A 112,046-nucleotide genomic window follows, 5' to 3' on the forward strand; every position below is an offset into this window, starting at 1 on the left:
CCAGGCACTTGCCCGCGATCTGCAACTCCCGGTTCGTGGAGTACAGGTACTGCTGGTTGGCGTTGCGCCGCGGTGACCAGTGAGTCCAACCGCGATGTTGCGTTCCCTACATTTCCCATCGATTTACTAGGAAAGTGTTGACGGCCCTCCCGGCGGGTGCGCAGGATGATGCACATGCCCCACACGCAGCAGCGACTCGTTCGTCGTCGGCATGTCGACTTTGGTCACGTCGTCAGTGCCGCCTGCTGTCGCGCCTGAGGCACGCGGCTCACACATGGCGCGTGCCGTTCCGCTCCTTCTCTCTCCTCCCAGGTGATCAGGCGCACCCACCCACTGCGCCTGGTGGCCCGACGTACTTCTGAAGGACGACCGCCATGACCACGGCACTTCCGGCCCAGGCCACTCCCTCGGACTCGCCACTCCCAGAGATGCGCCATCTCCGCCTCGTGGGCGACACCGCTCAGGAAGGCGACGAGGGACGTGTCGCCGAGGTGGACGGACGCGAACTCGACCTCACCTACCTGGAGTTCGGGCTGCCGGCCCATCTCGTTCTACAGGCCCACCAGGTGCATTCGCGCGAGCAGTTGATGGCCGGCATCCGGGGCTACGACCACATCGGCGACGGCCGCACCGTGGATGTCCACATCGCGCGGCTGCGCCGCAAGCCGGGCACGGATCACCGGCACCGGATGGTCACCGTACGGCGCGTGGGCTACAAGTACGTGCCCGACCAGCACGAGAGCTCCAACACCGCATCCTGCCACCGACCTTGAGGAGACCACCACCATGGGCGTTGCCACTGCGCCGTCCGGCCCCGCCTCGGAATCCGTCCTGACCGGGCCCGGCCGTGTGCACTGGCTGCGTGTGACCCGCGAGACGGCGGACGACCTGGCCACGGACGCGGTGGCCAGGGAGCAGGCAGGCAAGGCCCCGTTCGACGAGGTGTCCCGGCTGCGCGAGTCGGGACTGCTGACGCTCCTCATTCCGGCCGAGCTCGGGGGAGGCGGCGCCGACTGGCCCACGGCCTACGCCGTCGTCCGGGAGATCGCCGCAGCCGACGGCGCGATCGGTCAACTGCTCGGCTGTCACTACTTCCTGTCGTGGAGCGCCCGGTTCTTCACCGAGCCCTCTCTCGCCGCTCAGGTCGAGCGGCAGTCCGCGGCGGGGCAGTGGTGCTGGGGCGGTGGTTTCGCCCGTCAGGAACCGCCTCTGACGCTGGCCAGGACCGCCGCCGGTCAGGTGCTCGACGGCCGGCAGAGCTACGCCACCGGGGTCCTGGTCGCCGACCGCCTCGCCGTGCGGGCCGTACGGGCCGATACCGGCGAACCACTCGCCGTCGTCGTCGATCCCGCCCATCACGGCGTGGGGATCGACGGTGACGCCGACTCCTTCGGCCAGCGGCTCGCGGCCGGCGGGAGCGTGGAGTTCGACGGTGTACCGGTCGCCGCCGACGACGTACTCGGCTCCCTGTCCGCGGACGAGGATGTCCTGTCGCCCCTGGCTGCTCTGGCATCGCCGGTCGGGCGTCTCCTCTCCGTCCAGCTCCGTCTCGGCATGGCTGAGGGAGTGCTCGCGGAAGCCCGTGAGTACAGCAGGGCGGGCCACTCACCCTGGCACCCGGACTGGCCGGTCGGCTCCCCCCAGGACCCCCAGGTGATGACCGCCTACGGAGAACTCACCGTCCTCACCCGCGCCGCGTCCGCGCTCGCCGATCAAGCCCAGGAAGCCGTGCACGGCGGGCTGGCACGCGGCGAAGACCTCACCTACGACGAGTACGCGGAGATCTCCGTCCTCGTGGCCATGGCCGAAGCCGCCGCCTCCAGGGCCGCGCAGGAGTCCACCGCCCGCGCCCTCGACATCGTCGGCGCCCGCTCCGCGTCCTCACGGCTGGGCTTCGACCGCTTCTGGCGCAATGCCCGGACCCACACCTTGTACGAGCCCGTCGCCCACCGACTCCGCGATGTCGGGGACTACTTCCTCAACGGCGCGCACCCTCCGTTCGTCCTGCCTGTCTGACCGAGAGGCCCTGGAGCGTCGGACCAGCACTCGCCATGAGGGACATTCGCCACGCGACCACGGGCCGGCGCCCAGGCAGGCACGGTCGGCGATCATCGCCCCGCTTCTGGGCAGCGCCCACCCGACCGAACCAGTACGGGATAATGCACACATGCGGATATCAGCCAGAGCGGACTACGCGGTACGTGCCGTGCTACAGCTCGCCGCGTCAGGGGATGACGGACCACTGAAGGCCGAGGCCATCGCCGAAGCCCAGGACATCCCGCACAAATTCCTTGAAAGCATCCTCAACGACATGCGCCGGGGCGGTCTCGTCCTCAGCCAGCGGGGTGGCAACGGCGGCTACCGGCTGGCCAGGCCCGCCGAGTCCATCAGCATCGCCGACGTCATACGCACGGTGGACGGACCACTGGTCTCGGTGCGCGGGGTCCGCCCCCCGGAGCTGTCCTACACCGGCCCTGCCGAGACGCTGCTCCCGTTGTGGATCGCGCTGCGGTCCAACGTGCGCGAGATCCTCGAGGGCGTGTCGCTCGCCGACGTCGCATCGGCCCAACTGCCCTCCGATGTTTCCGCGTTGACCGACGCCCCGGGAGCCTGGGTAAACCCCTGACACGCTGGGCCATTCACAGCCGATCTCATAAAGCGAGATAGCGGAATCCAACATACGAACACCCCCTTGGGGTGGACGCCGCCTTCTGTCACGATCCCCATCAACCAGGTAGGAAAACTAGGGATCTGTGAAGGGTGGCCATGAGAGCGCTCGACCGCACGGGCCGACTGCTGCCCCTTCTGACCTCGCGTCGTCACATCGACCTCAGCCGCACCTCCAGTGCCATCTGTCGGCCCCTCTGACGCGAGAGAACCCCAGCTCTCTCCGCACCAGCGCTGCCTCCCCGCCCGCTCTGCCTCCGTCGACGGATCGGAGTGTCGAGGCGTGCCCACCAGCAGTCGCCCCGCATTTTCGTACCTCCCCGATCACCCATTCCCTGAGAGGACACCTCCGTGTCTGCCGCAAGACCGCTCACCGCCCTGCGCACCATCGCCGCCGTAGCCGCGCTTCCCCTCCTGCTCACCGCCTGCGGCTACGGCTCCGAGTCCACTGACAACGGCAAGCAGGCCGAGGTCGCGGCGGGCGCCAAGAAGCTCTCCGCCGACGAAGTGAAGATCGGCTACTTCCCCAACCTCACTCACGCCACCGCTCTGGTGGGCGTCCAGGAGGGTCTGCTCCAGAAGGAACTCGGCGGCACCAAGATCAAGACGTCCACCTTCAACGCCGGCCCCTCCGAGATCGAGGCGCTGAACGCCGACTCCATCGACATCGGCTGGATCGGCCCCTCCCCCGCCATCAACGGCTACACCAAGTCGAACGGCAAGAACCTGCGCATCATCGGCGGTTCCGCCTCCGGCGGCGTGAAGCTCGTCGTCAACCCCAAGAAGATCAAGTCCGTCAAGGACCTCAAGGGCAAGAAGATCGCCACCCCTCAGCTCGGCAACACCCAGGACGTCGCGTTCCTCAACTGGATCGCGGACCAGGGCTGGAAGGTCGACGCCGAGAGCGGCAAGGGCGACGTCTCGGTGGTCCGCACCGACAACAAGGTCACCCCGGACGCCTACAAGTCCGGTTCCATCGACGGCGCCTGGGTGCCGGAGCCGACCGCGTCCAAGCTGGTCGCCGAGGGCGGCAAGGTGCTGCTCGACGAGTCGACCCTGTGGCCCGACAAGAAGTTCGTGATCACGAACATCATCGTGTCGCAGAAGTTCCTCAAGGATCACCCGGACGTCGTCGAGGCCGTGCTGCGCGGCTCGGTGAAGACCAACGAGTGGATCAACGCCAACCCGGAGAAGGCGAAGGCCTCCGCCAACGCGGCGCTGAAGGAGCTGTCGGGCAAGGAGTTGCCCGCCGACGTCCTCGACCCTGCCTGGAAGTCCATCACCTTCCTCGACGACCCGCTGGCCTCCACCCTCAACACCGAGGCGGAGCACGCGGTCAAGGCCGGTCTCCTGGAGAAGCCCGACCTGAAGGGCATCTACGACCTCGCACCGCTCAACAAGGTCCTCAAGGCCGCGGGCAAGGACGAGGTCGACGACGCCGGTCTCGGCGCCGAGTAGCGACACCGGCCCTCCTGGCTTAGCGCGGTCCGTCCATCGTCAACGGTCTCGTCGCGGGCATCGACCAGATCCCGCCGCTGTTCCTGCGCGTCAGGCACGGCGACAGGCGGCGGCCGCGCTCGCGTAGGGAACCTTCGGGGCGGCGCCGCCGGGTGGCCGGCAGGCGTCGCTCACAACACGTAGAACAGGCGCCCCGCGTTGCGCAGGGCGTGCGCCGCGACCCTCTTGCCGAGGGCGAGGCCGGCCACGTCGGCCGAGCGGGTGTGGATGCCGGAGTACACGCGTGCGTCCTCGTTCTCCTGGGACAGCTCACTCCAGGCCGCGTACGTGCGCGTCACTCCGGGGGCGGTGGCGCTGGTCAGCTCGAACGGTGCGGTGCGCGGCCCGGTGAGCGCCGTGAGGATCGTTTCCGCCGCTCCCGCGTACGTGTTGTGGCCGCTGGAATAGTCGGGATGGGCCGGCGTGACGTGCAGCGGCGTCCAGTCGGGGTCGGGGTCGATCGTGCCGGTACGGATGGCCGTGACCGGGCGCCAGCGCAGGTAGGCGTACTTGGTGTCGGACGTGGCGATCTGTGTGTCCACCAGGGCGATGTGGAACAGCGCCACCAGCGCGGCCCGTGCGGGGGTGGAGCGTGGCGACCGGGCCAGGGCGACCCGCAGCGGCTCGGTGTACAGCGTCAGCGAGGAGCCGAACCAGAAGTTGGCGGTCTCGGTCTGCAGCGCCGTGCGTACGGTGCTGTCCACGGCCCCGTACGCCCGCACCTCGGCCAGGTCGGCACGGTAGCGCGCGGAGTCCAGGGCGGGCGGCGCGGGCAGCCGGTACTGGTCGGGACTGTCCAGCAGGAAGGGCCGGGCGAGCTGGTTGCCGTACTGTGCGGCCGGGGCGTATGCGGGCGGCGTCGGCTGCCACACGCCGGGCGCTGCCGGTGGCACGGTGAACGGCGCGTTCACCGAGGCCGGGTCGAGGCCGTCGCCCTCGCGGGAGGCGAGGAGCAGCCGCGCCTGACGGGCACCGGCCGCCACGCCCTTCGCCTTGGCCGGTCCGTCCGGGACGCGGTCCAGCGTCGTACGCAGCGCGGTGTCCAGTTCCTGGGCACGGGACGGGACCAGTGCCACCAGGGCGTCGTGCAGGGCGGATGCCAGGGCCGCGTCCTGGAAGTCCCCCCGTTCGACACCGGGCGGCACCTCGCGGGTGGCCCGGGCCGCCGCGAGCCAACTGATGGCCCATGTGCGGCTGTTGGTGATCTGGGTCGTGGCCCCGCCGGCAGCGATGGTCGCGGCGGTCGTGTCGTACCAGTCGAGCGCGGCGGACGGACGGGCGGACCGGTGCTCCGCCGCGCCGGACGGGGCGGTGCCGGCGCCGGCCAGCAGGACGGCCGAGCCCAGCGTCACCAGGGCGGAACGGCGGGTTCTGATCGGGTTCACGGGACTCCTTCGCGGTTTTCTAGGGCGAGCGCAGTTGTGGTGTGACGTGGCGTGGACGGACCTCGTTGATCTTCTGAGGCTCGTTCTCGGGGGGGGTGTGGCTCTGTGGCGGGTTGTTGTATGGACCGTCACGACGAAGGAGTTGCACGTGCGGGCGTTTCCCGTGGATCTGCCGTCCGGTGCGCGGTACTGGACAGTGATCGATGAAGATCTGTGTGTGGTGCCGGTCGCCGATCAGTGGCTTCGGTTCCTGCGGTTCGGGCGTGGCCGGACGGAGCTGACGACGCGGTCGTACGCCGGCGGGGCCGTCTTCTACTTCCGCTGGTGCCGGGCGACGGGGCGGCGGTGGGAAGAGGCGGCGCGGGACCTGGGCTTGTTCATGGTGTGGCTGCGCTTTTCGCCGGCCCGGTTGGGCGCCGAGACCTCGACGGTCGTGTGGGGTCCGGGTACGCGGCCCTTGCGGGGCGAGCGGCGGGTGAACGGGGTGCTGGCCGCGGTGCGCGGCCTGCTGTCGTACGCCGTGTCGGTGGGCGCGGTGCACCGGTCGGTGTTGGGGCAACTGTATGAGCTGGCTGACAGCCGGGATCTTCCGGAGGAGGCGAAGGGGGAGGAGACGGGCCTGTATTACCGGTTGCGGGCGCGGCACCGGCTGCAGGAGCCGAAGGCGGACGTCGACCGGGCCCGGGACGACGAGCTTGTGGCGATGTTTCTGGCGTGCCGTAGTGCCCGGGACCGGCTGATCGTGTTGCTGCACGGCCGGGTGGGTCTGCGGCGGGGCCAGGTTGCGGGGCTGCGCCGCAGTGACTGCCATCTGCTGCCCGATTCCCGTGCTCTGGGCTGCGACGAGGAGGGCGCGCACGTGCATGTGCGGCGCCGCGCGAACTCGAATCGGGCGTGGTCGAAGTCGAAGACGGCGTGGGTGCAGCCGCTGGACTTCCTCGTGGTGCAGGCGTTCGACCAGTACGTCGACGAGCGCCTGGAGCGGCTGGGTGCGGGTGGCAGCGACTTTCTGCTGGTGAACCTCTCACGCGAGCCGCTGGGCGCGCCGATGTCCCCGGCGGCGATGGGCGAGCTGTTCGAGCGGCTGTCGGCGCGTGCGAAGCTGGGGCGCAAGGTCGGCCCGCACATGGCCCGGCGTGCGTTCGGCAGCAACGTCGCTAATGCCGGGGGCAGTTGGGACGAAGTGCAGATGCTGCTGGGGCAGGAGCATCCCGGATCGGTCGCACCGTACGTGATCCCGGACCGCAGCCGGGTGCGCGAGGCTGTCGAGCGGGTTCCCTCGCCGCGGGAACTGTCCGGGCGAGGTGAGCGATGACGGCGCCGCAGCCGGTCACGGTCGGGCCGTTCCTCGGTGAGGACGATCCGCGGACCCGGCAGATCGTGGAGGCCCTGGACCCGGACTTTCTGCGGATCGTGCGGTGGGACTGGGAGCTGCGGGTGATCTTCTACCCCGCAGATCATCCCGTGCTGGGCATGCCGGACTGCTGCGTGAACGGGTGCAGCAGGGGGGTGAGGTTCGACCGGAAGATGTGTACGGGCTGCGAGCGGGCCTGGAAGGAGTCGGGGCTGTCTCTGGAGGACTTCGCTAATAGGGCCAAGCCCCGGATGCTGGGCATGCGGCAGGAGATGTGCCGGGTGCAGCGCTGCGGCAGGCCGGCCAAGTCTGCGCGGAGCGCACTGTGCGACCCGCACCACCGACAGCGGGTGGATACCCTGAAGCTGCCGATGGAGGACTTCCTGCACCACCCCGCGGTCACTCCTCGCGCAAGCACCGGGCAGTGCGAGGTGGAGGTCTGCTACCGGCTTCGCGACTACGAGAACTCCCGTTACTGCAAGGCACACTCGCTGCGGCTGAAGTACGCCCGCAGGCGCGGCGAGGTGACGGACGAGGAGACGTGGCGGCGCACGGCGCCGGCCGTCCACGCCGACCGGGAACTGTGTCTGCGCGGGGCCTGCCGGACCGGGTCGTCGCAGAGGTTCTTTACGGTCTGCAGGCCCGTACTGAGTCGGGCGTCAAGACGTGGGATCACTTCCTGCGGCCGTTGTGTGACCGGCTCAGGGAGATGCAGGCGCCGACCCTGGAGGTCATGAACGATCCGGAGGTCTTCGCACCTTCCTCTACCGCCACCGCGACCTGCTCGCGCTGATCCACGCGGCCCAACGAGAGCCGCACGGATTGCCGTCCTCGGCCAGCCCGCCTGTCAGCCTGGCCTCGCTTCAAACCGACCTCGCCAACTCCCACGCCCGCAACACCCGCCTCGTCACACAGATCCGGCGCCTGGAGCGGCGCCTGTCGGAGCTCATGGGGAAGCAGGCGTGGCGTGAATCGGGGCTGGGTGCACCCGCCGATCATGAAGAACTACAGCGTCAGGTCACGCGCCTGGAACAGATGAACACCGAGCTGACCGCCCAACTGGAGGAGAGAGACGCGGAGCTGGAGGCGGCTCGCGCTGCCAACCGGGAACTGACCCGGGCCCTCAACCAGCGCGAATCCGCCGGCCGGTAGCTCAGACGGGGGATCGAGTAAACCGCTGGGCCCCCCAGCAGGAACCTGACTGAGTTCATGCCTGCCGCGACCAGCCTTTTCGCGCTGCGCGTCACGTACTGCGCGTCCAGGAGCCGAGCACCATCAACGTTTTGGTGCCGGTGACGCCCCTCTCCCGGCGGAGCCCGTCGATGACCTTCTGCAAGTGCGCGATGTCCCGCACCCGTACATGGACGAGAGCGTCAGGGTCTCCGGCGGTCGTGAAGGCCGCCTGTACCTCGGGCACTTTGTGGGTGGTTCCCAGGATCTCGCCGACGGCCGTGTTGCCGGTGTAGCTGAGCTCGACGAAGGCTTCGATTCCCCAGCCGAGTTTCGTGTGATCGACCTGCACGGTGAAGCCGGTGATGACACCGATGTCCCGCAGCCTGTCCACGCGGCGTTTGACCGCGGCCACGGACAGCCCGACCTCCGGGGCCATCTCGGAAAAGGAACGGCGGCCGTCCTCCCGCAGCAGGTCGAGCAGCTTGCGATCGACGTCGTCGATCTCATTCAGCGGCATCTCTCAATCTCCTTCTCAACGCAATAAAACAGAGGCTATCGAGCTCTGCGTGCAAAGACTTTGCACACACAAGGTTGAGGGCCGCAACAACTTGCGTCAACGAGTGCGCTCTGTTGTGCTGGTCTCCAGCCCGGCTGAGGGCTGGCCGTCTGCGAGGCACGCGACGGCGTTCCGAGGCCCCTGCGGGTGACTGCAGTCCGCCTGCGGCCGAATCTGAGAAAGGGCACGTGCGCCATGACTAAGAAGATCATCGACACCGGATCGTCTCTCGGTCCGTACTCGTCCGCCGTGGTGGCCGGCAACCACCTCTACGTGGCGGGTCACTGTGGATTCCTTCCAGGCACGCCCGACATCGCGGAGGGCGGGCTGGAGGCGGAGTTCCGCCAGACCCTGAAGAACCTCGAAGCGACGATCCTCCAGGCCGGCTTCCGCCTCGAAGACGTCGTCTCGACCACCTGCTACCTGCGCGACATGGACCACTGGCCGCTCCTCAACGAGATCTACAGCGGCTACTTCGCCCAGGACGTGCCCGCTCGCGCCGCGGTCGCCGTTGTGGGCCTGCCCCTCGGCGCGAACCTTGAGATCACCTGCGTGGCCTGGCGCGACGACACCGGCACAAACTGAGCAGCGCCGCCGAAGACCTCTCCACCGCTACCAAGAATCTCTCTATGCACACCCCATCGCCTGCCGTGTCCGTCGACTCTCCCAAGCACGCACCCCCGCCTGCGTCCAAGTCCTCGTCCGAGGCCGCGGCGGCGCTGAAGGACTCCGGGGCCGTCGGCCTGGGCATGTTCCCTCTGGGCGTGGCTTTCGGGGTGCTGGTCGTCCACTCCGGGCTGAGCTGGTGGTGGGCACCGGTCATCTCCGGTCTCGTCTACGCCGGCTCGCTGGAGTTCCTGCTCGTGGGGATGATCGTCGCTGTCGCTCCGCTGGCGCAGATCGCCCTGTCGGCCTTCCTGATCAACTTCCGGCATGTGTTCTACGCGCTGTCCTTCCCTTTGCACCGGGTCGAAAGCCCGGCCGGGAAGGCGTACGCCGTCTTCGGGATGACCGACGAGGCATACGCGCTGACCTCCGGCGGCGCGGCCCGGTCCTGGTCCGGCCGGCGCATCCTGTGGCTGCAGGCATTCCTGCAGACCTACTGGGTGTCGGGAGCGACCGCGGGCGCCCTGCTCGGGGCGGTGATCCCCCCGCAAGTGGTGGGTCTGGACTTCGCCCTGACCGCCTTGTTCGCGGTACTGACCGTCGACGCCGTACGGGCGCGGCGCGAGCTGCCCACGCCGGTACTGGCCCTGATCTGCGCGCTCGTCGCACGGTTCGCCTTCCCCAGCCAGATGCTCCTCGTCGCCTTCGCCCTGTTCACCACCGCCCTCCTGGCCCGCTACACCCTGACCAAGAAGGCCGCCCGTGCCTGACACGCCCTACGTAGTCGCCGCCGTCGCCGTGTGCGTCGCTATCACCTTCGCCCTGCGGGCTCTGCCCTTCGCCGTCCTGACGCCGCTGCGCGCCAGCGCAGTGGTGCACTACCTCAACGCCCGCATGCCGGTCGGCGTGATGCTGATCCTCACCGTGTACACGCTGCGCGGCCTTTCCCTGACCGCCCCGCGCCAGCTGGTGGCGCCCGCGATCGCCCTGGCCGTCACCCTCGGCCTGCACCACTGGCGGCACAACGCCGTGCTGAGCATCTTCGGCGGCACCGCCGTCCACGTGGCCCTCGCCAGCACCCTCACCCCCCACTGACCTCACCAGGCCGGCCGCGAACGCCGCCACCCCGGGCGTCCGTCGCGGCATCCAGCGCCGCGGCCCTCCATCGGGCGAGGCCGACACGCGGGCGGATCGTCGCCACCGTAGGCGGCGAACCCGGGAAAGCGACGATGAAGGCCGGCCAGCAGCTGCCCAACTGCCCGGCAGAAGACGGGGCGCTCCCGGGCAAGCAGCTTCTTGGCCAGGCCCACGACCGAGTAGGGAGAGATCCATGTACGGCATCCAGGTTTCGCAGTTCGGCACCGAGGACGTCCTGACGTACACCGAGCTGCCCGCCCCCGAGCCGGGTCCCGGGCAGGTCCGCGTGCGGATGCACGCCGTCGGCGTCAATCCCGCCGACACCTACATCCGCTCTGGCACCTATGCGTTCTACACCCCGCAGCTGCCCTACACCCCGGGCTTCGACGGTGCCGGCGTCGTCGACGAGGTTGGCCCCGGCGTCGACACGGTCAAGACGGGGGAGCGGGTCTTCGTGGCGGCGCTGGGCACGCCGGGATGCTCTGGAACCTACGCCGAACTGGCGGTCGTCGACGCCCGCGCGGTCCACCCGCTGCCGGCCGCCCTGTCCTTCGGCCAGGGCGCGGCGGTCGGCGTCCCCTGTCTGACCGCCTGGCGCGCCCTGTTCCAAAAGGCCCGGCTGAAGGCCGGTGAGACGGTTCTCATCCACGGCGCGAGCGGCGGCGTCGGCATCCACGCCACGCAGCTGGCCCACGATGCGGGAGCCATCGTCATCGGCACCGCGGGCTCCAGCACGGGAGCAGATCTTGTCCGCGCCGCAGGAGCCCAGCACGTCCTCGACCACAGCACACCCGGCTACCTCGACGAACTGGCGCAGATCACCGACGGACACGGCGTCTCGGTGATCATCGAGATGCAGGCCGACATCAACCTGGAGCACGACCTCAAAGCCCTCGCCACCTACGGCCGGGTGGTCATCGTCGGCAGCCGCGGCAGCCTGGACTTCACCCCCCGGCTCACCATGCTCAAAGAAGCCACCATCCAGGGCACCGCTCTTTGGTACGCCACCACGCAAGAAGCCGCCGACGCCCTCACGGCCGTGGCGGCGGGACTCGACAACGGAGTCATCCAACCGGTCGTCGGAGACGAATTGCCCCTACGTGAAGCGGCAGCAGCCCACCGCAAGATCCTCGAATCCGGAACACGAGGCAAGCTCATCCTGACCACCGACTGACCCCAGGGGAGCATGCCGCGCGCGTACGCCCCAGAGAGTTGGGCGCAGCGCCTGCTGCGATCGCCTCCGCCGAGGGGAGGCAGCCACCTTTCTGCTGCGGCTGATCTGGCAGCAGCGAGCCCTGGCGGCGGAACTGCCGACGGGGCTTCACCTGAACCGGCGATACCGCCACACCTGTTGCGCCTGCTAGCGTCGGCCAAACCGGCACTGAGCTGCACAAGCCAAACCGACCAACTTTCGCGCCACAGTCTCTACCCGAGAGAACTCCTGACGTGCAGGATTGCGGGGTTGCGGACGTGCGGGGTTGCGGACGATCTCCTGGCGGGCGGGATCGCGGGCTCGGGGTTGGTGAGCTCTGCTGCCGGGCGCTGCACAAGGGCGAACGGGACCGACGCGAGGGGCGGTTCGACGTGTGGGCGTCCGCGGCTGGCTCGACGCGACGACGGGTCAGCTACACAGCGCGGCGGCGACGCGCATCAGATCGACGGCACGTCGTTGGGTGAACCACAGAGGGGACCGCATGGCCGACGACGCTATCCATGACCGAAGTGCCGGTCAACGGGCGGCGGTTGGTCGGTCCGCATTGCAACGAGGGCTTCGCGTTGCCGCCACGCGTCCGTCACCCGGCCGCGAACGCACCGACGTCGGCGCTCACGCTCAGTCCCTGGACGAGCAGGGCCGACGACCTCCCGCCGCCCCGGGAGGCGGCGGGGCACCGATCGGCTCAGGCACCGAGCACCTGTGTCACGGCGGCCGCGCGGCCGGCACATGAGCGCCAGCCTCCTGCTCAGTACGACTCAACCGGATCGGCATCCGCGCTCGCGCCAGTCGCAACACAGCAATGAACGGCCGCGAAGCCGGTACTCGGCCCGGTCGCCACGCGAGGGCTCGACGACTGCGCGAGGAGGCGCGCGCTGTCGGGGGGCTTTTGCGGAAGGCCCGCTGGGCCCCCGCTACTTCTCCCCACGGGAAGAGCAGAAGAGGACAGAGGAGCGGGGGTTGAAGGCGGTCAACCGGTGGGTACCGCGGTCCCTCGGGGAGGCACTGCTGTGGCGGCTGCTTGGCGCCGCCACTTCCGGAGGTATGTCTCCGGCCCACACCGGCCGCTGCCGACAGCCGCTTTGCGGTTCAGCGACACGCTTCCCGGATCAACGACAACAGAACGCGCTGGAGACGTGCGCCAGGTCGACGTGGAGCCGCCGAGTCACATCCACGCGAGGGGTCATGGGACGTGAGTTGAGCAGACGTCAACCCACCCAGGCATGGGCGCCACCGAGGCTGCCCGCTTCCTCGGCCGACATGGCCGAGGTGGTTCGGGCCACGACCGCCACCGGCGCGGCCCACATCCGGACACTCACCGGTTGGCTGCCTCTCCTTGGTGTGTTGCGGCCGGCAGGTGCTTCTCGAAAGGCAGGGGGCCGATGGTTTCCGGGTCGGCCTCGGTGTCGAACAGGGGGGTGTAGCCGGTCGTGAGGTACAGGAAGCAGGCCTCCGGCTGGCGCGGACCGGTGGTCAGGTAGATCCGCCGGTAGCCGCGGGCGCTCGCCTCGCGTTCCAGCTCGGCGACGACCCGTCGGGCCAGGCCGCGCCGCCGGTGGGCAGAGTGCGTCCAGATCCGCTTCAGCTCGGCCGTGGTCTCGTCGTATCGGCGGAAGGCGCCGCCCGCGACCGGCTCGCCGTGTTCGAGGAGCAGGAGCAGCACCCCGCCGTACGGGGTGGTGAACTCCTCGTCGGGGTAGCGGGCCAGTTCGGCATGGGCGTCCATGCCATAGCGGGTCGAGTACTCCTCTCCGAGTTCGCGCAGCAGAGGTCTCACCCTCGGGTCGGACACGGTCACTTGAATGACCGTCGGCTCGGCTGAAGGCGACTGCGGTTGTGCGACGGAGGTCATCCGTTCACCGCCGCGACGGTCTGCGTGGCGCGCACCGCCCGCTCGGCGTCGCGCTTGGCGACTTCCTCGCGCACGATCGGGATCACGTGCCGGCCGAAGTCGATGGCATCGCCCAGCAGGTCGTAGCCGCGGGCGGAGAGGATGTCCACGCCGAGGTCGTAGTAGTCGAGGAGCGCCTGGGCCACCGTTTCCGGGGTGCCGACCAAGGCGTTGGAATTGCCGGCTCCACCGGTCGCAGCGGCTGTCGGGGTCCACAGGGCGCGGTCATAACGCTCCCCCGCCTCGGCAATGGCGATCAGCCGCTGCGAGCCGGTGTTCTGTGGCGCAGTGTGCCCGTTGTGGCGTTTGGTGACCGGCTCGCCCTTCTCCTTGCGGGCCTTGATCGCACCGACCGTGCGGTGGGCCTTCTCCCAGGCCAGTTCCTCGGTCGGGGCGATGATCGGGCGAAACGCCACCTGGATGCGGGGCACGTCGGTGCGGCCCGCGGCCTTCGCGGCGGCCTTCACGTTCGCGATCTGCTCGGCGGTCTTCGCGAGGGGCTCGCCCCACAGGCAGTAGATGTCGGCCTCGGCGCCCCCTGTGGCGTACGCGGCGGGTGACGAGCCACCGAACGACACGTTGGGGCGCGGCTGTTGGACCGGGAAGACGTCGCTGACGAAGTCGTGGAAGCGATAGTGCTCGCCCTCGTGGTCGAAGGGCTCATGGGTGGTCCAGATCTTCTTGACGATCCGGATGTACTCGCGGGTGCGGTCGTAGCGCTCGTCCTTGGTGAGGGTGTCGCCCTCGCGGCCCTGTTCGTGGTCGTTGCCGCCGGTGATGAAGTGCACGGCCAGCCGGCCCTGGCTGATCTGGTCGAGGGTGGCGAAGGTCTTCGCGGCGAAGGTCGGGTACGAGACGTTGGGCCGGTGGGCGAGCAGGATCTGGAGGCGGTCCAGCCTGCTCGCGATGTAGGCGGCAGCCGGCGCGGGATCCGGCGATCCGGAACCGTAGGCGAACAGCACCCGATCCCAGCCGTGGTCCTCGTGCGCCCGGGCGAGCCGGAGCGTGTACTCCTTGTCGAAAGCGGCGCCGGAGCGCGGGGTCGTTTCGGAGCCGTCATTGGTGGCGGCGATGCCAAGGAACTCCACTGGCATGGGAGATGGCCTTTCCTCAAGTCCTGTGGGGCCGTGCCGTGGGCGGCAGGCGGGCACGGCGGAGCAGCCCTCGGTGCGGCCGTGTGTGACGGCGCTTCAGATGGGTGGGAACAGGTGGTGAGCAGGTGTGATGACGCCGAGGCATCGGCCTCGGGCGAGAAGGAGGGCGGCAGCGCGTGACAGGTCTCGCGGGACCGTCCGTGCACGGAGCCGGCGTGTGCTCAGCGCATGCGTACGACGGTGCTGCGAGGGGAGGAACTCGGCCCCCTACGGTGCCACCGAGGGAGGGAAGGGCCGGTCAGGCGGCCCGCTGCCGCATCAGGCGCAACACGCGGCGGACCACACCCGACCGAAGTCGATGTGGTCACGGGTGACCAGGCGCTGCTCGGCATTCATACGACCAATTGAGCAGTACATCTCGCTTCTCGTCAACTACGTCCGGATGACGGACCGGCCTTGAGCAGTTCCTGCGCATGGTTGACACATGCATGCGTTGGATACATACGATCGGGACCGGACAGGCTCCGCCTCGCGTGGCAGCCGCACCGGCCGCGTTGAGGGACGCGGCGAGCATGATGACGCCGAAACCCAGTCATTACGCCGTACCCGCGCTGTATCTGCGCGCAATCCACGAACGTGCGCCCACTTGGTGGTCTGCGACGAGCCGGTGTCCACGCTCTACGTCTCCGTCCAGTCCCGGGTCCTCGACCTGCTCACCGAACTGCGCGCGGCGATCCCCGGCAACCGTTACGCCACGGCCGCATTCGAGCCGCTGGAAGCGAAGGAGCACGCATGACCGTTCAGGACACCGCCGCAGACCTGTCCGCGTTCACCCGCGACTGGCAGGAGTGGCACACCAGGCAGGAGGCACGACTCGCCGACCCGCACGGGTTCCTCGCCATCACCGGCCTGCACTGGCTCGGCGACGAGCCGCAGCGCTTCCCGGACGCTCCGGGCGCCTGGTCGACCGGCACCGGCGGCGTCGTCGTGATCCTCGACGAAGGTGAGGAACTGGTCGTGGACGCAACCCCCGTCCGCGGCGAGCACCGCTTCGGGGTGCTCCCGGAGCGCGGCGGAGTCGACGCGGTCTGGGGCGACGCCGTGATCGAGGTGGCCAAGCGCGGCGGACACGACATCATCCGTCCCCGGCACCCGGACACCCCGCTGCGCACCGCCTTCACCGGCACGCCCGCCTACGCCCCGCAGCCCCGCTGGGCGGTGACCGGCCGCTACACGGCCTTCGCCGAGCCGCGGCCGACGACCGTGGGCGCGGCGGTCGAAGGCCTTGAGCACGTGTACGACGCGCCGGGCCGGGTCGAGTTCGAGCTGGACGGACGCCCCCTGGCCCTGACCGCGTTCCCCGGTCACAGCCCGGGCAGTCTGCTGGTGCTGTTCACCGACGCGACCTCCGGGGTCACCACCTACGCGGCCAACCGGGCCCTCACCCTCGATCCGCCCGCCGCCGACGGCACGGTCGTCCTGGACTTCAACCGGGCGGCGAACCTGCCGTGCGCCTACACCGATCTGGCCACCTGCCCGCTGCCTCCGGCCGAGAACCGGCTGCCCGTGGCGATCGAGGCCGGGGAGAAGATCCCCCGCGAGCGGGGCGGGTCCTGAGCACCGGGCGCCACCGCGACGACCACAACCAAGAGGGACGAACACCGCGTGAGCACCCCCGCGATCAGCTCGCTGGCCTTTCTCACCCCGGGCAACTTCGCCGACGACGACCCGTACACCGGCCTGGAGGAAACGCTGCAGCTGTTCGAGTACGGCGAACGGCTGGGATTCGACGGTGCCTGGATCCGGCAACGTCATCTCGAGCACGGCGTCGGCTCGGCCGCGGTCTTCCTCGCTGCCGCCGGCCAGCGCACCGAGCGGGTCGAGCTGGGGACCGCGGTCATCCCGATCGGGTACGAGAGCCCGTTCCGGCCCGCCGAGGACCTGGCGCTGGCCGACGTGCTGTCCCGCGGCCGGCTGCAGGTCGGCTTCAGCACCGGCATGCCGCACGCCGAACTCCTCGGCGACCTGGTGTATGACGGGGACTGGCGCGGCTTCGACCTGTCGTACGGCAAGGTCGCCCGCGTCATCGACCACCTGCGCGGCGACTACCTCGGCGGCCCGGACACGGTGATCCAGTCCCCCGGCAACCTCAGCGGCCACGCCTTCAGCCGCACAACTCCGGCCTGGTGGACCGGGTCTGGTACGGCGGAGGCAGTCTGCGCTCGATCCGGTGGGCCGCGGAGCACGGCCTGAACCTGCTCAGCGGCAACATCGTCACCGGCGAGGGCACCGACGACTTCACCACGGCCCAGCTCACCCTGCTCTCCGAGTACCGGCGCGCGCTCACCGGAGACCGCCCGACACGGGTGGCGCTCGGCCGGGTGATCGTTCCACCTGGCCCGGGCCGGGCGCCGGTGTCGGCACCTGGATCTCCTCCAGGACCTCCGGGCCGCCGTTCGTCTTGAATCCGTATGCACGCCCGTGGCACTCCTCTCACAGGTGCGTTCGGCGCAGCATCGGACTGTGTGTGCCGCCCTCAGAGCAGGTCCAGGGCGTCGAAGCCGTAGCTGGGGCTGAGGTAGCCCCCGCCGCCCGCCGAGCCGCTGGCGGCGTCGATGCGCAAGGTGTTGGTGCCGGTCAGCAGCTGGGCCGCGGGGATGACGTACTCGTACGTGTGGTTGTTGCCGCGGTAGCTGCCGACCGTCAGGGTCCGGGTGGAGGGCTCGGTGGCGGCGGCCGGGATGGCGGAGGTCCAGGTGTCGTTGACCGTGATCTGGGGGCGGCCGCCCGCCTTGGCCGTGGTGATGCCGATGCGGAGGGTCCTGTCGGCGGCGGCCTGGGCTGCGGTGAGGGTGAAGGAGACGAACAGGCCCTGGTTGATCTCCTTGAACTGGTAGGCGGGCCAGGCCGAGGCCGTCGAGGTGCCGATGACGTAGGTGCCGGCGGTCCAGGCGGCGGCGCGGGAGTCGGAGGGGTGGGCGTAGGTGACGAGGGAGGCGTTCTTGAAGCCGGCCGGGGTGCCGTTCCAGTCGCCGATGCGCCAGATCGCGGTGTCGGCGGCTGGGTCGCCGGTGATCGTGATGGTGTGCACGGTGGTGACGGCGCCCGCGGTGACCGTGACGTTCTGGGTGTGCACGGCGAGCTCGCCCTTGTAGACGGTGAGGGTGTACGTGCCGGGCAGGATGCCGGGGATCGCGTACTTACCGGTGCTCGGGTCCACCTTCGCCCAGTACTGCGCCCCGGTGTTGGAGACGCCCACGACGTAGGGGTACGAAGTGTCCCGCCCCGCAAGCCCGTTGCCGACGATCCGCCCGCGACCCCCCGCGCCGGTCCAGCCGGTGAGGCCGAGGGCGTCCACCCAGGTGGTGTGGTCGCGCCCGGACACGGCGGTGGTCGGCGCAGCCCCGTCGGTGAAGGCGAGGACGTACGGGCCGTGCAACCCGAAGCGCTCGGCCTCCGTCTGGCCCTCGGCGTAGTAGAGGTGCTCGTAGAGACCGGCGCCCGACTCGTTGCCGTGCCGCAGCAGCTGGCGGACGAACGGGCCGCCGGAGTCCTTCTCCTTGTTGGAGCGTACGACCCAGATCGAGGCGGCGGAGGCACTGAAACCGAAGTAGTCGTAGTCGATGGTCCGCAGGTTGGAGAAGTGCTTGGATCTGGTGGTGCCGTCGGTCTTGCGGAAGACATCGGCGGACTCGATGACGGTGTCGGAGTTGGACCAGGTGTCCGGGTAGGTGGTGGGGAAGATGCCCGGCTTGAGGCGCGCGATGTAGCGGCTGGCGGTGACCGAGGTATCGGCCTTGTAGGTGAAGAGGTAGATGTTGTTCTCGCCGCTGCGCGCCACGTAGTAGTGGATCAGGGTGCCGTGGACGACCTTGATGAGGACGACTCCGGTGGCGGGCGTCGAGATCGTCACCGTAGAGGCGCCGAGGCCGCTCTCGACGTGGGAGTTCTTGCCGTCGTAGCCCTGGTACTCGGTCCCCCTGTAGACGAAGGACGAGAGGTCACCGTTGCCGTGGTTGACCTTGAAGACCAGGCCGGCGCCGGTGTCGACGACGTAGTTGGTGCCGTCGTCGGTGTAGCCGAAGCTCGCGGCTGAGGCGGTGACGGGGGTGGCGAGGGCCAGGGCGAGTCCGACCGCCGAGGCGAGGACGGTACGGCGGGACAGCGGGCTGTCGTACGGCATGCGGACAACTCCTGTGGCACGAGGTGACGTTGGGGAGGGAGCCCAAGCCTGCCCGCCCGAGCGGCTCCGCACGGAGATCGGCGGCCGCTGGCCACGGAGATGTAATCGTGCGTCATGTCCGGTCCCACCATGTGGGATTCGACAGCGAATTCGATTGATCGTGAACGCTTCTTTTCATTCCTGTGGCTTTTGCTGATCGGAAGGGTTGGTTTCCGTACGATCCTGGCCGTCCATAGAAAGGGATCTTCCGATGCGCTACACCTGGGTCGCCGTTGTGGTGAGCCTCGCGGCCGCGGTCACCGCCGCACTGTCCACCGGTGCCGCCGCCGCACCGGCCCGTCAAGGCCCGCACCACCAAAGCCGGTTGGGCGGTGCCAACGACCGGGTCAGCGACCCGAACTCCTTCTGGAACGCCCGGGATTCGCGATCCCCCGAGGACGGTCACCATGCCTGAGATGTCCCGCAGAGACGCCCTCAAGGCGGCCGCCGCGGCCGCCGTGGCGACCCAGCTCTCCTGGGCACTCGCCGCCGACCCGGCCGGGGCAGCACCGGCCGAAGCCACCACCGCCGACCCCGTGAAGCTCACCTGGCTGGAGGGCGGTACCCCGGCCGAGGCCCCCGGCACCACCTTCGGTGTGGCCTGGCCCAAGGGCGCGCTCCCCGCCGACCAGGCCTTCGCTCTCTCCGCCCCCGACGGCACGGCGGTCCCCGTCCAGTCGTGGCCCACCGCCTACTGGCCCGACGGCACCCTGAAGTGGACCGCCCACGCGGTCGGCGGCACCGCCATGACCGCCGAGAGCTACACCCTGGCTCCGGGCACGCCCGCGAAAGCGGACACCGCGCTCACCGTGGACACCAAGGGAGGCACGATCGACGTCGACACCGGCGTCATCCAGGTCAGCATCGCCAAGGCCGGCGCACACGACGTCGTACGCACCGTCAAGCGCGGCAGCACCGAGATCGCGAACAAGGCCGAACTGGTCGTACTGCGCCAGCCGGAGATCGACGACGACTACGACGGCAGCGGCGCCGGCACCCGCTGGGAGCGCTTCACCGGCCGCGTCGGCTCCGTCACCGTCGAGCAGTCCGGCCCGGTGCGCGCCGTCATCCGCCTGGAGGGCGAGCACGAGCGCGGCAACCGCTCCTGGCTGCCCTTCGTCATCCGCCTCTACTTGTACGCCGGGTCCGAGGCGATCCGCGTCGTCCACACCATCACGTACGACGGCACCCAGGAGCCCGGCAAGGCCGGTGGCGACTTCATCAAGGGTCTGGGCCTGCGCATCCGCGTCCCGCTCTCCGACGAGCTCTACAACCGCCATATCCGCCTCGCGGGCGCCGACGACGGCTTCCTCACCGAAGCCGTCCAGGGCATCACCGGTCTGCGCCGCGACCCGGGCACGGCGGTGCGCACCGCGCAGGTCAAGGGCGAGAAGCTGCCGGACATCTCCACCTGGGACACCCGGGTCTCCTCCGCCCTGAAGTACGTCCCCGCCTGGGGCGACTACACCCTCGCCCAGCTCTCGGCCGACGGCTTCACCGTCCGCAAGCGCACCAAGGCCGGCCACGGCTGGATCCACACCACCGGCGGCACCCGTGCCCCAGGCTTCGGCTACGTCGGCGGGATCAGCGGCGGACTCTCCTTCGGCCTGCGGGACTTCTGGCAGAAGCACCCCGCCCAGCTCGACGTCCGCGGCGCCGCCTCCGACGAGGCGACCGTCACCCTCTGGCTCTGGTCGCCCGAGGCCCAGCCGCTCGACCTGCGCTTCTACCACGACGGCCTCGACGAGGACACCTACGAGGAGCAGACCGCCGGACTCAACATCACCTACGAGGACTACGAGCCCGGCTTCGGCACCCCGTACGGCATCGCCCGCACCTCCGAGCTCTACCTGTGGGCCAACGCGGCCACACCCACGGCCGGCACCCTGGTCGCCCAGAAGGACGCACTGACCGCCCCGCCGCAGCTCGTCGCCGCCCCCAAGACGCTTCACAAGGCGGGCGTCTTCGCCGGACTCTGGTCCCCCGTGGACCGCTCGACCACCGCCAGGAGGACCATCGAGGACCGCCTCGACCTGCTCTTCACCTACTACCGGGACCAGCGCGAACAGCGCCGCTGGTACGGCTTCCTGGACTACGGCGACGTCCAGCACACCTACGACCCGGACCGCCACACCTGGTGCTACGACGTCGGCGGCTACGCCTGGGACAACTCCGAGCTCTCCACCGACCTGTGGCTCTGGCTGGCCTACCTGCGCTCCGGACGGGCCGACATCTACCGATTCGCCGAGGCCATGACCCGCCACACCGGCGAGGTCGACGTCTACCACCTCGGGAAATGGGCGGGCCTGGGCACCCGTCACGGGGTCCAGCACTTCGGCGACAGCGCCAAGCAGGTCCGTATTTCGACGCCCGTCTACCGCCGCCTCTTCTACTACCTCACCGCCGACGAACGGACCGGCGACCTGATGCGCGCCCAGGTCGACTCCGACGAGACCTTCCTGACCCTCGATCCCAACCGCAAGGTCCGCACCGACGGCTACACCCCCGGGGACCGCCACGCCCTGTCCATCGGCTTCGGCACCGACTGGAGCGGGCTGGGCTGGGCATGGTGGACCGAGTGGGAGCGGCGCGGCCCCAAGTGGCAGAAGGCGAAGAAGAAACTGCTGGCCAGCGCCTCGACCATCGCCGCCCAGCCCAACGGCTTCGTCCAGGGCAGTGGTCTGTACGACCTCGACACGGGCGCCTTCGCCGTCCAGACCGCCCCGGTCATCGCCGTCTCCCACCTCTCCGCGAGCTTCGGCCTGCCCGAACTGGCCGCCGAGCTGATCGACGCTCTCGACGAGAACGACATCCCGGGCTTCCGGGCCGCCTGGCTGGACTACTGCCGCTATTTCAACGCCACCTCCGCCGAGCAGAAGGCCCGCTACGGCGCGAGTTTCAAGGTGAGCCTGGTCCAGGGCCACTCCCGCCTGGACGCGTACGCGGCGAGCCTGACCGGCGAGGCCGCGCCGGCCACCCGGGCCTGGAGCAAGTTCACCGCGAGCGACGGCTACCCGGACGCGGGCACCTCATGGGCGACCACGAAGATCAACGGCCCCACCGTGCTCAACGCCGGGGCCGACGCCACCTGGATCAGCACCAACTCCACGGCGCTGTACGGTCTCGCGGCCATCGAGAACCTCGCGCTGGTCGGTGAAGCACTGAGTTGAGCCCAGGCCCGCGCCGGAGCGGTGCGGTCCTGCGCGATATCAGAGGAACCGACAGTTCTTCTCCTCCTCTACGAGCTGAGGGATGAACTACCGGTAGGGCTTGCGGCGGGCGAAAAGAAGCGCTTGCGAAGCCTTCCCATCCGGGTCGAGCAGCATGTGGGCCTCCACCTGGAATCCGGCGTCACGCAGCCAGGTCGCCACCTGGTCCGGATGTCGGCGGTGGACATGGACCTTCATCGGGTGACCGCCGTAGCCCTGCGTCTTCAACCGCGACTCGTCGCCGACGTGAAACAGGAGCTGCAGCGGTCCGCCTGGACGCAATGCTCGGTGGAAGTGCCCGAAGACGGTCGGGATTTCGGCGTCGGGTATGTGAATCAGCGACTGCCAGGCGATCAGGCCGGCCACCGAGGCGTCCTGGAGGTCCAAATCGGTCATCGATCCCACCTCGAATCGCAGGCCGGGGTGATCGCGCCGGGCCACGTCGATCATCCCGGGAGCGAGATCGATACCGAAGGCGTCCACGCCGAGCTGGTGCAGGTGGGCGGTGACATGTCCGGGGCCGCAACCGACGTCTGCCACCGGCCCGCCGCCCGCGGCCCGCACGCTGTCGGCGAACAAGGCCAGCGCGGCGCGAAGGTACTGATGCCCGGCGATGGCGTCGCGCACTTGGTCGGCATAGCTGACCGCGACCGTGTCGTAAGAGGTTCGGGTGTCGGTCAACCAGTCGTCCGTGCTCATGACCGGCACGGTAGTCCGTGATCACGAATCGCCGGTAAGTGATGAGGCAGCAGGCTGGTTCGAGGAACCTTTCGTGGGTGTCGGCAAACACGTCCCGGGCTCCAAGCGTTGCCTGGCCGTGAACGCGCTCGGCCTGGTCATCGCGGTGGTGGTGCCGGCCGCCTCCGCCCACGGCAACGGCTGAGACGCCCGGCTCCGCCATCAGGTTTCGCCGAAGGTCCGTCGGTAGGCGCCGGGTGTGGTGCCGAGGTACGCCCGGAAACGGCGGCGCAGGTTGACCGCCGAGGCGAGTCCGACCCGGGTGGCGATGGCTTCGACCGGCAGGTCGGTCTGCTCCAGCAGTACCCGTGCCGCGTCGAGGCGTTGGCCGAGCAGCCACTGTCCCGGGCTGATGCCGAGCTGTTCGGTGAACCGCCGGGCGAGGGTCCGGTTGGACAGCCCGGCGCGTTCGGCGAGGCGACCGAGGGTCAGTCGGGAGTCGAGCCGGGAGGTGGCCCACTCCAGTAGTGGCGCCAATGACTCGTCCGCCCTGGCCGGTGCGGGCTGTGCGGCGTACTGGAGTTGGCTGCCCTCCCGGTGCGGCGGCAGGACCATGTTCCGGGCGATCTGGGCGGCGCGTGCCGCGCCGTGGTCCGTACGTACCAGGTGCAGGCACAGGTCGATGCCCGCGCCGGTTCCGGCGCTGGTCGCCACGTCGCCGTGGTCCACGTACAGCACGTCCTGGTCTACCTGCACCTCGGGGAAGGCGGCGGCGAGTTGGGCGGTGCTGCGCCAATGGGTGGTGGCGCGGCAGCCGTCGAGCAGTCCGGCCTGAGCGAGGACCCGGATGCGGGCCACATCCCCACAGAGAACGCGCCCGGCCGGATCGCCCGCGCGCTCATCGACTTCTTCACGGCGCAGAGGTCTTACGCGGTCTCCTGCGTTTGAGACGGGGGGTGAAGCGGGCGATGGTGATGGTGTGGCGGCAGCCCGCCCGATCGCTGCCCTGGCAAGATTGGCGGCATGGAACGTGTGCTTGGAATCGGTGGATATTTCATGCGGGCCGCCGACCCGGCGGCCCTGAGCGCGTGGTATCGCGATTGCCTGGGCCTGGACACCGATGAAAACGGCCTGTGGCATCAGGGAGCCGGGCCGACGGTGTTCGCGGCGTTCGAGTCCGAGACCGACTACTTCGGGTCCCGCGCCCAGCAGACCATGCTCAACTTCCGGGTCCGCGATCTCGATGCGATGCTCGCGCAATTGCGGGCCAAGGGAGCGGACGTGGCCAAAGAAACGCAGGACATGGAGGGTGTCGGTCGATTCGGCTGGGTCACCGACCCTGAGGGCCATCGGGTCGAGTTGTGGCAGCCCGCCTGACCGCGTCTTCACCCAGGCGGTGACGTGCTGGTGGGGCGGGTCGGCGTCAGTCGGTGGTGATGTAGTGGCCGTCTGCGAGGTCGGCAGGCGCATCGAGAACGGGAACAGCCGTGACGGCGGATCCGATCCGGTCGGTCGTGTTCGCCCCGACCATCACGATCAGTTCGCCCATCGCGACCTTTTCGATGATCTCGTCGAGCATGGCCTCGGGCGTGGCGCCGGCGAAAGCGGCCGGAACAGCTTGTCCCGCGTGACATCGGCAACCGATACAGCCGGTTTCGCCGCCAGGGGATGATCCTGCGGAACCAAGGCCACTGCTCTCACCTGGGCGAGTTCGGAGCGTTCCAGTCCGTCAAGACCGCTGTGGTCGCAGGTCAGCGCGATGTCCGCCGAGCCGTTGCGCACCACCTCGGCCTGGTCCCGGGTGAACACGACCTCGACGTCGGCCGCACCGGGCTGGCGGCGATAAGCACGCAACACGTCGGCCAGCAGTCCGGAACCCGTGCCCTGACGCGCGGCTACCACCAGCCGGTGCGGGCGACCGCTGCGCTGGGCGCGCAGCACCGCGGCGTCCACCGCGCCCTCAGCACCTTGCGGCTTTCGGCCAGGAAGACCGCACCGGCCGCCGTGAGATCGACGCGGCGGCTGGTGCGCTCGAACGATTGAACGCCCATTCGGCGTTCCAGCCGGCTGATCGCCCTCGACAACGGTGGCTGGGCGATCCCGAGCCGTTCCGCGGCCCGCCCGAAATGCAGTTCCTCGGCGACCGCTACGAAGTACTCGAGCTCACGTGTTTCCAGCCGTTCCATACCCGCAGAGTAAGGAACAGCAGCCGAGGGTCACGGTGTGGGACGGCAAGGTCAGCCCATGGCTGGTGACATGCCGGGAGGGTGCCCGAGCAGTGCTCGGCCACAGCGCGCGGTCCGCCGCCGCGCGTTCCCGGTAGCCCGCGGAGACCAGTGGAGCGAACTCGACGCCCACGACTGCGGCTTGATGTCACCTACGCCGGGACAGTCGACATATCGCACACTGTTCGCCAAGCATGTTTTGTCATGTCCACGCCTCGATGAGGAGGATGCCCGGTGGAGGGATGTAGGTTCACGCGGCGCGCGGCGCTGGCTGCGGCGGCCGGAGGGGTCGCAGCACTTGGTTCCGGGGCGTTCACCGGCACCGCCCAGGCGGCGACGGGATCGGCGGAGCGGAGGGCCGCTGACCCGCCGGCCGGGACGGTGCGAGTGTTCTGGCTCAAGCCCTCCGACGTGGCGAACGATTCGCGGTACCCCAACGGCATCACCGGCGTCATGCGGGAGTCGCAGCGCTTCTACCGCCAGGAACTCGGCGTGACGTTCAAACTGAACAACCCGGCGGTGGAGGTAGTCCAGGGCAACCACGGGCGGGCCTGGTACGAGAACACGCCGAACGGCGGCGAAGAGTACTGGTGGGTGGTCTTCAACATGCAGCAGGAGCTGATGGCCAGGTTCGGTCTCAGATCCCCGGACTCGCGCTGGCTGTGCGTCGGCGAAGTCAGCGCCGAGAAGGCGGGTGTCTCCGGCGGTGGTGGAGGTGGCGGCTGGGTGATCCTCAGCGGCCACGACGCCGACGGTGCCGCCGGGACCAACGGCGCGATGAACCGGTGGTACGGCGGCATGGTGCACGAGTTGGGCCACGCCTTCGGTCTGCCCGACTCCACGCACACCGACGGCACACCGATGTCCGCCTCGTTCTACGACTACCCGAACTGCCACTTCAACCAGCAGCAGAAGAACGGGATACGGAACGGCCCCTACCGCAGCTTCCTGTCCTGAGCTCAGGGCTCCGCCGTTCTCTCGGTCGGCCCGTCGCAGCCGGTATGGGCCTGATGCCCCAGCTCGGACGTGATGGTGGTTCGTGGTGGATCGGCAGGTGCGCACGCAGGCACGACTTCCGGTGATCACGGAGTGTTGGAGTTCGCTGATCACCGCAACGGAAGACCGTGCCTGTCGCGTCATCATCGCCTATGCCCGCCGGGCCGGGCCAACTCGCCGGTTACGGTCCGGCCCGCCCCGATGAACTGCCCGGCCTGCTGGACCGGCTGCGGCCCTCATCGTCCAGCAGCCTGACGAAGCGTCGGGCCGCCCGTATCGGCCCCACCGCCTCAATGGAGGAAGGACCGATGCCGACCGAGTGCAGGTCGAACGCGCTCAGCGCCCTCAGGGGATGCCCGGGCCGTGGTACTCGCTCATCGCGTCGATGAGCCAGCGTGCCAGGTAGTCGGCGAACGAGGACCGCGGCAGGAGCCGGTACGTCGGCGCGTCGTCGACCTGCCAGAGCAGCACCGCGACGGGTCCCACCGTGGTCGACACCGCCTGGCCGGGGCCGAAGGCCCGGGGATGGAGGTCCAGCGGGCAGCCCTTCTCCAGTACCTGCCGGGCGGCCGGGCCGCTCAGCTCCAGCGTGGTGCGGTTCGCCGAGACGTCCACGACCGAGCCGGGATCTGCGCCGAGCGCGTCCCGCAACTCGGCGGTCACAACTCTCTCTTCCGTCTGGGACAGTACGAGCCACTCGTCGGGGCCGAGCCAGACGACCGTGCGGGGGCCGGATGCGGTGGTGCCGCCGCACTGCCGCGGGAGCGGTGCCCCCAAGGCCTTCTCGATACGGTCGCCCGCCTCGGAGGCTGGGTCGACGCGCAGGTTCACCATGGTGATGAACGGCCACTCGGTCAGCGCGACGCCGAGGGCGCCGGTGACGGTGGCGGCCCGCATCCGCTCCTCCAGATGTGCCAGGGGGCTGCGGCGCAGGCACACCGGGCCCGCCTCGGTCAGCTCAGCCATCTCGCTTGGTCCCTTCGGGGTCGTAGAGGACGAAGTCGGTCACCTCTACGGGCACCAGGTCCTCGCCCACCGGAGCGAGCAGGGTCTCGCCGATCCTTGCCCGCCCGTCGGCGACGAGGGCGAGGGCGAAGGGGCGGCCGAGGGCCGGGCTGTGGTAGCTGGAGGTGACGTGGCCGAGCATCGGCACCGGCCCGGCCTCGGGGGTGACGGGCACGTCGGGCGCGACGAGCTGGGTGCCCTCGGGCAGCCGCGTCCTGCGGTCGGCCGGTAGCAGGCCGACCAGTTGCTTGCGGTCGGTGCGGGAGGTGTCGGCGCGGGAGTAGGACCGCTTCCCGATGAAGTCCTTCTGCTTCGAGACCACCCAGGACATGCCCGCGTCCTGCGGAGTGACGGTGCCGTCGGTGTCCTGGCCGACGATGATGTAGCCCTTCTCGGCCCGCAGGACGTGCATGGTCTCGGTGCCGTACGGGGTGATGTCGTACGGGCGGCCGATCGCGTCCAGCTCCTCCCACACCGCCAGGCCGTACCAGGCGGAGACGTTGATCTCGTAGGCGAGTTCGCCGGAGAAGGAGATCCGGCAGATGCGGGCCGGGATGCCGGAGGCCAGGGTGGTCTCGCGGAAGGCCATGAACGGGAAGGCCTCGTTCGTCAGGTCGACGTCGGGGGCGAGATGGGCGACGACCTCACGCGATTGCGGGCCGACGACGGCGATCGTCGACCACTGTTCGGTCACCGAGGTGCAGTGGACGTCGAGTTCGGGCCACTCGGTCTGCAGCCACTCCTCCAGCCAGTCCAGAACCCCGGCGGCGCCGCCGGTCGTGGTGGTCATGAAGTAGCGGTTGTCGTCGAGGCGCAGCGTCACGCCGTCGTCGAAGATCATCCCGTCGGGCTTGCACATCACGCCGTAGCGGGCCATGCCGGGCTTGAGCTTCTTGAACGCGTTCGTGTAGACACGGTTGAGGAACTCGCCCGCGTCCGTGCCCCAGATCTCGATCTTGCCGAGGGTGGAGGCGTCCATGAACGCCACTCCCTCGCGGGCCACGCGGCACTCGCGGGCCACGGCCGTGTCCATGTCCTCGCCGGGCCGGGGGTAGTACCAGGGGCGCTTCCACTGCCCGACGTCCTCGAACTCCGCGCCCTGGGCGACATGCCAGCTGTGGATGGACGTGGTCCGCTCCGGATCGAACAGCTCGCCGCGCTCACGACCGGCCAGGGCGGCGAAGGCTACCGGTGTGTACGGGGCCCGGTAGGCCGTGGTGCCGATCTCTCCGGGCGACGCGCCCGCGCCGAGGGCTTCGGCGATCACGCCGATCGCGTTGACGCCGGACGTCTTGCCCTGGTCGTTCGCCGTGCCGAGCGAGGTGTAACGCTTGACGTGTTCGACACCGCGCATGCCGGCGCCGGTGGACCGCCAGACGTCGGCGACCGTGACGTCGCGTTGCAGGTCGACGAAGTGGGTGTCCCAGCCGCCGGGTTCGCCGTCGGGGGCGGGCACCAGCCACAGGGCGCGCACATCGGGACGTACCTCCTCGTACGAGGCCGTGGGCGCCGGCACCGGGAACCCGGCGTCCGTCGCGGCCCGCGCCCCGGCCCGTGCCCCCTCGGCCAGACAGCCGTCGAGGTCGTACGTCCCGCGGGCGGCACCGACGACCTGCTGGTCCCGTACGGTGCCGTCGGGGACGAAGGCGACCAGGTCCTCGTCCCAGCGCAGCCGGCCCTGGCGCTGGCTGTGCAGGTGCACCACCGGGCTCCAGCCGCCCGAGACGGCGAGCAGGTCGCAGGCGAACGGCTGTGGTTCACCGGTGAGTCGACCGTTGTCGTCGAGAGCCTGGACGGTGACGCCGGTGAGCCGGCCATCGCCCGCGGTGTCGACCACCGCACTGCCCTTCAGCACCCGTACCCCGGTCGCCACGGCGACCTCGGCGGCCCGGTGGGACAGCTCGGAGCGCGCGTCGACGACCGCGGCGATGTCGATCCCGGCGGCGTGGAGATCGGCGACCGTGTCGTAGGCGCTGTCGTTGGTGGTGCTCACCACGGCCCGCGAGCCCGGGGCCACGGCGTATCTGTTGAGGTAGGTGCGCACGGCCGCGGCGAGCATCACGCCGGGGCGGTCGTTGCCGGCGAAGACCAGCGGGCGCTCGTGAGCGCCGGTCGCCAGGATCACCTGGCGGGCCCGAATGTGCCACAGCCGCTGGCGCGAGACGCCTTCGGACGGGTCGGGGGCGTCGGCGCCGAGGTGGTCGGTGCGCCGCTGAAGGGCCAGCACATAGTTGTCGTCGTTACTGCCGAACGCCGTGGTGCGCCGGAGGACGACGGCCTCGGGGGCGGCGTCGAGTGCCGCGCGTATCTCGGCGACCCAGTCGGGGCCGATCTGCCCGCCGGCCGTCTCGCCGCCCCCGGAGAGCAGCGAACCGCCGGGCTCGGGCTGGTCGTCGACGAGGATCACGCGGGCGCCGGAGCCCGCGGCAGCGGCGGCGGCCGCCAGCCCGGCCGGTCCGGCGCCGACGACCAGGACATCGGTGTGGACGTACTTCTTGTCGTAGACGGCGGGGTCGGAGCTCGGGTCGAGCCGGCCCATCCCGGACAGCGTCGTGGCGGACAGGCCGTCGTACAGCTCCGCCGTCGTCGCCGGCAGCATGCCCTCCGAGTACGGGCCGTCGATCTGCACGAGGGCGTTGGGCTCCTCGACGCCTGCGGCGACGATGCCGCGCGGGCGGCCACGGTAGAGCGACGGAGCGACCTCGACGAGCCCGTTCGCCAGCATCGCCGAGGCGACGGTGTCCCCGGGGTGCCCGGTCAGTTCCCGCCCGTCGACGGTGAACCGCAGCACGGTGTCGCGGTCGATACGGCCTCCTTGCCGCAACCGGAAGTGCTGGTCGGTCATCGGATCCCTCCGGCCTGGGGCAGTTCGGGGCGTGGCTCGTCGAGCCGGTAGACGGCGAGCACCTCGTAGGTGGCGGTGTCGCGCAGGACGTTGAACCAGCGGCGGCAGCCGATGCCGTGCATCCACCGCTCGGCGAAGGGGCCCTTGGGGTTGTCGCGGTAGAAGACGTACTCGGCCCACTGCTCGTCGGTGAGGTCGTCGGGGTTCTCGGGGTAGGGGACGTGGGCCTGTCCCCCGTAGTGGTACTCGGTCTCGTCACGGGGACCGCACCATGGGCAGCTGATCAGCAGCACGGTGTCCTCCTAGTGGGCCACGGCTGCGGCGCCGTGCTCGTCGATCAACGCGCCCGTCGCGAAACGTTCGAGGGCGAAGGGGGCGTTCAGCGGATGCGGCTCGCCCGTGGCGATGGTGTGGGCGAAGGTCCAGCCGACGGCCGGGGTGGCCTTGAACCCGCCGGTGCCCCAGCCGCAGTTGACGTAGAGGTTCTCGACCGGGGTGGTGCCGACGATCGGGGAGGCGTCCGGGGTGACGTCGACGATGCCGCCCCAGGTGCGCAGCACGTGCGCGCGGGCGAAGACGGGGAACAGTTCGACGGCGGCGGCCATCTGCTGCTCGATCACGTGGAAGGAGCCGCGCTGCCCGTAGCCGTTGTACGAGTCGACCCCCGCGCCCATCACCAACTCGCCCTTGTGGGCCTGGGAGACGTAGACGTGCACGTGGTTCGACATGACGACCGTCGGGTGCACCGGTTCGTGCAGCTCGGAGACCAGCGCCTGCAGCGGGTGGGACTGCACCGGCAGCCGGATGCCGGCCCGCTCGGCCAGCACGCTGCTGTGCCCGGCGGCCGCGAGGCCGACCCGGCCGGCGCGGATGCGGCCGCGGTTGGTCTCGACGCCCACGACCCGGTCGCCGTCCTTGAGGAAGCCGGTGACCTCGCAGGCCTGGATCAGGTCCACGCCCATCTCGTCGGCCCGGCGGGCCAGCGCCCAGGCGACGTGGTCGTGCTTGGCGATACCGGCCCGCGGCTGGAAGGTGCCGCCCAGGACCGGATACCGGGTGCGGGGCGAGACGTTGAGGATGGGGCAGACCTCGGCGACCTCGTCCGGTGTGAGCCACTCGGCGTCGACGCCGTTGAGACGGTTGGCGCCCACGCGGCGCATGCCCTCGCGGACGTCCTGGAGGGTGTGCGCGAGATTGAGGACGCCGCGCTGGCTGAACAGGAAGTCGTAGTCCAGCTCCTCCGGGAGCCGCTCCCACAGCTTGAGCGCGTGCTCGTAGATCGCCGCGCTCTCGTCCCACAGGTAGTTCGAGCGGATGATCGTGGTGTTGCGTGCCATGTTGCCGCCGGCCAGCCAGCCCTTCTCCAGGACGGCGACGTTGGTGATGCCGTGGTTCTTGGCGAGGTAGTAGGCGGTGGCCAGGCCATGGCCGCCCGCACCGACGATGACGACGTCGTACGAGGAGCGCGGCTCGGGGTTGCGCCACAGGAAGTCCGGGTGCTCCGGCAGCGGCTCGCTGGTCATGCCGCGTCTCCGTTCAGGCGGGGCGGGTGGGGCAGGTGGGGATAGAGGGGGAATGCGCCCGCGAGCTTCTCGACCCGCTCACGCAGCAGGCCCGTGCGCTCGTCGCCGAGCTGCTCGTCCTTCAGGGCCTGGGCGATGATGTCGGCGACCTCTCGGAACTCCGCCTCGCCGAAGCCCCGGGTGGCCAGGGCCGGGGTGCCGATGCGCAGCCCCGAGGAGACCATCGGCGGGCGGGGGTCGAACGGCACGGCGTTGCGGTTGACCGTGATGCCGATGCGGTGCAGCCGGTCCTCGGCCTGCTTCCCGTCGAGTGCGGAGCTGCGCAGGTCGACGAGGACCAGGTGCACTTCGGTGCCGCCGGTCAGCACCGTGATCCCGGCCTCGGCCACGTCGTCGGCCAGCAGCCGTCCGGCGAGGATGCGGGCGCCGTCCAGGGTGCGCTGCTGGCGCTCCTTGAACTCCTCACTCGCCGCCATCTTGAAGGCCACGGCCTTCGCCGCGATGACGTGCTCCAACGGGCCGCCCTGCTGGCCCGGGAAGACCGCGGAGTTGATCTTCTTGGCCAGGTCGGCGGGGCTGAGGATCACACCGCCGCGCGGGCCGCCGAGGGTCTTGTGCGTGGTGGTCGTCACGACGTCGGCGTACGGCACCGGGTTCGGGTGCAGGCCCGCGGCCACCAGCCCGGCGAAGTGCGCCATGTCCACCATCAGATACGCGCCCACCGCGTCGGCGATCCGCCGGAACGCGGCGAAGTCCAGCTGACGGGGGTAGGCCGACCAGCCGGCGACGATCATCCTGGGCCGGTGCGCGAGGGCGAGCTGTTCGACCTCGTCCATGTCGATGCGCAGATCGGACTCGCGCACATGGTACGGCACGACGTCGTACAGCTTGCCCGAGTAGTTGAGGCGCATGCCGTGGGTCAGATGACCGCCGTGCGCCAGGTCGAGCCCGAGGATCGTGTCGCCCGGCTTCAGCAGCGCGAACATCGCGGCCGCGTTGGCCTGGGCGCCCGAATGCGGCTGGACGTTCGCCGCCTCGGCGCCGAACAGTTCCTTCACCCGGGCGATGGCCAACTGCTCGATGACGTCGACGTGTTCGCAGCCGCCGTAGTAGCGGCGGCCCGGGTAGCCCTCGGCGTACTTGTTGGTCAGGACCGAGCCCTGGGCCTCCATGACGGCGGCCGGGGCGAAGTTCTCCGAGGCGATCATCTCGAGGGTGGACTGCTGACGGTGCAGCTCGGCGTCCACCGCTGTGGCGACCTCCGGGTCGAGCACGCTGAGCGGGGAAGAGAGGGGGGAGGCGACCGTGGTGATCGACGGGTTCGCTGCCATCTGCACACCATTCTGAGAGCCGACTAATGAACGACTGATATATCAGCCTCTGCGGTAAGGTATGTGAGCTCGTCGGACAGGTCAAGGGGGCGTTATGCAGCAGGTGGCGACAGAGCCCGGGGGCGAGGAGCTGTCCCTCGCCGAACGCGCTTATCGCGCCATCCGCGACCGGCTCGTCATGCTGGAGATCCGCCCGGGCGCGCCGATCAACGAGGACCAGTTGGGGCAGTCCCTCGGCGTCGGACGGACACCGGTGCGCGAGGCGCTCAAGCGGCTCCAGTACGAGCGTCTGGTCACGACATACCCCCGGCGCGGCACCTTCGCCACCGAGGTCAACATCACCGACCTGGCCCACATCTCCGAGGTGCGCCTAGAACTCGAGCCCCTGGCCGCCGCCCAGGCCGCGCGGCGCGCCACGGGCACGGACCGTACGACCCTGACGGCCCTGCGGCGGCAGCTGGAGAGCGCTGATTCCGGTCGGCACGACGCCACTGACCTCATGCACCTGGACCTTCAGGTCCACCGCGCCATCTACGCCGCCACGCACAACCCGTACCTGGAAGACACTCTCGTCCGCCACGACAACCTGGCCACCCGCATCTGGTGCCTGTTCGTCGACCGTCTGTCCGACATGGCCGGCCACGTCGAAGAGCACGGACCGTTGATCGAGGAGATCGTCGCCGGGGACCCCGGCAAGGCGGCACAGCTCGCCCGCACCCATGTCGAGGGCTTCGAACGGGCCATTCGCGACGCCATCTGAGAGGACTCCCGCGTCACGCTTCAGTGCGCGGCGCCCCGCGGATCCCCCGGGCGCAGGCGGGGCCTGCCGGCCAGGGTGGTCCACAGGTGAGGTCGGCGGCGGGGCCCGGGGCAAGCCGGCACCTGCTTGCGCACGGCGTACCGGCACAGGCACCCGGCGCCCGCCGGCAGCCGGGGCGGAACTCGGCGTGGACGGCTTCGAGTTCCGTGAGCACCGCACCTTCGATGCCGTCGTGGCCGAGATGGGCACCGATCCGGTCCAGGAGCTCTACGACGAGCTGCTCGATTCCTCGACCAACCTGGGGGCCGTGGACCTGACGGAGCTGCTGGCCCGCAAGCCCCAGTCGATGGTGCGCAACGAAAACGGTTCGTTCCAGCTGTTCCGCGTAGGGGACGCGGTGGCGAGCAGAAATGTCCATGCCGCGATGCTGGATGCGGCCCGCCTCTGCCGAACGATCTGAGGACGGGTGACGCGGCCGCCCCGCCGGCCGAGCGCGGGAATGCGAACTCCAAACCCTTCGCCCCAGCCGGCCATGACGAGATACTGGACGGTGTCAGAACGCAACTTCGATCGCCCGTCGACCATCAAACGACCATCATCGACCCCTTACGTTCCGTCACCAAAGTCAGCATGAAGTCAGCATCAGTACCGCTGGACCCCGCCTCGGACCGCTACGGACCGCCAAGATCGAAAACTGGCCAACCGCACTCTGAGCTGCAAAAATAAAGGTCAGAGACTCATCTTCTAGTCTCGCAGGAGGTTCCTCATGAGGATGCTCATCAACGTCGCGGAGTCCGTGGTCGCGGACGCGCTGCGTGGAATGGCCGCGGCCCATCCGGAGCTGACCGTCGATGTCGAGAACCGGGTGGTCGTACGGCGGGACGCGCCCGTCGCGGGGAAGGTTGGGCTGGTCTCCGGCGGTGGGTCGGGGCATGAGCCGCTGCACGGTGGTTTCGTGGGACCCGGCATGTTGTCGGCGGCCTGTCCGGGTGAGGTGTTCACGTCGCCCGTGCCCGATCAGATGCTGCGCGCGGCCGCCGCTGTGGACAGCGGAGCCGGTGTGCTGTTCATCGTCAAGAACTACACGGGGGACGTGCTCAACTTCGACATGGCGGCCGAACTCGCCGAGGACGAGGGCATCCAGGTCGCGAAGGTCCTCGTCAACGACGATGTCGCCGTCACCGACAGCCTCTACACGGCAGGTCGGCGCGGTACGGGCGCGACGCTGTTCGTGGAGAAGATCGCGGGCGCCGCCGCCGACGAGGGGCAGCCGCTGGAGCGGGTGCAGTCCGTCGCCCGGCAGGTGAACGAGAACTCCCGCAGCTTCGGCGTCGCACTGAGTGCCTGTACGACTCCGGCCAAGGGCAGCCCCACCTTCGACCTGCCCTCGGGCGAGCTGGAGCTGGGCATCGGCATCCACGGCGAGCCCGGCCGGGAGCGGCGGCCGATGATGACCTCCGGCGAGATCGCCGACTTCGCCATCCACGCGATCCTGGAGGACCTGAGCCCCCGCAACCCCGTCCTCGTCCTGGTGAACGGCATGGGCGCGACGCCGCTGCTGGAGCTGTACGGCTTCAACGCGGAGGTGCAGCGCGTACTCGCCGAACGCGGGGTCGCCGTCGCCCGTACGCTGGTCGGCAACTACGTGACCTCCCTCGACATGTCCGGCGCCTCGGTCACCCTGTGCCAGATCGACGAGGAGCTGCTGCGGCTGTGGAACGCGCCGGTCAGTACGCCGGGCCTGCGCTGGGGTATGTGACCGGCGGATACCGACGCTCGACGTACCTACCACGCAAGGAGATCCAGTGCTCGACGCCGAGTTCTTCCGCCGTTGGATGACGGCGACCGCCGCGTCCGTCGACCGCGAGGCGGAACGGCTCACCGCCCTCGACTCCCCCATCGGCGACGCCGACCACGGCACCAACCTGCAGCGCGGCTTCACCGCCGTGACGGCCGTCCTGGAGAAGGAGCCGCCCGCGTCTCCCGGTGCCGTGCTGACCCTCGCGGGGCGGCAGCTCATCTCGACCGTCGGCGGGGCGTCGGGGCCGCTGTACGGCACCCTGCTGCGCCGCACCGGCAAGGCGCTCGGGGACGCCGCCGAGGTGGGCGAGGAACAGCTCGCCGAGGCGTTGCGCGCGGGGGTGGACGCGGTGATGGCACTGGGTGGTGCCGCGCCCGGCGACAAGACCATGATCGACGCGCTGGTACCGGCCGTCGACGCCCTCGGCGACGGCTTCGCCGCGGCCCGGGCCGCCGCCGAGCAGGGCGCTGTCGCCACGACGCCGTTGCAGGCCCGCAAGGGCCGGGCGAGCTACCTCGGGGAACGCAGTATCGGGCACCAGGACCCGGGAGCCACGTCGGCCGCTCTGCTGATCGCGGCTCTCTTGGAGGCGAACGGTGAGTGAGGGTGCCGGGCAGGTCGGGATCGTGCTCGTGTCCCACAGCGCCGAGGTCGCCGCGTCGGTGGGCGAGCTGGCGCGCGGGCTCGCGGGCGGTGGCACGGCGGTGCCCGTCGCCCCGGCGGGCGGCACCGAGGGCGGCGGACTCGGCACCAGCGCCGAGCTGATCGCCGCCGCGGCGGCATCGGTGGATCGCGGCGCCGGGGTCGCCGTCCTCACCGACCTCGGCAGTGCCGTCCTCACCGTGAAGGCCCTGCTCGCGGAGGGCGACGAGCTGCCCGACGACACCCGCCTGGTGGACGCCCCGTTCGTCGAGGGCGCGGTGGCCGCGGTCGTCACCGCCGCGGCCGGCGCCGACCTGGACGCGGTGGAGGCGGCGGCCGTGGAGGCGTACACCTACCGGAAGACGTGAGGGCGGGGAGGAACGTCAGCGGCGCGATCCTGCCCGTGGACGAGGGCCGGTCCGCGGTCTGACGACCCGTCGACGCTGCCCTGCCTCAGGGGTGCCCTCGATGAACTCCCGCGCCAGCCGCTCCCCCGCCTCGACGGCGGCCGCGTGGCTCTCGATCGGGGTCACCTTCGAGTCCTTGAAGACGATGTAGGTGACCCCCGAGGCCGCCCCGCCTCTGCGCGGGTCCGCGCGGAGGCCGAGCCCTTCGGCGGTGGCGTACGACGCCTCCCCGATGACGCCGGCCGGCCCGACGTCGCCGACGACGGCGTACTGCACCCGGTCGCCGTGGACGACGGCGGCGACGGCTCCGCCGCGCACGCCGTGCTTGCGATGGTCCCAGAGCGGGCTCGGGGCGGGTACGACGATGTACGGCAGGGTCTCGGCGCTCAACGAACGTCCGTCGGATTGCGGGTAGGCGGTGGCGTCCGAGAACCACGGGTCGGTTCTCCTGTTGCAGCGCGAGCCCGGGCGGCCGTCGCAGTCGATGTCCAGGTCGGCCTTCCAGAAGACGGCGCCGTCGGTGCCGCAGACGGAGATGTCGGCGGGTGCGTCGGCGTCGCTGCGGTAGTGGCCGTGGGAGACGGGGGCGCAGTCACGCACCCGGGCCCGGAGTTCGGCGGCGGCCACGGTGCCTTCGTGGCGTGCCACCGGCTCGTGGGGGACGTGAGGTGTGGTGTGCTGTCCGGCCTGGGCCAGCAGGGCGAGGCCGGCGGCGGCCAGTGTCAGCGAAGTGACGGACACGTTCAAGGGCCCTCTCGTGCGGGGACGGTGACGGACACTCGGCCCAATCTGGCTCCCGTCCGCGCATGTGGCCACTCGACGTGCCGTACGGTGCACGCCTTCTGACGGCCCGACAGGGGGCGGGGGCCCGAGCCTGTCGGGGCTCCGGCCTCCCGACCGCCCACGCCGGCGCGGAATCAGCGACGACAGCGGTCCGCGCCACCGGCACGAACTCACCATCCCTCGAGATGAGTTCGGCCGTGAGGTGCCTCAGCATACGTAACTCCCCCGGACGCTCGGAAGCTGCGCCCCCGGTTGCGCCCGCCTCTTGATGCGATCGCCACACTGGGTTCATATTGGTCCGGACCATTGCCGTGCCCGCGCCGGGAGGCCGAGTCGTGCGACGCGTTCTGCTGTGCGGGGTCCTGCTGGTCGCCTCCTGCGGGTGGGCGGGGGCCGACGAGGGCGAGGACGACCGGCCGCCGGGGGCTCCGACGGGAGTCACCGCCGAAGCGGGCAGCGCGACCAGCGTGCACGTCATGTGGAACACGGTGACCTCCGCCGCACGCATCGCCGGGTACGAGGTGTATCGCGGCCACAGGAAAGTCGAGGACGTACCCGGTTCCGCACACATGGCGGACGTCACCGGGCTCAGGGCGTCCACGGTGTACGTGTTCACCGTGCGGGCCCGGGACGCCGAGGGGCGGCTCGGTCCGGGCAGCCGCGAGGTCCGCGCCACCACCCCGGCGGCGGTCGCCGCGGACCGCTCGGCACCGACTCGCCCGGGCCGCACCACCGGCCGGACCGTCGGGAGCCGCGCGGTCCAGCTGTCGTGGTCCCCGTCCACGGACAACCGCGCGGTGGTGTCGTACGACGTCTACCAGGGCTCCGTGAAGATCCACAGCGTAGGCGGCGGCCAGACGGCCACCGTGGTCACGGGACTGCGGCCCGGCAGCCGCTACGCCTTCACCGTCCGGGCCCGGGACGCGGCCGACAACGTCTCGCCCGACGGTGCCGCCGTCCGCCTCACCACCGCGCCGGGCGCCGACGACGGCCGGGACACCGCGCCCGGGGACTTCCGCGCGACGACCCACCGCGCCGACGGGGCGTACTACGTCGACCTGTCCTGGATCCCGCCGCGGGTGGACGGCGTGGTCACGGAGTACGGCATCGAACTCGACGGGCGTCCGGCCACCTCGCTGGTGTGGGGCGGGACAGCGCCGCGCGAGCGGGCGTCCCACAGCTTCTACGCGGGGCGGGATTCAGGGGTCGAGCACCGGGTGCGCATCAGGGCCAGGCTTCCGGACGGCACCTGGGGCGCCTTCTCCGTCGAGCGGACGGTCACGACGGGCGACACCGTCCGCCCGTGACGCGCGACCGGGCATCGGCCGTCCGGAGGAATCCGGGGGAAGCCATCACCTGCCCGGCGGCCCTCCGCGTGCGGGGCGGGCCGGGGCCACGTTGGCTGCCCCTGAGGGCAGCACGGGCGTTCCCGACCTCCGGCGGCGCAAGGGATGTACCGCCAACCGTGCCGCCGGAGGACACTCCATGCGCACTACTCATCCTTTCCGGCGTGCCGGCCTGACCGTCGCGGCCGCCGCCGCGCTGCCGCTCGCCCTGTCCGCCGGGCCGGCCGCCGCCCAGTCCGGGATCTCCGTGAGCACGACCGGGTCCACGGTCTCCGTGGTGACCGGCGCCTGCACCCAGATCAACGGCAGCTGGGGCGCCGCGTCCCTGCTCACCAACTCACAGGCGAACTTCGCCCAGGGTCGCCAGGTGGCGCTGTCGGGCACGACCGTCAGCCAGTCCGCCGCCTGGTCGAACGTGACCCCTGGCACCTACACGGTGATCGTGAACTGCTCCAACGGGAGCACCGCGGGCACCCAGTCCGTGGTCGTCTCCGCCCCGTCGAGACCCACGATCTCCGCGACGGCCTCGCCCTCGCGCGGTGTCATGGGCGGGTTCGGCGGTGCCAGCAAGGACTACGGCACCCTCACCCTGACGGCGGGCGGGATCCTGGTGGGCACGGGCGTCGTCGCGACGGCGTGGTTCCTGCGCCGTCGCTCGAAGCCGTACCGGCTCTAGCCGGTCACGCCCGGACGGGCGGGCGGCCGCCTCAGGCCGTCCCGTCCGTCCCGTCCGTCCCGGCCCTCTCGTCCTCGGGCAGGTCGGTGGCGGTGGAGGGCAGCGCGGTGAACCCCTCCAGCGCCTGGGTGAGCCACCGCTCCCAGAAGGTCTCCAGTTCGATGCCCGCGCGCAGCACCAGGTGCTGGAGCCGGGTCTGCGGGTCGTCCTTGCCGAGCGGGAAGTCGCGCTTCTCGATCTCCTCGTACTCCGCCAACTGGAGCCGGTGCAGCTTCAGATGGCGGCGCAGGTCGCCCTCGATGCCCCGGGTGCCGACCACCGCGGCGGCGCGCAGCCGCAGCAGCAGGGCGTCGCGGTGCGGCTTGGGGTCCTGGGACTCGGCGGTCCAGCGGGCCAGTTCGGCGCGGCCCTCGGGCAGGACCTCGTAGCTCTTCTTCTGCCCTCGGGCCGGCTGCTCGGCGGTGAGGGCGCGGATGTACCCCTCGGCCTCCAGTTTTCCCAGCTCGCGATAGATCTGCTGGTGCGTCGCCGACCAGAAGTAGCCGATCGACCGGTCGAACCGGCGGGTCAGCTCCAGCCCCGAGGACGGCTTTTCCACCAGGGCGGTGAGGATCGCGTGCGGGAGTGACATGGAGTCATCCTAGGGAGGCCGCGCCCGGCCCCTAGAGCCCCGCCGCCAGCTCGGTGCCCTGCTTGATGGCCCGCTTGGCGTCCAGCTCGGCGGCCACGTCGGCGCCGCCGATGAGGTGCACGCTGCGTCCGGCCGCGAGCAGTTCCTCGTACAGTCCCCGGCGCGGGTCCTGGCCGGTGCACAACACGATGGTGTCGACCTCCAGGACGGTGGACTCCTCGCCGACGGTGATGTGCAGGCCGGCGTCGTCGATACGGTCATAGCGCACGCCCGGGACCATGGTGACGCCGCGGTGCTTGAGCTCGGTGCGGTGGATCCAGCCGGTGGTCTTGCCGAGGCCCGCGCCGACCTTGCTGGTCTTGCGCTGGAGGAGGTGGACGGTGCGCGGCGGGGCGGGGCGCTCGGGGGCTGCGAGGCCGCCGGGTGTGCGGTAGTCGGTGTCGACGCCCCAGTGGCGGAAGTACGTCGCCGGGTCCTCGCTCGCCTTGTCGCCGCCGTCGGTGAGGTACTCGGCGACGTCGAAGCCGATGCCGCCCGCGCCGAGGATCGCGACCCGGTCGCCGACGGGGGCGCCGTCGCGCAGGACGTCCAGGTAGCCGAGGACGCGGGGGTGGTCGACGCCGGGGATCTCGGGGGTGCGGGGGGTGACGCCGGTGGCGACGACGACCTCGTCGTAGTCGGAGAGGTCGCCGGCGGTGGCGGGTGTGTTCAGCCTTACGTCCACGCCGTGGGCGTCGAGCTGGTGGCGGAAGTAGCGCAGGGTCTCGTCGAACTCCTGCTTGCCGGGGACCCTGCGGGCGACGTTGAGCTGGCCGCCGATCTCGCTCGCGGCGTCGAAGAGGGTCACCGCGTGGCCGCGTTCGGCGGCGCTCACGGAGCAGGCGAGGCCGGCCGGGCCCGCGCCGACGACCGCGACGCGCTTGCGCAGCCGGGTCGGGGACAGGACCAGCTCGGTCTCGTGGCAGGCGCGCGGGTTGACCAGGCAGGAGGTGATCTGTCCGCTGAAGGTGTGGTCGAGGCAGGCCTGGTTGCAGCCGATGCAGGTGTTGATGGCGTCGGGGGTGCCGGCGGCGGCCTTGTTCACGAAGTCGGGGTCGGCGAGCATCGGGCGGGCCATCGACACCATGTCCGCGCGGCCCTCGGCGAGCAACTGCTCGGCGAGTTCGGGGGTGTTGATGCGGTTGGTGGTGACGAGCGGGACGGACACCGCGCCCATGAGTCTCTTCGTGACCCAGGTGTAGGCGCCGCGCGGCACGGAGGTCGCGATGGTGGGGATGCGGGCCTCGTGCCAGCCGATGCCGGTGTTGATGATCGTCGCCCCGGCGGCCTCGACGGCCTTGGCGAGGGTGATCACCTCGTCCAGCGAGGAGCCGCCGGGCACGAGGTCCAGCATCGACAGCCGGTAGATGACGATGAAGTCCTCGCCGACCGCCTCCCGCACCCGTCGGACGATCTCGACGGGGAAGCGCATGCGGTTCTCGTACGTGCCGCCCCAGCGGTCGGTGCGCTGGTTGGTCTGCGTGGCGATGAACTCGTTGATGAGGTAGCCCTCGGAGCCCATGATCTCCACGCCGTCGTAGCCGGCCTGCTTCGCGAGGCGGGCGGCGTGGGCGTAGTCGGCGATCGTGCGCTCGACGTCGGCGTCGGTGAGCTCGCGGGGCGGGAAGGGGCTGATCGGCGCCTGGAGCGGGCTCGGGGCGACGAGGTCGCGGTGGTAGGCGTAGCGGCCGAAGTGCAGGAGTTGCATCGCGATGCGGCCGCCCTCCCGGTGCACGGCGTCCGTGATCCGGCGGTGCTGCTCGGCCTCGGCGTCGGTGGTGAGCTTCGCGCCGCCCTCGTACGGGCGTCCCTCGTCGTTGGGAGCGATGCCGCCGGTGACGATCAGGCCCACTCCCCCGCGGGCCCGGGTGGCGTAGAACTCCGCCATCCGCTCGAAGCCACGCTCGGCCTCCTCCAGGCCGACGTGCATGGAGCCCATCAGGACGCGGTTGGGCAGTGTGGTGAAGCCCAGGTCGAGCGGGCTCAGCAGGTGGGGGTAACGGCTCATCGGGCCCTCCGTGCAGGGTGTCGTGCCCTCTGTTGTAGAGGACCCGAACACCATTGTGCAACTAGTTGCATAACTCGTTTTGCAACTAGTTGCACAATGGCCCGTGGGGCCGGGGTGTCAGCCGCTCGCCAGCCGGATGTGCAACTCCCTCTCCTGGTCGCCGGAGGCCGTGGTCAGATCCTCCACCGAGAACAGGCCGTCCACGGTGGTGCGGAACCGCTCGATGGCCCAGTAGCCGCCCTGCACGTCGGCCGTGACGGAGGCGTGCAGGTGGGCGGGGCGGGCCCCCTCGTGCGCGTCGGCGACGTCGAACGTGCCGAGCCACACCATGGGTCGCGTCTCGTGCAGTTGCTCCGGTACGTCCTCGGCGCATCGGTCGGACGAGAAGCACGCGCACAGGGTGTCGAACACGACCCGCGCGTCCTCCTTGCTGCAATCACTGATCGCGACGGAGACGGATTCCTCGTGCGGACGCTCGCTGTCCATTTCGTGAACGCTCCTCTCATGGCAGGACTGCGGTACCGCGAGTTCCCCGTGAAACCGCACCCCACCCCCGGGAAGCCCCCGGGAAAGTGCCACCTTCCAGGAGAGCACCATCGACGGCGCCGCACACGCCGGGCGGCGCCGCCCGCAGCCTCAGCCGCGCGTGAAGCGGTAGGTCTTGCTGTCCGTCAGGACGCAGAAGCCCGGCGAGACGACGATCACGCGCAGCACCCCCGTACGGCGGTCGTAGTCGATGCCCTCCGCCTCGAAGGTGCCCGAGCAGGAGCTGCGCAGCGGCACCTGGCGCAGGGCCGTGACGTGGCCGGACACGTCCGACGTGCCGTTCGGCGCGGCGGCCAGGTCGACCTGGAGCAGCGGCTTGGTGATGCCGAACAGGGTGCCCGCCGGGTCGTCGGAGGAGCACAGCAGCCGGGTCGCGTCGACGAAGTCGCAGCCCTGCACGTCCCGCACGGGGTGGTCGAGGCGGACGGTGGAGACCTGCGGCAGGTTCGCCGACGGCGAGGTGCCCTGGTTCACTCCCGGGGTCGGGAAGACCAGCAGCCGGCTCATGGTGCCGTATTCGCCGGCCAGCATCCACTGGCCGTCCGGCGACACCGCGACCCACGAGTTGTTCAGGGCCTCCCCGGTGCTCAGGGTGTGGACGTACTCGGACCAGCCGCCGCCCGGTGCCTGCACCCGGAACAACTTGGTGGTGCCCGAGTCCCGCTGGTACGGCTCGATGTAGTGGCCGTCGTAGGAGGCGTCGGGGTCGCCGACGTGGTTCCAGCCGCGGGTGCTGAGGCCGACAGGGATGGTACCTATGCCCGTATAGCGGTTGGCGCTGCCGACGGGAACCTCGACCGAGGCCAGGCCCTGGCTCTCGGTGAGCGGATCGGCGCGGTCGGAGCCGGCCTCGGTCCAGGTGTCGGCCGCGGCTGCGGGCGGGGCGGCCGACAGCACGGCGGCGGTGGCGAGGGCGACCAGGCCGGTCAGGACCAGGTGACAGCGGTGCCGGGCGGTGCGCGCGGACATGAACCGACTCCTCGATTGGGGGGGTGGGAGGTGATCGGCGGACAGTCTGGCGCCACGAGATAGTCATGTACAGACCAAACAAGAAAACGCGGGGTGTCGACGGGACGCCGGGCGCCCTCTCGGGGGATGGTGGAGGTAGCCCGGTCGGCGTCGGAGATGAGGTTGAGCGCGGTGCAACGTGGGGAGTCGGCACGGGGAACGGGCGTGCTTCGCGGACGGCGGAGGCGGTGCGTGCGATGAGTGCAGCCGGGCCGCCGGTACCCGGGGGCGGTGAGCCGGTACGCGGGCCCGTTCGGCCGAGCGGGCTGCTCGACGTGCTGAACGTGGCCTCGGTGCTGCTGGACGCCCGGGGGCACATCGTGCTGTGGAGCCCGCAGGCCGAGGAGCTGTTCGGCTACCCGGCCGAGGAGGCGCTCGGCCAGTACGCAGCCCACGTCATGGTCCACGAGCAGCACCACGACCTCGCCGTCAAGCTGTTCGCCGACGTCATGGCCACCGGCGAGGGCTGGGCGGGCGCCTTCCCCATCCGCCGCAAGGACGGCAGCACCCGGCTGGTGGAGTTCCGCAACATGCGGCTCCTGGACGACCAGGGCGAGGTGTACGCCCTGGGGCTCGCGACCGACCGCTCGACCCTGCGCCGGCTGGAGCGGGACGTCGCGCTCTCGACCCGGATGGTCAACCAGTCGCCGATCGGTCTCGCCGTCCTGGACCTCGACCTGCGGTACGTGTCCGTCAACCCGGCCCTGGAGCAGATCAACGGCGTACCCGCCGACGAGCACGTGGGCCGCACCCTCCGCGAGCTGCTGCCCCGACTGGACGTGGACACCTTCGAGTCGGGCGCGGACGAGGTGCTGCGGACCGGCCGACCGCTCGTCGACCTGTCCCTCGTCGGCCGCACCCCGGCCGACCCGGACGAGGACCACGCCTGGTCGCTCTCGCTCTACCGGCTGGAGGACACCGCCGGCACCGTGCTGGGCGTGGCCGCGTCGATCGTGGACGTCACCGACCAGCACCGGGCGGGCGTCGAGGCCGAGGCCGCCCGGCGGCGACTGGCGTTGATCGCCGACGCCTCCGCCCGGATCGGCACCACGCTGGACCTGGACCGCACCGCCCGCGAACTGGCCGAGGTGGCCGTGCCCGAGCTCGCCGACATCGCCGCCGTGGACCTGCTCGACGCGGTCGTGGGCGGCCGGCGCAGCGGTCTCGGCCCCACCGAACCGGCGGTGATCCGCGCCCTCGCCGTCCGGGCGGACCGCTCCCCGGAGGGCCTGGAGGCGGCCGACCCGCCCGGGCAGGTGGCCCGCTACGGACCCGACCGGCTGGTCACGGAGTGCGTGCGCACGGGACAGCCGATCCTCGTGGAGCGGGTGACGCACGAGGACCTGGCGCGCATCGCCCGCTCACCGGAGGCGGCCGAACACCTGGCACGCGCGGGCGTCCACTCGTATCTCGCCGTGCCGCTCATCGCACGCGGCGAGGTGCTCGGCGCCCTCGACCTCAAACGGGCCGGCAATCCCCTGCCGTTCGGCCGGGACGACCTGTTGCTGGCCAGGGAGCTGGCCGCCCGCGCGGCCGTGCAGATAGACAACGCCCGCTGGTACCAGAACGCCCGCGACACCGCCCTCACCCTCCAACGCAGCCTGCTACCGAGCCACCCCTCGGTGACGGGCGGCCTCGAGGTCGCCTCCCGCTACCAGCCCGCGGGGGCCACCACCGAGGTCGGCGGCGACTGGTTCGACGTGATCCCGCTGGAGGGCGGCAACACCGCGCTCGTCGTCGGCGACGTGATGGGCAGCGGCATCAGCGCCGCCGCCACGATGGGCCGGCTGCGCACCGCGACGAACACGCTCGCCTCCCTCGACCTCGACCCCGCCGTACTCCTCGAACACCTCGACCGGATCACGCAGAGCCTCGACCACTCCATCGCCACCTGCCTCTACGCCGTCCACGACCCCGAACTCCGGCAGTGCAGGATCGCCAACGCCGGGCACCTGCCGCCGGCCCACGTCCGGGCGGGCCGGCCGCCAAAACTGCTCGACCTGCCCACCGGGGTGCCGCTCGGGGTGGGCGGCGTGGCGTTCTCCACCACCACCGTCGACTTCGCGCCCGGCGACCAGCTCGTGCTCTACACCGACGGCCTGGTCGAGACGCGCCGGCACTCCCTGGACGAGCGCCTCGACCAGCTGCTGACGCTGCTCGACGACCCCACACGCCCGTTGGAGGACGTCTGCGACCTCCTCCTGCGCACGCTGCACCATCCCGACAACCACGACGACGTGGCCCTGCTCATCGCCCGCGCGCGGACGTAGATTCAGGGGATTCAGGGGATTCAGTGGATTCTCAGGAATTCATCACCGGTTGTTCATCGACGGCATTCCACAATCACAGCAAGGCGTGCGAGGGCCAGGCCTGCGGGGCGGGCAGCCGTGGTCGAGGCGAATGAGTCGAGGAGAGTGAACCATGACGCAGGAGCCGGATCGGGAAAGCACCGAGGGCGGCGCACCGGGCGAGTGGGAGGTCCTCACGGGACCCGGCGGACCGGAGCGGGAGCGGACGTCCCTGCGTGCGCTGTGGCAGCCGCGATCCGCCCGCGGGCGGACGGTGACAGCGGCCACGACCGTCGCCGTCCTGGCGCTGGGCGGTACCGTCGCCTACGCCGCGAGCTCCGGCTCGGACGACTCCGGTAGCCGTGCTGTGCCCGCGGCGGCCGGATCCGCCCCGGCGTCCGACGCCCCCGAAGCGCCGCGCGGCCGCCACGGCGGTGGCCCCTGGGCGGGGCTCGGGGGCGACGCCGTGCACGGCGAGGCGACCGTGAAGGACCGCGACACCGGTGACTGGGTCGTCCGCATATGGCAGCGGGGCACGGTCGAGAAGGTGGACGGCGACCAGGTCACCGTCAAGAGCGACGACGGCACCGTGTGGACATGGACGGTGGGCAAGGACGCCACCGGCCGGCGCGACGGCACGTCGGACACCCTGAAGAAGGGCGAGACCGCGTACCTCGTCGGCTCCCGCTCCGACGCCGGCACCCGCACCGCCGTGGGGGGGGGGGGGGGGGCCGCGGGCGCGCGGGGGGGGGGGGGGGGGGCGCGGGGGCGGGGGGGGGGGCCGGCGGGCGGGGGGGGGGGGCGCCCCCCCCCCCCCCCCCCCCCCCCCCCCCCCGCCCCCCCCCCCCCCCCCCCCCCCGCCCCCCCCCCGGCCCCCCCCCCCCCCCCCCCCCGTCGTCGTACGGAGGACTTGAGGACGTGCCGGCCTTACGCGGTGGGGCTCGGGGACGTGCTCTGCGACGCGCTCTCCGAGGGGGTCGCCGACGTGCTGTCCGTCGGGCTCGGGGAGGCCTCGGGCGCCGTCACGGTCAGTTCGACCGTGAGGGTCGCGCCACCGCTGGTGGTGATGCGCAGCAAGAACGTGCCGGCGGTGTCGTCCGCGTACAGCTTCGGCAGCGTCAGCAGACCGTTCGCGTCCGTCTGCAGGCCGGTCAGGGTGCGGACGGTCTTGCCGTCGGCGTCCTTGAAGTAGGGGCCCTTGTCGTTCACGGTCGCGTCGTCCGCCGACTTGATCAGGGTGGCGGTGGCGGCGACCTTGTCCGCGACGGCGCCCTTGTAGGTGGCCTTCACCTGGACCTGGTCGGCGAACTCGCCGCCCGCGACGCAGGTCAGAGCGGTGTCGCTGGTGCGGGCGAGGGCGTCGGCGGCGCGGGCGGTGACGGTCGCCCTGTAGTCGAGGCCGGGCAGCGTACGGCCGACGACGACGGCGCGGACCGTGAAGTTCCCGGTCTTCTCGCCCGCCTGGAGCAGGGGCGTGACGGCGACGCCGGAGCTGTTGGTGGCGACCGTGGCGACGCTCTCGCCGCCGGTGAAGGTGGCGTCGGTGTCGCCGAGGATGGTGAAGCGGATCCTGACCTTGGCGACGGCCGTGCCGGACTCGGTCTCGGCCCGGGTGCTGATCCTCTTGGTGAACCGGTCGCCGGCGGTGGCCGTGAGCGCTGCCGTGCCCGCGTCCTCGAGGTGGTCCACCGTGTCGGTGGGCGTCGGGGCCGGCGTGTCGGGCGGGGTCGGCTTGCTGGGCGGGGTCGGGTCGGTGCCGGGGCTCGTGGAGCCGCCGCCGGGCTTGGTCGGGTCGGGGCTGGGCTTCGGCGTCTTCGGCGGCTTCGAGGGCGACGGCGAGGGGCTGGTGGTCTCGCTCGCGCCGTCGTCGCTGCGGTTCGACGGGACGCTGCCGGTGCCGTCCGGGATCTCGTGGGTGCCCTTGCGGTAGTACTCCACCCACGACATGACCAGGTTCAGGTAGTCCCGCGAGTTGTTGTAGCTGAGGATCGCGCGGTCGAGGTCGGCCTGGGTGGACAGGTCCCAGCCGAAGCGGCACAGGTAGTGGCCGGCCGCGAGCGCGGCGTCGTAGATGTTGTTGGGGTCCTTCTTGCCGTCGTCGTTGCCGTCGCGGCCCGCCCACGCCCAGGTGGACGGAATGAACTGCATGGGGCCGACCGCCTGGTCGTACGCGCTGTTGCCGTCGTACGCGCCGTTGTCGGTGTCCTTGATGAGCGCGAAGCCGTTGCCGTCGAGCTGCGGGCCGTAGATCGGCGAGATGGTGGTGCCGTTCGCGTCGACGCGGCCGCCGCGGGCCTGGCCCGACTCGACCTTGCCGATGGCGGCGAGGAGCTGCCAGGGCAGGTTGCAGCCCGGCTTGGAGGCGGCCAGTTCGGCCTCGGCCTTCTTGTAGGCGTCGAGGACGGTCGCGGGGATGCCCGCCTCGGAGGTGCCCGGGTCGACCGGGGTGGTGGTGCTCGGGCTCGGCGAGGGGGTCGGGCTGTTCAGCGGCGGCAGGTCCGTGTAGTACGGCGAGTTGCCGGTCGCGCTGTCGTCGGCGTTCGCTTCGGACGCGGCCTGGGAGTCGACGGCGGACTCTCTGCCGGGCTCCTGGGGCGTCACTCCCGGGGCCTGGGACGCGGACAGAGCCGCGACCGCCGCTGCGGCCACGGCGGTGGTGAACGCCGTCTTGCGCAGCCTCACACCGAATTGCGCCGCCATAGAGTGAACCCCTCCCGGGGACGCCGGAGCGCCCGTGTCCTTTATGCCCTGCTCGGCCCGTACTTCGCCCTGTGCTCGACTCCGTACTTCGATCTGTTCTGACGATCGACCCGCCCCGGGGGTTGCACGTGTGGGGCGTTCGTGTCGCCGGTTGGTGATGGTGCGGCCGTGTTGTCCCAACTTGTTTTTTGCCCCCGACACGGGGACCCAGGCGACCCTACGACAACTCTCTTTGCATGGACACCTGTTCGTGCCCGGTTTTCACCGGTTGGCCATCCCGCATACTGGACGCCGTTGATCAGTGGGTCGGGGGGACCGGCCAACGTCCGCCTCGGGGAGCCCTGTTGCCGTTCACTCTGAGCCATGCGGCGGCCGTGCTGCCCGGCGTGCGCACCGACGGAACGGGCCGGGGACGACTGGTGCCGGCCGTGCTCGTCGCGGGTTCCTTCTCCCCCGACATGACCTATTACGCGGCGAGTGTCCTGTCCGGGGCGATGGAGTTCGGTGAGGTCACCCACTCCTTCCCGGGGGTGTTCACGGTCGATGTGCTCATCACCTGGGCGCTGGTGGGGCTGTGGCTGCTGGTGCGCGAGCCGCTGGTCGCATTGCTGCCGCGGGTCCGGCAGGGGCGGGCGGCCGCCCTGCTGCGCTGCGGGGCGCCACGCGCGCACCTGCGGGCGTCCTCGGTGCTGTGGTGGTACGTCTCCGCGGTGCTCGGCGCGCTGACGCATGTCGTGTGGGACGCCTTCACGCACCTCGACCGGTGGGGTATGCGGCTGTTTCCCGTCCTGGGGCAGCAGGTGGCGGGCTCACCTCTGTACTGGTACCTCCAGTACGGCGGTTCGGCCGTGGCCGCGGTCGTGATCACCGTGTTCGTGCTGCGCGCGCTGCGCCGGGCTCCCGCGGGCGAGCCGGTGGGGGTTCCCGCGTTGTCGGTACGGGACCGGTGGTGGGCCGGTGCGGTGATCGGCGGGTGCGCCGTGGTGGCGGCGGTGCAGCGGGCGTCGCGGTGGTGGGAGTACTGGGGGCCGCGGGCGAAGCCGTGGGAGCTGATCCCGACGGTGTGCTTCGGGGCGGGCGCCGGGCTGGTGCTCGGGCTGCTGCTGTACGCCGTGGGTGTCCGGGTGTGGCGTCCGGCCGCCCGGGGTGTCGCCGGGCGGCCGGAGGGGGTCAGCGTGGAGCGGAGCCGTACGGGCGCTCGGTGAGGGGGGCTACGAACACGGTGAGGGTGCGGCGGGGCGGGCGGGGTGTGCGGGGCTTGGGGAGCCGGGCGAGGAGGAGTGCGAGGGAGTCGGCGAGGTGACCGCGGGCCAGGCCGGCCCAGCGCCGCCAGGATCCTTGCGAGTCGGGTTCCCTCGACGCCCGGGCGGTGAGGCGGCGCCGGAGTTCCATGAGGGACTCACGTACGGCCGTGGCCGGGGTGGTGGGCGTGCGGGCGCTGCTTGCGCGCGGGGCCCGGGGCTGGACCGTGGGAAGCGGCGCGGAGTCGGCCGCCTTGGCGTTGACCTGTGTGTCTGCCATCGCCGGGGAGTGGGCGCGTGCGGGTGCCGTCCGGCGGTGAAGCATGCGTATACCCATGGGCGCATCTTGGCGGGCCCGGGCGGTGAGGGGCCTGCTGGCGAGGGCCACGCGAGTGAGGGTGCGTGTGGGGACTGGGCCCGGGTCTGTGTTTTCCGGCTGCGCTCGTCGGGCGCCGCCGGACTGCGTCGTGGTGGATCGCCGTTGCGGCGGAAATGAGGGCGGCGGGGAAGGGGGTGCAGGGGTGCGAGGTGGGGCGGAAGGGGAACCCCTCCGCCCCTCGCGCGGCGCCTCGGAAGCGGGCCCGCGCTGACGCCCCCGTTTCCCGGTCCTCCGCCGCAGGCTAGTGCGCTGCCGACTCCCAGTCCGGGCCCGCGCCGACCGAGACGTCCAGGGGGGCGCGGAGTTGGACGGCGTTGGACATTTCGTGGCGGACGAGTTGTTCTGTGGCCTCGCGTTCGCCGGGGGCGATTTCTAGGACGATTTCGTCGTGGACCTGGAGGAGCATGCGAGAGCTGAGGTCGGCCTCGCGCAGGGCCCGGTCCACGTTGAGCATGGCGATCTTGACGATGTCGGCCGCCGTGCCCTGGATGGGCGCGTTGAGAGCCATGCGCTCGGCCGCCTCGCGGCGCTGGCGGTTGTCGCTGTTGAGGTCGGGGAGATAGCGGCGGCGCCCGAAGAGCGTCGCCGTGTAGCCCGTCGCCCGGGCCTCGTCGACCGCGCGGCGCAGATAGTCCCGTACGCCGCCGAAGCGCTCGAAGTACGCGTCCATCAGGGCACGGGCCTCGGCCGCCTCGATGTTCAGCTGCTGGGACAGGCCGAAGGCGGACAGACCGTACGCCAGGCCGTAGGACATCGCCTTGATCTTGCGGCGCATCTCCGCGTCCACGGCCGAGGGCTCGACCCCGAAGACCTGGGAGGCCGCCGTGGTGTGCAGGTCCTCGCCGGAGGTGAACGCCTCGATCAGGCCCGCGTCCTCGGAGAGGTGGGCCATCACGCGCAGTTCGATCTGGCTGTAGTCCGCGGTCATGAGGGATTCGAAGCCCTCGCCGACCACGAAGCCGCGGCGGATCGCCCTGCCCTCGTCCGTGCGGACCGGGATGTTCTGGAGGTTCGGGTCGGTCGACGACAGGCGGCCGGTCGCGGCGACCGTCTGGTTGAAGCTGGTGTGGATGCGGCCGTCCGCGGCGATCGTCTTGATCAGGCCCTCGACGGTGACGCGGAGCTTCGCCTGCTCGCGGTGGCGGAGCATGATGACCGGCAGTTCGTTGTCGGTCTGGGCCGCGAGCCAGGCCAGGGCGTCGGCGTCCGTCGTGTAGCCCGTCTTGGTCTTCTTCGTCCTGGGCAGGCCGAGTTCACCGAAGAGGACTTCCTGGAGCTGCTTGGGCGAGCCGAGGTTGAACTCGTGCCCGGCCGCCGCGTGAGCCTCCTTCACGGCCTGCTGCACGGCGCCCGCGAACATCTGCTCCATGGCCTCCAGGTGGGCCCGGTCGGCCGCGATGCCGTGCCGCTCCATGCGGGCCAGCAGCGCGGAGGTGGGGAGCTCCATGTCGCGCAGGAGGTCCGTGGCGCCGACCTCCTCGAGGCGGCCCGTGAACGCCTCGCCCAGGTCGAGGATCGCGCGGGCCTGCACCATCAGGGCCTCGGCCTCGGCGCCGTCGTCCGCGCCGAAGGCCAGCTGGCCGTCGGCCGCGGCGGCGGGGGCCAGCTCCCGGTGGAGGTACTCCAGGGAGAGCGCGTCCAGGTCGAAGGAGCGGCGGCCGGGCTTGACCAGGTAGGCGGCGAGGGCGGTGTCCATATAGACGCCGGCGACGCGCCAGCCGTGCTCGGCGAAGACCCGCATCGCACCCTTGGCGTTGTGCAGGACCTTGGGGCGGTCCTGCGCGGCCAGCCAGGCCGCGAACGCGTTCTCGTCGGCCTCGTCGAGCTGGGACGGGTCGAACCAGGCGGCCGCCCCCTGGCCCGCGGCGAGCGCGACCTCGGCGACGGAGCCGGTACCGAGCGCCCAGGTGGCGACGGTGGCGACGCCGAGAGGCACGGTGGCGTGCTCGGCGAGCCAGCCGGCCAGCTCGCCGGTGGCGAGGACCTTGCCCTCCAGCTCCACACCGGCCGCGACGACCGGGGTCGCCTCGGCCTCCTCGGCACCCGGGTCGACGGCGAGCAGCCGCTCGCGCAGCGAGGGGTTGCGGATCTCCAGGGTGTCCAGGACCAGCGCGAGCGACTTGCGGTCGTAGGGAGCGCGCTCGAGGTCGGCGACGGTCTTGGGCAGCTCGACGGTGCACACCATCTCCGTCAGGCGGCGGTTGAGCTTGACCGCCTCCAGGTGGTCGCGCAGGTTCTGCCCGGCCTTGCCCTTGACCTCGTCGACACGCTCGACCAGCTCCGCGAAGGAACCGAACTGGTTGATCCACTTCGCGGCCGTCTTCTCGCCGACGCCGGGGATGCCGGGGAGGTTGTCGGACGGGTCGCCGCGCAGCGCCGCGAAGTCCGGGTACTGGGCGGGGGTCAGTCCGTACTTCTCGAAAACCTTCTCCGGGGTGAAGCGGGTCAGCTCGGAGACGCCCTTGGTCGGATACAGCACGGTCGTGTGCTCGCTGACCAGTTGGAAGGAGTCGCGGTCGCCGGTGACGATGAGCACCTCGAAGCCGGCGGCCTCGGCCTGGGTGGCGAGGGTGGCGATGACGTCGTCGGCCTCGAAGCCGTCGACCGCGAACCGGGAGACGTGCATCGTGTCGAGCAGCTCGCCGATCAGCTCGACCTGGCCCTTGAACTCGTCCGGGGTCTTGGAGCGGTTCGCCTTGTACTCCGTGAACTCCTCGGACCGCCAGGTCTTGCGGGAGACGTCGAAGGCCACCGCGAAGTGCGTGGGCGCCTCGTCGCGCAGCGTGTTCGCCAGCATCGACGCGAAGCCGTAGATCGCGTTCGTCGGCTGGCCCGTCGCGGTCGTGAAGTTCTCCGCGGGCAGCGCGAAGAACGCGCGGTAGGCCAGCGAGTGCCCGTCCATGAGCATCAGGCGCGGGCGGCTGTCGCCGGGGCTGTTGTCGGTCTTCTTCGCTGCTGTCTCTGCCACGCCCCCGATCCTGCCACGGCCCACTGACAGTCGGGCACACCGCCGGTGGCACGCACGGGCGCACCGGGCTGACCACCAGGTCAGGACGTCGCCGGCGCGGGCTCACTCTCGGAAGGGTCCGACGCGCGGTACCCCTGGGCCTGGAGGGCGAACAGGCGGGCGTACTGTCCTTCGGCGGCCATGAGTTCCTCGTGGGTCCCCTGTTCCCGTATGTGTCCGTCGTCCAGGACGACGATGGTGTCCGCCTGGCGGACCGCTCCGAGGCGGTGGGAGACCAGCAGGCTGGTGCGGCCCGCGCGGTGCCTGTTCAGCCGGCGGTGGATCTCGTGCTCCGCCTCGGCGTCGAGGCCCGCGCTCGGCTCGTCGAGGATGAGCAGGTCGCTGTCCCCGCGCAGGAGGGTGCGCGCCAGCGCGACGCGCTGCCACTGGCCGCCGGACAGCACGACACCGGCGTGCGGGTCGCCCTCGTCGTCCTGGTCGAAGAAGATCCGGCTGAGGAGGGTGTCGTAGCCGTGCGGCAGTTCGCGGAGCTTGGTGTCGATGTCGGCCAGCCGGGCGGCGTCCGCGATGCGAGCCGTGTCGGTCAGCCGGTCGAGGTCACCGATCCCGATGTTCTCGGAGGCGGTGAGGTCGTAGCGCATGAAGTCCTGGAACAGGACGGTCATCCGGCGGCGCAGCTCCGTCGGCGGGAGCGCTCTGATGTCGACGCCGTCCCAGAGGATGGCGCCGCGGGTGGGGTCGTAGAAGCGGCACAGCAGCTTGATCAGGGTGCTCTTGCCCGCTCCGTTGAGTCCGACGAGCGCCACCGACGAACCGTGGGGGAGGAAGAGGTCGAGTCCGCGCAGCACCCAGGGGTGGCTCTCGTCGTAGCGGAACCACACGTCGCGCAGTTCGATCCCCTTGCGCAGGGGCGCGAGCGCGGTGGCGGTGGCGGCGGGGAGGTCGTCGGGGGTGGCGACGATCTTCTGGTGGTAGCGGAACAGCAGCAGCGACTGGTACGAGCTCGCCAGGCCGGTCGCGAGGCCGACCAGCGCTCCCTGCGCTCCGGCCACGGCGGCGACGAAGGCCATGACGGCACCGACGGTCAGGGCGCCGTCGGCGGCCGCCGCGACGGCCCACACCAGTCCTCCGCCGGAGACCGTGGTGGACAGCAGCGCGAGTAGCCCGTGCGTGCGGAACTCCTTGCGGTCGATGCGTCGCTCGCCGGCGTGCATGACGGTCAACTCGTCCAGCATGCGGCCCTTGAGGAAGCCGCCGAGGCCGAACAGGCGGGTCTCCTGCACCGCCGTGAGGTCGCAGATCAGCGACGAGTAGAAGATCTGCCGCCGGGTGGCAGGGGAGATGGTGGCGAGCATGGAGACGCGTCCGCGGGTCAGTGCCAGGTGGCCCAGGAGCGCGGGCACGGCGGCGACGGCGACCAGGACCGCCATCGTCGGGCTCATCGCGAACAGCGTGGCCAGCAGGCTGGCGATGGTGATGATGTTGCGCGCGGTGTCGAACAGGCCCGCGGTGGTGCCGGCCACCGAACCGGCCCCCTGCGACGCCATCGACAGGTCGTTGCGGAAGGCGGGGTCCTCGAAGCGCGCCAGCCCGTGCAGCCCGTTCAGCGCGGTGTAGAGCTCGTCCTGCATGAGGCGGTCGATGCGCCGGTCCAGTTCGCTTCTGACGAAGCGCGTCAGGTAGGGCAGGAGCCCCGTGGCCAGTCCGAGCGCGGCGAGCGCGACCGCCCAGCGCAGGGCGCCCGCCGTCCGCCCGGACGTGAGGTCGTCGACGACGAACTTGGTCAGCCACGCCGTGCCGGTCGGCAGCAGCCCGCCGATCACCGTGGCCACGAGGTAGGCCAGGCAGCGGGCGCGCCCCGCCCGCCAGCACACGACCGCGGCGACTTTGACCAGCCGCAGGATCTCCCGCCACCCGGTCATGTCGTCGGCACCGGCCGGGCCAGGGCGCCGGGCTCGGTGACCGCCTGGACGATCGTGCCGTCGGCGCCGACGAGGAGGAACGTCGGGAACGCCTTGAGGCCGATGGCCAGGACGCGTGTCTGCGCCTCCTCCCCCCGCACCACGGGGATGCCGGGGCCCACGAGCGCGGAAAGCTCGTCGGCCTGCCGGCCCTCGCCGGACACGATGGCCAGGACGTCGTCGTGGGCGCGGGCGGTCTCCACGAACTCGGCGGCGTGCTCATGGCAGCTGTCGCAGTAGGCGTCGAGGAACGCCACGAGCCGGACGCCCGACGCGCCCGCGAGGTCGGGGGCCTTCGTGCCCACCAGGACCTGCGGGTCGTACATCTGCGTCTCCAGGTTCGGCCTGACGCCCAGCCTGCCCAGCTCGTCGGAGTGTTCACGGAGTCTGCGCAGCACGGCGAGGGTCAGCAGCAGGTCGAACACACAGAGCAGGCCGACCAGCACCACTGCGGCAATGAGGAAGATCATGAGGGCGAGTCTCGCTTTGGGTCGGTGAAGAGAAAGGCCAGGTCGTCAAAGCGGATGAGGATGAGGGCACCGATCGCCGCCGTCGCCGCCGTGACGGCGACGCCGCCCGTGTGCGGGGGCCAGGCGGACGACGTCAGGCCCGCAACGAGGCCGACGAGGCCGACGGCGGTGAGGGCCAGGTTGCGCACGACGTGGACCGGGCCGAGCGGGGCGGAGGAGGCGCCGAAGCACCGGCACGGGACGGCCCGGCCGCCGCGCAGCGCCATGACGATGCCCGTCACGAACGCCAGGAGCAGACCGGTCGCCACGACGAACCCGGCGAGCGCGGTGGCGGGGACCGCGAGCAGCACGGAGGCGACGAGTTCGGTGCCGACGACCGCCGCGGCGGCCGCCCTGGACGCTCTCCGGGACAGCAGCCGCAGGGCGACCACGGACGAAGCGAATTCGGCGAACGCCGCGCGACTGCGGACCTTCCCCGTCACGGCGACGAGGAAGACCACGAGAAGCAGCGCGCGGCACCCGAGGAACAGGTAGGTCACCTATCAGCAGCCGATGTCGAACGTGTCGCACGGCCCGCAGCCGGAGGTGCCGCCCACCACGTGGCACAGCTTCTTCAGACGCCCGACGGCGTCGAAGATCTTGATGTATCCGCACGGGCCGCAGTACTTGTAGTACGAGGTGTCGGCACTCGCCGTGGCCTTCGGCACGATGCGGTCGAGCACCTTGTCCATCAGGACGTTCATGTGGGTCCCCTTCTGTCGACGACTACGAACGCCCCGAACATACGAACGGCCCATACACCGGCTCATACACCGTACGCGAACGCGGCTGTACGGGTCGTCCGGGGATCCCCGGACGGCAGTTCCGTCGCGTACAGCCGGACCAACCGGTGCATGCGGAAACGCCGTTCGCCGACGGCGTCCAGCAGACGGGCACGCACCAGTTCGTCCAGGGCGGCCTCCGCGGTCGGGGCGTCGCTGCCGAGCAGGACCGCGACGCGTCCGACATCCAGGTCGGCGGACCGCCGCGCGGCGAGGAGACGCAGCGCCGTGGCCGCCGTGTCGGACAGCGTCTCGTAGCTGGCCGCGAAGCAGGCACGCAGGTCCAGGTCGCCCGAGCACCATTCCGCCAGTCGTCGCCGCTCCAGCCGCTCCCCGAGGCGGGCGATCGGCAGGTCGGGGCGTTCGGTGAGCCGCGCGCCCACGATCCGCACGGCCAGGGCGTGGCCCCCGCAGGCCCTGGCGACCGCGCCGAGCGCCTCCGGTTCCCGCGCGACCCTGGCCTCGCCCGCCTGCAGGGCCAGGGCCCGTACGACGTCCGCGTGGCCGAGTTCACCGAGCCCGACCTGTTCGGCGTCCAGTGTGCAGAGCACCGACCGGCTGGTGACGACGGTCGCGCATCCCGGGCCGGCCGGTAGCAGCGGCCGTACCTGCGACGGGTCGGCCGCGTTGTCCAGGAGCACCAGGACACGTCGTTCGGCGAGCAGCGACTGCAGCAGCGCGGCGGCCTCCGCCTCGGACTTCGGCAGCCGGTGCCGGTCGACTCCCAGGGCGCGCAGGAACCGGCCGAGCACTGCGCGGGAGGGCAGCGGCCGCAGGCCCGAGCGCGCGCCCTGGAGGTCGGCGTACAGCTGCCCGTCGGGGAAGTGGTCGGCGACGGCATGGGCGGCGCGCAGTGCCAGCGCGGACTTGCCGATGCCGGCGGGCCCGTGGATCGCCACGACGGCCGGCCCCGTGTCCGCGCGCAGTGCCGCCGCCGTGCGGCCGAGCTCCGCGGACCGGCCCACGAAGACCGTCGGGCCGGGCGGCAGTTGCCGTGGGACGGGCCGGCTCACGGCCGCGGCGGGTCCGGGCCGCGGGGTGTCGAGTTCGGGGGCGCGCGAGACGATCGACTGGAGGAGGCCGCGCAGTTCGCCGCCCGGGTCGACGCCGAGTTCCTCGCGCAGGACCTCACGCGCCCGCTGGAAGACACGGATCGCGCCGTGGACGTCTCCGCAGCGGTAGAGCGCCAGCATCAGCCGCGCGTGGGCGCGTTCGCGCAGGGGATGGCGCTCGACGAACGGGCGGAGCCGGTCCACGACCTCCCGGTGGTCGCCGAGCGCGAGAGCGGCGGTGGCGTGGTCCTCGACCGTCCGCGCGAACTGCTCCGCGAGGGCTTGGGCGAGTTCGTTCAGGGCGGGACCGAGGCGGACGTCCTCGAGTGCTCCGCCCCGCCACTGGGCCAGGGCGTGGTCGAACGCCGAGACGGCGGTACAAGCGTCCCCTTCGGCCATCGCCTCGCGTCCTTGCCGCGTGGCCTCCTCGAAGACGCGCACGTCGAGTTCGTCCGGTTCCACGCGCAGGAGGTAGCCGGTCGGCGCGGTCGTCAGGCGCGCGGCGAGCTCCTCGTCGCCGCGCCGCAGCCGCATGACGTAGGTGCGGAGGTTGGGTACCGCGGAGGCCGGCACGTGTTCGCCCCAGATCTCGTTGACCAGGGCGGCGACCGGGACCGCCCGGCCGCGGGCGGCCAGCAGGGCGGCGGCGACCGTGCGCTGCTTGTCCGCCGCGACCGGGACGCGGCGTCCGCCGGCCTGGATCTCCAGCGGTCCGAGGAGCCGGAACCTCATCGGGGGGAGAGTCTGCGGATCACGATCCCCATCAGGCTGCCGGCCGGGAACGGCCCACGCTGACGGGAGTCGATGCTGTCGAGGCGGTTGTCGCCGAGCACCGCCAGGGTTCCGGGTTCCACCTGCCGGTCGCCGGGCACCCCGGACGGCAGAGGGTCACCGGGCAGCGCGGCGACCCGTTTCACGTTCCAGATCCGGCCGTCGGCACCGGCTGTCGCCGCCGTGCGGTAGGGGCCCGTCAGCGGGGGTTCCAGTACCACGACGTCGCCGACTCTGACGTGGTGCAGCCGCCTTCGCCTGACGAGGAGGCGGTCACCGTGTGCCATCGCGGGCGCCATGCTCATGCCCTCGACGGTGACGACCACCAGGTTCCTGCGGCACCACCACAGCGCCGCGGCGAGGGCCGACGCACCCGGTAACACGAATGTCAGGATCACGTCATGATCCTATGGTCGGCGAACGAGGAGAACGACTGGTTTTGCCCCGCCCCCGCGGCCCGCGCCAGGTGGCACCCCGCTCGCTCACGCCCCGCGCACCGGTCCGCAAACAGTCGCTGTCACTACGGCACCGGTCCGCAAGCAGTCGCTGTCACTACTGCACCGGTCCGCAAGCAGTCGCCGTCACTACTGCACCGGTCCGGAAGCACTCGCTGTCACTGCCACGTGCGAGGATCGAGGCCCTACCTCACATGTGTGCGTGAAGGAGAGTGCCCGATGGCCACCAAGCCACCCAAGAGCGATCCGGTGCAGGACGCACCGCAGATCGCCGAGCCGAAGCACGCGGCGGCGGGGCTGCCGGCCATCGGGCACACCCTGCGCATGGCCCAGCAGCAGATGGGTGTGAAGCGCACGGCGCTGACGCTGCTGCGGGTCAACCAGAAGGACGGCTTCGACTGCCCGGGCTGCGCCTGGCCGGAGCCGGACCACCGGCACAAGGCGGAGTTCTGCGAGAACGGCGCGAAGGCGGTCGCCGAGGAGGCCACCCTACGCCGGGTCACCCCGGAGTTCTTCGCCGCACACCCCGTCACCGACCTCGCCGGCCGAAGCGGCTACTGGCTGGGCCAGCAGGGCCGCCTCACCCACCCCGTGTACCTCCCCGAAGGGGGAGACCACTACGAGCCGGTGACCTGGGAGCGCGCCTTCGACATCATCGGCGAGGAGATCACCGCCCTCGGCTCCCCCGACGAGGCCGTCTTCTACACCTCGGGACGCACCAGCAACGAGGCCGCGTTCCTCTACCAGCTGTTCGCGCGGGAGCTCGGCACCAACAACCTGCCCGACTGCTCCAACATGTGCCACGAGTCGTCCGGCTCGGCCCTCTCGGAGACGATCGGCGTCGGCAAGGGCAGCGTCCTGCTCGAGGACCTCTACAAGGCCGACCTGATCATCGTCGCCGGCCAGAACCCCGGCACGAACCATCCGCGCATGCTGTCGGCCCTGGAGAAGGCCAAGGCGAACGGCGCGCGGATCATCAGCGTGAACCCGCTGCCCGAGGCGGGCCTGGAGCGCTTCAAGAACCCGCAGACCCCGCAGGGCATGATCAAGGGCGCCGCCCTCACCGACCTGTTCCTGCAGATCCGCATCGGCGGCGACCAGGCCCTCTTCCGCCTCCTCAACAAGCTGATCCTCGACACCAAGGGCGCCGTCGACGAGGAGTTCGTGCGCGAACACACCCACGCCTACGAGGAGTTCGCCGAAGCCGCCCGCGCCGCCGACTGGGACGAGACACTCGCGGCGACCGGCCTCCCCCGCCAGGACATCGAGGAAGCCCTGCGCATGGTCCTCGCCTCGCAGCGCACCATCGTGTGCTGGGCGATGGGCCTCACCCAGCACAAGCACTCCGTGCCCACCATCCGCGAAGTGGTCAACTTCCTGCTCCTGCGCGGCAACATCGGCCGCCCCGGCGCGGGCGTGTGCCCGGTGCGCGGCCACTCCAACGTGCAGGGCGACCGCACGATGGGCATCTTCGAACGGCCCGCCCCCGCCTTCCTGGACGCCCTGGAGAAGGAGTTCGGCTTCGCACCCCCGCGGGAGCACGGCTACGACGTCGTACGGGCCATCCGCGCCCTGCGCGACGGCGAGGCGAAGGTGTTCTTCGCCATGGGCGGCAACTTCGTCTCCGCCTCGCCCGACACCGACGTCACCGAGGCCGCCATGCGGCGCGCACGGCTCACCGTGCACGTGTCGACGAAGCTCAACCGCTCGCACACCGTCACCGGCGCGCGTGCCCTGATCCTGCCCACCCTCGGCCGCACCGAGCGCGACCTCCAGAGCGGCGGCGAGCAGTTCGTGACCGTCGAGGACTCCATGGGCATGGTGCACGCCTCGCGGGGCCGCCTGGACCCGGCGAGCCCGCATCTGCTGTCCGAGCCCGCCATCGTCTGCCGACTGGCGCGCCGGGTGCTCGGCGCGGACAGCAAGGTGCCGTGGGAGGAGTTCGAGAAGGACTACGCGACGATCCGCGACCGCATCGCGCGCGTGGTCCCCGGCTTCGAGGACTTCAACGCGCGCGCGGCCCGCCCCGGCGGCTTCACCCTCCCCCACGCCCCCCGCGACGAGCGCCGCTTCCCGACGGCCACCGGCAAGGCCAACTTCACGGCCGCGTCGGTGGAGTACCCCGAGCTGCCCGAGGGACGGCTGCTGCTGCAGACGCTGCGCTCGCACGACCAGTACAACACCACGATCTACGGCCTGGACGACCGCTACCGGGGCATCAAGAACGGCCGCCGGGTGGTGCTGGTGAACCCCGAGGACGCCCGTGCGCTGCGGCTCGCGGACGGCTCGTACGTCGACCTGGTCAGCGAGTGGCGGGACGGCGTGGAGCGGCGGGCGCCGGGCTTCCGCGTCGTGCACTACCCGACCGCGCGGGGCTGCGCGGCCGCGTACTACCCGGAGACCAACGTCCTCGTCCCGCTCGACTCCACCGCCGACACCAGCAACACCCCGGCCAGTAAGTCCGTCGTCGTGCGTCTGGAACAATCGACCACCGACTGAGCGTTTGCTCAGTCGGTGGGGCCGCCCGGCCCGACCGCTCCCGACGAATGGAGACCCGGCCCCATGGGCGAGCAGCAGTTCGTTAAGTTCCCGCCGGAGGTCATCGACGAGTACGCGGCGCTCGGCGTCGACCTCCAGGCCCTGTTCTCCGCGGGCCACCTCGGGACGCGCATGGGCGTGGAGATCGTCGAGGCCTCGGCGGAGCGGGTCGTCGGGACGATGCCGGTGGAGGGCAACACCCAGCCCTACGGGCTGCTGCACGGGGGCGCGTCCGCCGCGCTCGCCGAGACCCTCGGGTCGATCGGCTCGATGCTGCACGCCGGCAGCTCCAAGATCGCCGTCGGCGTCGACCTGAACTGCACCCACCACCGCGGCGTCCGCTCCGGCCTCGTCACCGGCGTCGCCACACCCGTCCACCGGGGGCGCACCACGGCGACGTACGAGATCGTGGTCAGCGACGAGATCGGCAAGCGCGTGTGCAGCGCCCGCCTGACCTGCGTACTGCGAGACGTGAACCCCAGCGACGAGGCACACATCAAGAAGGCGAACTGACGACCCGTCGACCCGACAACCCGAGCCCCGCTTCCGGCATGCCCCGGAACGCGGGGCTTTGTCAGCAAACGCCGCTCCCCCTTTCCCTGGCGTAACTCTGCGTAATGCAGGCGCAATAGCAAACCCCGGAGATCCCGGCCCCATTGCGGCCGAGCACCCTCCCCACACACACCCGAAGACCCCTCAAGTCGCCTGCAGCAACGACTTCCCGTCACTACCAAAACCGGGAAACACTGCTGAAATAGCCAGCGCACGTCCTGCGGGTTCTCACTATGTGGACGGGGCGAATCGGCCGGAATTCCACGCATCCACCCACTGAGTACCGCTCTGCATTACGTCGTGTCATAACAAGAGCGTCACAGCCTTGGCCAGACACTCCTCCACCTTCCCCACCCGCGCTTAGAGTCACGCCCAGTCACCGCGCCATCGGATTCGAAGTCAATTCGGCCCCAGCGCTCGACTCGGCGCGTTCCAGGGGGGACCGCCGTGCCAGGGAAAGGACCTGATTCGTGCGTCAACGTTCGATCATCGCCATCACCGCCGCACTCGCGGCGGGATCGCTGACACTCACCGCCTGTGGGTCGCGTGACGACGACGGCAAGAGCAGCAGCGGAGACAAGACCACCGTCGTGATCGGCGTCGACGCCCCGCTCACCGGCGACCTGTCCGCGCTTGGCCTCGGCATCAAGAACTCCGCCGACCTCGCCGCGAAGACCGCCAACAAGCAGGAGTTCGTCAAGGGCATCGAGTTCAAGATCGAGGCCACCGACGACCAGGCCCAGCCCTCCGTCGGCCAGCAGAACGCCCAGAAGTTCATCAGCGACAAGGACGTCCTCGGCGTCGTCGGCCCGCTGAACTCCGGCGTCTCCCAGCAGATGCAGAAGCCGCTCAACGACGCAGGCCTCACCCAGATCTCCCCCGCCAACACCGGCACCGAGCTCACCCAGGGCGACGGCTGGAAGACCGGCAAGTCGGTCCGCCAGTTCAAGACCTTCTTCCGCACCGCCACCACGGACGAGATCCAGGGTGCCTTCGCCGCCGAGTACCTCTACCAGAAGGCCGGCAAGAAGAAGGTCTACCTGATCGACGACCAGAAGACCTACGGCGCGGGCCTCGCCGCCTCCTTCAAGACGAACTTCACCAAGCTCGGTGGCAAGATCGTCGGCAGCGACCACGTCAACCCCGACGACCGTGACTTCAACGCCGTCGTAGCCAAGATCAAGAAGACCGGCGCCGACGCCCTCTACTACGGCGGCGAATACCCCGCCGCCGCCCCCCTGAGCCAGCAGCTCAAGGACAGCGGCCAGAACATCCCGCTCATGGGCGGCGACGGCATCTACTCCGGCGAGTTCCCCAAGCTCAACAAGAAGGCCGAAGGCGACCTCGCCACCTCCGTCGGCAAGCCCGTCGAAGAGCTCCCCTCCGCCAAGGAGTTCATCGCCAACTACAAGAACGCCGGCTACAAGGACGCCTACGAGGCCTACGGCGGCCTCACCTACGACGCGACCTGGGCCATCATCGAGGCCGTCAAGATCGCGGTCGAGGGCAACGACGGCAAGGTCCCGTCCGACGGCCGCAAGGCCGTCCTGGACGCCATGGCCAAGGTCAAGTTCGACGGCGTCACCGGCACCGTCTCGTTCGACGAGTTCGGCGACACCACGAACCACATGATGACCGCCTACAAGGTCAAGAGCAACGCGTGGGCGCCCGAGTACAGCGCCGCACCCAACGTCAGCTGAACGAAGGCCGAGCAACACACCCTCCCCACCGCACACATTGATCCCAGGCCGCGCGGGAGTGCCCACCAGCGCTCCCGCGCGGCGCCATATCCGAACCACTCCACGGAGGCCCTGCGGTGCACGAACTGCCGCAACAGCTGGCCAATGGACTCATCCTCGGCGCGATGTACGGTCTCATCGCGATCGGTTACACGATGGTCTACGGCATCGTTCAGCTCATCAACTTCGCCCACGGCGAGATCTTCATGGTCGGGGGTTTCGGGGCCCTCACCGTCTGGCTCACCCTCCCCGACGGCTTCGCCCTCGGCGCCGCCATCCCGCTCATGATCCTCGGCGGCGTCATCGTCTCCGTCGCCGTCGCCACCGCAGCCGAGCGCTTCGCCTACCGGCCCCTGCGCACCGCCCCGCGACTGGCACCCCTCATCACCGCCATCGGCCTCTCCATCGTCCTCCAGCAGGCCGTATGGATGTGGTACCCCGACGCGAAGAAGGACCGCCCCTTCCCCCAGTTCGACGGCGGCCCCATCGACGTCCTCGGCGCCAACGTCCAGCGCGGCGACCTCTTCGTCCTCATCGCCGCCCCCCTCTGCATGGTCGCCCTCGGCTTCTTCGTCACCAAGACCCGCTCCGGCCGCGGCATGCAGGCCACCGCCCAGGACCCCGACACCGCCAAGCTGATGGGCATCAACACCGACCGCATCATCGTCATGGCCTTCGCCATCGGTGCCGCGTTCGCCGCCATCGCCGCCGTCGCCTACGGCCTCAAGAACGGCCAGGTCGGCTTCCGCATGGGCTTCCTCATGGGCCTCAAGGCCTTCACCGCAGCCGTCCTCGGCGGCATCGGCAACATCTACGGCGCCATGCTCGGCGGCATCGTCCTCGGCGTCGCCGAATCCCTCGCCACCGGCTACATCGGCGACATCCCCGGCATGGACCTCTTCGGCGGCGGCGCCTGGAAGGACGTGTGGGCGTTCGCCCTCCTCATCCTCGTCCTGCTGTTCAGGCCACAGGGCCTGCTCGGCGAACGCGTCGCGGATCGGGCGTGATAGCGATGACCACCAACATCCCCACCCAGAAGAACACGGACATCACCAAGTCGCCCACCAACGAAGCGACTCCACTGATTCCGCTCCCCCCGGCCGTGGCACGCATCGTCACCCTCGCCGGCACCGCCGTCGCCCTCGCCGGCACCTTCCTCGCCTGGACCTGGACCGAGGACTTCCCCGGCAACCTCACCGTCACCGGCTACCCCGGCGGCCTGCAGGTCCTCACCCTCGCCGGCACCATCCTCACCCTGCTCTTCACCCTCTCCGGGTACGGCATCAAGGGCCTCGGATGGCTCACCCCCGGCGGCACCAACAGCCCCGTCCTCCTGCTCACCCTCGGCGTCCTCGGCACCACCGGCTACGCCATCGGCGCCATCGCCCAGGAACTCGGCGGCCTCGTCAACCTCGAACCCGGCGCCTGGGTCTCCGGCATCGGCGCCCTCATCGCCGTCATCGGCGCCCTCGGCCTCCCCGCCGACCAGCCCCACGACGCCGGCGACCCCACACCCAACACCTGGGGCCGCATCCGCCACGCCCTCACCGCCCCCGACCCCGGCCGCGCCAAGGACCTCCCCTCCTGGGCCGAAATCCTCATCATCGCGGCAGGCTTCGGCGCCGGCCTGTACGTCTTCGCCTACGGCATCGGCACCGAGTACTCCGAGCTGTTCATCGGCTTCCTCATCATCGCGGCCTTCGGCTTCACCGCCCTCAACCGCGCAGGACTCCTCAAGCAACTCTCCGCACTCACCGCCAAGCACCGCACCGTCACCCTCGCAGCCGCCTTCGCCGCCGCGATCTGCTTCCCCTTCACCCAGACCAACGACCAGTTCGCCCTCATCGGCGCCAACATCCTCATCTTCGCCACCGTCGCCCTGGGCCTCAACGTCGTCGTCGGCCTCGCCGGCCTCCTCGACCTCGGATACGTCGCCTTCCTCGGCGTCGGCGCCTACGCCGCCGCCCTGGTCTCCGGCTCCCCCCAGTCGACCATCGGCGTCCACTTCCCCTTCTGGGCAGCGGCCCTCACCGGCGCCCTCGCCTCACTGATCTTCGGCGTCGTCATCGGCGCCCCGACCCTGCGGCTGCGCGGCGACTACCTCGCCATCGTCACCCTCGGCTTCGGCGAGATCTTCCGCATCACCATGAACAACCTGAACGGCAACAGCGGCCCCGACGTCACCAACGGCTCCACCGGCATCCCGAACATCCCCGACCTGGAGATCTTCGGATTCAACCTCGGACTCCCCCACAACGTCCTCGGCCACGAACTGACACGCCCCGGCAACTACTACCTGCTGATGCTGCTGTTCACCGCCGTCATCGTCACCGTCTTCCGACGCTCCGCCGACTCCCGCATCGGCCGCGCCTGGGTCGCCATCCGCGAGGACGAAACCGCCGCGACCGCCATGGGCATCAACGGCTTCCGCCTCAAACTCCTCGCCTTCGCCCTCGGCGCCTCCCTCGCCGGCCTCGCCGGCACCGTCCAGGCACACGTCTCCTACAGCGTCACCCCCGAGCAGTACCAGTTCGCCGGCTCCGTGCCGCCCAACTCGGCCTTCCTGCTCGCAGCCGTCATCCTCGGCGGAATGGGCACCATCAGCGGGCCGCTCGTGGGCGCCGCACTGCTCTACCTCATCCCCGCCAAACTCCAGTTCATGGCGGAATACCAGCTGCTCCTCTTCGGCCTCGCGCTCATGTTCCTCATGCGCTTCCGCCCCGAAGGCCTCGTCGCCGACCGCAGGAAGCAGCTCGAATTCCACGAGACCGGACAGCTCGACGTACCCGACGACAAGGGCCTGCCCGAGACCGCCACCGGCGTCGCCAAGGCAGGGGCGTGACCTCGATGACCACCACCACGACCACCACGACCACCACGGTCCTCGACGCCACCGGCGTCACCATGCAGTTCGGCGGCCTCACCGCCGTACGCTCCGTCGACCTCACCGTCAACAGCGGCGAAATCGTCGGACTCATCGGCCCCAACGGCGCCGGAAAAACAACCTTCTTCAACTGCCTCACCGGCCTCTACGTCCCCACCACCGGAACCGTCTCCTACAAGGGGACCGTCCTCCCGCCCAAACCCCACCTGGTCACCCAGGCCGGCATCGCCCGCACCTTCCAGAACATCCGGCTCTTCGCCAACATGACCGTCCTGGAAAACGTGCTCGTCGGACGCCACACCCGCACCAACGAAGGCCTCTGGTCGGCACTGCTTCGCCTGCCCAGCTTCAAGAAGGCCGAGGAAACCTCCCGCGAACGGGCCATGGAACTCCTCGAGTTCGCCGGCCTCGCCGCCAAGGCCGACCACCTCGCCCGCAACCTCCCCTACGGCGAACAACGCAAGCTGGAAATCGCCCGCGCGCTGGCGAGCGAGCCCGGCCTGCTTCTGCTGGACGAACCCACCGCCGGCATGAACCCCCAAGAGACGCGGGCGGCCGAGGACCTCATCTTCGCCATCCGCGACAAGGGCATCGCCGTCCTCGTCATCGAGCACGACATCCGGTTCATCATGAACCTCTGCGACCGCGTCGCCGTGCTAGTCCAGGGCGAGAAAATCGTCGAAGGACCCGCCGAAGTCGTCCAGGCCGACGAACGCGTCATCGCCGCCTACCTCGGCACACCCTTCGAAGGCGCACCGGGCGCGGAGGAAGCCGCCGAGGTCGAAGCCGCCGAAGAAGCGGCCGAAGCCGCAGAGGCCGACGGGGCGCCCAGCACCACAGAAGGAGACGAGAAGTGACCGCACTGCTCGAGGTCGAAGACCTCAGGGTCGCCTACGGCAAGATCGAGGCGGTCAAGGGCATCTCCTTCAAGGTCGACGCCGGCGAAGTCGTCACCCTCATCGGCACCAACGGCGCCGGCAAGACCACCACGCTCCGCACCCTGTCCGGCCTGCTCCAACCCCTCGGCGGCCAGATCAAATTCGACGGCAAGGTGCTGAACAAGATCCCCGCCCACAAAATCGTCGCACTGGGACTGGCCCACTCCCCCGAAGGCCGGCACATCTTCCCCCGCATGACGATCGAGGACAACCTCCGCCTCGGCGCCTTCCTCCGCGACGACAAGGACGGCATCGAGAAGGACATCGCCCGCGCCTACGACCTCTTCCCCATCCTGGGCGAACGCCGCAAGCAGGCCGCAGGCACCCTCTCCGGCGGCGAACAGCAGATGCTCGCCATGGGCCGCGCCCTCATGTCCCGCCCCAAGCTGCTCATGCTCGACGAACCCTCCATGGGCCTCTCACCGATCATGATGCAGAAGATCATGGCCACCATCCAGGAACTCAAGTCCCAGGGCACCACCATCCTGCTCATCGAGCAGAACGCCCAGGCGGCCCTCTCCCTGGCGGACCACGGCCACGTCATGGAAGTCGGCAAGATCGTCCTCTCGGGGACAGGACAGGACCTCCTGCACGACGAGTCGGTACGCAAGGCGTACCTCGGCGAGGACTAATCGCTTCGCGAATACGACGAAGGCCCGCGCCCCACTTCTCCGGGGGCGCGGGCCTTCGTCGTATGCCGGGTCGAGCTCAGCCCTTGTTGGCCTTCTTCTCATCCGCGTCCAGAATGACCGCCTCCGCGACCTGCTGCATCGACATACGCCGGTCCATCGACGTCTTCTGGATCCACCGGAACGCCGCCGGCTCCGTCAGCCCGTACTCCGTCTGCAGGATCGACTTCGCCCGATCCACCAGCTTCCGGGTCTCCAGCCGCAGCGTGAGGTCCGCGACCTCCTTCTCCAGCTCCTTCAGCTCCGTGAACCGCGACACGGCCATCTCGATCGCCGGCACGACGTCACTCTTGCTGAACGGCTTCACGAGATACGCCATCGCACCGGCGTCCCTCGCACGCTCAACCAGGTCACGCTGCGAGAAAGCCGTGAGCATCAGCACCGGGGCGATGCCCTCTTCGGCGATCTTCTCCGCGGCGGAGATGCCGTCGAGCTTGGGCATCTTCACGTCAAGGATCACCAGATCCGGCTGGTGCTCCCGGGCAAGCTCGATGGCCTGCTCACCGTCACCGGCCTCCCCGACGACCGAGTAGCCCTCCTCCTCCAGCATCTCTTTGAGATCCAGCCGGATCAGGGCCTCGTCCTCGGCAATGACGACACGGGTCGTCAGCGGAGGCACGTGCGACCTGTCGTCGTCGGGCGCGTCTACGGGCTGGGGCGACTCGGGGGAGGTCACGGGGGCTCCTTGGTGCGGGCAGGGGTGGTGCTGACAAGAGACTACCTAGCTGCGGTAAGGTGGTGGCGCGAGGGGTTGCACTGCTCCTTCCTTTCTAAGGCCCCAGTACTCCAACTGGTTAGAGAGGCCGCTCTCAAACAGCGGACAGTGTGGGTTCGAATCCCACCTGGGGCACTTTTCCTTCGATTCCAAGCTTCACCCAGGAAGCGGATGTTCCCGTTCAGGTGAACATCCGCTTTTTGCTGCGTGTCGTCGCGATCGCTTTCAGAGAGTGGCCGCATGTACGACGTCAGCACACGCAAGCGAGCACTGGCACTGGTTGCACAGGGCCGCAGCCTGAACTCGGCCAGCCGAGAGACCGGCATCTCGCGTGCCGCAATCCGCTCCTGGCAGTCCCGGCTTGAGCCGCTCCCCCGCATGGCGGCTCCGCTGCCCGGCCCACCGGCCGACGAAGTCTCGTACGCCTACCTGTTGGGTCTATATCTCGGCGACGGCTGTATCAGCGCGCACCCGCGCGGCACGGGACATTACCTCCGTATCGCCTGCGCCGATGCATGGCCAGGACTGATCGACGCCTGTGAGAACGCGATCCGCGCGGTCAACCCCATGCACAATGCCTATCGCACGCAGGCCCAGGGCTACGTATCAGTTGTCGGTTACTACCCGCACTGGCCACACCTCTTCCCTCAGCACGGTCCGGGGAAGAAGCACGAGCGCCCTATCGGTCTCAAGCCCTGGCAGCAGGTCATCGTCGACGCCCACCCCTGGGAGTTCATCCGAGGCCTCATCCACTCCGACGGATGCCGCATCACGAACTGGACCACCCGGCTCGTCCGCGGTGAGCGCAGGCGCTACGAATACCCCCGGTACTTTTTCACCAACAGGTCCGGCGACATCATCCGCCTCTTCACCGAGACCCTCGACCGCGTGGGCGTCGAATGGAAACAGGCGAACGCGAACAACATCTCCGTAGCCCGCAAAGCCTCCGTAGCCCTGATGGACGCCCACGTAGGCCCCAAGCACTGACCCCTACTTGGGACTGTCGTCCTCCCCGATGTGGTGCACCCGCACCAAGTTGGTCGCCCCCGACACCCCAGGAGGCGAGCCCGCAGTGATCACCACCACGTCGCCCCGCTCGCAACGCCCGTACTTCAGCAGCAGCTCGTCCACCTGGTCGACCATCGCGTCCGTGGAGTCCGCGTGCGGGGTCAGGAACGTCTCCACGCCCCACGTCAGATTCAGCTGCGAACGCGTCGCCGGCTCCGGCGTGAACGCCAGCAGCGGGATCGGGGAGCGGTAGCGCGAGAGGCGGCGGGCCGTGTCGCCGGACTGGGTGAAGGCAACCAGGAATTTCGCGCCGAGGAAGTCGCCGATCTCCGCTGCCGCTCGGGCGACCGCGCCGCCCTGAGTGCGGGGCTTGTTGCGGTCGGTCAGGGGTGGGAGGCCCTTCGCGAGGAGGTCTTCCTCCGCGGCTTCGACGATCTTGGCCATGGTGCGGACCGTCTCGATCGGGTGCTTGCCGACGCTCGTCTCGCCGGAGAGCATCAACGCGTCCGTGCCGTCGATGACGGCGTTGGCGACATCGCTTGCCTCCGCCCTCGTGGGGCGGGCGTTGTCGATCATCGAATCGAGCATCTGGGTAGCGACGATCACCGGCTTCGCGTTCCGCTTCGCCAGTTTGATCGCGCGCTTCTGGACGATGGGGACCTGTTCCAGGGGCATTTCGACGCCGAGATCGCCCCTCGCGACCATGATGCCGTCGAAGCAGGCCACGATGTCGTCGATGTTGTCGACGGCCTGGGGCTTCTCCACCTTGGCGATGACGGGGAGGCGACGTCCCTCCGTGTCCATGATCCGGTGGACGTCCTCGATGTCCTTGCCGCTGCGGACGAAGGAGAGCGCGATGACGTCGAAGCCCATGTGGAGGGCCCAGCGGAGGTCTTCCTCGTCCTTGTCGGAGAGGGCGGGGACGCCCACGGCGACGCCGGGGAGGTTGAGGCCCTTGTGGTCGGAGATGATGCCGCCTTCGACGACCGTCGTGTGGACGCGGGGGCCGTCGACCGAGGTGACTTCCAGGCAGACCTTGCCGTCGTCGACGAGGATGCGTTCGCCGGTCGTGACGTCGTCGGCGAGGCCGGAGTAAGTGGTTCCGCAGATTCCGCGGTCGCCTTCCACGCCGTCCTCCACCGTGATGGTGAAGGTGTCGCCGCGTTCGAGAAGTACGGGTCCTTCGGTGAAGCGGCCGAGTCGGATCTTCGGTCCCTGAAGGTCGGCGAGGATGCCGACGCTGCGGCCGGTCTCGTCGGAGGCCTTGCGGACGCGCCGGTAGCGCTCCTCGTGCTCGGCGTGGGTGCCGTGGCTGAGGTTGAAGCGGGCGAGGTCCATTCCTGCGTCGACCAGGGCTTTGATCTGGTCGTACGAGTCGGTGGCGGGGCCCAGGGTACAGACGATCTTTGCTCGGCGCATGGTTCGAGCTTATGACTTACCGATGGGTAGGGAATTGGCCCCGCATGACTGCTCAACAACCTTTGGGTAAAGGGTCGTTGACAAGTGTTGAAGTGTGCGGCGGGGTGCTCCGATGAGCATTTCTACCGGTGGCGGCTCACAGTTTCGGGGGTGTCATCGTGAAGCGTGCGTTGATCGCCGCCTGTACGCGTTGGCGTTGCGGTTCGAGGTCCAGGGGTGCGGCTGGGGTGTCTTCGGTGGCCGCCGCGGACATGGATCGCATGCGTCCGCCGGGGGCCGCGGGGTAGGCCGGCCGTGGTGCTTCGGCTCCGATGTCGGCGAGTTCGACGAGGGCGGCCAGTGAGGTGCCGAGTGCTTCGGCGTATTCGCGGGCGCGTTGGACGGCTTCGCGTACGGCTTGTTGGCGGGCTTTGCGGTGGGCGGGTGAGTCGGGGCGCAGGTGCCACCAGGGGCCGGTGACGCGGGTGAGTTCGAGGTCGGCGAGGCGGGTGGTGAGTTCGCCGAGGGCGGTGAAGTCGGTGAGTTCGGCGGTGATGTGGACGCTGCCGTGGTAGGTGCGGATGTGTTCGCCGCGGCCTCGTTTGGCGAGTTCGGGTGTGATGGAGAAGGCGCCGGTTTCGAGGCGTTCGACGGCGTTGCCGTAGGTCTTGACGAGGTCGAGGACGGTGGTGTTGCGGCGGGTGAGGTCTTCGAGGGCTGTGCGGCGGTCGCGGCCGCGGGCGGCGACGGTGATGCTGATGCGGGCGATTTCGGGGTCGACTTCGAGGTGGGCCTCGCCGCGGACGGCGATGCGGGGGGCGTCGGGGGTTCCGTAGGGGACGTGGGTGGGTTCGTCGGGCGAGGTCATACGCCCCACTCTGTCATGTCTTTGCTGGTTACGGGCTTGCGGTTGATGGATTAGGTCACCAATTCGAAACCTCTGGGACCTGTTGTCGTCCGTCATGTCCGGGTCAGAATCTACGCGCGTTGTTGACCGTTCCCCGAGGAGATCGAGACATGCCGTTGAACCGCCGGAAGTTCCTGAAGAAGTCGGCCGCCACGGGGGCGGGGGTGGCGGTCGCGGGCGCGGCGGCGGCTCCGGCGGCGCAGGCCGCGGAGGCGGCTCCCGCGAAGCCGGGAAAGCCCGCGAAGCGGTACGCGTTCACCGTGATGGGCACGACGGATCTGCACGGCAACGTCTTCAACTGGGACTACTTCACGGACAAGGAGTTCGACGACAAGGCGCACAACGACGTCGGTCTGGCGAAGATCTCGACGCTGGTGAATCAGATCCGTAAGGAGAAGGGCCGCCGCAATACCCTCCTCATCGACGCGGGCGACACCATCCAGGGCACGCAGTTGTCGTACTACTACGCGAAGGTCGACCCGATCACCGCCAAGGGCGGTCCGGTGCACCCGATGGCGCAGGCCATGAACGCGATCGGCTATGACGCGGCGGCGCTGGGCAACCACGAGTTCAACTATGGCATTCCGGTGCTGCGCAAGTTCGAGGAGCAGTGTCGTTTCCCGCTGCTGGGCGCGAACGCGCTGGACGCGAAGACGTTGCGGCCGGCTTTCGCGCCGTTCAGCATGCACCGGCTGTGCACGCCGTTCGGGCGGGATGTGAAGGTGGCGGTGCTGGGTCTGACGAACCCGGGTATCGCGATCTGGGACAAGGCGAACGTGCAGGGGAAGATGACGTTCCCGGGGTTGGAGGAGCAGGCGGCGAAGTGGGTGCCGAAGTTGCGTTCGATGGGCGCGGACGTCGTGATCGTGTCGGCGCACAGTGGTTCGTCCGGGACGTCGTCGTACGGTGACCAGTTGCCGTACATCGAGAACGCGGCGGGTCTGGTGGCGGAGCAGGTGCCGGGTATCGACGCGATCCTGGTCGGGCATGCGCACACGGAGATCCCGGAGTACTTCGTCGCCAACAAGGTGACGGGCAAGCAGGTTGTGTTGTCGGAGCCGTTGAAGTGGGGGCAGCGGCTGACGCTGTTCGACTTCGAGCTGGTGTGGGAGAAGGGCCGCTGGGCGGTCGAGAAGGTGGGCGCGAAGGTCCTGAACTCCAATGTGGTGGAGGAGGACTCGAAGATCACGAAGCTGCTCGGTGACGAGCACGAGAAGGTCGTGGCGTACGTCAATCAGGTCATCGGTACGAACAGTGCGGAGATGACGTCGGTCGAGGCTCCTTACAAGGATGTGCCGATCATCGACCTGATCAATCACATCCAGGCGGACACGGTGCGGCAGGCGCTGGCGGGTGGCGAGTACGGGGCGCTGCCGGTGCTGTCGCAGGCGGCGGCGTTCTCGCGGAGCGCGGTCATTCCGGCGGGGCAGGTGACGATCCGGGATGTGGCGGGTCTGTATGTCTTCGAGAACACGCTGGAGGCGCGTCTGCTGACGGGTGCGCAGATGAAGGCGTATCTGGAGTTCTCGGCGAACTACTTCGTGCAGACGGCGCCGGATGCGGTCGTCGAGCCGGAGAGGCTGACGAACGCGAACGGTACGCCGGACTACAACTACGACGTGGTGAGCGGGCTGACGTACGAGATCGACATCGCGAAGCCGGCTGGGTCGCGGGTGACGAACGTGCGGTTCGAGGGTGCGCCGCTCGCGGACGACAAGCAGTTCGTGTTCGCGGTGAACAATTACCGGGCCAATGGTGGTGGCAACTTCCCGCACGTTGCCGCGGCGAAGCTGGTGTGGTCGAACTCGGACGAGATTCGTAACACGATGATCGCCTGGGTGAAGGCGAAGGGTTCGATCGATCCGGCGCAGTTCGCGGCGGTGGACTGGAAGCTGACGCGGAACGGTACGCCGGTGTTCTAGGCCGGTCGGGGAGCCGCCTCGCCTCTTGTGGTGGGGCGGCTTCGCTGTTTTCAGCGTCCTTCGACGAGTGGGGTGAGGGTGCGTGGTGGTCGGGCTCGGGGGACCTGGGGGTGGGGGTGGAGTCCGAAGGTGGTGAAGGCGGTTCGGGTGGGGAGGGGGTAGGTCTCTTTGCCGGTGAGGGTGTTGAGGATGGTGGCGCTGCGCCAGGCGGCGAGGCCGAGGTCGGGTGCGCCTACGCCGTGGGTGTGGAGTTCGGCGTTCTGGACGTAGACGGCGCCGGTGACGGAGGGGTCGAGGACGAGGCGGAAGTGTTCGTCGATGCGTGGGCGGTCGCTGCTGTCGCGGCGCATGTAGGGGTCGAGGCCGGCGAGGATGCGGTCGAGGGGGCGCTGGCGGTGTCCGGTGGCGAGGACGACGGCGTCGGTGGTGAGGCGGGTGCGGGTGTGTTGCTGGAGGTGTTCGAGGTGGAGTTCGATCTTGGTGGTGGAGATGCGGCCGGCGGTGCGGACGCGGACGCCGGGGGTGAGGACGGTGTCGGGCCAGCCGCCGTTCAGGGTGCGGTGGTAGAGCTCGTCGTGGATGGCGGCGATGGTGTCGGTGCCGATGCCTTTGTGGAGTTGCCATTGGGAGGCGGTGAGCCGGTCTCGGACGGGTTCGGCGAGGGTGTGGAAGTAGTGGGTGTAGTCGGGGGTGAAGTGCTCCAGGCCGAGTTTGGAGTTTTCCATGGGGGCGAAGGATGGGGTGCGGCCGATCCAGTGGAGGTTCTCGTGGCCCGGGGGGCGGTGGCGGAGGAGGTCGAGGAAGACTTCGGCGCCGGATTGTCCTGAGCCGACGACGGTGATGTGGCCGGCGGCGAGGAGGGTGTCGCGGTGGGTGAGGTAGTCGGAGGCGTGGATGACGGGGACGCCGGGGGCGTCGACGAGGGGGCGTAGCGGGTCGGGGATGTGGGGTTCGGTGCCGATGCCGAGGACGATGTTGCGGGTGTAGGTGCGGCCGAGGGCTTCGGCTTCTCCGTCGGTGTCGAGTTGGGTGTGGTCGACTTCGAAGATGTCGCGTTCGGGGTTCCAGCGGGCGGCGTCGACTTGGTGGCGGAAGTGGAGTCCGGGAAGGTGGGTGGCGACCCAGCGGCAGTAGGTGTCGTATTCGGCGCGTTGGATGTGGAAGCGTTCGGCGATGTAGAAGGGGAAGAGGCGGTCGCGGGCTTTGAGGTGGTTGAGGAAGGTCCAGGGGCTGGTGGGGTCGGCGAGGGTGACGAGGTCGGCGAGGTAGGGGACTTGGAGGGTGGTGCCGTCGATGAGGAGGCCGGGGTGCCAGTCGAAGTGGGGGCGTTGTTCGTAGAAGACGGTGTCGAGTTCGGTGAGGGGGTGGGCGAGGGCGGCGAGGGAGAGGTTGAAGGGGCCGATGCCGATGCCGACGAGGTCGCGGGGGGTGTCGGGGTCGGGGTGTGGTGGCGTGCTCATGTGGGGGTGTGTCCTTCTACCAGGGTCAGGAGGGCGGCCAGGTCGTCGGGCCGGGTGTGGGGGTTGAGGAGGGTGGCTTTGAGCCAGAGTCGGCCGTCGAGGTGGGCGCGGCCGAGGACGGCCCGGCCGTTGGTGAGGAGGGTGCGGCGTACGGCGGCGACGGTGAGGTCGGTGGCGGCTGTGGGGCGGAAGAGGACTGTGCTGATGGTGGGCCGGTCGTGGAGTTCGAAGGCGGGGTGGGCGGTGATGAGGTCGGCGAGGGTGTGGGCCTGGGCGCAGATGTGGTCGACGAGGGTGCCTAGGCCGGTGCGGCCGAGGGTTTTGAGGGTGGCGGTGATTTTGAGGATGTCGGGGCGGCGGCTGGTGCGGGTGGAGCGGCCGAGGAGGTCGGGGAGGCCGGCGTCGGTGTCGTCGGTGGCGTTGAGGTAGTCGGTGCGGTGGGCCAGGGCGGTGAGGTCGTGGGGGTCGCGGACGGCGAGGAGGCCGGCGGCGACGGGTTGCCAGCCGATTTTGTGCAGGTCGAGGGCGACGGTGTGGGCGGTGTCGAGTCCGGTGAGTTTGGTGCGGTGGTGGTCGCTGAAGAGGAGGCCTCCGCCGTAGGCGGCGTCGATGTGGAGGCGGGCGTGGTGGGTGGTGCAGAGGGCGGCGATGTCGGGGAGGGGGTCGATGAGGCCGGCGTCGGTGGTGCCTGCGGTGGCGGTGACGACGACGGGGCCGTGGAGGTGGGTGAGGGTGTCGTGGAGGGTGGTGGGGTCGAGGGTGCCGGTGGGGGTGGGCAGGATGACGGGGTCGGGCAGGCCGAGGAGCCAGGCGGCGCGGGGCAGGGAGTGGTGTGCGTTGGTGCCGCACACGAGTTGGGTGTGGGTGCCGTGTGCTTCGCGGGCGAGGAGGAGGGCGAGTTGGTTGGATTCGCTGCCGCCGGTGGTGACGAGGGCGTCGCTCGTCTTCGCCCGGCCGTAGATTTCCGCGGCTAGTGCCCTGGTGAGGAGTGTCTCCAGCTCGGAGGCTGCCGGGGCCTGGTCCCAGGAGTCGAGGGAGGGGTTGAGGGCGGAGGCGGCGAGGTCGGCGGCGGTGGCTACGGCGAGGGGTGGGCAGTGGAGGTGGGCGGCGCAGAGGGGGTCGGCGGGGTCGGCGGCGCCTTCGGCGAGGGTGTGGACGAGGGTGCGCAGGGCGTCGGGGTCGCCGGTGTGGGGCAGTACGTCGCCGACGGCGGCCCGGACGCGTGCGGCGACGGCGTCCGGGCCGCCTGTGGGGAGTGGTCCTCCGCGGGAGCGGGCGCCGCTGGCGAGGGCGTCGAGGACGGTGTCGAGCAAGGGCCGCAGCGCGCCGGGGCCTTCGGGGCCTGAGGCGAGGGGCGGCGTGCGCATGGGGTTTCTCTCCGGGGGGTCACTGTGGAGTTCCAGCTTGTACCCGGATACTCCAACACGCCCGAAAAGCCCGGCGATCAGAACCCGAAAGAGGGTATGTCCCCTCAGGCCGCCTTGAAGTCGTCGGCGTGGTCGGCGGCCCAGGTGGCGAAGGGTCGGGCGGGGGTGCCGGTGATGTCGGCGACGGTGGTGGTGATTTCCGGGGGTACGCCGACGGTGGCCGCGAAGGTCTCGAGGAGGGCCTGCACCACGGCGGGCGGTACCTGCGGGAACAGTTCGGGGCCGGCTTCCTGGGGAGGTATCTCGACGAAGCGCAGGTCGCGGCCGAGGGCCCGGCCGATCGCGTCGACCTGTTCGGCGTTGGTGGTGGCCTGGGGGCCGGTGAGGCGGTGGACGGCGCCGGTGTGGCCGTCGTCGAGGAGGGTGCGTTCGGCGACGGCGGCGATGTCGTCCTCGTGGATGGGTGCGCTGAGTCCGTCCGCGTACACGCTGCGGATGGTGTTTCCGGCGCGGGTCTGCGGGGCCCACTGGAGGGCGTTGGTGGAGAAGGCGTTGGGGCGCAGGAAGGTCCATTCCAGGCCGCTGTCGCGGAGTTGGCGTTCGACTGTGGCGTGCATGACGTGGATGGGGTGGGTCTCGTCGGCGCCGTCCTGGATGATTCCGGAGGACAGGAACACGACGTGGCGTACGCCGGCCGTGCGGGCCGCGTCGAGCACGTCGGCGGCCTGGGCGTAGAGGAAGAGCTTGGTCACGCCCTTGAACGGGGCGGTGGGGTCGTCGTGGTGGAGCGGGGCGGCCTCGGCGCCCTCGGGCAGGTCGGCCCGTTGGGGGTCGCGGGTCAGCGCGCGTACGGGCCGGCCGGCTGCGGTGAGCCGTTCGACGAGGGCGCGGCCGACGTTTCCGGTGGCACCGGTCACTGCGATCACGGGGTTCCTCCGATGAGTGGGGACTGATCGTCCTTGGCCCGGTCGAGCCTAGGAAGGTGGATCGGTCCCCCGCATCGTCGGCAGGGACCAGCCGCGCCCTACGTCGTCGGTCCTACTCCCCTCGTACGCGCAACGCCCGTGCGAGGTCGTCGAGTTGGTCGACGAGCTTGCGGCGCAGGGCGGGGATGGGGTCGGCGTCGCGCAGGCAGGTCTCGCCGAGGTGGAGGGTGTCGGCGTCGATGGCGTGGGCGGGGAAGGCCCAGCGGCCGGCGGCGTCGGCGATGGCGGGGCCTCGGCGGGCGGCGAGGGCGACCGCGTCCTCGTAGTAGCGCGGGACGTACGGGCGGACGAGGTCGGCCTGTTCGGGCTGCCAGAAGCCTTGGGCGGTGGCGGTGAAGAGGTAGTTGGAGAGGTCGTCGCCGGTGAACATCGCCTCCCAGGCCTTGGCCTTGGTCTGCGGGTCGGGCAGGGCGGCGCGGCAGCGGGCGGCGCCTTCCTGGCCGGTGGCGCTGGGGTCGCGTTCGAGTTCGGCGGCGATGGTGTCCTCGTCGGTGGCGCCGAGGACGGCGAGGCGGCCGAGGACGCGCCAGCGCAGGTCGGGGTCGAGTTCGGGGCCGCCGGGGACGGTGCCGTCGGTGAGCCAGGCGGCGATGGTGTCGGGGTGTGCGGCGACGTCGATGAAGTGGCGTACGGCGATGAGGCGCAGGCCGGGGTGGTCGCCGTCCTCGGTGCGGCGGATGAGGTCGCGGCAGAGGGAGGCGAGGGTGGTGAGGGCGGCGGGCCGTTCGTCGGGGGTGAGGTAGCGGTCGGCGATCTGGGCGTGGGCGAAGGCGAGGACGCCTTGGACGAGGGCGAGGTCGGTCTCGTGCGGGAGGTGGGTGCGGGCGGTCTCCAGGTAGGCCGTGGCCGGGAGTTCGCCGTCGCGGACGGCGTCGCGCAGGGCGTTCCAGACGACGGCGCGGGTGAGGGGGTCGGGCAGTTTGGACAGGCTGGTGCGCAGGGCCTGGAAGGAGCCGGGGTCGAAGCGGATCTTGGCGTAGGTGAGGTCGCCGTCGTTGAGGAGGAGCAGGGCGGGGCGTTTGCCGATGGGCTGGGGTGTGCTCTGCGGGACGTCGAGGTCGAGGCGTTCGCGCAGGGTGAGGCGGCCCTCGTCGTCGGTGAGGTCCTGGTCGTAGAGGCCGACGGCGATGCGGTGGGGGCGGCTGCCGGTGTGTGTGACGGTGAGGGTGTGGTCGCCGTTGTCGCCGGTGACGACGGGTGTGAGGGTGTCGACGCCGGTGGTGCGCAGCCAGGCGTCGGCCCAGGCGTGGACGTCTCGTTCGGTGGCGCCGGCGAGGGAGTCGATGAAGTCGGCGAGGGTGGCGTTGGCGAACTTGTGGCGGGCGAAGTGGGTGTTGATGCCGGCCAGGAAGTCCTTCTCGCCGAGCCAGGTGACGAGTTGGCGGAGTGCGGAGGCGCCCTTGGCGTAGGAGATGCCGTCGAAGTTGAGCAGGGCGGATGCGGTGTCGTTGACGTTCTCGGGGGCGACGGGGTGGGTGGAGGGGCGCTGGTCGGCGTCGTAGCCCCAGGCTTTGCGGACGACGCCGAAGTCGGTCCAGGTGTCGGTGAAGCGGGTGGCTTCGGTGCAGGTCTGGTAGCCCATGTATTCGGCGAAGGACTCGTTGAGCCAGATGTCGTCCCACCACTTGAGGGTGACGAGGTCGCCGAACCACATGTGGGCCATCTCGTGGGCGATGACCATGGCGCGGGTCTGGCGTTCGGTGTCGGTGACGGCGGAGCGGTAGACGAACTCGTCGCGGAAGGTGACGAGTCCGGGGTTCTCCATGGCGCCGGCGTTGAATTCGGGGACGAACGCCTGGTCGTAGGAGTCGAAGGGGTAGGGCTCCTCGAATTTTTCGTGGTAGCGGTCGTAGCAGGCGCGGGTGATGTCGAGGATTTCGTCGGCGTCGGCGTCGAGGTGGGGTGCGAGGGAGCGGCGGCAGTGGATGCCGAAGGGCAGGCCGCGGTGTTCGGTGGTGACGGAGTGCCAGGGGCCGGCGGCGACGGCGACGAGGTAGGTGGAGATCAGGGGGGTGGGGGCGGCCTGCCAGCGGCCCTGCCCGAGGTGTTGGGTGATGCCGTTGGCGAGGACGGTCCAGCCTTCGGGGGCGGTGACGGAGAGTTCGAAGACGGCCTTGAGGTCGGGCTGGTCGAAGGCGGCGAAGACGCGCTGGACGTCTTCCATGAAGAGCTGGGTGTAGACGTAGGTCTCGCCGTCGGTGGGGTCGGTGAAGCGGTGCATGCCCTCGCCGGTGCGGGAGTAGCGCATGCGCGCCTCGACGCGCAGTTCGTGCTCGCCGGCGGTGAGGTTGGTCAGTGGCAGCCGGTTCTCGTCCAGGGTGTCCGGGTCGAGGGGCTGTCCGTCGAGGGTGACGGAGCGGAGCTCGGCGGGCTTGACCTCGACGAAGGTGGAGCCGTCCGACCGTGCGGTGAACCGGATGACGGTCTGGGACTCGAAGGTCTCGTCGCCGGTGGTCAGGTCGAGCTCGATCGTGTAGCGGTCGATGTCGATGAGCTGTGCTCGGGCTTGCGCTTCGTCGCGCGTCAGTACGGACATGGTGGACATGCTGCCTGATGGCGGGGTCATGGCACAGAGGCGGATCGGTACGCGCCCTATGTCCCCTCTCGCGCCGGAGCCGCCTGTTCGATGTCGCGGCGGCCGGGCACGGTGTGGGGGTGGGGCAGGGCGTCCTTGAGGAGGGCGCGCAGTTCGTGGACCTCTTGTTCGAGGGCGAGGTGGCGTTGGTGGGCGTCGTAGAGGTAGCGGACCTTGGTGCGCAGGGCCCAGGGGTCGACGGGTTTCATGACGAGGTCGGCGACGCCGAGGCCGTAGGCGGTGGCGGTGAGGTCCTGGTCGGGGCCGAAGCCGGTGAGCAGGACGACGGGTATGTGCTGGGTCTGTTCCAGGCGCCGCATGTAGCGGACGACGTCGATGCCGCTGACGCCGGGCATGCGCACGTCGAGCAGGAGGAGTCCGACGCGGCCGCGCAGTACCTGTTTGAGGGCCTCGTCGCCGCTGGTGGCGCAGCCGAGCTCGTAGCCGAGCGGGGCCAGGGCGCTCTCCAGTGCGTACAGCGTGTCCTGGTGATCGTCGACGATGAGGATCTTGGCATCAGACGGCATGGCCCGACGTCCCTCCCGCGGTGGGAGAACCAGCTTACGTCCGGCTGCTGACAGGCAGTGCCTGTCGGTTGACGAGCGGTGCACGGCGCGCCTGACGGCCGGTGCGCGGCCGTGTGCTGTTCGTGGTGGTGTCCGGCGAGGTCAGTGGGGTGCGGGCGCGGTGCCGTTGACCGTGTCCTCGGCGATGCTCTCGTGGTGGCGGATCACCTCGGCGATGATGAAATTGAGGAACTTCTCAGCGAACGCCGGGTCGAGCTTGGCGCTCTCGGCGAGGGCGCGCAGCCGGGCGATCTGGCGGGCCTCGCGGTCGGGGTCGGCGGGCGGCAGCTGGTGGCGGGCCTTGAGGTGGCCGACCTGCTGGGTGGCCTTGAAGCGCTCGGCGAGCATGTGCACGACGGCGGCGTCGATGTTGTCGATGCTGTTGCGCAGCCGGGCGAGCTCCTCGCGGACGGCGGGGTCGATGTCGCCGTTACCGGTGTAGCTGGTGGTCATGGAGGTTCACCCTAGTCGTCGCCGGGGTGGGCCGGGGCACCGTCCGACCGGCGAGATCCGCCGGAGTCCCCGTACAGTGGATTCGGGTTCTGGGGCGTCTTGGGGGTATGGGCGTGGCGAACGACGGACCGGTCGAGCACGGCTACCCACATCTGGAGACGGTGCGGGCCGCGATCACCGCGCTGTACAGACGGCTGTCGTACGACACGGTCCAGACGTTCGCGAGCAGTGTGGTCCCGGCGGACGTGGCGTTCTGTGACACGGACGACCTGTATCTGGGGGCGCAGCGGGCGGCGCGTGAGCTGGTGCGTCACTACCGGCTTCCGGATGCGCGGATGATCGTGAGTTTCCGGGAGATGCGGCATGCGGCGAACATCGAACTGGCGGCGGGTCCTGAGTACTTCGTGGAGTTGAACGACCGGTTCCGCACGCATCGGCGGGACATCGGGGCGGCTTTGGCCCACGAGATCATGCATGTCTATCTGCACCGTCTGGATCTGTCGTTTCCGGGGACGCGTGAGAACGAGATCCTGACGGACACGGCGACGACGTATCTGGGTGCGGGCTGGCTGCTTCTCGACGCCTATCGGGAGGATGCGGCGTCGTCGCAGAAGCTGGGGTATCTGACGCCGGAGGAGTTCGGGTACGTGCTGGCGAAGCGGGCGTTGGTGTTCGGTGAGGATCCGTCGATCTGGTTCACGAGTCCGCAGGCGTACACGGCGTATGTGAAGGGCATGCAGCGGGCCCGGCAGGACGAGCAGCAGCCGCCGTTGACGGCGGCCGGCTGGGCGGGTCGCCGTCGCTATGCCCGCGACCGTCGTCACGCCCAGGATCACGTCCCGGTGGCGGTCGCGGGCACGCCGTACACGTTCACCCCGGATGTGCGGGGTCCGCTGCGGGTGTCGTTCCCGTGTCCCACCTGCCACCAGCGGATCAGGGTGCCGGTGCGGGGGCGGGTGCGGGCGCGGTGCGGGTTGTGCCGGACGGTGCTGGAGTGCGACACGTAGGGGTTCTTTCCTGATGTAGAGGTCTTTTCCTACGTCCCGTACACGGCCCCCGGTGTCGCCGCCTGTGCGAGGAGCTTGCGTACGGCCTCCCCCGCGCCGGCCGGGGTCCATCGCTGCCCCTGCTGTGCGGTGGGTCCGGGGTGCCAGCCCTCCATCACGGTGATCCGGCCTCCTTCGGTCTCGAAGACGCGGCCGGTGACTCCGGTGCCGGCGGTGGAGCCGAGCCAGACGACCAGGGGGGAGACGTTGTCCGGGGCCATGGTGTCGAATCCGGCGGCGGGGGCGGTCATGGTGTCGGCGAAGGTGTGTTCGGTCATGCGGGTGCGTGCCGCGGGGGCGATCGCGTTGACCTGGACGTTGTAGCGGGCCAGTTCCGCCGCGGCGACCAGGGTGAGTGCGACGATTGCGGCCTTGGCTGCGCTGTAGTTGCCCTGTCCGACCGAACCCAACAGCCCTGCTCCGCTGCTGGTGTTGACGATCCGGGCGGCGGGTGTGCGGCCGGCCTTGGCCTCGGCGCGCCAGTGCGCGGCGGCGTGTTTGAGGGGCAGGAAGTGGCCTTTGAGGTGGACGCGCAGTACGGCGTCCCAGTCGTCCTCGTCGAGGTTGACGAGCATGCGGTCGCGCAGGAATCCCGCGTTGTTGACGAGGGTGTCGAGCCGGCCGTACGTCGTGAGCGCGGTGCGTACGAGGGACGCGGCGCCGTCGGTCGTGGCGATGTCGGCGCCGTGGGCGACGGCCTCGCCGCCCGCCGCGCGGATCTCGGCGACGACGGCTGCCGCGGGACTGTCGGGGCCGGGGGTGCCGTCGAGGCCGACGCCGAGGTCGTTGACGACGACGCGCGCGCCTTCGGCGGCGAACGCGAGCGCGTGGGCGCGGCCGAGTCCGCGGCCGGCGCCGGTGACGACGACGACCCGGCCGTCGCAGATTCCGCTCATCTCGCTTCTCCTTTCAGTTCTCCTTGTTGGCCGTTGCTGCGTCCAGGAAGGCCGGTCGTTCTCCGCCGCCGTGGACGAGGAGACTCGCTCCGCTGATGTAGCGGGCCGCGTCGGAGGCGAGGAAGACGGCGGCGGCGCCGATGTCGGCGGGTTCGGCGAGGCGTTCGAGCGGCACGGTGCGGGAGACGGCGGCGAGGGCGTCCTCGCCGCCGTAGTGGAGGTGTGACAGCTCGGTGCGGACCATGCCGACGACCAGGGTGTTGACGCGGATGTCCGGTGCCCATTCGACCGCCATGGAGCGGGCGAGGCTGTCGAGGCCTGCCTTGGCCGCTCCGTAGGCCGCGGAGCCGGGCGAGGGGCGGCTGCCGCTGACGCTGCCGATCATCACGATCGAGCCCTTGGCCCGTCTGAGGTGCTCGTGGGCGGCGAGGGAGGCGGTCAGCGGGGCGATGAGGTTCAGCTCCACCACGCGCGCGTGCCGCTCGGCGTCCGCGTCGGCGAGCCGTCGGTAGGGGGTGCCGCCCGCGTTGTTCACGAGGACGTCGAGGCGGGGCAGCGCGGCGAAGAAGGTGCTCACGGCGTCGCGGTCGCGCAGGTCGAGGGGCATGAACTCGGTGCCCTTGACTGGGGTTTCGGGCGGTCGGCGCGCGCACGTCACGACGTCGGCGCCCGTCTCGGCGAAGGCCCTGGCGATTCCGGCGCCGACGCCTCGGGTGCCGCCGGTGACGACGACGGTTCGGTTTTCCACAGGCCCTCCCGCTTGTCAGCGGCGACTGCTAGCTTCGAAGCCTCACACCTAACAAATGTTTGGTGGAAAGGTAGCTGAGTGCGAAGGTAGCTGATGCGTCCATGAGTGTCTCCACCTCGTCCCCGGAAAAGGGGATTTCCGTCGTGACCGTCGACTTCCCACCGGTGAACGCCCTGCCGGTGGCCGGCTGGTTCGCCCTGGCCGACGCCGTGCGCGCGGCCGGCCGGGACCCGGAGGTGAGGTGCGTGGTGCTGACCGCCGAGGGGCGGGGGTTCAACGCGGGCGTGGACATCAAGGAGATACAGGCCCGGGGGCAGAGCGCGCTGCTCGGCGCGAACGCGGGCTGCGCGGAGGCGTTCGCGGCGGTGTACGAGTGCGCGGTGCCCGTCGTGGCGGCGGTGCGGGGCTTCTGTCTGGGCGGGGGCATCGGGCTCGTGGGGAACGCGGACGCGATCGTGGCGAGCGAGGACGCCACCTTCGGGCTGCCCGAGCTGGACCGGGGCGCCCTGGGTGCGGCGACCCACCTGGCCCGGCTGGTCCCGCAACACCTGATGCGCGCCCTGTACTACACCTCGCGCACGGCGACCGCGGCCGAGCTGCACGCGCACGGCTCGGTGTGGCGGGTGGTGCCCCGCGACCTGCTGGGGGCCGCCGCGCTGGAGCTGGCCCGCGAGATCGCCGCGAAGGACGGGCGGCTGCTGCGGCTCGCCAAGGCCGCCATCAACGGCATCGACCCCGTCGACGTCCGCCGCAGCTACCGCTTCGAACAGGGCTTCACCTTCGAGGCGAACCTCAGCGGGGTGGCCGACCGGGTCCGGGACACGTTCGGGAAGGAAGGAGGGTGCGTAGGTGAGTGACAAGACGATGACCGCCGACGAGGTCGTCTCCCGTCTGGAGAGCGGCATGACCCTCGGCATCGGCGGCTGGGGCTCGCGCCGCAAACCGATGGCGCTGGTCAGGGCACTGCTCCGGTCGGAGATCACTGACCTCACCGTCGTCTCGTACGGGGGACCGGACGTCGGCATGCTGGCCGCCGCCGGACGGATCCGGAAGCTGGTCGCCGCCTTCGCCACCCTTGATTCGATCCCCCTCGAACCGCACTACCGCGCTGCCCGCGAGTGCGGGGCCATCGAACTGACGGAGATCGACGAGGCGATGTTCATGTGGGGGCTGCGGGCGGCGGCGAACCGGCTGCCGTTCCTGCCGGTGCGGGCCGGAATCGGTTCGGACGTGATGCGGGTCAACCCCGGGCTGAGGACCGTCACTTCCCCCTACGAGGACAAAGAGACGTTCGTGGCCATGCCCGCCCTGCGTCTGGACGCGGCGCTGGTGCACGTCAACCGCGCGGACCGGCAGGGCAACGGCCAGTACCTGGGCCCGGACCCGTACTTCGACGACCTGTTCTGCGAGGCGGCGGACACGGCGTACGTCTCGTGCGAGCGGATCGTGGACACGGCCGAGCTGACGAAGGAGGCGGCACCGCAGTCGCTGCTGATCAAGCGGCACACGGTGACCGGTGTCGTCGAGGCGCCGAACGGGGCGCACTTCACGTCCTGCGCCCCCGACTACGGCCGGGACGAGGCGTTTCAGAAGCGGTACGCGACCACGCCCTGGCAGGAGTTCGCGGCACGCTTCCTCGCCGGGGACGAACAGTCGTACCAGTCGGCGGTCAGGGAGGAGACATGAAGGGCGGCGTGAACGGGGGCACGACTGCGGTCACCCGCGCCGAGTACTGCGTGATCGCCTGTGCCGAGGCATGGCGCGGCGCGGGCGAGATCCTGGCGAGCCCCATGGGCCTGGTCCCCTCCGTCGGCGCCCGTCTCGCCCGGCACACCTTCGCGCCGGACCTGCTGCTGACCGACGGCGAGGCACTGCTCGTCGGCCTCGACGGCACGGTCGAGGGCTGGCTGCCCTACCGGCAGCACCTGGCCTGGGTCACCGGGGGACGGCGGCACGTGATGATGGGCGCGAGCCAGATCGACCGGTACGGCAACCAGAACATCTCGTGCATCGGCGACTGGGCGAAGCCCGCACGGCAACTGCTCGGGGTGCGTGGAGCGCCGGTCAACACCCTCAACAACCCGACGAGTTACTGGATACCGCGGCACTCCCGGCGGGTCTTCGTCGAGAAGGTCGACATGGTGTGCGGAGTGGGGTACGACCACGCGGCCGGCGCGCGCCACCACAGCATCCCGCGAGTCGTCTCCGACCTCGGCGTCTTCGACTTCGCCACACCCGACCGCTCGATGCGGCTGGCCTCGCTGCATCCCGGGGTGAGTGTCGAGCAGGTCCGGGAGGCGACGGGCTTCGCTCTCGTGGTCCCGGACGAGGTGCCGTACACGCGTGAGCCGACCGCGGACGAACTGCGCCTGATCCGTGAGGTGATCGACCCGCGGAACACCCGGGCCCGGGAGGTCCCCGAGGGGGCGAGGGCCTGATGGACACGGCACTCACCCGGCTGGTCGGGGTCCGTCACCCGATCGTGCAGACCGGGATGGGCTGGGTGGCGGGCCCACGTCTGGTCTCCGCGACGGCCAACGCGGGTGCGCTGGGCATTCTGGCGTCGGCGACCATGACCCTCGACCAGCTGCGGGAGGCGATACGGGAGGTCAGGTCCCGTACGTCCGCGCCCTTCGGGGTGAATCTGCGGGCGGACGCGACGGACGCCGGGGACCGGGTGCGGATCATGCTCGACGAGGGGGTGCGGGTCGCGTCCTTCGCCCTCGCGCCCTCCCGGGAGCTGATCGGCGCACTGAAGGAGGCGGGCGTCGTCGTCATCCCCTCCATAGGTGCCCGGCGGCACGCGGAGAAGGTCGCCGTGTGGGGAGCGGACGCGGTGATCGTGCAGGGCGGCGAGGGCGGCGGGCACACCGGCGAGGTGGCGACGACGGTGCTGCTGCCGCAGGTGGTGGACGCCGTGGACATCCCGGTGGTCGCGGCGGGCGGCTTCTTCGACGGGCGGGGGTTGGTCGCCGCCCTGGCGTACGGCGCGGCGGGCGTCGCGATGGGCACGCGGTTCCTGCTGACGTCGGACTCGACGGTACCGGACGCGGTGAAGGCGAGGTATCTGGCGGCGACGGTCAAGGACGTCACGGTGACGCGGGCGGTCGACGGCCTCCCGCACCGCATGCTGCGGACGGAGCTGGTGGCGGCGCTGGAGGACTCCGGCCGTGCGCGAGCCCTGGTCCACGCGGTCCGCAGGGCGGCCGGCTTCCGGAAGCTGTCCGGGCTCACCTGGCGGCAGCTGGTCCACGACGGCCTCGCCATGAGGCACGGCAAGGACCTGTCCTGGAGCCAGGTCCTGCTCGCCGCGAACACACCGATGCTGCTCAAGGCATCGATGGTGGACGGCCGTACCGATCTCGGGGTCATGGCCTCCGGGCAGGTCGCCGGGGTGATCGGCGACCTGCCGTCGTGCGCGGAGCTGGTGGAGCGGATCATGAAGGAGGCGGACGAGACACGGGCACGGCTCGCAGCCTCTCCATGAGCCGAGCACCATCCCCGACGGCCCCCTCGCACTGCTCGGCCCAGGGGCCTCACAGGCTTCGCGAGCCTGCGCCCGACTCCGTCCGCCGAAGCGGTGACCGGGGGGCCTCACCACTCCCGTCAGAGCCGTTCGATGATCGTCACGTTGGCCTGCCCGCCGCCCTCACACATGGTCTGGAGGCCGTACCGGCCGCCGGTGCGTTCCAGTTCGTGCAGCAGGGTCGTCATGAGCTTGACGCCGGTCGCGCCGAGCGGGTGTCCGAGGGCGATGGCGCCCCCGTTGACGTTGACCTTCTCCGGATCCGCACCCGTCTCCTTCAGCCAGGCCAGGACCACCGGGGCGAAGGCCTCGTTGATCTCGACGAGGTCGATGTCGTCGATCGACAGGCCGGTCTTCTTCAGGGCGTGGGCCGTGGCCGGTATCGGCGCGGTCAGCATGCGGATGGGGTCCTCGCCGCGCACCGAGAGGTGGTGGACGCGGGCCCGGGGCGTGAGGCCGTGCTCGCGCACCGCCCGCTCCGAGGCCAGCAGCATCGCCGCCGCGCCGTCGGAGACCTGCGAGGAGCAGGCGGCGGTGACGGTGCCGCCGTCGATGACCGGCTTCAGCGCGGCCATCTTCTCCAGGGAGGTGTCCCGGCGCGGTCCCTCGTCGACGGCGACCTCGCCGTAGGGCACGGTCTCCCTGGTGAACCGCCCCTCGTCGACGGCCCGCACCGCCCGCCGGTGGGACCGCAGCGAGAACTCCTCCTGGTCGCGGCGGCTGATCCCCCACTTCGCGGCGATCATCTCGGCCCCGGCGAACTGGTTGACGGGCCGCTTCCCGTACCGGGCCCGCCAGCCCTCGCTGCCCGCGAAGGGCCCCTCCGTGAAGCCCAGGGGCTCGGCCGCCTGCCGGGTGGCGAAGGCGATCGGTATCTGCGACATGTTCTGCACCCCGCCGGCCACCACCAGGTCCTGGGTCCCGGACAGCACACCCTGCGCGGCGAAGTGCACGGCCTGCTGCGAGGAGCCGCACTGCCGGTCCACGGTGACGCCCGGCACCTCCTCGGGCAGTCCGGCCGCCAGCCAGCAGGTCCGCGCGATGTCCCCGGCCTGCGGCCCCACGGTGTCCAGGCAGCCGAAGACGACGTCCTCGACGGCGGCGGGGTCGATGCCCGAGCGCGCGACCAGCTCCTTGAGCACATGCGCCCCGAGATCCGCCGGATGGACCCCGGCGAGCCCTCCCCCGCGGCGCCCCACGGGCGTACGGACCGCTTCGACGATGTAGGCCTCGGCCATGGCAACTCCCCTGCACGGATCGGCTATGTGCGTACGGCGATCCCGTCCAGCACCATCGACAGGTACTGCCGGGCGATCTCCTCCGGGCTGTGCTGTCCGCCGGGCCGGTACCAGGACGCGGCGACCCAGACGGTGTCGCGGACGAACCGGTAGGTGAGGCGGACGTCGAGGTCGGCGCGGAAGACGCGGTCCGCGACCCCGCGCTCCAGCGTGGACAGCCACGCCTTCTCGAACCTGCGCTGTGAGTCGGCGAGGAAGGCGAACCGGTCCTGCGCGACGAGCTGCCTGCTCTCCTTCTGGTAGATCGCGACGGCGGCGCGGTGCCGGTCGATCTCCCGGAACGACTCGGTGACGAGGGCTTCGAGGGTCTCGCGGGGTCCCTGGCCTGCGGCCAGGACGGCGTCGTAGCCGTCCCACAGCTCGTCGAGGAAGGTGCGCAGGATCTCCTCGAGCATCGACTCCTTGGAGTCGAAGTGGTAGTAGAGGCTGCCCGCGAGCATGCCCGCGTGATCCGCGATCTTGCGCACGGTGGTGGCGTTGTAGCCCTGTTCGGCGAAGACCTCGGCGGCGGTGTTGAGGAGTTCGCCGCGGCGGTCGGGCGCGGCGGCAGCCGCGGCGGGCTTCGTGGCGGTCACCTGGGGCTTCTTCTTGGTCGGCACGGTTCCATTGTGGTCTGCTCCGGTCGTCAGGGGTGCTGGCTGCTCACGGAGACGACCTCTCCCGTCATGTACGAGGAGTAGCCGGACGCCAGGAACACGATCACGTTGGCCACCTCCCAGGGCTCCGCGTACCGCCCGAAGGCCTCGCGCGCGGTCAGTTCCTCCAGCAGCTCGGGCGTCGTCACCTTCACCAGGTGCGGATGCATGGCGAGGCTCGGCGACACCGCGTTGACCCGCACCCCGTACTCGGCCGCCTCGAGCGCCGCGCACCGGGTCAGCGCCATCACCCCGGCCTTCGCAGCGGCGTAGTGCGCCTGCCCGGCCTGGGCGCGCCAGCCGACCACGGAGGCGTTGTTGACGATCACGCCGCTCCCGGTCTCCCTCATGGCGCGCAGCGCCGCCCGCGTGCACCGGAAGGTGCCGTTCAGCGTCACGTCCAGCACGCGCGACCACTGCTCGTCCCTCATGTCGACAAGCGCCGAGGTGCCGCCGAGACCCGCGTTGTTGACGACGACGTCCAGCCGCCCGTGTGCCCGCACGGCCGCCTCGAACAGCGCCCGCACCTGGACCTCGTCGGTGACGTCACACGGGACCGCTCCGACCGACGCTTCGCCGAACTCCCGGGCCAGCTCCGCCTCGTACTCCTTGAGCCGTCGCACATGCGCGTCGCTGATCAGCACGCGCGCGCCCTCCTCCAGGAAGCGGCGCGCGGTGGCCCCGCCGATGCCGGCGCCGGCCGCTGCCGTGACGACGGCGGTGCGCCCTTCCAGCAGCCCGTGCCCGGGCACATAGACCGGACTCTCGACGTCTGTCATAGGGCCACGCTAACCTACCAAACACTTGTTAGGGAAGGATGGCCGCCCATGGATCTCGGCTTCACCCGGGAGGACGAGGCGTTCCGCGCCGAGGCCCGCGCCTGGCTCGACGGGCACGTGCCCGCCGCCGCGCTGCCGTCCCTGGAGACGGAGGAGGGTTTCGCCGCGCACCGCGCGTGGGAGGCCGAACTGGCCGCGGACCGCTGGTCGGTGGTGAACTGGCCGACGGCGTACGGCGGGCGGGACTGCGGGCTGCTGCGGTGGCTGCTGTTCGAGGAGGAGTACTACGCGGCGGGCGCCCCCGGCCGCGTCGGTCAGAACGGCGTCAGCCTCCTCGCGCCCACCCTCCTCGACCACGGCACCGAGACACAGCGTGCCCGCGTTCTGCCGCCCATGGCGCGTGGCGAGGTGGTCTGGGCGCAGGCGTGGTCGGAGCCGGAGGCCGGGTCCGATCTGGCCTCCCTCACCTCCCGGGCCGTGCGCGCGGACGGCGGCTGGCTGCTGAGCGGCCACAAGACCTGGTCGTCCCGTGCGGCCTTCGCCGACCGCGCCTTCGGCCTGTTCCGCAGCGAACCGGGCCTGCCAAGACCTCACCAGGGCCTGACCTACCTGATGTTCGACCTGGGGGCCCCCGGCGTCACCGTCCGCCCCATCGGCCGTCTCGACGGGAAGCCGGCGTTCGCCGAGCTGTTCCTGGACGAGGTGTTCGTGCCGGACGAGGACGTGATCGGTGAGCCTGGTCAGGGCTGGCGGATCGCGATGTCGACGGCCGCCAACGAGCGCGGGCTCACCCTGCGTTCCCCCGGCCGCTTCCTCGCCTCGGCGGACAGACTGCGGGAGCTGTGGCTGGAGCGGGGCAGCCCGGACGCCGTGCGCGACCGGGTGGCCGACGCGCTGATCGGCGCCCGCGCCTACCAGTTGTTCACCTACGCGGCCGCCTCCCGCTTCCTGGAGGGCGCCCCGCTCGGCCCGGAGTCCAGCCTGAACAAGGTCTTCTGGTCGGAGTACGACATCGCGCTGCACGAGACCGCCCTCGACCTGCTGGGCGACGAAGGCGAGTTGGCGGACACCGACTGGTCCGAGGGGTACGTCTTCTCCCTCGCCGGCCCCGTCTACGCGGGCACGAACGAGATCCAGCGCGACCTCGTCGCCGAGCGCCTGCTCGGCCTGCCGAAGGGACGCCGCTGATGCGTTTCCTCCTCGACACCGAGCAGCGGGCGTTCGCCGCCTCGCTGGACGCGATGCTCACCACCGCCGACACGCCCGCGGTGGTGCGGCGGTGGAGCCGCGGCGCGCACACGAGCGGACGCGCGCTGTGGTCCCGTATTGCGGACGCGGGAGTGTTCGCGCTGGCGGTGCCGGAGGCGTACGAGGGGCTGGGGCCCCGGCCCGTCGACCTCGCCGTCGCCTTCGTCGAGCTGGGCCGGCATGCGGTGCCGGGCCCGCTGGTGGAGACGGTCACCGCGGCCGCCCTGCTGACCGAACCGCCCCTCGCCAAACGCTTCCTCGGGTCACTGGCGTCGGGCGAGACGATGGCGACGATCGCCCACAACAACGCGCATGCCCTGGACGGCGACGCCGCCACGCTTGTGCTGGTCCTGGGCTCCGACGGGCTGCGTATCGCTCCGGGGCACGGGGTGGTCCGTGCGTCGCTCGACCCTGCCCGGCGCCTCACCCCTCTGGAGCCCGGCGGCGAACTCCTCACCCCCGACCCACCGCTGGAGGACGCCCTCGCCTGGGCCCGCCTCGCCACCGCCGCCCAGGCGCTCGGTGTCGGGCTCGCGCTCCTCGACCGGACCGTGGCGTATGTGAAGCAGCGCGTCCAGTTCGGCGTGCCCGTCGGCTCGTTCCAGGCCGTGAAACACCGGCTGGCCGACGCCAGGATCGCGTTGGAGTTCGCCCGCCCGCTGGTGTTCGGCGCCGCGTCGACGATGGCCCCGGCCGACGTCGCCGCCGCCAAGGTCAGCGCCTGCGAGGCCGCGTACGCCACCGCCCGTACGGCGCTCCAACTGCACGGCGCGATCGGCTACACGGCGGAGTACGATCTGTCGCTCTGGCTCACCAAGGCCCGCGCTCTGCGCACGGCGTGGGGCACCCCAAAAGCGTGCCGCACCACCGTGCTCGACGCAGGCCGCCCATGACCCTCACGCCCGCACGATCCCCTGCGCCCGCGCCGCGACCAGCCACTTCGGGAACTCCCCCACCAGCTGGTCGTACAGCTCGCCGTCCGACACCTTCCGCGGATCCGCACCCGCGTGGAAGAACCCGGCGTTGTCCACGGCTCGCTTGTCCGGCACGGACAGCTCGTCGAGCTTGCGCAGGTACTCGAACTGCCGGCTGCCCGGATCGCCGAACCCGATGAACTGCCAGAACAGCGGCAGCCGCGCCGCCTTGCACAGGTACCGCTCCGCGGCGAGCTTGTTGATCGGGCCGCCGTCGGTCTGGAAGACCACCAGCGCCGGAGCGGTGGAGCCGCTGTCGAGGTAGTGGTCGATGACAACGTCCATCGCCAGGTGGTAGCTGGTCTTGCCCATGTGCCCGAGCCCCGACACGATCCGCTCGATCCGCCCCTGGTGGTCGGCGAGGGCGATGTCGGTGACGGCGTCGACGTCCGTGGAGAAGAAGACGACCGGCACCCTGCCGTCGTCGTCGAGATGCGCCGACAGTCCGAGCACCCGGTCGGCCAGCGCCTGCACACTGCCGTCCTTGTAGTACGGCTTCATCGACCCCGAGTAGTCCACCACGAGATAGACGGCGGCCCGCAGTCCGTCCAGGCCGTGCTTCGTGAGGGAGACCCCGGCGCTCTTGTACAGGTCGACCAGCGCGGGCGCTGTCTCCTGGACCTTGCTGAGACTGATCGCGACCATGGGGCACACCCTCCCACACCCGGACAGGCGACGGCGCCTGCCCGGTCGTCCGGTCGGGGACTGTTGGGCAGGCGCTGTCTCGGGGGGTCTGGGGGCCCGCGGCGGAGCCGCTTATGTTACTGCCCCCAGATATCCCGCCCGTACGCCGTTGTACGGGACGTGTGTGGTTGTTCCTTACGACCCGTCAGACCATCAGCGAACGGTCCGTCGGGCGGATCGGGGCGTGGAGCTCGCTGGCGCCCGTGAGGTGGCGGTCGACGCCGCGGGCGGCCGAGCGGCCCTCCGCGATCGCCCACACGATGAGGGACTGGCCGCGGCCGGCGTCACCGGCGACGTACACGCCCGGGACGTTGGTCTGGAAGTCGGCGTCGCGGGCGATGTTGCCCCGCTCGTCGAGGTCCAGGCCGAACTGCTCGACCAGGCCGTTCTCGCGGTCCGTTCCCGTGAAGCCCATCGCCAACGTCACCAGCTGGGCGGGGATCTTGCGCTCCGTGCCCGGCTTCGGGGTCAGCTTGCCTTCGATGAACTCCACCTCGCTGAGGTGCAGCCACTGCACGTTGCCGTCCTCGTCGCCCTCGAAGTGGGTCGTCGAGACGGCGTAGACCCGCTCGCCGCCCTCCTCGTGGGCCGAGGTGACCTTGTACAGCATCGGGAAGGTCGGCCACGGCTGGGCGACCGCGTTCCGCTCGTCGTTCGGGCGGGGCATGATCTCCAGCTGCGTGACGGAGGCCGCGCCCTGGCGGTGGGCGGTGCCCACGCAGTCGGCGCCGGTGTCGCCACCGCCGATGACGACGACGTGCTTGCCCTCGGCGGAGATCGGGGGCGCCACGTAGTCGCCCTCCTGGACCTTGTTGGCCAGGGGCAGGTACTCCATCGCCTGGTAGATGCCCTTGAGCTCGCGGCCGGGGACCGGGAGGTCACGGGCGGTCGTCGCACCGGCGGCGATGACGATCGCGTCGTACCGCTTCTTCAGGTCGGTCGCCTTGAGGTCGCGGCCGATCTCGATGCCGGTGCGGAAGCGGGTGCCCTCCGCGCGCATCTGCTCGATACGGCGGTTGATGTGCCGCTTCTCCATCTTGAACTCGGGGATGCCGTAGCGGAGGAGGCCTCCGATGCGGTCCGCGCGCTCGTAGACGGCGACGGTGTGGCCGGCCCGGGTCAGCTGCTGGGCGGCGGCCAGGCCCGCCGGGCCCGAGCCGATGACGGCGACCGTCTTGCCGGACAGGCGCTCGGGGGCCTGCGGCTTGACGTCACCGCTGTCCCACGCCTTGTCGATGATGGAGACCTCGACGTTCTTGATGGTGACCGGCGGCTGGTTGATGCCCAGCACACACGCCGACTCGCACGGCGCGGGGCACAGACGGCCCGTGAACTCCGGGAAGTTGTTCGTCGCGTGCAGGCGCTCGGACGCCTCGGTCCAGTCCTCGCGGTAGGCGTAGTCGTTCCACTCGGGGATCAGGTTCCCCAGCGGACAGCCGTTGTGGCAGAACGGGATGCCGCAGTCCATGCACCGGCTGGCCTGCTTGCTGATGATCGGCAGCAGGGAGCCGGGGACGTAGACCTCGTTCCAGTCCTTGACGCGCTCCTCGACGGGGCGGGACTTGGCGACCTCGCGGCCGTGGTTGAGAAAGCCCTTGGGATCAGCCATTGGTCGCCGCCTCCATCATCTTCTCGGTGATCTCGGTCTCGGAGAGACCGGCTCGCTCGGCGGCGTCCTTGGCGGCGAGCACTGCCTTGTACGTGCTGGGGATGATCTTGCTGAAGCGCTCCACGGCCTCGTCCCACTCGGCGAGGAGCTTCTCGGCGACCGTCGAGCCGGTCTCCTCGGCGTGCCGGCGCACCACGTCGTGCAGCCACTGCTTGTCCGTGTCGTCCAGCGCCTCGATCGCGTCGAGGTTGCCGACGTTGACGTTGTCGCGGTCGAGGTCGATGACGTAGGCGATACCGCCGGACATGCCGGCCGCGAAGTTGCGGCCCGTCTCGCCGAGGACCACCGCGTGACCGCCGGTCATGTACTCGCAGCCGTGGTCGCCCACGCCCTCCGAGACGACCGTCGCACCGGAGTTGCGGACGCAGAACCGCTCACCGCTACGGCCCCGCAGGAACAGCTCACCGCCGGTCGCGCCGTACGCGATGGTGTTGCCCGCGATCGTCGAGTACTCGGCGAGGTGGTCGGCGCCCCGGTCCGGGCGCACGATCACACGGCCGCCGGAGAGGCCCTTGCCGACGTAGTCGTTGGCGTCGCCCTCCAGGCGCAGCGTGACACCGCGCGGCAGGAAGGCACCGAAGGACTGGCCGGCGGAGCCGGTGAAGGTGATGTCGATGGTGTCCTCGGGCAGGCCCGCACCGCCGAACTTCTTCGTCACCTCGTGGCCGAGCATGGTGCCGACCGTGCGGTTGATGTTGCGGATCTGCACCTGGGCGCGCACCGGCTGGGCGTCGGTCGCGCTGGAGGCGGCGAGGGCGTCGGCGGCGAGCTTGATGAGCTCGTTGTCGAGCGCCTTCTCCAGGCCGTGGTCCTGCGCGATGACCTGGTGCAGCGCCGCGCCCTCGGGCAGTGCCGGGACGTGGAACAGCGGCTCCAGGTTCAGGCCCTGGGCCTTCCAGTGGTCGACGGCACGGTGGACGTCGAGGACCTCGGCGTGGCCGACGGCCTCCTCGATGGAGCGGAAGCCCAGCTCGGCGAGGATCTCGCGGACCTCCTGCGCGATGAACTCGAAGAAGTTCACCACGTACTCGGCCTTGCCGGAGAACCGGTCGCGCAGGGTCGGGTTCTGGGTGGCGATGCCGACCGGGCAGGTGTCCAGGTGGCAGACGCGCATCATGATGCAGCCGGAGACGACGAGCGGCGCGGTCGCGAAACCGAACTCCTCGGCGCCGAGCAGCGCGGCGATGATCACGTCACGGCCGGTCTTGAGCTGGCCGTCGGTCTGCACGACGATGCGGTCGCGCAGGCCGTTGAGCAGCAGCGTCTGCTGGGTCTCGGCGAGGCCGAGCTCCCAGGGACCGCCCGCGTGCTTCAGCGAGGTCAGCGGGGAGGCACCCGTACCGCCGTCGTGGCCGGAGATGAGCACGACGTCCGCGTGCGCCTTGGACACACCCGCGGCGACCGTGCCGACGCCGACCTCGGAGACCAGCTTGACGTGAATCCGCGCCTGCGGGTTCGCGTTCTTCAGGTCGTGGATCAGCTGGGCCAGGTCCTCGATGGAGTAGATGTCGTGGTGCGGCGGCGGGGAGATCAGGCCGACGCCCGGCGTCGAGTGCCGGGTCTTGGCGACCCACGGGTAGACCTTGTGGCCGGGCAGCTGGCCGCCCTCGCCGGGCTTGGCGCCCTGGGCCATCTTGATCTGGATGTCGTCCGCGTTGACCAGGTACTCCGAGGTCACGCCGAAGCGGCCGGAGGCGACCTGCTTGATCGCCGAGCGGCGCACCGGGTCGTACAGGCGGTCCGAGTCCTCGCCGCCCTCACCGGTGTTGGACTTGCCGCCCAGCTGGTTCATGGCGATGGCGAGGGTCTCGTGCGCCTCCTTGGAGATGGAGCCGTACGACATGGCGCCGGTGGAGAAGCGCTTGACGATCTCGCTGACCGGCTCGACCTCGTCGAGGGAGATCGGCTGCCGGTCCTCGGCCTTGAAGCCGAACAGGCCGCGCAGCGTCATGAGGCGCTCGGACTGCTCGTTCACGCGGTCCGTGTACTTCTTGAAGATGTCGTAGCGGCCGCTGCGCGTGGAGTGCTGGAGGCGGAAGACCGTCTCCGGGTCGAACAGGTGCGGCTCGCCCTCGCGGCGCCACTGGTACTCGCCGCCTATGTCGAGGGCGCGGTGGGCCGGCGCGATGCCGGAGGCCGGGTACGCCTTGGCGTGGCGGGCGGCGACCTCCTTGGCGATGACGTCGATGCCGACGCCGCCGATCTTGGTGGCCGTGCCGTTGAAGTACTTCTCGACGAACTGCTCGTCGAGGCCGACGGCCTCGAAGACCTGGGCGCCGCGGTAGGAGGCGACGGTCGAGATGCCCATCTTGGACATGACCTTCAGAACACCCTTGCCGAGGGCGTAGATCAGGTTGCGGATGGCCTTCTCGGCCTCGATGTCCGACAGGAAGGTGCCCGCGCGGACCAGGTCCTCGACGGACTCCATGGCCAGGTACGGGTTGACGGCCGCGGCGCCGAAGCCGATGAGCAGGGCGACGTGGTGGACCTCGCGGACGTCACCGGCCTCGACGAGCAGGCCCACCTGGGTGCGCTGCTTGGTGCGGATGAGGTGGTGGTGGACGGCCGCGGTGAGCAGCAGCGAGGGGATCGGCGCGTGCTCGGCGTCGGAGTGGCGGTCCGACAGGACGATCAGGCGGGCGCCGTTGTCTATGGCGGCGTCGGCCTCGGCGCAGATCTCGTCGATGCGCGCGGCGAGGGCGTCGCCGCCGCCGTGCACCCGGTACAGGCCGGAGAGGGTCGCGGCCTTGAAGCCGGGCATGTCGCCGTCGGCGTTGATGTGTATGAGCTTGGCGAGCTCGTCGTTGTCGATCACCGGGAAGGGCAGGGTGACAGAACGGCACGAGGCGGCCGTGGGCTCCAGCAGGTTGCCCTCGGGGCCCAGCGACGAGCGCAGGGAGGTGACGAGCTCCTCGCGGATCGCGTCCAGCGGCGGGTTGGTGACCTGCGCGAACAGCTGGGTGAAGTAGTCGAAGAGCAGGCGCGGGCGCTCGGACAGGGCGGCGATCGGCGAGTCGGTGCCCATCGAACCGATGGGCTCCGCACCGGCCTTGGCCATCGGCGCGACGAGGATGCGCAGCTCCTCCTCGGTGTAGCCGAAGGTCTGCTGGCGGCGGGTGACCGAGGCGTGGGTGTGCACGATGTGCTCGCGCTCGGGCAGGTCGCCCAGCTCGATCTCGCCGGCCTCCAGCCACTCGGCGTAGGGCTGGTCGTCTGCGAGGGACGCCTTGATCTCGTCGTCCTCGATGATGCGGTGTTCGGCGGTGTCCACGAGGAACATGCGGCCGGGCTGCAGACGGCCCTTGCGGACGACCTTGGCCGGGTCGATGTCGAGGACGCCGACCTCGGAGCCGAGGACGACGAGGCCGTCGTCGGTGACCCAGTAGCGGCCGGGGCGCAGGCCGTTGCGGTCGAGTACGGCGCCGACCTGGGTGCCGTCGGTGAAGGTGACACAGGCCGGGCCGTCCCAGGGCTCCATCATCGTGGAGTGGAACTGGTAGAAGGCGCGCCGGGCCGGGTCCATGGAGTCGTGGTTCTCCCACGCCTCCGGGATCATCATCAGCACGGAGTGCGGCAGCGAACGGCCGCCCAGGTGCAGCAGTTCGAGCACCTCGTCGAAGGACGCCGAGTCGGAGGCGTCCGGCGTACACACCGGGAAGATCCGCTCGAGGGCCCTCCCGTCGGAGCCGAACACGTCCGAGACGAGCTGCGACTCGCGGGCGACCATCCAGTTGCGGTTGCCCTTGACGGTGTTGATCTCACCGTTGTGCGCGACGAAGCGGTACGGGTGGGCGAGCGGCCAGCTCGGGAAGGTGTTCGTCGAGAAGCGCGAGTGGACCAGGGCGACGGCCGACGCGAAGCGGCGGTCGGACAGGTCGGGGAAGAAGGGCTCCAGCTGGCCGGTGGTCAGCATGCCCTTGTAGACGATCGTCCGCGCGGAGAGCGAGGGGAAGTAGACGCCGGCCTCGCGCTCGGCGCGCTTGCGCAGCACGAAGGCCTTGCGGTCGAGGTCGATACCCGTAGCAGGCGCTGCGTGGCCGTCGGTCACGAAGACCTGGCGGAAGGCGGGCATCGTGGAGCGGGCCGTGGCACCGAGGAGTTCGGGGGCGACGGGGACCTCGCGCCAGCCGAGGACGGTCAGGCCCTCGTCCGCGGCGATCGTCTCGATCTGCGAGACGGCCTCGGCCGTCCCCTCCTCGGGCAGGAAGGCGATGCCGACGGCGTAGCCACCGGCCGCGGGCAGCTCGAATCCGGCCACCTCACGGAAGAAGGTGTCGGGCACCTGGGAGAGGATGCCGGCGCCGTCGCCCGAGTCGGGCTCGGAGCCGGTGGCACCGCGGTGTTCGAGGTTGCGCAGGACCGTCAGGGCCTGTTCGACCAGGGTGTGGGACGCCTCGCCGGTGAGGGTGGCCACGAAACCGACGCCGCACGCGTCGTGCTCGTTGCGGGGGTCGTACATACCCTGCGCAGCAGGGCGAGCATCCATGAAGGACCAGTTCTGGCCATTCGCGGAATGCTGGGACGGCTGGCGCGGCGTACGCATCGGCTCTCCCGTCGTCGTCTCAAGTGGCATATGCAGATTGCCGAGGGACGACGTTGGCCCTCTGCTGAGTGCAAAATTTCGTGCAGGTTACATGATGGAGCGGTTCTCGGGAACCGGATACTCCGTTCCAACATGCGGACGCCGCGGGTGGCGGCAGGCACCGCGCACGGCGGCGGAAATATGGGGGGCCGATACGGACAGATCGGTGTCCATCGGTCCAGGGGGCGAGGCGGGCGTCGTCACCCACTCCACGATGCGCCGCGGGCACCATTGCCCACAGCGCTTACGGCTCATGCCCGGTGGTTAAGCATTCGAAACCAGCGAGTAACGGCTACTTATGCGGCCCATCGCATAAGTAGCATCCGCGCTATCCTACGGCCGTTCCGAACAAGCTGCCCAGGGCGTACGTCACACCGGCCGCCGCACCACCCAGAGCGAGCTGCCGCAGACCACTGAACCACCAGGTCCGCGCCGTCACCCTGGCCACCACGGCACCGCAGGCGAAGAGCCCGAACAGCGCGAGGAGCACGGCGGGCCACAGGGAGCCGGCACCCAGCAGATAGGGCAGGACGGGAAGCAGCGCGCCCAGCGCGAAGGAGCCGAAGCTGGAGACGGCGGCGACCAGCGGTGAGGGCAGATCGCCGGGGTCGATGCCCAGCTCCTCGCGGGCGTGGATCTCCAGGGCCTGCTCGGGATCCTTGGACAACTGCCGGGCGACCTGCTGCGCCAGGGCGGGCTCGACGCCACGGGCCGCGTAGAGCGCCGCGAGCTCGGCCTCCTCGTCCTTCGGGTGCTTTCTGAGCTCCCGCCGTTCCACGTCGAGTTCCGCCTCGACGAGTTCGCGCTGCGAGGCGACGGAGGTGTACTCACCGGCGGCCATCGAGAAGGCTCCGGCGGCGAGGCCCGCGAGTCCGGTCAGGACGATGGTGTGCTGACCGACCGAGCCGCCGGCGACACCGGTCATCAGGGCGAGGTTGGAGACCAGGCCGTCCATCGCGCCGAAGACCGCGGGGCGCAGCCAGCCGCCGTTCACGTCCCGGTGGGTGTGGTTGTCGCGGTGCGCTTCGTGCAGCGCGGCCCCGGTGTCCATGAGCGCCATGATTGCGTCCCCAGCCGTTCTCTTCTGGACTGATTCTACTTTTTGACAACACTCACCGTACGCCTCGAATTCCCGGCCCGCCAGCAAGGAAAGGCTGGGCTAACCTGCAGCTTTACCGTTTCTCGCTCATCCGTGTATAGGGCCGCACAGATGTCGACCGGGTGATGCTGCGGTGGGTCAGGCTGCGCCGAACACCGCACCGGGGACAGTTCCGCAAAGGGTTGCGCGCCTCCCGGCGGGCACCCCCGAGAGGAGCCGCGTATGGCATCGATCGTTTGCATTCCCCCCGCCCCGGCGCCCGGGAACGCCACCGAACTGCGCGAACGGGCCCGGGGCGCACTGCTCGGCCTGGCCGTGGGCGACGCCCTCGGGGCGCCCGCGGAGAATCTCAAGCCCTCCGAGATCCGCGCGCGCTGGGGCCGTATCACCGGTTACGTCGCCGAGAAGCCGGCGGGCACGGACGACACGGAGTACGCGATCTTCTCCGGCCTGCTGCTGGCCCGGCACGGCTCCGCACTCACCCCGGCGCACGTCGAGGCGGCCTGGCACGAGTGGATCGCCGACCGCGAGGAGGGCCCCTTCCGCGGCGCCGGCTTCAGCGAACGCGGCACGCTGGAGAACCTCCGCCGGGGCCTGGCCGCCCCCATCTCCGCCCAGCACCGCCACGCGTGGAGCGACGGCCTCGCCATGCGCGCGGCCCCCTTCGGGGTGTTCGCGGCGGGCCGCCCCGCGGAGGCGGCCCGCCTGGTCGCGATCGACGGCTCGGTCAGCCACGACGGCGAGGGCATCTACGGCGGCCAGGCGGTCGCGGCGGGAGTGGCGGCGGCGATGGCGGGCGCCCCCACGGTCGCGGTGGTCGCCTCCGCCCTGGCCGTCGTCCCCGACGACTCCTGGACGGCCCGCTCACTGCGCCGGGCCGTGGCCGTCGCCCACCGCGGCGAACGAGCCGTCCGCTCGGCCGTCGTGATCGGCGGCTACCCCTGGACCGACCTGGCCCCCGAAGCGGTCGCCCTCGCCTTCGGCGCGTACGCGGCGGCCGACGGCGACTTCCGGCACGCCGTCCTGGCAGCGGTCAACATGGGCCGCGACGCCGACACCACCGCCGCGGTCGCCGGCGCCCTCGCGGGCGCGACCCAGGGCGCCTCCGCGATCCCGGCGGCCTGGGCGTCCGCCATCGGCCCGGCCCGCGGCAGCTGCCTCCCCTCCATGGCCGGACACCACGTCCTGGACATCGCCGACGAACTGGTACGAGGCGAGGCGTCGGCCCCTCAGCCACCGTGGCCGACGCCTTGCACCGTGGCACCGGGCGCCAACGAGGCCGAGGTGCACTCATGACGCCGTCGCCGGGGCCGTGGGGGACGGATGCGAGTGGGCCGACGAAGGGTGCGGGGGCGGGCGCGGCGGATACGGCTGAGGTGGCGGACCTGGCCGACGTTGCCGAGGTGAGGGCGGACGTGGTGGACGTGGCAGAAGTGGCGGCGGACGTGGCCGAGGTGGCCGAGGTGGCCGAGGTGGCCGACAAGCCACAGGGCTCCGTCGGAACTCCGATCCGCCCCGCCTCGGCCCCGCCCGCGAGCGAAGGCGCCGCCGACACGATCGACACGGCCGCCACACCAACCACCACAGCCGCCACCCCCACCAGCGCCGTCGGCACCCCGACACACCCCAGCTCGCCCCCGCCCGCGAGCGAAGGCGCCGCCGACGGCCCCGCGCGCCCCGCGCCCGCCTCCCCCGTCAGCGGGGCTGCGGTGGATGCGGCCGTCGGCGGTGTCGGTCCGGCGGGCGGGGTCGCTCCGGCCCCCGCCCCGAGGAAGCGCCCCCGCCGTGTCGAAGGGCTTCTCCTCGGGCTCGCCGCCGGGGATGCGGCCGGCTGGCCTGCCGCTCGGCATCGGGCGGCGCGGATGCCGGAGTGGACCAGGAGGCTCACGCGGGAGCTGGACACGTTCGCCGAGCAGAACGCGACGACGACGCTGCCCGTACCGATCGCCCTGAACCAGCCGCCGGAGCCGCTCCGGCTGGGCCCCTCCGACGACGCCGAGTGGGCGGTGTTCGCGGCGGAGGCCGTGCTGCGGGCCGGGGACGACAGCGCGCTCGGCGACCTGAGCAGGGAGCGGAGGATGCGCGCGGCGATCGACCTGACCTGGAACGCGGTCGCGAGCGAGGTCGCGGCGGCGGCCGAACGCGCGCCCGAGGTCGAGTCGGCGGTACTGCCCCTGCGCGCCCGCATCTCCGTCCGGGCCGGCCTCGGCAACCTCGCCACCGGCCTGCGTCCGCCCGCCACCGGCCACGACAACCCCCACTACTTCGACGACGCCGCCTGCGTACGCGCCTGCGTCCTCTCCGTCGCCCACCCCGGCGACCCCCGACTCGCCGCCGACCTCGCCGAGTTCGACGCCCGCTACACCCAGGACGGCGACGGCGTGCACGGCGCACGGGCGATGGCGGCGGCCCTCGCGCTGGCCCTGGTCGGCGCGGATGTGGACGAGTGCGTGACGGCGGCCCTCGCCGAACTCCCCGAGGAGACGGAGATCGGCCGCAACGCCCGCGACGCCCTGAAGCTGGCCCACGACGCCGAGAGCGCGTTCGCCCTGGTCCCTCCCCTGGAACACCGCATCGTCGACCACGTCTACAGCTACGGCATCGCGGCCGCCGAGACGGTCCCCGTGGCCCTCGCCCTGGCCATGGCGGCCCAGGGCCGCATCGCCGAGGCAGTCCCCGCGGCCGCCTGCCTGTCCCGCGTGGCCGACTCGGCCCCCGCGCTGGCCGGCGCCCTCACCGGCGCGCTCGGCGGCGGCGAGGCGATCCCCGCCTCCTGGCGCTCCACCTGCCGCATCCTCCCCGGCTGCGTCCTCCCCCGCCTCACCGGCACGGACCTCGTGGAACTCGCCGAACTCCTGGAAGCCACACAACCGGCCCCGCCAGGAGGATGATTCGGCGCATGACGCCCAAAGCAACAGAAAGTTCGGCAGAGGTTCACGGGGCGAGCCTCGACGAACGGATCACCGGCGCCCTGGTCGGAGCCGCCGTCGGCGACGCCCTGGGCGGCCCCGTCGAGGGCTACTCCCCCGACCAGATCGTCCAGCGCCACGGCGGCCGCGTCCACGGCGTCGTCGGCCCCTGGAACGGCGACGCCTGGCGCACCGCCCGCCCCATCGCCCCTTACCACAAGGGCGACGGACACGTCACCGACGACACGTTGATGACGCACGCCCTGGTACGGGTGTACGCGCGGGTCCGCGACCACCTCGACGCGTTCGCGATCGCCGACCACCTCGTCACTGACCTGATGACGACCCCGCGCTGGATCCCGGAACTGGAGGCGGAGGCGCTCCCGCTCCACCGGGTCTTCCTCGCGGAGAAGTGGCTGGTGACCAGGCTCCACTACGGGCACGTCGACCCCCGCGAGGCCGGCGTCGGCAACATCGTGAACTGCGGTGCGGCGATGTACATGGCCCCTGTCGGCCTGGTCAACGCGGCCAACCCGGCGGCCGCGTACGCCGAGGCCCTGGACGTCGCCGGGGCCCACCAGTCGTCGTACGGCCGCGAGGCCGCGGGCGTCTTCGCGGCGGCGGTGGCGGCGGCGTGCACGCCGGGCGCGACACCGGACACGGTCGTCTCCGCGTGCCTCGCCCTGGCGAAGGACGGCACCCGGGCGGCGATCGAGAAGGTCTGCGAAACGGCGTCCCGCCACACGGACTTCGAGTCCGCGCTGGTCCCGCTGCGGGAGGCGGTGGCCCCGTACGACACGGTGGGCCCCGACTACCGCTCCCCCTCCCTCGCCGCACGGCGCCCCTCCCGCCTGCACGCGATCGAGGAACTCCCGGTGGCACTGGGCATGTTGGTGGTCGCCGACGGCGACCACCGCCACGCGGTCCTGGGCGCGGTGAACTACGGCCGTGACTGCGACTCGATCGCCACGATGGCGGGCGCACTCTCCGGGGCCCTGGGCTCCCCCGTCCCGGAGGACTGGGCGAAGACGGTCGCGGAGGCGAGCCGCCTCGACCTGTGGGCACCGGCGAGGACCCTCACCGAGGTGACCCGCGAGATCTTCACCCGTGACGCGGGCCACCGCCGCACCCACGAGGCCGCCTTCACCGCCCTCGGAGGCCCAAGATGCTCCGCCTGACCTGGGTTCAACCGGAGGACCTCCTGGGCCACGAACTCCACCAGGCCTCCCAGGACGGCAGGCAGCCGTCGCGGATCGCAGCGAGATGGAGAGCGGCGGGGGGCCTGGACGCCCCGGCCCGGGCAGGAGCATCCCCGCACCCCGCCTCCCGCTACCTGCGCCTCCTGGCGGAGGACCTGCTGGACGAGCTGGCGGACCTGCCCAGCAGCTTGGCCGAGGACGAGCCGACGGACCTCGCGAGGATCAAGGCCGGCTGCCCCGCTTGGCCCACCCCACCGGCGCCGGGCCGCTCGCCCCACCCCACCCCGGACCCCGCCCGCCTCGAAGCCGCCTGGCTGGGCCGAGCCGTCGGCTGCCTCCTCGGCAAACCCGTCGAGAAGCTCCCCCTCGACGGCATCCGCCAGCTCGCCCGATCCACCGGCAACTGGCCCCTGAACACCTACTTCACAGCGAGGGGAGTCCCCCAGGACCTCCTCGAAACCCACCCCTGGAACCGCCGCTCGGCAACAACCTCCCTCGCCGAGAACATCGACGGCATGCCCGAGGACGACGACCTCAACTACCCCCTCCTCAACCTCCTCCTGCTCCAACGCCACGGCACCACCTTCACCACCCCCGACGTGGCCCGGCTCTGGCTCGAAGAGCTTCCCGCAGGACGCGCCTTCACCGCCGAGCGCATCGCCTACCGCAACCTCCTCCTCGGCCTGGAACCCCCGCACACCGCCCGCCACCGCAACCCCTTCCGCGAATGGATCGGCGCCCTCATCCGGGCCGACATCCACGGCTGGACCCACCCCGGCGACCCCGCGGCCGCCGCCGAACAGGCCCATCGCGACGCCACCCTCACCCACACCGCCAACGGCGTCTACGCGGCGATGTTCACCGCGGCGACCATCGCCACCGCCGCCACCGGCACGCACGACGTCCACACCTCCCTCCACACAGGCCTCACCGTCGTCCCACCCCGTTCCCGCCTGTCCCGCGCCGTCCGCCACGCGATCGCTCTCGCCGAGACCCACGACGACTTCGACACGGTGGTGGACGAACTCCACGCCACCCACGCCGCGACCCACCACTGGGTCCACGCCATCCCCAACACCGCCCTGATCGCCGCCGCCCTCACCCACGCCGACGGCGACTTCGCCGGCTCCATCTGCCGCGCCGTCTCCGGCGGTTGGGACACCGACTCGGGCGGCGCGACAGCCGGCGGCATCGCGGCCCTCCTCGCGGGCGCCCCGGCCGCACTCCCCGACCGCTGGACCGCCCCGCTGAAGAACCGACTGGCCACCTCGATCGGCGACTTCAACGGCATCGGCTTCGACACCCTGGCCCAGCTCACCCACGCACTCATCCCCCCACGCACCCCCGCCCGCGACCCCCTGGAGGCACCCGCCCGATGACCGACTCCCCCACACCCCCCTGCCCCCTGACCGGCCTCCGCGTCCTCGACCTCGCCACCCTCTTCGCCGGACCCCTCGCCGCCACCCTGCTCGGCGACTTCGGCGCGGAGGTCATCAAGGTCGAGCACCCCACGAAACCCGACCCCTCCCGAGGACACGGCCCCTCGAAGGACGGCATCGGCCTGTGGTGGAAGGTCCTGGGCCGCAACAAGCGCACGACGACCCTGGACCTCTCCAAGCCGGGCGGCCGCGCCACCCTCCTGCGCCTCGCCGCCACCGCCGACGTCGTCATCGAGAACTTCCGCCCCGGCACCCTGGAGAAGTGGGACCTCGGCTGGGAGGAGCTGTCCGCCGCCAACCCCCGCCTGATCCTCACCCGCGTCACCGGCTTCGGCCAGTTCGGCCCGTACGCTCATCGCCCCGGCTTCGGCACCCTCGCCGAGGCGATGAGCGGCTTCGCCGCGATCACCGGCGAACCGGACGCGCCCCCGGTCCTCCCCCCGTTCGGCCTGGCCGACTCGATCGCGGGCCTGGCCACCGCCTACGCCGTCCTCACGGCCCTCGCCGCCCGCGACCGCACCGGCGAGGGCCAGGTCGTCGACATGGCCCTCATCGAGCCCATCCTGACCGTCCTCGGCCCCCAGCCCACCTGGTACGACCAGCTCGGCCACGTCCAGCCCCGCACCGGCAACCGCTCCCAGAACAACGCCCCGCGCAACACCTACCGCACGGCGGACGGCACCTGGGTCGCCGTCTCCACGTCGGCCCAGTCGGTCGCGGAACGCCTGATGCACCTGGTCGGCCGGCCCGACCTGATCGACCAGCCCTGGTTCGCCACGGGCTCCGACCGCGCCCGCCACGCCGACGTCCTCGACGAGGCGGTCGGCACCTGGATCGCCGGCCGCACCCGCGCCGACGTCCTCGCGGCCTTCGAGAAGGCGGAGGCCGCGGTGGCCCCCGTCCAGGACGTGCGGGACGTGATGACCGACCCGCAGTACGCGGCCCTCGGCACCGTCACCACCGTCGACGACCCCGAGCTGGGCCCCCTGCGCATGCAGAACGTCCTCTTCCGCCTCTCCGCCACCCCCGGCGCGATCCGCTGGGCGGGCCGCCCGCACGGCGCGGACACGGAGGAGGTCCTGACCGAGCTGGGCCTGACCCCGGCCGAACTCGCCACGCTGCGCGCGGAGGGTGCCCTGTGACGTTCCCGCTGACCTGGCTGTACGTGCCCGGCGACCGACCCCACGTCGTCACGAAGGCCCTGCTCTGCGGCGCCGACGTGGTGGTGATCGACCTGGAGGACGCGGTCGCCCCCGACCGCAAGGACTACGCCCGCGAGGCCACGGCCGAACTCCTCTCCCAACCGCAGCCGACCCCGGTCCACGTCCGCGTCAACACCCTGGACGGCCCATGGGCGGCCGCCGACCTGGAGGCGATGGCGCCTCTCCCGGGCCTCACCGGCCTCCGCCTCCCCAAGGTCACCTCCCCCGAACAGATCATCCGCATCGTGAAAGGCGCGCCCCCGACGACCACGAAGCCCCCCGCCCTCTACGCCCTCCTGGAAACAGCCCTGGGCATCGAACGGGCCCACGCCATCGCCTCCGCCCACCCCGCCCTGCGCGGCATCGCCCTCGGCGAGTCGGACCTCCGTGCCGACCTGGGCGTACGCGACGACACGGGCCTGGACTGGTGCCGCTCCCGGATCGTCGTGGCCGCACGGGCGGCGGGCCTGCCCCCACCGCCCCAGTCGGTGTACCCGGACATCCGCGACCTCGACGCTCTGGCCGCCTCCTGTGCCCACGGCCGCACCCTCGGCTTCCTGGGCCGCGCCGCCATCCACCCCCGCCAACTGCCGGTGATCAAACGGGCCTACCTGCCCACCCCGAGAGAGATCGAGCAGGCCGAGACGATCATCAAGGCGGCAGCCACCCAACAGGGCGCCCAGGCCCTGCCCGACGGCCGCTTCATCGACGCGGCGGTGGTAGCGGCGGCTCAACGAACCCTGTCCCTCGCCCACCGCCTGTGACGCTTTCTCTCCGCCGCAACGGCGAGCAGGCCCGCGGCGTGGCCCGGCGGCGTAGCGCGACCCGTCGCTCACACACGACGAGGGCGCCCGGGAATCCCGGGCGCCCTCGTCGTCGTACGACAGCCGTCAGCTCTTCTTGCTCCCCGACTGGGCCTCGTCCTTCACGTCGCCATCAGCCTCTTCGGCCTTGTCGGTCTTGTCGGTCTTGTCGGCACCGTCTGCCTCGGCCGACGCGCCGACGTCGCTCTTGGACTCGTCCTCACCGTCGCCCTCGGCCTCACCGTCGGAGACACCCGGCTCCACGACCGCTTCCCGCCCCGGGCGCTTCTTCGCCGACACGACGATGTACACCACGGCGAGCAGGAACACGACCAGCGCGGTCCAGTTGTTCAGACGCAGGCCCAGGATGTGGTGGGCGTCGTCGACGCGCATGTACTCGACCCAGAAGCGGCCCACGCAGTACGCGGCGACGTACAACGCGAACGCCCTGCCATGGCCCAGCTTGAAGCGGCGGTCGGCCCAGATGACGAGCAGGGCGACGCCGATGCACCACAGGGACTCGTAGAGGAACGTCGGGTGGTAGTAGCCCGGCACCCGGCCGTCCGCCGAGGACGTGATGTGCAGCGCCCACGGCACATCGGTCTGCTTGCCGTACAGCTCCTGGTTGAACCAGTTGCCCCAGCGGCCGATCGCCTGTGCGAGGGCGATACCGGGCGCGACGGCGTCGGCGTACGCGGGCAGCGGGATGCCACGGCGGCGACAGCCGATCCAGGCACCCAGCGCGCCGAGCGCGATCGCGCCCCAGATGCCGAGACCGCCCTCCCAGATCTTGAAGGCGTCCACCCAGTCACGGCCCTCGCTGAAGTACAGCTCGTAGTCCGTGATCACGTGGTAGAGCCGACCGCCGACCAGGCCGAAGGGCACGGCCCAGACCGCGATGTCGGCCACCGTGCCGGCCCGCCCGCCCCGGGCGACCCAGCGCTTGTTGCCGAGCCAGACGGCAACGAAGACGCCGATGATGATGCAGAACGCATAGCCGCGCAGCGGAATGGGGCCGAGGTGGATCACCCCGCGCGACGGGCTGGGAATGTAGGCAAGTTCCATGGCAAGGTCGACGCTACCGTGCCGGACCGGGCCCACGGCAGGCAGCCCGGCTACGGCTCCATAACGGGCCGGTGAGAAACACTCACCGCTTGTCGGCCTTCTCCACCATCTGCTTCAGCTTCGCCGGTGTCAGCGCCTGGTCCTGGTAGATGTTGGTGCCGTTGAGCAGGACGGTCGGTGTGCCGGTGAAGCCGCTCTTCTGGAAGGCCTGGCTGGACTTGTCGACCCAGCTGTCGTGCGTGCCGTCCTCCACGCAGGTGCGGAACGCGGGGGTGACGAGTCCGTCTACCTTCCCGGCCAGCTCAATGAGCTTGGCATTGTCGGCGTAGGCGTCGTCCGTCTCCGGGGGCTGGTTCTCGTACAGCACGTCGTGGTACGCCGGGAACTTGCCGACGTCCTGGGCGCAGGCCGCGGCGTTGGCCGCCTTTCGGGAGCCGCTGCCGCCCATGTTGCCGTCGATGATCGTGGCCAGGTGGTACTCGGCCTTCAGCTTTCCGGCGTCGGTCAGCTTGTGGATCGTCGAGCGGTAGGCGTTTTCGAAGCCTCTACAGGCGGGGCAGCGGAAGTCCTCCCACACGATGAGCTTGGACTTGGCTTTCTCCTTGCCGACGGGCAGCGCGAGGGCGTCCTTGCCCTGCGCCCCGGAGGGCGCCACGACCGGGCCGGCCTTGTCGCCGCCCTTGTCCTTGCCCGCGTTCGCGGCGAGGACTCCGACGACCGCGGCCAAGCCCAGCACGCACACCACGCTCGCGCCGACGATCAGCGTCCGGCGCCGCCGCTCCGCGGACTTCTGCTTCTCGCGCTCGACCGCCAGCCGCTCCCGGGCGGTGCGCTTCCCTTCACGATTCTTCTCGCTCACACCCCCAGAACGAACCGGGGAGGCGCAGCGCGCCTCCCCGGTCCCAGGTCCACTCGTACGAGGGACCCGCGTGAAATCTCCCGCTCTCTTACGCCTGCCCGCGCACGCCCTTCGCCAGCTCACCGGCGAGTTCGCGGACGGCCTCGACACCGGCCGCGTCGTCCGGGGCGTCCAGCATCCGCTTGACGAAGGCCGAACCGACGATCACACCGTCGGCGAAGCCGGCGACCTCGGCGGCCTGCTCGGCGTTGGAGACGCCGAGGCCGACGCAGACGGGCAGGTCGCCGGCGGCCCGGGTGCGGCCCACCAGGTCCTCCGCCTGCGCGCCCACCGACTCACGGGTGCCGGTGACGCCCATCAGCGAGGCGGCGTAGACGAAGCCGCTGCCCGCCGCGGTGATCTTGGCGAGCCGCTCGTCCTTGCTGCTCGGCGCCACGACGAAGACCGTCGCGAGGCCGTGCTTCTCGGCGTGCTCCCTCCACAGGGCCGCCTCCTGCACGGGCAGGTCGGGCAGGATCGCCCCGGCGCCGCCCGCCGCGGCGAGTTCGGCGGTGAAGCGCTCGACGCCGTAGCGGTCGATGGGGTTCCAGTACGTCATCACGAGCACCGGCTTCCCGGTGGCCTGGTGGGCCTCCTGGACGGTGCGCATCACGTCGGCGATCCTGACGCCGCCGCGCAGGGCGATGTCGTCGGCGGTCTGGATGACCGGGCCGTCCAGGACGGGGTCGCTGTGCGGCAGGCCCACCTCGACGACGTCGGCGCCGCCGTCGAAGGCGGCCTTGATCGCCTCGATGCCGCCGTCCACGGTCGGGAACCCGGCCGGGAGGTAGGCGATGAGGGCGGAGCGGCCCTCCGCCTTGGCGGTGGCGAGAGTGTCGCTCAACAGCTGGATGTTGCCGCTCACTTGGCGTCCCCCTCGATCTCGGCGGTGCCGGTGGCGTCCTCGGCGACCTCGGCGTCGGTGTCGTACAGGCCGAAGTAGCGGGCGGCGGTGTCCATGTCCTTGTCGCCGCGGCCGGACAGGTTGATCACGATCAGCCCGTCCTTGCCGAGCTCCCGGCCGACCTCCAGGGCCCCGGCGAGCGCGTGGGCGCTCTCGATGGCCGGGATGATGCCCTCGGTCCGCGACAGCAGGCGCAGGGCCTGCATGGCCGCGTCGTCGGTGACCGCGCGGTACTCGGCGCGGCCGCTGTCCTTGAGGTAGGAGTGCTCGGGGCCGATGCCGGGGTAGTCCAGGCCGGCCGAGATCGAGTACGGCTCGGTGATCTGGCCCTCGTCGTCCTGGAGGACGTAGGAGCGCGACCCGTGCAGGATGCCGGGCTCGCCGGCGGTGAGGGTGGCCGCGTGCTCGCCGGTCTCGACGCCGTGGCCGGCCGGCTCGCAGCCGACGAGGCGGACGGAGGCGTCCGGGATGAAGGCGTGGAAGAGGCCGATGGCGTTGGAGCCGCCGCCGACACAGGCTACGGCCGCGTCGGGCAGCCGCCCGGCGCGCTCGAGGAGCTGGCGTCTGGCCTCGACGCCGATGACGCGGTGGAAGTCACGGACCATGGCCGGGAAGGGGTGCGGGCCGGCCACGGTGCCGAACAGGTAGTGGGTGTGGTCGACGTTGGCGACCCAGTCGCGGAAGGCCTCGTTGATCGCGTCCTTCAGCGTCCGGCTGCCGGACTTCACGGCGACGACCTCGGCACCGAGCATGCGCATACGGGCCACGTTGAGGGCCTGGCGCTTGGTGTCGATCTCGCCCATGTAGATGGTGCACTCGAGGCCGAACAGCGCGCAGGCGGTGGCGGTGGCGACGCCGTGCTGACCGGCGCCGGTCTCGGCGATGACGCGGGTCTTGCCCATGCGCTTGGTGAGCAGGGCCTGACCGAGCACGTTGTTGATCTTGTGGGATCCGGTGTGGTTCAGGTCCTCGCGCTTGAGGAAGACGCGGGCGCCACCGGCGTGTTCGGCGAACCGGGGCACCTCGGTGAGGGCACTGGGGCGGCCGGTGTAGTGGGTGAGCAGGTCGTCGAGCTCGCGGGCGAACTCGGGGTCGGCCTTGGCCTTGTCGTACTCGACGGCGACCTCGTCCACGGCGGCGACGAGGGCCTCCGGGATGAACTTGCCGCCGAAGGCGCCGAAGTAGCCGTCGGTGCTGGGGACCTGACCCTCCGGGTCAGGGATGAAGAACTCGCTGGGCATGCGGAAACCTCACGGTGAGTTGTTGTGGACAACCGAATCGCCGTGGGGGCCGGGGCTTGTCAGTCGGCCTCGGGCCGAGTGTGGCTCGTCGCGCCCACGCGGCGGAGCCGCAAGATCGGGCACTGCCCCGCGCCCCTGAAGGGGC

General features: G+C 70.6%; 103 protein-coding genes, 1 tRNA gene and 2 pseudogenes (2 of these 106 running past the window's edge). 51 read left to right on the top strand and 55 right to left on the bottom strand.

Translation table 11 applies throughout. The features are described 5' to 3' along the window. Nucleotides 1–52, bottom strand: a pseudogene (locus ACFYWX_RS13970) (ricin-type beta-trefoil lectin domain protein) (its annotated part extends 227 nt beyond the left edge of the window); the annotation flags it as partial. Nucleotides 53–374: 322 nt separating this feature from the next. Between ACFYWX_RS13970 and ACFYWX_RS13975 the strand changes: the two are divergent. From ACFYWX_RS13975 to ACFYWX_RS13995, 5 genes are all read left to right on the top strand, one after another. After that, complete coding sequence (locus ACFYWX_RS13975) at nt 375–773, top strand: winged helix-turn-helix domain-containing protein (RefSeq protein ID WP_389424227.1); 399 nt, start codon at nt 375–377, stop codon at nt 771–773. Between the two features lie 13 nt (nt 774–786). Continuing rightward, the gene (locus ACFYWX_RS13980; protein WP_389424228.1) at nt 787–2,016 is read left to right on the top strand and encodes an acyl-CoA dehydrogenase family protein; all 1,230 of its coding nucleotides are present in this window, start codon (nt 787–789) and stop codon (nt 2,014–2,016) included. A gap of 151 nt (nt 2,017–2,167) precedes the next feature. Further along, nucleotides 2,168–2,626, top strand: coding sequence for an RrF2 family transcriptional regulator (locus ACFYWX_RS13985; protein ID WP_389424229.1), 459 nt, complete (start codon nt 2,168–2,170; stop codon nt 2,624–2,626). 140 nt (nt 2,627–2,766) lie between these two features. Then, a complete protein-coding gene (locus tag ACFYWX_RS13990; RefSeq protein WP_389424230.1) occupies nt 2,767–2,868 on the top strand; it encodes a putative leader peptide in 102 nt (33 codons plus the stop codon). A 150-nt stretch (nt 2,869–3,018) separates the two neighbouring features. After that, the gene (locus tag ACFYWX_RS13995) at nt 3,019–4,125 is read left to right on the top strand and encodes an aliphatic sulfonate ABC transporter substrate-binding protein (RefSeq protein WP_389424231.1); all 1,107 of its coding nucleotides are present in this window, start codon (nt 3,019–3,021) and stop codon (nt 4,123–4,125) included. A gap of 170 nt (nt 4,126–4,295) precedes the next feature. Here the strand turns inward: ACFYWX_RS13995 and ACFYWX_RS14000 are convergent, their stop codons facing one another. Further along, nucleotides 4,296–5,549, bottom strand: coding sequence for a vanadium-dependent haloperoxidase (locus ACFYWX_RS14000; RefSeq protein WP_389424232.1), 1,254 nt, complete (start codon nt 5,547–5,549; stop codon nt 4,296–4,298). Between the two features lie 148 nt (nt 5,550–5,697). Between ACFYWX_RS14000 and ACFYWX_RS14005 the strand changes: the two genes are divergently transcribed. From ACFYWX_RS14005 to ACFYWX_RS14015, 3 genes are all read left to right on the top strand, one after another. Further along, a complete protein-coding gene (locus tag ACFYWX_RS14005) occupies nt 5,698–6,864 on the top strand; it encodes a tyrosine-type recombinase/integrase (RefSeq protein ID WP_389424233.1) in 1,167 nt (388 codons plus the stop codon). Next, on the top strand, nt 6,861–7,640 hold the full coding sequence (locus tag ACFYWX_RS14010; RefSeq protein ID WP_389424234.1) for a hypothetical protein: 780 nt from the start codon (nt 6,861–6,863) through the stop codon (nt 7,638–7,640). Before ACFYWX_RS14005 ends, ACFYWX_RS14010 begins: the two co-directional genes overlap by 4 nt. 85 nt (nt 7,641–7,725) lie before the next feature. Further along, nucleotides 7,726–8,055, top strand: a complete 330-nt coding sequence (locus tag ACFYWX_RS14015) for a hypothetical protein (protein WP_389424235.1) — start codon at nt 7,726–7,728, stop codon at nt 8,053–8,055. Nucleotides 8,056–8,146: 91 nt separating this feature from the next. Here ACFYWX_RS14015 and ACFYWX_RS14020 read toward each other — a convergent pair whose 3' ends face one another. Next, nucleotides 8,147–8,593 carry an Lrp/AsnC family transcriptional regulator gene (locus tag ACFYWX_RS14020; RefSeq protein ID WP_389424236.1) on the bottom strand — a complete coding sequence of 149 codons (447 nt, stop codon included), beginning with the start codon at nt 8,591–8,593 and terminating at the stop codon, nt 8,147–8,149. A gap of 234 nt (nt 8,594–8,827) precedes the next feature. Between ACFYWX_RS14020 and ACFYWX_RS14025 the strand changes: the two genes are divergently transcribed. From ACFYWX_RS14025 to ACFYWX_RS14040, 4 genes are all read left to right on the top strand, one after another. Continuing rightward, a complete protein-coding gene (locus ACFYWX_RS14025) occupies nt 8,828–9,217 on the top strand; it encodes a RidA family protein (protein WP_389424237.1) in 390 nt (129 codons plus the stop codon). A 44-nt stretch (nt 9,218–9,261) separates the two neighbouring features. Further along, nucleotides 9,262–10,008: an AzlC family ABC transporter permease gene (locus tag ACFYWX_RS14030; protein WP_389424238.1), complete on the top strand. Its 747-nt coding sequence runs from the start codon at nt 9,262–9,264 to the stop codon at nt 10,006–10,008. Further along, entirely contained in the window at nt 10,001–10,333 is a 333-nt protein-coding gene (locus ACFYWX_RS14035; protein WP_389424239.1) for a branched-chain amino acid transporter permease, read from the top strand. Before ACFYWX_RS14030 ends, ACFYWX_RS14035 begins: the two co-directional genes overlap by 8 nt. Before the next feature lie 235 nt (nt 10,334–10,568). Beyond that, the gene (locus tag ACFYWX_RS14040) at nt 10,569–11,549 is read left to right on the top strand and encodes an NADPH:quinone reductase (RefSeq protein ID WP_389424240.1); all 981 of its coding nucleotides are present in this window, start codon (nt 10,569–10,571) and stop codon (nt 11,547–11,549) included. A gap of 447 nt (nt 11,550–11,996) precedes the next feature. On the opposite strand, the gene ACFYWX_RS14045 is transcribed toward ACFYWX_RS14040, so the two are convergent. The 3 genes from ACFYWX_RS14045 to ACFYWX_RS14055 all read right to left on the bottom strand — a co-directional run bounded on the left by ACFYWX_RS14045 (nt 11,997) and on the right by ACFYWX_RS14055 (nt 14,573). Further along, nucleotides 11,997–12,071, bottom strand: coding sequence for a putative leader peptide (locus ACFYWX_RS14045; RefSeq protein WP_389424407.1), 75 nt, complete (start codon nt 12,069–12,071; stop codon nt 11,997–11,999). 832 nt (nt 12,072–12,903) lie between these two features. Next, nucleotides 12,904–13,440: a GNAT family N-acetyltransferase gene (locus tag ACFYWX_RS14050; RefSeq protein ID WP_389424241.1), complete on the bottom strand. Its 537-nt coding sequence runs from the start codon at nt 13,438–13,440 to the stop codon at nt 12,904–12,906. Then, the gene (locus tag ACFYWX_RS14055) at nt 13,437–14,573 is read right to left on the bottom strand and encodes an LLM class flavin-dependent oxidoreductase (RefSeq protein ID WP_389424242.1); all 1,137 of its coding nucleotides are present in this window, start codon (nt 14,571–14,573) and stop codon (nt 13,437–13,439) included. The genes ACFYWX_RS14050 and ACFYWX_RS14055 overlap by 4 nt, the downstream gene beginning before the upstream one ends. A gap of 646 nt (nt 14,574–15,219) precedes the next feature. Between ACFYWX_RS14055 and ACFYWX_RS14060 the strand changes: the two genes are divergently transcribed. The 3 genes from ACFYWX_RS14060 to ACFYWX_RS14070 are packed head-to-tail and all read left to right on the top strand — an operon-like array spanning nt 15,220 to nt 16,826. Then, nucleotides 15,220–15,369 (top strand): hypothetical protein, encoded by a 150-nt coding sequence (locus ACFYWX_RS14060; protein WP_389424243.1) that lies wholly within the window; start codon nt 15,220–15,222, stop codon nt 15,367–15,369. Beyond that, complete coding sequence (locus ACFYWX_RS14065; protein ID WP_389424244.1) at nt 15,366–16,190, top strand: DUF1684 domain-containing protein; 825 nt, start codon at nt 15,366–15,368, stop codon at nt 16,188–16,190. The genes ACFYWX_RS14060 and ACFYWX_RS14065 overlap by 4 nt, the downstream gene beginning before the upstream one ends. 48 nt (nt 16,191–16,238) lie before the next feature. Then, nucleotides 16,239–16,826, top strand: a complete 588-nt coding sequence (locus ACFYWX_RS14070; protein WP_389424245.1) for an LLM class flavin-dependent oxidoreductase — start codon at nt 16,239–16,241, stop codon at nt 16,824–16,826. 283 nt (nt 16,827–17,109) lie between these two features. Here ACFYWX_RS14070 and ACFYWX_RS14075 read toward each other — a convergent pair whose 3' ends face one another. After that, on the bottom strand, nt 17,110–18,756 hold the full coding sequence (locus tag ACFYWX_RS14075; protein ID WP_389424246.1) for a rhamnogalacturonan lyase B N-terminal domain-containing protein: 1,647 nt from the start codon (nt 18,754–18,756) through the stop codon (nt 17,110–17,112). Nucleotides 18,757–19,006: 250 nt separating this feature from the next. On the opposite strand from ACFYWX_RS14075, the gene ACFYWX_RS14080 reads away from it, so the two are divergent. After that, nucleotides 19,007–19,210, top strand: coding sequence for a hypothetical protein (locus ACFYWX_RS14080; RefSeq protein ID WP_389424247.1), 204 nt, complete (start codon nt 19,007–19,009; stop codon nt 19,208–19,210). After that, nucleotides 19,203–21,965, top strand: coding sequence for a Tat pathway signal sequence domain protein (locus ACFYWX_RS14085; RefSeq protein WP_389424248.1), 2,763 nt, complete (start codon nt 19,203–19,205; stop codon nt 21,963–21,965). The genes ACFYWX_RS14080 and ACFYWX_RS14085 overlap by 8 nt, the downstream gene beginning before the upstream one ends. A gap of 87 nt (nt 21,966–22,052) precedes the next feature. Here ACFYWX_RS14085 and ACFYWX_RS14090 read toward each other — a convergent pair whose 3' ends face one another. Then, on the bottom strand, nt 22,053–22,703 hold the full coding sequence (locus ACFYWX_RS14090) for a class I SAM-dependent DNA methyltransferase (protein ID WP_389424249.1): 651 nt from the start codon (nt 22,701–22,703) through the stop codon (nt 22,053–22,055). Between the two features lie 201 nt (nt 22,704–22,904). Next, a pseudogene (locus ACFYWX_RS14095) lies at nt 22,905–23,525 on the bottom strand (GlxA family transcriptional regulator); the annotation flags it as partial. Nucleotides 23,526–23,705: 180 nt separating this feature from the next. Between ACFYWX_RS14095 and ACFYWX_RS14100 the strand changes: the two are divergent. Next, entirely contained in the window at nt 23,706–24,059 is a 354-nt protein-coding gene (locus ACFYWX_RS14100; RefSeq protein WP_389424250.1) for a VOC family protein, read from the top strand. A gap of 46 nt (nt 24,060–24,105) precedes the next feature. Here the strand turns inward: ACFYWX_RS14100 and ACFYWX_RS14105 are convergent, their stop codons facing one another. Genes ACFYWX_RS14105 through ACFYWX_RS14115 form a run of 3 tightly spaced genes read right to left on the bottom strand, consistent with a single transcriptional unit; the run spans nt 24,106 to nt 24,868 of the window. Further along, entirely contained in the window at nt 24,106–24,261 is a 156-nt protein-coding gene (locus tag ACFYWX_RS14105; RefSeq protein WP_389424251.1) for a hypothetical protein, read from the bottom strand. Next, entirely contained in the window at nt 24,219–24,635 is a 417-nt protein-coding gene (locus tag ACFYWX_RS14110; RefSeq protein WP_389424252.1) for a LysR family transcriptional regulator substrate-binding protein, read from the bottom strand. The genes ACFYWX_RS14105 and ACFYWX_RS14110 overlap by 43 nt, the downstream gene beginning before the upstream one ends. Then, entirely contained in the window at nt 24,578–24,868 is a 291-nt protein-coding gene (locus tag ACFYWX_RS14115; RefSeq protein ID WP_389424253.1) for a LysR family transcriptional regulator, read from the bottom strand. Before ACFYWX_RS14115 ends, ACFYWX_RS14110 begins: the two co-directional genes overlap by 58 nt. A 273-nt stretch (nt 24,869–25,141) precedes the next feature. Between ACFYWX_RS14115 and ACFYWX_RS14120 the strand changes: the two genes are divergently transcribed. Then, nucleotides 25,142–25,864: a hypothetical protein gene (locus tag ACFYWX_RS14120; RefSeq protein WP_389424254.1), complete on the top strand. Its 723-nt coding sequence runs from the start codon at nt 25,142–25,144 to the stop codon at nt 25,862–25,864. A gap of 220 nt (nt 25,865–26,084) precedes the next feature. Here the strand turns inward: ACFYWX_RS14120 and ACFYWX_RS14125 are convergent, their stop codons facing one another. The 6 genes from ACFYWX_RS14125 to glyA are packed head-to-tail and all read right to left on the bottom strand — an operon-like array spanning nt 26,085 to nt 32,607. Continuing rightward, a complete protein-coding gene (locus ACFYWX_RS14125) occupies nt 26,085–26,366 on the bottom strand; it encodes a serine dehydratase beta chain (protein ID WP_389424408.1) in 282 nt (93 codons plus the stop codon). After that, on the bottom strand, nt 26,249–26,869 hold the full coding sequence (locus ACFYWX_RS14130; RefSeq protein ID WP_389424255.1) for a sarcosine oxidase subunit gamma: 621 nt from the start codon (nt 26,867–26,869) through the stop codon (nt 26,249–26,251). The genes ACFYWX_RS14125 and ACFYWX_RS14130 overlap by 118 nt, the downstream gene beginning before the upstream one ends. Beyond that, on the bottom strand, nt 26,862–29,753 hold the full coding sequence (locus ACFYWX_RS14135; protein WP_389424256.1) for a sarcosine oxidase subunit alpha family protein: 2,892 nt from the start codon (nt 29,751–29,753) through the stop codon (nt 26,862–26,864). Before ACFYWX_RS14135 ends, ACFYWX_RS14130 begins: the two co-directional genes overlap by 8 nt. Further along, nucleotides 29,750–30,046 carry a sarcosine oxidase subunit delta gene (locus tag ACFYWX_RS14140; RefSeq protein WP_389424257.1) on the bottom strand — a complete coding sequence of 99 codons (297 nt, stop codon included), beginning with the start codon at nt 30,044–30,046 and terminating at the stop codon, nt 29,750–29,752. The genes ACFYWX_RS14135 and ACFYWX_RS14140 overlap by 4 nt, the downstream gene beginning before the upstream one ends. A gap of 9 nt (nt 30,047–30,055) precedes the next feature. Further along, complete coding sequence (locus tag ACFYWX_RS14145; RefSeq protein WP_389424258.1) at nt 30,056–31,276, bottom strand: sarcosine oxidase subunit beta family protein; 1,221 nt, start codon at nt 31,274–31,276, stop codon at nt 30,056–30,058. After that, nucleotides 31,273–32,607, bottom strand: coding sequence for a serine hydroxymethyltransferase (glyA, locus tag ACFYWX_RS14150; protein ID WP_389424259.1), 1,335 nt, complete (start codon nt 32,605–32,607; stop codon nt 31,273–31,275). Before glyA ends, ACFYWX_RS14145 begins: the two co-directional genes overlap by 4 nt. Before the next feature lie 94 nt (nt 32,608–32,701). On the opposite strand from glyA, the gene ACFYWX_RS14155 reads away from it, so the two are divergent. The 5 genes from ACFYWX_RS14155 (at nt 32,702) to ACFYWX_RS14175 (ending at nt 36,178) form a co-directional block, all read left to right on the top strand. Beyond that, nucleotides 32,702–33,367 (top strand): GntR family transcriptional regulator, encoded by a 666-nt coding sequence (locus tag ACFYWX_RS14155; protein WP_389424260.1) that lies wholly within the window; start codon nt 32,702–32,704, stop codon nt 33,365–33,367. 187 nt (nt 33,368–33,554) lie between these two features. After that, entirely contained in the window at nt 33,555–33,827 is a 273-nt protein-coding gene (locus ACFYWX_RS14160; protein WP_389424261.1) for a hypothetical protein, read from the top strand. A 306-nt stretch (nt 33,828–34,133) separates the two neighbouring features. Continuing rightward, nucleotides 34,134–35,126, top strand: coding sequence for a dihydroxyacetone kinase subunit DhaK (gene dhaK, locus ACFYWX_RS14165; protein WP_389424262.1), 993 nt, complete (start codon nt 34,134–34,136; stop codon nt 35,124–35,126). A 46-nt stretch (nt 35,127–35,172) separates the two neighbouring features. Next, nucleotides 35,173–35,772 (top strand): dihydroxyacetone kinase subunit DhaL, encoded by a 600-nt coding sequence (gene dhaL, locus ACFYWX_RS14170; protein WP_389424263.1) that lies wholly within the window; start codon nt 35,173–35,175, stop codon nt 35,770–35,772. Next, on the top strand, nt 35,765–36,178 hold the full coding sequence (locus tag ACFYWX_RS14175; RefSeq protein WP_389424264.1) for a PTS-dependent dihydroxyacetone kinase phosphotransferase subunit DhaM: 414 nt from the start codon (nt 35,765–35,767) through the stop codon (nt 36,176–36,178). The genes dhaL and ACFYWX_RS14175 overlap by 8 nt, the downstream gene beginning before the upstream one ends. Before the next feature lie 15 nt (nt 36,179–36,193). Here the strand turns inward: ACFYWX_RS14175 and ACFYWX_RS14180 are convergent, their stop codons facing one another. Next, nucleotides 36,194–36,958, bottom strand: coding sequence for a glycoside hydrolase family 75 protein (locus tag ACFYWX_RS14180; RefSeq protein WP_389424265.1), 765 nt, complete (start codon nt 36,956–36,958; stop codon nt 36,194–36,196). Nucleotides 36,959–37,335: 377 nt separating this feature from the next. Between ACFYWX_RS14180 and ACFYWX_RS14185 the strand changes: the two genes are divergently transcribed. Both ACFYWX_RS14185 and ACFYWX_RS14190 read left to right on the top strand, forming a co-directional pair. Further along, the gene (locus ACFYWX_RS14185) at nt 37,336–38,307 is read left to right on the top strand and encodes a fibronectin type III domain-containing protein (RefSeq protein ID WP_389424266.1); all 972 of its coding nucleotides are present in this window, start codon (nt 37,336–37,338) and stop codon (nt 38,305–38,307) included. A 178-nt stretch (nt 38,308–38,485) separates the two neighbouring features. Continuing rightward, a complete protein-coding gene (locus tag ACFYWX_RS14190) occupies nt 38,486–39,022 on the top strand; it encodes a hypothetical protein (RefSeq protein WP_389424267.1) in 537 nt (178 codons plus the stop codon). A 31-nt stretch (nt 39,023–39,053) separates the two neighbouring features. On the opposite strand, the gene ACFYWX_RS14195 is transcribed toward ACFYWX_RS14190, so the two are convergent. The 4 genes from ACFYWX_RS14195 to ACFYWX_RS14210 all read right to left on the bottom strand — a co-directional run bounded on the left by ACFYWX_RS14195 (nt 39,054) and on the right by ACFYWX_RS14210 (nt 43,215). Next, a complete protein-coding gene (locus tag ACFYWX_RS14195) occupies nt 39,054–39,653 on the bottom strand; it encodes a PadR family transcriptional regulator (RefSeq protein ID WP_389424268.1) in 600 nt (199 codons plus the stop codon). 31 nt (nt 39,654–39,684) lie between these two features. Beyond that, on the bottom strand, nt 39,685–41,700 hold the full coding sequence (locus ACFYWX_RS14200) for an FAD-dependent oxidoreductase (protein ID WP_389424269.1): 2,016 nt from the start codon (nt 41,698–41,700) through the stop codon (nt 39,685–39,687). Nucleotides 41,701–41,817: 117 nt separating this feature from the next. Next, entirely contained in the window at nt 41,818–42,186 is a 369-nt protein-coding gene (locus ACFYWX_RS14205) for a hypothetical protein (protein ID WP_389424270.1), read from the bottom strand. Between the two features lie 150 nt (nt 42,187–42,336). Then, nucleotides 42,337–43,215 carry a hypothetical protein gene (locus tag ACFYWX_RS14210; protein WP_389424271.1) on the bottom strand — a complete coding sequence of 293 codons (879 nt, stop codon included), beginning with the start codon at nt 43,213–43,215 and terminating at the stop codon, nt 42,337–42,339. 236 nt (nt 43,216–43,451) lie between these two features. Between ACFYWX_RS14210 and ACFYWX_RS14215 the strand changes: the two genes are divergently transcribed. After that, nucleotides 43,452–45,524 (top strand): SpoIIE family protein phosphatase, encoded by a 2,073-nt coding sequence (locus ACFYWX_RS14215; RefSeq protein WP_389424272.1) that lies wholly within the window; start codon nt 43,452–43,454, stop codon nt 45,522–45,524. A gap of 945 nt (nt 45,525–46,469) precedes the next feature. On the opposite strand, the gene ACFYWX_RS14220 is transcribed toward ACFYWX_RS14215, so the two are convergent. Continuing rightward, the gene (locus ACFYWX_RS14220) at nt 46,470–48,242 is read right to left on the bottom strand and encodes a lytic murein transglycosylase (protein WP_389424273.1); all 1,773 of its coding nucleotides are present in this window, start codon (nt 48,240–48,242) and stop codon (nt 46,470–46,472) included. Between the two features lie 344 nt (nt 48,243–48,586). On the opposite strand from ACFYWX_RS14220, the gene ACFYWX_RS14225 reads away from it, so the two are divergent. Next, nucleotides 48,587–49,447: a DUF4184 family protein gene (locus ACFYWX_RS14225; RefSeq protein WP_389424274.1), complete on the top strand. Its 861-nt coding sequence runs from the start codon at nt 48,587–48,589 to the stop codon at nt 49,445–49,447. On the opposite strand, the gene ACFYWX_RS14230 is transcribed toward ACFYWX_RS14225, so the two are convergent. From ACFYWX_RS14230 to ACFYWX_RS14265, 8 genes are all read right to left on the bottom strand, one after another. Continuing rightward, complete coding sequence (locus tag ACFYWX_RS14230; RefSeq protein WP_389424275.1) at nt 49,413–49,763, bottom strand: hypothetical protein; 351 nt, start codon at nt 49,761–49,763, stop codon at nt 49,413–49,415. The genes ACFYWX_RS14225 and ACFYWX_RS14230 overlap by 35 nt on opposite strands. A 340-nt stretch (nt 49,764–50,103) precedes the next feature. Next, nucleotides 50,104–52,830, bottom strand: a complete 2,727-nt coding sequence (gene polA, locus ACFYWX_RS14235; protein WP_389424276.1) for a DNA polymerase I — start codon at nt 52,828–52,830, stop codon at nt 50,104–50,106. An 80-nt stretch (nt 52,831–52,910) separates the two neighbouring features. Next, complete coding sequence (locus ACFYWX_RS14240) at nt 52,911–54,752, bottom strand: ABC transporter ATP-binding protein (RefSeq protein WP_389424277.1); 1,842 nt, start codon at nt 54,750–54,752, stop codon at nt 52,911–52,913. Then, nucleotides 54,749–55,261, bottom strand: coding sequence for a hypothetical protein (locus tag ACFYWX_RS14245; RefSeq protein WP_389424278.1), 513 nt, complete (start codon nt 55,259–55,261; stop codon nt 54,749–54,751). Before ACFYWX_RS14245 ends, ACFYWX_RS14240 begins: the two co-directional genes overlap by 4 nt. Beyond that, nucleotides 55,258–55,800: a MauE/DoxX family redox-associated membrane protein gene (locus tag ACFYWX_RS14250; protein WP_389424279.1), complete on the bottom strand. Its 543-nt coding sequence runs from the start codon at nt 55,798–55,800 to the stop codon at nt 55,258–55,260. The genes ACFYWX_RS14245 and ACFYWX_RS14250 overlap by 4 nt, the downstream gene beginning before the upstream one ends. A gap of 3 nt (nt 55,801–55,803) precedes the next feature. After that, nucleotides 55,804–56,004, bottom strand: a complete 201-nt coding sequence (locus ACFYWX_RS14255; protein WP_389424280.1) for a hypothetical protein — start codon at nt 56,002–56,004, stop codon at nt 55,804–55,806. Between the two features lie 62 nt (nt 56,005–56,066). After that, complete coding sequence (locus ACFYWX_RS14260) at nt 56,067–57,866, bottom strand: BTAD domain-containing putative transcriptional regulator (RefSeq protein ID WP_389424281.1); 1,800 nt, start codon at nt 57,864–57,866, stop codon at nt 56,067–56,069. Next, nucleotides 57,863–58,303 carry a S26 family signal peptidase gene (locus tag ACFYWX_RS14265; protein ID WP_389424282.1) on the bottom strand — a complete coding sequence of 147 codons (441 nt, stop codon included), beginning with the start codon at nt 58,301–58,303 and terminating at the stop codon, nt 57,863–57,865. The genes ACFYWX_RS14260 and ACFYWX_RS14265 overlap by 4 nt, the downstream gene beginning before the upstream one ends. Nucleotides 58,304–58,579: 276 nt before the next feature. On the opposite strand from ACFYWX_RS14265, the gene ACFYWX_RS14270 reads away from it, so the two are divergent. The 7 genes from ACFYWX_RS14270 to ACFYWX_RS14300 all read left to right on the top strand — a co-directional run bounded on the left by ACFYWX_RS14270 (nt 58,580) and on the right by ACFYWX_RS14300 (nt 67,643). Continuing rightward, nucleotides 58,580–60,859 (top strand): FdhF/YdeP family oxidoreductase, encoded by a 2,280-nt coding sequence (locus ACFYWX_RS14270; protein WP_389424283.1) that lies wholly within the window; start codon nt 58,580–58,582, stop codon nt 60,857–60,859. Nucleotides 60,860–60,922: 63 nt separating this feature from the next. Further along, on the top strand, nt 60,923–61,411 hold the full coding sequence (locus ACFYWX_RS14275; RefSeq protein WP_389424284.1) for a hotdog fold thioesterase: 489 nt from the start codon (nt 60,923–60,925) through the stop codon (nt 61,409–61,411). A 509-nt stretch (nt 61,412–61,920) separates the two neighbouring features. After that, nucleotides 61,921–63,150 carry a branched-chain amino acid ABC transporter substrate-binding protein gene (locus tag ACFYWX_RS14280; RefSeq protein ID WP_389424285.1) on the top strand — a complete coding sequence of 410 codons (1,230 nt, stop codon included), beginning with the start codon at nt 61,921–61,923 and terminating at the stop codon, nt 63,148–63,150. Between the two features lie 116 nt (nt 63,151–63,266). Then, nucleotides 63,267–64,196 (top strand): branched-chain amino acid ABC transporter permease, encoded by a 930-nt coding sequence (locus ACFYWX_RS14285; RefSeq protein ID WP_389424286.1) that lies wholly within the window; start codon nt 63,267–63,269, stop codon nt 64,194–64,196. Between the two features lie 5 nt (nt 64,197–64,201). After that, nucleotides 64,202–66,031 carry a branched-chain amino acid ABC transporter permease gene (locus tag ACFYWX_RS14290; RefSeq protein WP_389424287.1) on the top strand — a complete coding sequence of 610 codons (1,830 nt, stop codon included), beginning with the start codon at nt 64,202–64,204 and terminating at the stop codon, nt 66,029–66,031. Between the two features lie 5 nt (nt 66,032–66,036). Continuing rightward, nucleotides 66,037–66,930 (top strand): ABC transporter ATP-binding protein, encoded by an 894-nt coding sequence (locus tag ACFYWX_RS14295; protein WP_389424288.1) that lies wholly within the window; start codon nt 66,037–66,039, stop codon nt 66,928–66,930. Beyond that, nucleotides 66,927–67,643: an ABC transporter ATP-binding protein gene (locus ACFYWX_RS14300; protein WP_037668703.1), complete on the top strand. Its 717-nt coding sequence runs from the start codon at nt 66,927–66,929 to the stop codon at nt 67,641–67,643. The genes ACFYWX_RS14295 and ACFYWX_RS14300 overlap by 4 nt, the downstream gene beginning before the upstream one ends. Before the next feature lie 76 nt (nt 67,644–67,719). On the opposite strand, the gene ACFYWX_RS14305 is transcribed toward ACFYWX_RS14300, so the two are convergent. Continuing rightward, nucleotides 67,720–68,376 carry an ANTAR domain-containing response regulator gene (locus ACFYWX_RS14305; RefSeq protein ID WP_389424289.1) on the bottom strand — a complete coding sequence of 219 codons (657 nt, stop codon included), beginning with the start codon at nt 68,374–68,376 and terminating at the stop codon, nt 67,720–67,722. Between the two features lie 99 nt (nt 68,377–68,475). Between ACFYWX_RS14305 and ACFYWX_RS14310 the strand changes: the two genes are divergently transcribed. After that, nucleotides 68,476–68,550: transfer RNA gene (locus ACFYWX_RS14310), tRNA-Leu, on the top strand. 105 nt (nt 68,551–68,655) lie between these two features. Then, a complete protein-coding gene (locus ACFYWX_RS14315) occupies nt 68,656–69,402 on the top strand; it encodes a helix-turn-helix domain-containing protein (RefSeq protein ID WP_389424290.1) in 747 nt (248 codons plus the stop codon). A 3-nt stretch (nt 69,403–69,405) separates the two neighbouring features. Here the strand turns inward: ACFYWX_RS14315 and pyk are convergent, their stop codons facing one another. Further along, nucleotides 69,406–70,842: a pyruvate kinase gene (gene pyk / locus ACFYWX_RS14320; RefSeq protein WP_389424291.1), complete on the bottom strand. Its 1,437-nt coding sequence runs from the start codon at nt 70,840–70,842 to the stop codon at nt 69,406–69,408. Between the two features lie 136 nt (nt 70,843–70,978). Then, nucleotides 70,979–71,689 carry an SIMPL domain-containing protein gene (locus ACFYWX_RS14325; RefSeq protein WP_389424292.1) on the bottom strand — a complete coding sequence of 237 codons (711 nt, stop codon included), beginning with the start codon at nt 71,687–71,689 and terminating at the stop codon, nt 70,979–70,981. A 149-nt stretch (nt 71,690–71,838) separates the two neighbouring features. Between ACFYWX_RS14325 and ACFYWX_RS14330 the strand changes: the two genes are divergently transcribed. Further along, nucleotides 71,839–73,650 carry a bifunctional metallophosphatase/5'-nucleotidase gene (locus tag ACFYWX_RS14330; RefSeq protein WP_389424293.1) on the top strand — a complete coding sequence of 604 codons (1,812 nt, stop codon included), beginning with the start codon at nt 71,839–71,841 and terminating at the stop codon, nt 73,648–73,650. A gap of 50 nt (nt 73,651–73,700) precedes the next feature. On the opposite strand, the gene ACFYWX_RS14335 is transcribed toward ACFYWX_RS14330, so the two are convergent. The 6 genes from ACFYWX_RS14335 to ACFYWX_RS14360 all read right to left on the bottom strand — a co-directional run bounded on the left by ACFYWX_RS14335 (nt 73,701) and on the right by ACFYWX_RS14360 (nt 81,057). After that, nucleotides 73,701–75,110, bottom strand: a complete 1,410-nt coding sequence (locus tag ACFYWX_RS14335; RefSeq protein WP_389424294.1) for a lysine N(6)-hydroxylase/L-ornithine N(5)-oxygenase family protein — start codon at nt 75,108–75,110, stop codon at nt 73,701–73,703. Continuing rightward, entirely contained in the window at nt 75,107–76,477 is a 1,371-nt protein-coding gene (locus ACFYWX_RS14340; RefSeq protein ID WP_389424295.1) for a pyridoxal phosphate-dependent decarboxylase family protein, read from the bottom strand. Before ACFYWX_RS14340 ends, ACFYWX_RS14335 begins: the two co-directional genes overlap by 4 nt. Nucleotides 76,478–76,581: 104 nt before the next feature. After that, nucleotides 76,582–77,403: an NmrA family NAD(P)-binding protein gene (locus ACFYWX_RS14345; RefSeq protein ID WP_389424296.1), complete on the bottom strand. Its 822-nt coding sequence runs from the start codon at nt 77,401–77,403 to the stop codon at nt 76,582–76,584. Nucleotides 77,404–77,515: 112 nt separating this feature from the next. Next, on the bottom strand, nt 77,516–79,999 hold the full coding sequence (pepN, locus tag ACFYWX_RS14350; protein WP_389424297.1) for an aminopeptidase N: 2,484 nt from the start codon (nt 79,997–79,999) through the stop codon (nt 77,516–77,518). A gap of 56 nt (nt 80,000–80,055) precedes the next feature. After that, nucleotides 80,056–80,565, bottom strand: coding sequence for a two-component system response regulator (locus ACFYWX_RS14355; RefSeq protein ID WP_389424298.1), 510 nt, complete (start codon nt 80,563–80,565; stop codon nt 80,056–80,058). A gap of 141 nt (nt 80,566–80,706) precedes the next feature. Further along, the gene (locus ACFYWX_RS14360; protein WP_389424299.1) at nt 80,707–81,057 is read right to left on the bottom strand and encodes a chorismate mutase; all 351 of its coding nucleotides are present in this window, start codon (nt 81,055–81,057) and stop codon (nt 80,707–80,709) included. Between the two features lie 113 nt (nt 81,058–81,170). Between ACFYWX_RS14360 and ACFYWX_RS14365 the strand changes: the two genes are divergently transcribed. Continuing rightward, on the top strand, nt 81,171–82,064 hold the full coding sequence (locus ACFYWX_RS14365; RefSeq protein ID WP_389424300.1) for a hypothetical protein: 894 nt from the start codon (nt 81,171–81,173) through the stop codon (nt 82,062–82,064). A 29-nt stretch (nt 82,065–82,093) separates the two neighbouring features. On the opposite strand, the gene ACFYWX_RS14370 is transcribed toward ACFYWX_RS14365, so the two are convergent. Both ACFYWX_RS14370 and ACFYWX_RS14375 read right to left on the bottom strand, forming a co-directional pair. Next, nucleotides 82,094–82,999 (bottom strand): SDR family oxidoreductase, encoded by a 906-nt coding sequence (locus ACFYWX_RS14370; protein WP_389424301.1) that lies wholly within the window; start codon nt 82,997–82,999, stop codon nt 82,094–82,096. A gap of 13 nt (nt 83,000–83,012) precedes the next feature. After that, entirely contained in the window at nt 83,013–83,747 is a 735-nt protein-coding gene (locus ACFYWX_RS14375; protein WP_389424302.1) for an SDR family oxidoreductase, read from the bottom strand. A gap of 101 nt (nt 83,748–83,848) precedes the next feature. On the opposite strand from ACFYWX_RS14375, the gene ACFYWX_RS14380 reads away from it, so the two are divergent. Genes ACFYWX_RS14380 through ACFYWX_RS14395 form a run of 4 tightly spaced genes read left to right on the top strand, consistent with a single transcriptional unit; the run spans nt 83,849 to nt 87,234 of the window. Next, nucleotides 83,849–84,604: an enoyl-CoA hydratase family protein gene (locus tag ACFYWX_RS14380; protein ID WP_389424303.1), complete on the top strand. Its 756-nt coding sequence runs from the start codon at nt 83,849–83,851 to the stop codon at nt 84,602–84,604. Continuing rightward, nucleotides 84,597–85,433 (top strand): CoA transferase subunit A, encoded by an 837-nt coding sequence (locus tag ACFYWX_RS14385; protein WP_389424304.1) that lies wholly within the window; start codon nt 84,597–84,599, stop codon nt 85,431–85,433. Before ACFYWX_RS14380 ends, ACFYWX_RS14385 begins: the two co-directional genes overlap by 8 nt. Then, the gene (locus ACFYWX_RS14390) at nt 85,430–86,185 is read left to right on the top strand and encodes a CoA-transferase subunit beta (protein WP_389424305.1); all 756 of its coding nucleotides are present in this window, start codon (nt 85,430–85,432) and stop codon (nt 86,183–86,185) included. Before ACFYWX_RS14385 ends, ACFYWX_RS14390 begins: the two co-directional genes overlap by 4 nt. Further along, complete coding sequence (locus ACFYWX_RS14395) at nt 86,185–87,234, top strand: NAD(P)H-dependent flavin oxidoreductase (RefSeq protein WP_389424306.1); 1,050 nt, start codon at nt 86,185–86,187, stop codon at nt 87,232–87,234. Before ACFYWX_RS14390 ends, ACFYWX_RS14395 begins: the two co-directional genes overlap by 1 nt. 119 nt (nt 87,235–87,353) lie before the next feature. Here ACFYWX_RS14395 and ACFYWX_RS14400 read toward each other — a convergent pair whose 3' ends face one another. Genes ACFYWX_RS14400 through ACFYWX_RS14410 form a run of 3 tightly spaced genes read right to left on the bottom strand, consistent with a single transcriptional unit; the run spans nt 87,354 to nt 89,985 of the window. Next, on the bottom strand, nt 87,354–88,511 hold the full coding sequence (locus tag ACFYWX_RS14400; protein WP_389424307.1) for an acetyl-CoA C-acetyltransferase: 1,158 nt from the start codon (nt 88,509–88,511) through the stop codon (nt 87,354–87,356). A 23-nt stretch (nt 88,512–88,534) separates the two neighbouring features. Then, nucleotides 88,535–89,170, bottom strand: a complete 636-nt coding sequence (locus ACFYWX_RS14405) for a TetR/AcrR family transcriptional regulator (protein ID WP_389424308.1) — start codon at nt 89,168–89,170, stop codon at nt 88,535–88,537. A 26-nt stretch (nt 89,171–89,196) separates the two neighbouring features. Continuing rightward, the gene (locus ACFYWX_RS14410) at nt 89,197–89,985 is read right to left on the bottom strand and encodes an SDR family oxidoreductase (protein ID WP_389424309.1); all 789 of its coding nucleotides are present in this window, start codon (nt 89,983–89,985) and stop codon (nt 89,197–89,199) included. Nucleotides 89,986–90,033: 48 nt separating this feature from the next. Between ACFYWX_RS14410 and ACFYWX_RS14415 the strand changes: the two genes are divergently transcribed. Both ACFYWX_RS14415 and ACFYWX_RS14420 read left to right on the top strand, forming a co-directional pair. Further along, nucleotides 90,034–91,173: an acyl-CoA dehydrogenase family protein gene (locus ACFYWX_RS14415; RefSeq protein WP_389424310.1), complete on the top strand. Its 1,140-nt coding sequence runs from the start codon at nt 90,034–90,036 to the stop codon at nt 91,171–91,173. Further along, nucleotides 91,173–92,126 (top strand): acyl-CoA dehydrogenase family protein, encoded by a 954-nt coding sequence (locus tag ACFYWX_RS14420; RefSeq protein ID WP_389424311.1) that lies wholly within the window; start codon nt 91,173–91,175, stop codon nt 92,124–92,126. The genes ACFYWX_RS14415 and ACFYWX_RS14420 overlap by 1 nt, the downstream gene beginning before the upstream one ends. A gap of 3 nt (nt 92,127–92,129) precedes the next feature. On the opposite strand, the gene ACFYWX_RS14425 is transcribed toward ACFYWX_RS14420, so the two are convergent. The 4 genes from ACFYWX_RS14425 to ACFYWX_RS14440 form a co-directional block, all read right to left on the bottom strand. Next, nucleotides 92,130–92,852 (bottom strand): vWA domain-containing protein, encoded by a 723-nt coding sequence (locus tag ACFYWX_RS14425; protein WP_389424312.1) that lies wholly within the window; start codon nt 92,850–92,852, stop codon nt 92,130–92,132. 184 nt (nt 92,853–93,036) lie between these two features. Next, complete coding sequence (locus tag ACFYWX_RS14430; protein WP_389424313.1) at nt 93,037–94,500, bottom strand: glutamate synthase subunit beta; 1,464 nt, start codon at nt 94,498–94,500, stop codon at nt 93,037–93,039. Continuing rightward, nucleotides 94,493–99,103 carry a glutamate synthase large subunit gene (gene gltB, locus ACFYWX_RS14435; RefSeq protein WP_389424314.1) on the bottom strand — a complete coding sequence of 1,537 codons (4,611 nt, stop codon included), beginning with the start codon at nt 99,101–99,103 and terminating at the stop codon, nt 94,493–94,495. The genes ACFYWX_RS14430 and gltB overlap by 8 nt, the downstream gene beginning before the upstream one ends. A gap of 367 nt (nt 99,104–99,470) precedes the next feature. Continuing rightward, complete coding sequence (locus tag ACFYWX_RS14440) at nt 99,471–100,202, bottom strand: VIT1/CCC1 transporter family protein (RefSeq protein ID WP_389424315.1); 732 nt, start codon at nt 100,200–100,202, stop codon at nt 99,471–99,473. A gap of 261 nt (nt 100,203–100,463) precedes the next feature. Here ACFYWX_RS14440 and ACFYWX_RS14445 point away from each other — a divergent pair, with 261 nt between their 5' ends. From ACFYWX_RS14445 to ACFYWX_RS14470, 6 genes are all read left to right on the top strand, one after another. Beyond that, nucleotides 100,464–101,537 (top strand): ADP-ribosylglycohydrolase family protein, encoded by a 1,074-nt coding sequence (locus ACFYWX_RS14445; protein WP_389424316.1) that lies wholly within the window; start codon nt 100,464–100,466, stop codon nt 101,535–101,537. 413 nt (nt 101,538–101,950) lie between these two features. Next, on the top strand, nt 101,951–103,132 hold the full coding sequence (locus ACFYWX_RS14450) for an ADP-ribosylglycohydrolase family protein (protein ID WP_389424409.1): 1,182 nt from the start codon (nt 101,951–101,953) through the stop codon (nt 103,130–103,132). A gap of 8 nt (nt 103,133–103,140) precedes the next feature. Continuing rightward, the gene (locus tag ACFYWX_RS14455) at nt 103,141–104,328 is read left to right on the top strand and encodes an ADP-ribosylglycohydrolase family protein (RefSeq protein WP_389424317.1); all 1,188 of its coding nucleotides are present in this window, start codon (nt 103,141–103,143) and stop codon (nt 104,326–104,328) included. Continuing rightward, entirely contained in the window at nt 104,316–105,728 is a 1,413-nt protein-coding gene (locus tag ACFYWX_RS14460) for an ADP-ribosylglycohydrolase family protein (RefSeq protein ID WP_389424318.1), read from the top strand. The genes ACFYWX_RS14455 and ACFYWX_RS14460 overlap by 13 nt, the downstream gene beginning before the upstream one ends. After that, nucleotides 105,725–106,930 (top strand): CaiB/BaiF CoA transferase family protein, encoded by a 1,206-nt coding sequence (locus ACFYWX_RS14465; protein WP_389424319.1) that lies wholly within the window; start codon nt 105,725–105,727, stop codon nt 106,928–106,930. Before ACFYWX_RS14460 ends, ACFYWX_RS14465 begins: the two co-directional genes overlap by 4 nt. After that, nucleotides 106,927–107,754: an HpcH/HpaI aldolase/citrate lyase family protein gene (locus ACFYWX_RS14470; RefSeq protein ID WP_389424320.1), complete on the top strand. Its 828-nt coding sequence runs from the start codon at nt 106,927–106,929 to the stop codon at nt 107,752–107,754. The genes ACFYWX_RS14465 and ACFYWX_RS14470 overlap by 4 nt, the downstream gene beginning before the upstream one ends. Before the next feature lie 126 nt (nt 107,755–107,880). On the opposite strand, the gene lgt is transcribed toward ACFYWX_RS14470, so the two are convergent. The 5 genes from lgt to trpM all read right to left on the bottom strand — a co-directional run. Further along, nucleotides 107,881–108,858, bottom strand: coding sequence for a prolipoprotein diacylglyceryl transferase (gene lgt / locus ACFYWX_RS14475; protein ID WP_389424321.1), 978 nt, complete (start codon nt 108,856–108,858; stop codon nt 107,881–107,883). 82 nt (nt 108,859–108,940) lie between these two features. After that, a complete protein-coding gene (locus tag ACFYWX_RS14480) occupies nt 108,941–109,717 on the bottom strand; it encodes a DsbA family protein (RefSeq protein ID WP_389424322.1) in 777 nt (258 codons plus the stop codon). An 88-nt stretch (nt 109,718–109,805) separates the two neighbouring features. Continuing rightward, nucleotides 109,806–110,621 carry a tryptophan synthase subunit alpha gene (trpA, locus tag ACFYWX_RS14485; protein ID WP_389424323.1) on the bottom strand — a complete coding sequence of 272 codons (816 nt, stop codon included), beginning with the start codon at nt 110,619–110,621 and terminating at the stop codon, nt 109,806–109,808. Beyond that, nucleotides 110,618–111,901 carry a tryptophan synthase subunit beta gene (gene trpB / locus ACFYWX_RS14490; protein WP_389424324.1) on the bottom strand — a complete coding sequence of 428 codons (1,284 nt, stop codon included), beginning with the start codon at nt 111,899–111,901 and terminating at the stop codon, nt 110,618–110,620. Before trpB ends, trpA begins: the two co-directional genes overlap by 4 nt. A 59-nt stretch (nt 111,902–111,960) precedes the next feature. Further along, nucleotides 111,961–112,046, bottom strand: the end of a protein-coding gene (gene trpM / locus ACFYWX_RS14495) for a tryptophan biosynthesis modulator TrpM (RefSeq protein WP_389424325.1). The gene runs 163 nt beyond the window's last position; the window shows 86 of its 249 coding nt (coding positions 164–249); its start codon lies beyond the right edge, outside the window — the gene reads right to left on this strand; the stop codon is at nt 111,961–111,963.

Source organism: Streptomyces sp. NPDC002888, assembly GCF_042888465.1.
Taxonomy (GTDB): domain Bacteria; phylum Actinomycetota; class Actinomycetes; order Streptomycetales; family Streptomycetaceae; genus Streptomyces.

Bases quoted from the DNA above. Each gene is read 5' to 3' on its own strand.
- ACFYWX_RS14065 (WP_389424244.1), top strand. From the start codon at position 15,366: ATGACCGTTCAGGACACCGCCGCAGACCTGTCCGCGTTCACCCGCGAC.
- ACFYWX_RS14400 (WP_389424307.1), bottom strand. From the start codon at position 88,511: ATGGCCGAGGCCTACATCGTCGAAGCGGTCCGTACGCCCGTGGGGCGC.
- dhaK (WP_389424262.1), top strand. From the start codon at position 34,134: ATGAGGATGCTCATCAACGTCGCGGAGTCCGTGGTCGCGGACGCGCTG.
- ACFYWX_RS14230 (WP_389424275.1), bottom strand. From the start codon at position 49,763: ATGGCAGACACACAGGTCAACGCCAAGGCGGCCGACTCCGCGCCGCTT.
- ACFYWX_RS14010 (WP_389424234.1), top strand. From the start codon at position 6,861: ATGACGGCGCCGCAGCCGGTCACGGTCGGGCCGTTCCTCGGTGAGGAC.
- gltB (WP_389424314.1), bottom strand. From the start codon at position 99,103: ATGCGTACGCCGCGCCAGCCGTCCCAGCATTCCGCGAATGGCCAGAAC.
- ACFYWX_RS14220 (WP_389424273.1), bottom strand. From the start codon at position 48,242: ATGGCGGCGCAATTCGGTGTGAGGCTGCGCAAGACGGCGTTCACCACC.
- ACFYWX_RS14420 (WP_389424311.1), top strand. From the start codon at position 91,173: ATGCGTTTCCTCCTCGACACCGAGCAGCGGGCGTTCGCCGCCTCGCTG.
- ACFYWX_RS14440 (WP_389424315.1), bottom strand. From the start codon at position 100,202: ATGGCGCTCATGGACACCGGGGCCGCGCTGCACGAAGCGCACCGCGAC.
- ACFYWX_RS14115 (WP_389424253.1), bottom strand. From the start codon at position 24,868: ATGGAACGGCTGGAAACACGTGAGCTCGAGTACTTCGTAGCGGTCGCC.
- ACFYWX_RS14390 (WP_389424305.1), top strand. From the start codon at position 85,430: ATGAAGGGCGGCGTGAACGGGGGCACGACTGCGGTCACCCGCGCCGAG.
- ACFYWX_RS14210 (WP_389424271.1), bottom strand. From the start codon at position 43,215: ATGTCCGCGCGCACCGCCCGGCACCGCTGTCACCTGGTCCTGACCGGC.
- ACFYWX_RS14355 (WP_389424298.1), bottom strand. From the start codon at position 80,565: ATGCCGTCTGATGCCAAGATCCTCATCGTCGACGATCACCAGGACACG.
- ACFYWX_RS14255 (WP_389424280.1), bottom strand. From the start codon at position 56,004: ATGAACGTCCTGATGGACAAGGTGCTCGACCGCATCGTGCCGAAGGCC.
- ACFYWX_RS14205 (WP_389424270.1), bottom strand. From the start codon at position 42,186: ATGGACAGCGAGCGTCCGCACGAGGAATCCGTCTCCGTCGCGATCAGT.
- ACFYWX_RS14410 (WP_389424309.1), bottom strand. From the start codon at position 89,985: ATGACAGACGTCGAGAGTCCGGTCTATGTGCCCGGGCACGGGCTGCTG.
- ACFYWX_RS14275 (WP_389424284.1), top strand. From the start codon at position 60,923: ATGGGCGAGCAGCAGTTCGTTAAGTTCCCGCCGGAGGTCATCGACGAG.
- ACFYWX_RS14215 (WP_389424272.1), top strand. From the start codon at position 43,452: ATGAGTGCAGCCGGGCCGCCGGTACCCGGGGGCGGTGAGCCGGTACGC.
- ACFYWX_RS14260 (WP_389424281.1), bottom strand. From the start codon at position 57,866: ATGAGGTTCCGGCTCCTCGGACCGCTGGAGATCCAGGCCGGCGGACGC.
- ACFYWX_RS14455 (WP_389424317.1), top strand. From the start codon at position 103,141: ATGACGCCCAAAGCAACAGAAAGTTCGGCAGAGGTTCACGGGGCGAGC.
- ACFYWX_RS14075 (WP_389424246.1), bottom strand. From the start codon at position 18,756: ATGCCGTACGACAGCCCGCTGTCCCGCCGTACCGTCCTCGCCTCGGCG.
- ACFYWX_RS13990 (WP_389424230.1), top strand. From the start codon at position 2,767: ATGAGAGCGCTCGACCGCACGGGCCGACTGCTGCCCCTTCTGACCTCG.
- ACFYWX_RS14380 (WP_389424303.1), top strand. From the start codon at position 83,849: ATGAGTGTCTCCACCTCGTCCCCGGAAAAGGGGATTTCCGTCGTGACC.
- ACFYWX_RS14145 (WP_389424258.1), bottom strand. From the start codon at position 31,276: ATGACCAGCGAGCCGCTGCCGGAGCACCCGGACTTCCTGTGGCGCAAC.
- ACFYWX_RS14130 (WP_389424255.1), bottom strand. From the start codon at position 26,869: ATGGCTGAGCTGACCGAGGCGGGCCCGGTGTGCCTGCGCCGCAGCCCC.
- ACFYWX_RS13975 (WP_389424227.1), top strand. From the start codon at position 375: ATGACCACGGCACTTCCGGCCCAGGCCACTCCCTCGGACTCGCCACTC.
- ACFYWX_RS14370 (WP_389424301.1), bottom strand. From the start codon at position 82,999: ATGAGCGGAATCTGCGACGGCCGGGTCGTCGTCGTCACCGGCGCCGGC.
- ACFYWX_RS14100 (WP_389424250.1), top strand. From the start codon at position 23,706: ATGGAACGTGTGCTTGGAATCGGTGGATATTTCATGCGGGCCGCCGAC.
- ACFYWX_RS14200 (WP_389424269.1), bottom strand. From the start codon at position 41,700: ATGAGCCGTTACCCCCACCTGCTGAGCCCGCTCGACCTGGGCTTCACC.
- ACFYWX_RS14430 (WP_389424313.1), bottom strand. From the start codon at position 94,500: ATGGCTGATCCCAAGGGCTTTCTCAACCACGGCCGCGAGGTCGCCAAG.
- ACFYWX_RS14315 (WP_389424290.1), top strand. From the start codon at position 68,656: ATGTACGACGTCAGCACACGCAAGCGAGCACTGGCACTGGTTGCACAG.
- ACFYWX_RS14040 (WP_389424240.1), top strand. From the start codon at position 10,569: ATGTACGGCATCCAGGTTTCGCAGTTCGGCACCGAGGACGTCCTGACG.
- ACFYWX_RS14445 (WP_389424316.1), top strand. From the start codon at position 100,464: ATGGCATCGATCGTTTGCATTCCCCCCGCCCCGGCGCCCGGGAACGCC.
- ACFYWX_RS14290 (WP_389424287.1), top strand. From the start codon at position 64,202: ATGACCACCAACATCCCCACCCAGAAGAACACGGACATCACCAAGTCG.
- ACFYWX_RS14340 (WP_389424295.1), bottom strand. From the start codon at position 76,477: ATGCGCACGCCGCCCCTCGCCTCAGGCCCCGAAGGCCCCGGCGCGCTG.
- pepN (WP_389424297.1), bottom strand. From the start codon at position 79,999: ATGTCCGTACTGACGCGCGACGAAGCGCAAGCCCGAGCACAGCTCATC.
- ACFYWX_RS14105 (WP_389424251.1), bottom strand. From the start codon at position 24,261: ATGCTCGACGAGATCATCGAAAAGGTCGCGATGGGCGAACTGATCGTG.
- ACFYWX_RS14465 (WP_389424319.1), top strand. From the start codon at position 105,725: ATGACCGACTCCCCCACACCCCCCTGCCCCCTGACCGGCCTCCGCGTC.
- ACFYWX_RS14190 (WP_389424267.1), top strand. From the start codon at position 38,486: ATGCGCACTACTCATCCTTTCCGGCGTGCCGGCCTGACCGTCGCGGCC.
- ACFYWX_RS14030 (WP_389424238.1), top strand. From the start codon at position 9,262: ATGCACACCCCATCGCCTGCCGTGTCCGTCGACTCTCCCAAGCACGCA.
- ACFYWX_RS14295 (WP_389424288.1), top strand. From the start codon at position 66,037: ATGACCACCACCACGACCACCACGACCACCACGGTCCTCGACGCCACC.
- ACFYWX_RS14425 (WP_389424312.1), bottom strand. From the start codon at position 92,852: ATGGTCGCGATCAGTCTCAGCAAGGTCCAGGAGACAGCGCCCGCGCTG.
- ACFYWX_RS14020 (WP_389424236.1), bottom strand. From the start codon at position 8,593: ATGCCGCTGAATGAGATCGACGACGTCGATCGCAAGCTGCTCGACCTG.
- ACFYWX_RS14460 (WP_389424318.1), top strand. From the start codon at position 104,316: ATGCTCCGCCTGACCTGGGTTCAACCGGAGGACCTCCTGGGCCACGAA.
- ACFYWX_RS14050 (WP_389424241.1), bottom strand. From the start codon at position 13,440: ATGACCTCCGTCGCACAACCGCAGTCGCCTTCAGCCGAGCCGACGGTC.
- ACFYWX_RS14085 (WP_389424248.1), top strand. From the start codon at position 19,203: ATGCCTGAGATGTCCCGCAGAGACGCCCTCAAGGCGGCCGCCGCGGCC.
- ACFYWX_RS14240 (WP_389424277.1), bottom strand. From the start codon at position 54,752: ATGACCGGGTGGCGGGAGATCCTGCGGCTGGTCAAAGTCGCCGCGGTC.
- ACFYWX_RS14335 (WP_389424294.1), bottom strand. From the start codon at position 75,110: ATGAGCACGCCACCACACCCCGACCCCGACACCCCCCGCGACCTCGTC.
- lgt (WP_389424321.1), bottom strand. From the start codon at position 108,858: ATGGAACTTGCCTACATTCCCAGCCCGTCGCGCGGGGTGATCCACCTC.
- trpB (WP_389424324.1), bottom strand. From the start codon at position 111,901: ATGCCCAGCGAGTTCTTCATCCCTGACCCGGAGGGTCAGGTCCCCAGC.
- ACFYWX_RS14245 (WP_389424278.1), bottom strand. From the start codon at position 55,261: ATGATCTTCCTCATTGCCGCAGTGGTGCTGGTCGGCCTGCTCTGTGTG.
- pyk (WP_389424291.1), bottom strand. From the start codon at position 70,842: ATGCGCCGAGCAAAGATCGTCTGTACCCTGGGCCCCGCCACCGACTCG.
- ACFYWX_RS13980 (WP_389424228.1), top strand. From the start codon at position 787: ATGGGCGTTGCCACTGCGCCGTCCGGCCCCGCCTCGGAATCCGTCCTG.
- ACFYWX_RS14325 (WP_389424292.1), bottom strand. From the start codon at position 71,689: ATGACCTCGCCCGACGAACCCACCCACGTCCCCTACGGAACCCCCGAC.
- ACFYWX_RS14090 (WP_389424249.1), bottom strand. From the start codon at position 22,703: ATGAGCACGGACGACTGGTTGACCGACACCCGAACCTCTTACGACACG.
- ACFYWX_RS14360 (WP_389424299.1), bottom strand. From the start codon at position 81,057: ATGACCACCAGCTACACCGGTAACGGCGACATCGACCCCGCCGTCCGC.
- ACFYWX_RS14025 (WP_389424237.1), top strand. From the start codon at position 8,828: ATGACTAAGAAGATCATCGACACCGGATCGTCTCTCGGTCCGTACTCG.
- ACFYWX_RS14270 (WP_389424283.1), top strand. From the start codon at position 58,580: ATGGCCACCAAGCCACCCAAGAGCGATCCGGTGCAGGACGCACCGCAG.
- ACFYWX_RS14080 (WP_389424247.1), top strand. From the start codon at position 19,007: ATGCGCTACACCTGGGTCGCCGTTGTGGTGAGCCTCGCGGCCGCGGTC.
- ACFYWX_RS14155 (WP_389424260.1), top strand. From the start codon at position 32,702: ATGCAGCAGGTGGCGACAGAGCCCGGGGGCGAGGAGCTGTCCCTCGCC.
- ACFYWX_RS14135 (WP_389424256.1), bottom strand. From the start codon at position 29,753: ATGACCGACCAGCACTTCCGGTTGCGGCAAGGAGGCCGTATCGACCGC.
- ACFYWX_RS14330 (WP_389424293.1), top strand. From the start codon at position 71,839: ATGCCGTTGAACCGCCGGAAGTTCCTGAAGAAGTCGGCCGCCACGGGG.
- ACFYWX_RS14395 (WP_389424306.1), top strand. From the start codon at position 86,185: ATGGACACGGCACTCACCCGGCTGGTCGGGGTCCGTCACCCGATCGTG.
- ACFYWX_RS14195 (WP_389424268.1), bottom strand. From the start codon at position 39,653: ATGTCACTCCCGCACGCGATCCTCACCGCCCTGGTGGAAAAGCCGTCC.
- glyA (WP_389424259.1), bottom strand. From the start codon at position 32,607: ATGGCAGCGAACCCGTCGATCACCACGGTCGCCTCCCCCCTCTCTTCC.
- ACFYWX_RS13985 (WP_389424229.1), top strand. From the start codon at position 2,168: ATGCGGATATCAGCCAGAGCGGACTACGCGGTACGTGCCGTGCTACAG.
- ACFYWX_RS14415 (WP_389424310.1), top strand. From the start codon at position 90,034: ATGGATCTCGGCTTCACCCGGGAGGACGAGGCGTTCCGCGCCGAGGCC.
- ACFYWX_RS14055 (WP_389424242.1), bottom strand. From the start codon at position 14,573: ATGCCAGTGGAGTTCCTTGGCATCGCCGCCACCAATGACGGCTCCGAA.